Annotated in this window: 108 protein-coding genes, 4 tRNA genes and 1 riboswitch (2 of these 113 running past the window's edge); of the genes, 39 read left to right on the top strand and 73 right to left on the bottom strand. The window is 69.5% G+C overall.

All coding sequences use genetic code 11. The annotated features are described in order from the left end of the window. The 10 genes from rpoB to BFN33_RS27270 all read right to left on the bottom strand — a co-directional run. Positions 1–1,128: the beginning of a DNA-directed RNA polymerase subunit beta gene (rpoB, locus tag BFN33_RS27315; RefSeq protein ID WP_069762807.1), read on the bottom strand. It extends 2,358 nt beyond the left edge of the window; 1,128 of the gene's 3,486 nt are visible here — the first part of the coding sequence; its start codon is at positions 1,126–1,128; its stop codon lies beyond the left edge, outside the window. 561 nt (positions 1,129–1,689) lie between these two features. Then, positions 1,690–2,070, bottom strand: coding sequence for a 50S ribosomal protein L7/L12 (gene rplL / locus BFN33_RS27310; protein ID WP_069762806.1), 381 nt, complete (start codon positions 2,068–2,070; stop codon positions 1,690–1,692). A 126-nt stretch (positions 2,071–2,196) separates the two neighbouring features. After that, positions 2,197–2,727, bottom strand: coding sequence for a 50S ribosomal protein L10 (rplJ, locus tag BFN33_RS27305; protein WP_057607923.1), 531 nt, complete (start codon positions 2,725–2,727; stop codon positions 2,197–2,199). 283 nt (positions 2,728–3,010) lie between these two features. Continuing rightward, positions 3,011–3,868, bottom strand: a complete 858-nt coding sequence (locus BFN33_RS27300) for a DUF1396 domain-containing protein (protein ID WP_069762805.1) — start codon at positions 3,866–3,868, stop codon at positions 3,011–3,013. A gap of 90 nt (positions 3,869–3,958) precedes the next feature. After that, complete coding sequence (locus BFN33_RS27295; RefSeq protein WP_069762804.1) at positions 3,959–4,798, bottom strand: hypothetical protein; 840 nt, start codon at positions 4,796–4,798, stop codon at positions 3,959–3,961. Positions 4,799–4,910: 112 nt separating this feature from the next. Continuing rightward, positions 4,911–5,636: a 50S ribosomal protein L1 gene (gene rplA, locus BFN33_RS27290; RefSeq protein WP_062047706.1), complete on the bottom strand. Its 726-nt coding sequence runs from the start codon at positions 5,634–5,636 to the stop codon at positions 4,911–4,913. Between the two features lie 82 nt (positions 5,637–5,718). Then, positions 5,719–6,153, bottom strand: coding sequence for a 50S ribosomal protein L11 (gene rplK, locus BFN33_RS27285; protein WP_069762803.1), 435 nt, complete (start codon positions 6,151–6,153; stop codon positions 5,719–5,721). Between the two features lie 178 nt (positions 6,154–6,331). Beyond that, on the bottom strand, positions 6,332–7,180 hold the full coding sequence (nusG, locus tag BFN33_RS27280) for a transcription termination/antitermination protein NusG (RefSeq protein ID WP_069762802.1): 849 nt from the start codon (positions 7,178–7,180) through the stop codon (positions 6,332–6,334). A gap of 80 nt (positions 7,181–7,260) precedes the next feature. After that, a complete protein-coding gene (gene secE / locus BFN33_RS27275) occupies positions 7,261–7,545 on the bottom strand; it encodes a preprotein translocase subunit SecE (protein WP_057607929.1) in 285 nt (94 codons plus the stop codon). Positions 7,546–7,653: 108 nt separating this feature from the next. Further along, positions 7,654–7,726 (bottom strand) — tRNA-Trp (locus BFN33_RS27270). Positions 7,727–7,974: 248 nt separating this feature from the next. Between BFN33_RS27270 and BFN33_RS27265 the strand changes: the two genes are divergently transcribed. Together BFN33_RS27265 and BFN33_RS27260 are read left to right on the top strand one after the other, a co-directional pair. Next, entirely contained in the window at positions 7,975–9,201 is a 1,227-nt protein-coding gene (locus tag BFN33_RS27265; RefSeq protein WP_069762801.1) for a pyridoxal phosphate-dependent aminotransferase, read from the top strand. 111 nt (positions 9,202–9,312) lie between these two features. Continuing rightward, positions 9,313–10,353, top strand: a complete 1,041-nt coding sequence (locus BFN33_RS27260) for an adenosine deaminase (RefSeq protein ID WP_069762800.1) — start codon at positions 9,313–9,315, stop codon at positions 10,351–10,353. Here BFN33_RS27260 and BFN33_RS27255 read toward each other — a convergent pair. Together BFN33_RS27255 and BFN33_RS27250 are read right to left on the bottom strand one after the other, a co-directional pair. Then, positions 10,334–11,002, bottom strand: coding sequence for a hypothetical protein (locus BFN33_RS27255; protein WP_069762799.1), 669 nt, complete (start codon positions 11,000–11,002; stop codon positions 10,334–10,336). The two genes, BFN33_RS27260 and BFN33_RS27255, sit on opposite strands and share 20 nt — an antisense overlap. 36 nt (positions 11,003–11,038) lie before the next feature. Further along, positions 11,039–11,656, bottom strand: a complete 618-nt coding sequence (locus BFN33_RS27250; protein WP_069762798.1) for a TetR/AcrR family transcriptional regulator — start codon at positions 11,654–11,656, stop codon at positions 11,039–11,041. Between the two features lie 119 nt (positions 11,657–11,775). Between BFN33_RS27250 and BFN33_RS27245 the strand changes: the two genes are divergently transcribed. Beyond that, on the top strand, positions 11,776–12,408 hold the full coding sequence (locus BFN33_RS27245; RefSeq protein ID WP_069762797.1) for an NAD(P)-dependent oxidoreductase: 633 nt from the start codon (positions 11,776–11,778) through the stop codon (positions 12,406–12,408). Between the two features lie 19 nt (positions 12,409–12,427). Here BFN33_RS27245 and BFN33_RS27240 read toward each other — a convergent pair whose 3' ends face one another. From BFN33_RS27240 to BFN33_RS27205, 8 genes are all read right to left on the bottom strand, one after another. Then, positions 12,428–13,483, bottom strand: coding sequence for a UDP-N-acetylmuramate dehydrogenase (locus BFN33_RS27240; RefSeq protein WP_069762796.1), 1,056 nt, complete (start codon positions 13,481–13,483; stop codon positions 12,428–12,430). Positions 13,484–14,050: 567 nt separating this feature from the next. Then, positions 14,051–15,499: an MFS transporter gene (locus tag BFN33_RS27235; protein ID WP_069762795.1), complete on the bottom strand. Its 1,449-nt coding sequence runs from the start codon at positions 15,497–15,499 to the stop codon at positions 14,051–14,053. Between the two features lie 85 nt (positions 15,500–15,584). Then, positions 15,585–16,154, bottom strand: a complete 570-nt coding sequence (locus BFN33_RS27230; RefSeq protein WP_176742480.1) for a TetR/AcrR family transcriptional regulator — start codon at positions 16,152–16,154, stop codon at positions 15,585–15,587. A gap of 170 nt (positions 16,155–16,324) precedes the next feature. Beyond that, a complete protein-coding gene (locus tag BFN33_RS27225) occupies positions 16,325–16,753 on the bottom strand; it encodes a MaoC family dehydratase (RefSeq protein ID WP_069762915.1) in 429 nt (142 codons plus the stop codon). A gap of 8 nt (positions 16,754–16,761) precedes the next feature. Beyond that, positions 16,762–17,214, bottom strand: a complete 453-nt coding sequence (locus BFN33_RS27220) for a MaoC family dehydratase N-terminal domain-containing protein (RefSeq protein ID WP_069762794.1) — start codon at positions 17,212–17,214, stop codon at positions 16,762–16,764. 102 nt (positions 17,215–17,316) lie between these two features. Then, on the bottom strand, positions 17,317–17,481 hold the full coding sequence (rpmG, locus tag BFN33_RS27215; RefSeq protein WP_003948671.1) for a 50S ribosomal protein L33: 165 nt from the start codon (positions 17,479–17,481) through the stop codon (positions 17,317–17,319). Positions 17,482–17,572: 91 nt separating this feature from the next. Beyond that, positions 17,573–17,645: transfer RNA gene (locus tag BFN33_RS27210), tRNA-Met, on the bottom strand. Between the two features lie 46 nt (positions 17,646–17,691). Further along, positions 17,692–17,764, bottom strand: a tRNA-Thr gene (locus BFN33_RS27205). Between the two features lie 263 nt (positions 17,765–18,027). On the opposite strand from BFN33_RS27205, the gene BFN33_RS27200 reads away from it, so the two are divergent. From BFN33_RS27200 to BFN33_RS27190, 3 genes are all read left to right on the top strand, one after another. Then, entirely contained in the window at positions 18,028–19,314 is a 1,287-nt protein-coding gene (locus tag BFN33_RS27200; protein ID WP_069762793.1) for an amidohydrolase family protein, read from the top strand. 284 nt (positions 19,315–19,598) lie between these two features. Continuing rightward, positions 19,599–20,255 (top strand): NAD(P)H-binding protein, encoded by a 657-nt coding sequence (locus BFN33_RS27195; protein WP_069762914.1) that lies wholly within the window; start codon positions 19,599–19,601, stop codon positions 20,253–20,255. A 217-nt stretch (positions 20,256–20,472) separates the two neighbouring features. Then, positions 20,473–20,670 (top strand): hypothetical protein, encoded by a 198-nt coding sequence (locus BFN33_RS27190; protein ID WP_069762792.1) that lies wholly within the window; start codon positions 20,473–20,475, stop codon positions 20,668–20,670. Between the two features lie 4 nt (positions 20,671–20,674). Here the strand turns inward: BFN33_RS27190 and BFN33_RS54590 are convergent, their stop codons facing one another. Beyond that, the gene (locus tag BFN33_RS54590; protein ID WP_079141031.1) at positions 20,675–20,887 is read right to left on the bottom strand and encodes a hypothetical protein; all 213 of its coding nucleotides are present in this window, start codon (positions 20,885–20,887) and stop codon (positions 20,675–20,677) included. Between the two features lie 370 nt (positions 20,888–21,257). Then, positions 21,258–21,339 (bottom strand) — tRNA-Tyr (locus BFN33_RS27185). A gap of 236 nt (positions 21,340–21,575) precedes the next feature. Here BFN33_RS27185 and BFN33_RS27180 point away from each other — a divergent pair. Continuing rightward, positions 21,576–22,064, top strand: coding sequence for a YajQ family cyclic di-GMP-binding protein (locus BFN33_RS27180; protein ID WP_069762791.1), 489 nt, complete (start codon positions 21,576–21,578; stop codon positions 22,062–22,064). A gap of 84 nt (positions 22,065–22,148) precedes the next feature. Here the strand turns inward: BFN33_RS27180 and BFN33_RS27175 are convergent, their stop codons facing one another. Further along, on the bottom strand, positions 22,149–22,415 hold the full coding sequence (locus BFN33_RS27175; RefSeq protein WP_069762790.1) for a GlsB/YeaQ/YmgE family stress response membrane protein: 267 nt from the start codon (positions 22,413–22,415) through the stop codon (positions 22,149–22,151). 211 nt (positions 22,416–22,626) lie between these two features. Here BFN33_RS27175 and BFN33_RS27170 point away from each other — a divergent pair, with 211 nt between their 5' ends. After that, positions 22,627–23,871, top strand: coding sequence for an APC family permease (locus tag BFN33_RS27170; protein WP_069762789.1), 1,245 nt, complete (start codon positions 22,627–22,629; stop codon positions 23,869–23,871). A gap of 28 nt (positions 23,872–23,899) precedes the next feature. Here BFN33_RS27170 and BFN33_RS27165 read toward each other — a convergent pair whose 3' ends face one another. From BFN33_RS27165 to BFN33_RS27105, 13 genes are all read right to left on the bottom strand, one after another. Beyond that, positions 23,900–24,469 carry an SMI1/KNR4 family protein gene (locus BFN33_RS27165; RefSeq protein ID WP_069762788.1) on the bottom strand — a complete coding sequence of 190 codons (570 nt, stop codon included), beginning with the start codon at positions 24,467–24,469 and terminating at the stop codon, positions 23,900–23,902. 244 nt (positions 24,470–24,713) lie between these two features. Then, a complete protein-coding gene (locus BFN33_RS27160; RefSeq protein WP_059204948.1) occupies positions 24,714–25,106 on the bottom strand; it encodes a YccF domain-containing protein in 393 nt (130 codons plus the stop codon). Continuing rightward, a complete protein-coding gene (gene htpX, locus BFN33_RS27155) occupies positions 25,103–25,966 on the bottom strand; it encodes a zinc metalloprotease HtpX (protein WP_059204949.1) in 864 nt (287 codons plus the stop codon). The genes BFN33_RS27160 and htpX overlap by 4 nt, the downstream gene beginning before the upstream one ends. A gap of 213 nt (positions 25,967–26,179) precedes the next feature. Continuing rightward, complete coding sequence (locus tag BFN33_RS27150; RefSeq protein WP_176742479.1) at positions 26,180–27,733, bottom strand: NADH-quinone oxidoreductase subunit N; 1,554 nt, start codon at positions 27,731–27,733, stop codon at positions 26,180–26,182. Next, positions 27,730–29,304 (bottom strand): NADH-quinone oxidoreductase subunit M, encoded by a 1,575-nt coding sequence (locus BFN33_RS27145; RefSeq protein ID WP_069762787.1) that lies wholly within the window; start codon positions 29,302–29,304, stop codon positions 27,730–27,732. Before BFN33_RS27145 ends, BFN33_RS27150 begins: the two co-directional genes overlap by 4 nt. A 6-nt stretch (positions 29,305–29,310) precedes the next feature. Beyond that, positions 29,311–31,305, bottom strand: coding sequence for an NADH-quinone oxidoreductase subunit L (locus tag BFN33_RS27140; protein ID WP_069762786.1), 1,995 nt, complete (start codon positions 31,303–31,305; stop codon positions 29,311–29,313). Beyond that, a complete protein-coding gene (gene nuoK, locus BFN33_RS27135) occupies positions 31,302–31,709 on the bottom strand; it encodes an NADH-quinone oxidoreductase subunit NuoK (protein WP_069762785.1) in 408 nt (135 codons plus the stop codon). The genes BFN33_RS27140 and nuoK (BFN33_RS27135) overlap by 4 nt, the downstream gene beginning before the upstream one ends. Next, positions 31,709–32,401 (bottom strand): NADH-quinone oxidoreductase subunit J, encoded by a 693-nt coding sequence (locus BFN33_RS27130; protein ID WP_069762784.1) that lies wholly within the window; start codon positions 32,399–32,401, stop codon positions 31,709–31,711. The genes nuoK (BFN33_RS27135) and BFN33_RS27130 overlap by 1 nt, the downstream gene beginning before the upstream one ends. Continuing rightward, complete coding sequence (locus tag BFN33_RS27125) at positions 32,398–32,970, bottom strand: NADH-quinone oxidoreductase subunit I (RefSeq protein WP_069762783.1); 573 nt, start codon at positions 32,968–32,970, stop codon at positions 32,398–32,400. The genes BFN33_RS27130 and BFN33_RS27125 overlap by 4 nt, the downstream gene beginning before the upstream one ends. 2 nt (positions 32,971–32,972) lie before the next feature. Further along, positions 32,973–33,941, bottom strand: a complete 969-nt coding sequence (locus tag BFN33_RS27120; protein ID WP_069762782.1) for a complex I subunit 1 family protein — start codon at positions 33,939–33,941, stop codon at positions 32,973–32,975. Next, positions 33,938–36,055 carry an NADH-quinone oxidoreductase subunit C gene (locus tag BFN33_RS50220; protein WP_079141030.1) on the bottom strand — a complete coding sequence of 706 codons (2,118 nt, stop codon included), beginning with the start codon at positions 36,053–36,055 and terminating at the stop codon, positions 33,938–33,940. The genes BFN33_RS27120 and BFN33_RS50220 overlap by 4 nt, the downstream gene beginning before the upstream one ends. Continuing rightward, entirely contained in the window at positions 36,052–36,705 is a 654-nt protein-coding gene (locus tag BFN33_RS27110; RefSeq protein WP_069762781.1) for an NADH-quinone oxidoreductase subunit B, read from the bottom strand. The genes BFN33_RS50220 and BFN33_RS27110 overlap by 4 nt, the downstream gene beginning before the upstream one ends. Continuing rightward, the gene (locus BFN33_RS27105) at positions 36,696–37,118 is read right to left on the bottom strand and encodes an NADH-quinone oxidoreductase subunit A (protein WP_057607955.1); all 423 of its coding nucleotides are present in this window, start codon (positions 37,116–37,118) and stop codon (positions 36,696–36,698) included. Before BFN33_RS27105 ends, BFN33_RS27110 begins: the two co-directional genes overlap by 10 nt. Positions 37,119–37,339: 221 nt before the next feature. Here BFN33_RS27105 and BFN33_RS27100 point away from each other — a divergent pair, with 221 nt between their 5' ends. From BFN33_RS27100 to BFN33_RS27080, 5 genes are all read left to right on the top strand, one after another. Further along, positions 37,340–38,563, top strand: coding sequence for a sensor domain-containing protein (locus BFN33_RS27100; protein WP_069762780.1), 1,224 nt, complete (start codon positions 37,340–37,342; stop codon positions 38,561–38,563). Positions 38,564–38,675: 112 nt separating this feature from the next. Next, on the top strand, positions 38,676–40,019 hold the full coding sequence (locus tag BFN33_RS27095; RefSeq protein ID WP_069762779.1) for a sensor histidine kinase: 1,344 nt from the start codon (positions 38,676–38,678) through the stop codon (positions 40,017–40,019). A 417-nt stretch (positions 40,020–40,436) separates the two neighbouring features. Further along, positions 40,437–41,096: a response regulator transcription factor gene (locus BFN33_RS27090; protein ID WP_305144233.1), complete on the top strand. Its 660-nt coding sequence runs from the start codon at positions 40,437–40,439 to the stop codon at positions 41,094–41,096. Between the two features lie 277 nt (positions 41,097–41,373). Next, entirely contained in the window at positions 41,374–43,302 is a 1,929-nt protein-coding gene (locus BFN33_RS27085) for a 2-oxoacid:acceptor oxidoreductase subunit alpha (RefSeq protein WP_069762777.1), read from the top strand. Beyond that, on the top strand, positions 43,295–44,374 hold the full coding sequence (locus BFN33_RS27080) for a 2-oxoacid:ferredoxin oxidoreductase subunit beta (protein ID WP_069762776.1): 1,080 nt from the start codon (positions 43,295–43,297) through the stop codon (positions 44,372–44,374). The genes BFN33_RS27085 and BFN33_RS27080 overlap by 8 nt, the downstream gene beginning before the upstream one ends. Positions 44,375–44,557: 183 nt before the next feature. Here the strand turns inward: BFN33_RS27080 and BFN33_RS27075 are convergent, their stop codons facing one another. The 4 genes from BFN33_RS27075 to BFN33_RS27060 all read right to left on the bottom strand — a co-directional run bounded on the left by BFN33_RS27075 (position 44,558) and on the right by BFN33_RS27060 (position 46,753). Next, the gene (locus BFN33_RS27075; protein WP_256122883.1) at positions 44,558–45,091 is read right to left on the bottom strand and encodes a DUF6082 family protein; all 534 of its coding nucleotides are present in this window, start codon (positions 45,089–45,091) and stop codon (positions 44,558–44,560) included. A 58-nt stretch (positions 45,092–45,149) separates the two neighbouring features. Continuing rightward, complete coding sequence (locus BFN33_RS27070) at positions 45,150–45,407, bottom strand: hypothetical protein (protein WP_256122882.1); 258 nt, start codon at positions 45,405–45,407, stop codon at positions 45,150–45,152. A 143-nt stretch (positions 45,408–45,550) separates the two neighbouring features. After that, a complete protein-coding gene (locus BFN33_RS27065) occupies positions 45,551–46,114 on the bottom strand; it encodes a DUF6082 family protein (protein WP_069762774.1) in 564 nt (187 codons plus the stop codon). Between the two features lie 228 nt (positions 46,115–46,342). Further along, positions 46,343–46,753 (bottom strand): helix-turn-helix domain-containing protein, encoded by a 411-nt coding sequence (locus BFN33_RS27060; protein ID WP_069762773.1) that lies wholly within the window; start codon positions 46,751–46,753, stop codon positions 46,343–46,345. 91 nt (positions 46,754–46,844) lie between these two features. Between BFN33_RS27060 and BFN33_RS27055 the strand changes: the two genes are divergently transcribed. From BFN33_RS27055 to BFN33_RS27040, 4 genes are all read left to right on the top strand, one after another. Next, a complete protein-coding gene (locus BFN33_RS27055; protein WP_069762772.1) occupies positions 46,845–47,699 on the top strand; it encodes an SDR family oxidoreductase in 855 nt (284 codons plus the stop codon). A 126-nt stretch (positions 47,700–47,825) separates the two neighbouring features. Beyond that, entirely contained in the window at positions 47,826–48,830 is a 1,005-nt protein-coding gene (gene rarD, locus BFN33_RS27050; RefSeq protein WP_069762771.1) for an EamA family transporter RarD, read from the top strand. Positions 48,831–49,107: 277 nt separating this feature from the next. Beyond that, positions 49,108–49,575 (top strand): VOC family protein, encoded by a 468-nt coding sequence (locus tag BFN33_RS27045; RefSeq protein ID WP_069762770.1) that lies wholly within the window; start codon positions 49,108–49,110, stop codon positions 49,573–49,575. A 152-nt stretch (positions 49,576–49,727) separates the two neighbouring features. Further along, a complete protein-coding gene (locus BFN33_RS27040; protein WP_069762911.1) occupies positions 49,728–50,678 on the top strand; it encodes a M28 family metallopeptidase in 951 nt (316 codons plus the stop codon). Between the two features lie 13 nt (positions 50,679–50,691). Here the strand turns inward: BFN33_RS27040 and BFN33_RS27035 are convergent, their stop codons facing one another. Further along, positions 50,692–52,074 carry a hypothetical protein gene (locus BFN33_RS27035; RefSeq protein ID WP_069762769.1) on the bottom strand — a complete coding sequence of 461 codons (1,383 nt, stop codon included), beginning with the start codon at positions 52,072–52,074 and terminating at the stop codon, positions 50,692–50,694. Between the two features lie 129 nt (positions 52,075–52,203). Between BFN33_RS27035 and BFN33_RS27030 the strand changes: the two genes are divergently transcribed. The 3 genes from BFN33_RS27030 (at position 52,204) to BFN33_RS27020 (ending at position 54,631) form a co-directional block, all read left to right on the top strand. Beyond that, positions 52,204–52,695 carry a DUF6668 family protein gene (locus tag BFN33_RS27030; RefSeq protein WP_069762768.1) on the top strand — a complete coding sequence of 164 codons (492 nt, stop codon included), beginning with the start codon at positions 52,204–52,206 and terminating at the stop codon, positions 52,693–52,695. Next, positions 52,692–53,936, top strand: a complete 1,245-nt coding sequence (locus BFN33_RS27025) for an amidase (protein WP_256122881.1) — start codon at positions 52,692–52,694, stop codon at positions 53,934–53,936. The genes BFN33_RS27030 and BFN33_RS27025 overlap by 4 nt, the downstream gene beginning before the upstream one ends. Before the next feature lie 104 nt (positions 53,937–54,040). Further along, on the top strand, positions 54,041–54,631 hold the full coding sequence (locus tag BFN33_RS27020; protein ID WP_069762767.1) for a flavodoxin family protein: 591 nt from the start codon (positions 54,041–54,043) through the stop codon (positions 54,629–54,631). Here the strand turns inward: BFN33_RS27020 and BFN33_RS27015 are convergent. The 4 genes from BFN33_RS27015 to BFN33_RS27000 form a co-directional block, all read right to left on the bottom strand. Next, positions 54,621–55,508 (bottom strand): ABC transporter permease, encoded by an 888-nt coding sequence (locus tag BFN33_RS27015; protein WP_069762766.1) that lies wholly within the window; start codon positions 55,506–55,508, stop codon positions 54,621–54,623. The genes BFN33_RS27020 and BFN33_RS27015 overlap by 11 nt on opposite strands. Continuing rightward, positions 55,495–56,487 (bottom strand): ABC transporter ATP-binding protein, encoded by a 993-nt coding sequence (locus BFN33_RS27010; RefSeq protein WP_069762765.1) that lies wholly within the window; start codon positions 56,485–56,487, stop codon positions 55,495–55,497. Before BFN33_RS27010 ends, BFN33_RS27015 begins: the two co-directional genes overlap by 14 nt. A 32-nt stretch (positions 56,488–56,519) precedes the next feature. Then, positions 56,520–57,755: a sigma-E factor regulatory protein RseB domain-containing protein gene (locus BFN33_RS27005; RefSeq protein ID WP_069762764.1), complete on the bottom strand. Its 1,236-nt coding sequence runs from the start codon at positions 57,753–57,755 to the stop codon at positions 56,520–56,522. A gap of 239 nt (positions 57,756–57,994) precedes the next feature. After that, complete coding sequence (locus BFN33_RS27000; protein WP_069762763.1) at positions 57,995–59,005, bottom strand: polyprenyl synthetase family protein; 1,011 nt, start codon at positions 59,003–59,005, stop codon at positions 57,995–57,997. A gap of 209 nt (positions 59,006–59,214) precedes the next feature. Here BFN33_RS27000 and BFN33_RS26995 point away from each other — a divergent pair, with 209 nt between their 5' ends. The 3 genes from BFN33_RS26995 (at position 59,215) to BFN33_RS26985 (ending at position 63,670) form a co-directional block, all read left to right on the top strand. Further along, positions 59,215–60,726: a peptide MFS transporter gene (locus BFN33_RS26995; RefSeq protein WP_069762762.1), complete on the top strand. Its 1,512-nt coding sequence runs from the start codon at positions 59,215–59,217 to the stop codon at positions 60,724–60,726. A gap of 19 nt (positions 60,727–60,745) precedes the next feature. Next, a complete protein-coding gene (locus BFN33_RS26990; protein WP_069762761.1) occupies positions 60,746–62,740 on the top strand; it encodes a CocE/NonD family hydrolase in 1,995 nt (664 codons plus the stop codon). A gap of 268 nt (positions 62,741–63,008) precedes the next feature. After that, positions 63,009–63,184: riboswitch (cyclic di-AMP (ydaO/yuaA leader) on the top strand. Between the two features lie 3 nt (positions 63,185–63,187). Next, positions 63,188–63,670: a transglycosylase SLT domain-containing protein gene (locus BFN33_RS26985; RefSeq protein WP_069762760.1), complete on the top strand. Its 483-nt coding sequence runs from the start codon at positions 63,188–63,190 to the stop codon at positions 63,668–63,670. On the opposite strand, the gene BFN33_RS26980 is transcribed toward BFN33_RS26985, so the two are convergent. The 5 genes from BFN33_RS26980 to BFN33_RS26960 form a co-directional block, all read right to left on the bottom strand. Then, the gene (locus BFN33_RS26980; protein ID WP_069762759.1) at positions 63,667–64,479 is read right to left on the bottom strand and encodes a Cof-type HAD-IIB family hydrolase; all 813 of its coding nucleotides are present in this window, start codon (positions 64,477–64,479) and stop codon (positions 63,667–63,669) included. The genes BFN33_RS26985 and BFN33_RS26980 overlap by 4 nt on opposite strands. A gap of 265 nt (positions 64,480–64,744) precedes the next feature. Next, a complete protein-coding gene (locus BFN33_RS26975) occupies positions 64,745–65,773 on the bottom strand; it encodes a LacI family DNA-binding transcriptional regulator (protein WP_069762758.1) in 1,029 nt (342 codons plus the stop codon). Positions 65,774–65,805: 32 nt separating this feature from the next. Then, the gene (locus tag BFN33_RS26970; RefSeq protein WP_069762757.1) at positions 65,806–66,675 is read right to left on the bottom strand and encodes a carbohydrate ABC transporter permease; all 870 of its coding nucleotides are present in this window, start codon (positions 66,673–66,675) and stop codon (positions 65,806–65,808) included. Continuing rightward, positions 66,672–67,673 carry a carbohydrate ABC transporter permease gene (locus tag BFN33_RS26965; RefSeq protein ID WP_176742478.1) on the bottom strand — a complete coding sequence of 334 codons (1,002 nt, stop codon included), beginning with the start codon at positions 67,671–67,673 and terminating at the stop codon, positions 66,672–66,674. Before BFN33_RS26965 ends, BFN33_RS26970 begins: the two co-directional genes overlap by 4 nt. Next, positions 67,670–69,007 (bottom strand): ABC transporter substrate-binding protein, encoded by a 1,338-nt coding sequence (locus tag BFN33_RS26960; protein WP_069762756.1) that lies wholly within the window; start codon positions 69,005–69,007, stop codon positions 67,670–67,672. Before BFN33_RS26960 ends, BFN33_RS26965 begins: the two co-directional genes overlap by 4 nt. Positions 69,008–69,717: 710 nt before the next feature. On the opposite strand from BFN33_RS26960, the gene BFN33_RS26955 reads away from it, so the two are divergent. The 3 genes from BFN33_RS26955 to BFN33_RS26950 all read left to right on the top strand — a co-directional run bounded on the left by BFN33_RS26955 (position 69,718) and on the right by BFN33_RS26950 (position 71,704). Continuing rightward, the gene (locus BFN33_RS26955; protein WP_069762908.1) at positions 69,718–70,941 is read left to right on the top strand and encodes an RNA-guided endonuclease TnpB family protein; all 1,224 of its coding nucleotides are present in this window, start codon (positions 69,718–69,720) and stop codon (positions 70,939–70,941) included. A 64-nt stretch (positions 70,942–71,005) separates the two neighbouring features. Continuing rightward, complete coding sequence (locus BFN33_RS54585) at positions 71,006–71,173, top strand: hypothetical protein (protein WP_176742470.1); 168 nt, start codon at positions 71,006–71,008, stop codon at positions 71,171–71,173. 126 nt (positions 71,174–71,299) lie between these two features. Then, entirely contained in the window at positions 71,300–71,704 is a 405-nt protein-coding gene (locus tag BFN33_RS26950; RefSeq protein ID WP_069762755.1) for a hypothetical protein, read from the top strand. A gap of 159 nt (positions 71,705–71,863) precedes the next feature. Here BFN33_RS26950 and BFN33_RS26945 read toward each other — a convergent pair whose 3' ends face one another. Beyond that, entirely contained in the window at positions 71,864–73,066 is a 1,203-nt protein-coding gene (locus BFN33_RS26945) for an FAD-dependent oxidoreductase (RefSeq protein WP_069762754.1), read from the bottom strand. A 50-nt stretch (positions 73,067–73,116) separates the two neighbouring features. Further along, entirely contained in the window at positions 73,117–74,355 is a 1,239-nt protein-coding gene (locus BFN33_RS26940) for an ATP-grasp domain-containing protein (protein WP_069762753.1), read from the bottom strand. Between the two features lie 246 nt (positions 74,356–74,601). Here BFN33_RS26940 and fahA point away from each other — a divergent pair, with 246 nt between their 5' ends. From fahA to BFN33_RS26900, 8 genes are all read left to right on the top strand, one after another. Further along, on the top strand, positions 74,602–75,837 hold the full coding sequence (fahA, locus tag BFN33_RS26935) for a fumarylacetoacetase (protein WP_069762752.1): 1,236 nt from the start codon (positions 74,602–74,604) through the stop codon (positions 75,835–75,837). 154 nt (positions 75,838–75,991) lie between these two features. After that, a complete protein-coding gene (locus BFN33_RS26930) occupies positions 75,992–76,933 on the top strand; it encodes a M56 family metallopeptidase (protein ID WP_069762751.1) in 942 nt (313 codons plus the stop codon). Positions 76,934–77,177: 244 nt separating this feature from the next. Further along, positions 77,178–77,963, top strand: coding sequence for a GntR family transcriptional regulator (locus BFN33_RS26925; protein ID WP_069762750.1), 786 nt, complete (start codon positions 77,178–77,180; stop codon positions 77,961–77,963). 31 nt (positions 77,964–77,994) lie between these two features. After that, on the top strand, positions 77,995–78,222 hold the full coding sequence (locus tag BFN33_RS26920; protein ID WP_053852588.1) for a ferredoxin family protein: 228 nt from the start codon (positions 77,995–77,997) through the stop codon (positions 78,220–78,222). A 16-nt stretch (positions 78,223–78,238) separates the two neighbouring features. Next, positions 78,239–79,576, top strand: coding sequence for an ABC transporter substrate-binding protein (locus tag BFN33_RS26915; protein ID WP_069762749.1), 1,338 nt, complete (start codon positions 78,239–78,241; stop codon positions 79,574–79,576). Continuing rightward, positions 79,573–80,457 (top strand): ABC transporter permease, encoded by an 885-nt coding sequence (locus BFN33_RS26910; RefSeq protein WP_069762748.1) that lies wholly within the window; start codon positions 79,573–79,575, stop codon positions 80,455–80,457. Before BFN33_RS26915 ends, BFN33_RS26910 begins: the two co-directional genes overlap by 4 nt. Further along, complete coding sequence (locus BFN33_RS26905) at positions 80,441–81,208, top strand: ABC transporter ATP-binding protein (protein ID WP_069762747.1); 768 nt, start codon at positions 80,441–80,443, stop codon at positions 81,206–81,208. Before BFN33_RS26910 ends, BFN33_RS26905 begins: the two co-directional genes overlap by 17 nt. An 11-nt stretch (positions 81,209–81,219) precedes the next feature. Further along, a complete protein-coding gene (locus tag BFN33_RS26900) occupies positions 81,220–84,018 on the top strand; it encodes a fumarate reductase/succinate dehydrogenase flavoprotein subunit (RefSeq protein WP_069762746.1) in 2,799 nt (932 codons plus the stop codon). Positions 84,019–84,111: 93 nt separating this feature from the next. On the opposite strand, the gene recQ is transcribed toward BFN33_RS26900, so the two are convergent. The 15 genes from recQ to BFN33_RS26825 all read right to left on the bottom strand — a co-directional run bounded on the left by recQ (position 84,112) and on the right by BFN33_RS26825 (position 102,398). After that, positions 84,112–86,115, bottom strand: a complete 2,004-nt coding sequence (gene recQ, locus BFN33_RS26895) for a DNA helicase RecQ (RefSeq protein WP_069762745.1) — start codon at positions 86,113–86,115, stop codon at positions 84,112–84,114. 232 nt (positions 86,116–86,347) lie between these two features. Further along, the gene (gene nuoN, locus BFN33_RS26890; RefSeq protein WP_069762744.1) at positions 86,348–87,997 is read right to left on the bottom strand and encodes an NADH-quinone oxidoreductase subunit NuoN; all 1,650 of its coding nucleotides are present in this window, start codon (positions 87,995–87,997) and stop codon (positions 86,348–86,350) included. Next, on the bottom strand, positions 87,994–89,565 hold the full coding sequence (locus BFN33_RS26885; RefSeq protein ID WP_069762743.1) for an NADH-quinone oxidoreductase subunit M: 1,572 nt from the start codon (positions 89,563–89,565) through the stop codon (positions 87,994–87,996). Before BFN33_RS26885 ends, nuoN begins: the two co-directional genes overlap by 4 nt. 5 nt (positions 89,566–89,570) lie before the next feature. After that, entirely contained in the window at positions 89,571–91,535 is a 1,965-nt protein-coding gene (nuoL, locus tag BFN33_RS26880) for an NADH-quinone oxidoreductase subunit L (RefSeq protein ID WP_069762742.1), read from the bottom strand. A gap of 14 nt (positions 91,536–91,549) precedes the next feature. Beyond that, on the bottom strand, positions 91,550–91,849 hold the full coding sequence (gene nuoK / locus BFN33_RS26875) for an NADH-quinone oxidoreductase subunit NuoK (protein WP_003974374.1): 300 nt from the start codon (positions 91,847–91,849) through the stop codon (positions 91,550–91,552). After that, positions 91,846–92,682 (bottom strand): NADH-quinone oxidoreductase subunit J, encoded by an 837-nt coding sequence (locus BFN33_RS26870; RefSeq protein ID WP_069762741.1) that lies wholly within the window; start codon positions 92,680–92,682, stop codon positions 91,846–91,848. The genes nuoK (BFN33_RS26875) and BFN33_RS26870 overlap by 4 nt, the downstream gene beginning before the upstream one ends. Continuing rightward, complete coding sequence (gene nuoI / locus BFN33_RS26865; RefSeq protein ID WP_069762740.1) at positions 92,679–93,320, bottom strand: NADH-quinone oxidoreductase subunit NuoI; 642 nt, start codon at positions 93,318–93,320, stop codon at positions 92,679–92,681. The genes BFN33_RS26870 and nuoI overlap by 4 nt, the downstream gene beginning before the upstream one ends. Continuing rightward, the gene (nuoH, locus tag BFN33_RS26860) at positions 93,313–94,689 is read right to left on the bottom strand and encodes an NADH-quinone oxidoreductase subunit NuoH (RefSeq protein WP_069762739.1); all 1,377 of its coding nucleotides are present in this window, start codon (positions 94,687–94,689) and stop codon (positions 93,313–93,315) included. The genes nuoI and nuoH overlap by 8 nt, the downstream gene beginning before the upstream one ends. Continuing rightward, positions 94,686–97,190 carry an NADH-quinone oxidoreductase subunit G gene (locus BFN33_RS26855; RefSeq protein WP_069762738.1) on the bottom strand — a complete coding sequence of 835 codons (2,505 nt, stop codon included), beginning with the start codon at positions 97,188–97,190 and terminating at the stop codon, positions 94,686–94,688. Before BFN33_RS26855 ends, nuoH begins: the two co-directional genes overlap by 4 nt. After that, a complete protein-coding gene (gene nuoF, locus BFN33_RS26850) occupies positions 97,187–98,533 on the bottom strand; it encodes an NADH-quinone oxidoreductase subunit NuoF (RefSeq protein WP_057608002.1) in 1,347 nt (448 codons plus the stop codon). Before nuoF ends, BFN33_RS26855 begins: the two co-directional genes overlap by 4 nt. Continuing rightward, on the bottom strand, positions 98,533–99,393 hold the full coding sequence (gene nuoE / locus BFN33_RS26845) for an NADH-quinone oxidoreductase subunit NuoE (RefSeq protein WP_069762737.1): 861 nt from the start codon (positions 99,391–99,393) through the stop codon (positions 98,533–98,535). The genes nuoF and nuoE overlap by 1 nt, the downstream gene beginning before the upstream one ends. Then, positions 99,390–100,712 (bottom strand): NADH-quinone oxidoreductase subunit D, encoded by a 1,323-nt coding sequence (locus BFN33_RS26840; RefSeq protein ID WP_069762736.1) that lies wholly within the window; start codon positions 100,710–100,712, stop codon positions 99,390–99,392. Before BFN33_RS26840 ends, nuoE begins: the two co-directional genes overlap by 4 nt. Next, complete coding sequence (locus BFN33_RS26835; RefSeq protein ID WP_069762735.1) at positions 100,709–101,473, bottom strand: NADH-quinone oxidoreductase subunit C; 765 nt, start codon at positions 101,471–101,473, stop codon at positions 100,709–100,711. Before BFN33_RS26835 ends, BFN33_RS26840 begins: the two co-directional genes overlap by 4 nt. Beyond that, a complete protein-coding gene (locus tag BFN33_RS26830; protein ID WP_010041554.1) occupies positions 101,470–102,024 on the bottom strand; it encodes an NADH-quinone oxidoreductase subunit B family protein in 555 nt (184 codons plus the stop codon). The genes BFN33_RS26835 and BFN33_RS26830 overlap by 4 nt, the downstream gene beginning before the upstream one ends. Positions 102,025–102,038: 14 nt before the next feature. Next, positions 102,039–102,398, bottom strand: coding sequence for an NADH-quinone oxidoreductase subunit A (locus BFN33_RS26825; RefSeq protein ID WP_007383963.1), 360 nt, complete (start codon positions 102,396–102,398; stop codon positions 102,039–102,041). A gap of 733 nt (positions 102,399–103,131) precedes the next feature. On the opposite strand from BFN33_RS26825, the gene BFN33_RS26820 reads away from it, so the two are divergent. Beyond that, positions 103,132–103,938, top strand: a complete 807-nt coding sequence (locus BFN33_RS26820; protein ID WP_069762734.1) for a C40 family peptidase — start codon at positions 103,132–103,134, stop codon at positions 103,936–103,938. Between the two features lie 115 nt (positions 103,939–104,053). On the opposite strand, the gene BFN33_RS52700 is transcribed toward BFN33_RS26820, so the two are convergent. Beyond that, positions 104,054–104,392: a hypothetical protein gene (locus BFN33_RS52700; protein WP_141757997.1), complete on the bottom strand. Its 339-nt coding sequence runs from the start codon at positions 104,390–104,392 to the stop codon at positions 104,054–104,056. A 46-nt stretch (positions 104,393–104,438) separates the two neighbouring features. Here BFN33_RS52700 and def point away from each other — a divergent pair, with 46 nt between their 5' ends. Then, positions 104,439–105,086 carry a peptide deformylase gene (def, locus tag BFN33_RS26810; protein WP_069762732.1) on the top strand — a complete coding sequence of 216 codons (648 nt, stop codon included), beginning with the start codon at positions 104,439–104,441 and terminating at the stop codon, positions 105,084–105,086. Between the two features lie 105 nt (positions 105,087–105,191). Here the strand turns inward: def and BFN33_RS26805 are convergent, their stop codons facing one another. After that, positions 105,192–106,478 carry a geranylgeranyl reductase family protein gene (locus tag BFN33_RS26805; protein ID WP_069762731.1) on the bottom strand — a complete coding sequence of 429 codons (1,287 nt, stop codon included), beginning with the start codon at positions 106,476–106,478 and terminating at the stop codon, positions 105,192–105,194. A gap of 122 nt (positions 106,479–106,600) precedes the next feature. On the opposite strand from BFN33_RS26805, the gene BFN33_RS26800 reads away from it, so the two are divergent. Together BFN33_RS26800 and BFN33_RS26795 are read left to right on the top strand one after the other, a co-directional pair. Then, positions 106,601–107,125 (top strand): GNAT family N-acetyltransferase, encoded by a 525-nt coding sequence (locus BFN33_RS26800; protein ID WP_069762730.1) that lies wholly within the window; start codon positions 106,601–106,603, stop codon positions 107,123–107,125. A 110-nt stretch (positions 107,126–107,235) separates the two neighbouring features. Continuing rightward, a complete protein-coding gene (locus BFN33_RS26795; RefSeq protein ID WP_069762729.1) occupies positions 107,236–107,553 on the top strand; it encodes a PASTA domain-containing protein in 318 nt (105 codons plus the stop codon). Positions 107,554–107,571: 18 nt separating this feature from the next. Here the strand turns inward: BFN33_RS26795 and BFN33_RS26790 are convergent, their stop codons facing one another. The 4 genes from BFN33_RS26790 to BFN33_RS26775 are packed head-to-tail and all read right to left on the bottom strand — an operon-like array spanning position 107,572 to position 112,239. Continuing rightward, positions 107,572–108,267, bottom strand: coding sequence for a demethylmenaquinone methyltransferase (locus tag BFN33_RS26790; protein WP_069762728.1), 696 nt, complete (start codon positions 108,265–108,267; stop codon positions 107,572–107,574). Continuing rightward, complete coding sequence (locus BFN33_RS26785) at positions 108,264–109,604, bottom strand: acyltransferase (protein ID WP_069762727.1); 1,341 nt, start codon at positions 109,602–109,604, stop codon at positions 108,264–108,266. The genes BFN33_RS26790 and BFN33_RS26785 overlap by 4 nt, the downstream gene beginning before the upstream one ends. Continuing rightward, positions 109,604–111,907: a bifunctional polysaccharide deacetylase/glycosyltransferase family 2 protein gene (locus BFN33_RS26780; protein WP_069762726.1), complete on the bottom strand. Its 2,304-nt coding sequence runs from the start codon at positions 111,905–111,907 to the stop codon at positions 109,604–109,606. Before BFN33_RS26780 ends, BFN33_RS26785 begins: the two co-directional genes overlap by 1 nt. A gap of 17 nt (positions 111,908–111,924) precedes the next feature. Continuing rightward, complete coding sequence (locus BFN33_RS26775; protein WP_370743322.1) at positions 111,925–112,239, bottom strand: hypothetical protein; 315 nt, start codon at positions 112,237–112,239, stop codon at positions 111,925–111,927. Positions 112,240–112,631: 392 nt separating this feature from the next. Here BFN33_RS26775 and BFN33_RS26770 point away from each other — a divergent pair, with 392 nt between their 5' ends. Continuing rightward, a protein-coding gene (locus tag BFN33_RS26770; RefSeq protein ID WP_069762724.1) for a chitinase crosses the window boundary here: on the top strand, positions 112,632–112,893 show its start. 767 nt of this gene lie beyond the right edge of the window; 262 of the gene's 1,029 nt are visible here — the first part of the coding sequence; it begins with the start codon at positions 112,632–112,634; the stop codon falls past the right edge of the window.

The following is a 112,893-nucleotide window of genomic DNA, read 5'->3' as shown; positions in this document are numbered from 1 at the left end:
GCGGACCTGGTTCTGGATGAGCTCGCCGACGCTGCGCAGACGACGGTTGCCGAAGTGGTCGATGTCGTCGGTCTCGACGACGATGTTCGTGCCGCTGTCGCCGACCGTCTCGGTCTCGCCCGCGTGCAGCTTCACCAGGTACTTGATCGTCGAGATGATGTCCTCGACGGTCAGGATGCCCGCGTCCAGCGGAGCCTCCGCACCCAGCTTCTTGTTGACCTTGTAACGGCCGACCTTGGCGAGGTCGTAGCGCTTGGGGTTGAAGTAGAGGTTCTCGAGCAGCGTCTGCGCGGCCTCACGGGTCGGGGGCTCACCCGGACGCAGCTTGCGGTAGATGTCGAGCAGCGCGTCGTCCTGGCCCTGGGTGTGGTCCTTCTCCAGGGTGGCGCGCATCGACTCGTACTCGCCGAACTCCTCGAGGATCTGCTCGGTGGTCCAGCCGAGAGCCTTCAGGAGCACGGTGACGGACTGCTTGCGCTTGCGGTCGATACGGACACCGACCATGTCGCGCTTGTCGATCTCCATCTCCAGCCAGGCACCCCGGGAGGGGATGATCTTGGCGGAGAAGATGTCCTTGTCGGACGTCTTGTCGATGGAGGAGTCGAAGTAGACGCCCGGCGAGCGGACCAGCTGCGACACCACGACACGCTCGGTGCCGTTGATGACGAAGGTGCCCTTGTGGGTCATGAGCGGGAAGTCGCCCATGAAGACCGTCTGGGACTTGATCTCGCCGGTCTCGTTGTTGGTGAACTCGGCCGTCACGAAGAGCGGGGCCGCGTACGTGAAGTCGCGGTCCTTGCACTCGTCGATGCTGTTCTTCGGCGGCTCGAAACGGTGGTCACGGAACGTCAGCGACATCGACCCGGAGAAGTCCTCGATCGGGGAGATCTCCTCGAAGATCTCCTCCAGACCGGACTTGGTGGGGACGTCCTGACCTGACTCCAGAGCCTCCTCGACCCGACTCTGCCAGGCGGTGTTCCCGAGCAGCCAGTCAAAGCTCTCGGTCTGCAGCGCGAGCAGGTTGGGAACCTCGAGAGGCTCCTTGATCTTTGCAAAAGAGATGCGCAGCGGGGCGGTGCTGGCGGCGTTGTTCGTATTCGCGGTCGAGGCAGTGCGCGAGGCGGCCAAGAGGGGGTCCTTCCGAGGGCTCGGACTCACTACGCGCTCCCCGGACCCTCATCCACGGCACAGAGACAGGTATCTCCGATTCGGCCGAAAGGCCAGCTCAGAAATGGTCCGATCATCGATGCTGAGGCGAGGGCAGACCCCTGGTGACGGGCAGGGGGCAGCTAACAGGCAGCGCAAAGGGTCAGTGTAGCCAGTTGGCGCACTGATGTCCAGCCCTGCTTTTCTGCCCAGTCTTCAAAAACTCTCGCTGCCCTCAACGTCCTCGGCATGCTTGCCCTCAACGCACGTTGATACTGCCCTCTTCGTCGCCGATCCATGCCTCGGATTCGGACCGTTCTGGCGACGCGTCCTGAGAATTGCGCGCTGCGTGCGGTTCGTCAAGGCCCCCCAGCCCGAACCAGGGCGTTCGGGAGACACGACGAAGATCACCATACCCCCCGCCCCGGAAGCGGCAAGGTAACCGTGGCCGCGCCCCCAGGAACGCCGAAGAGCGACCACCCGGATGGATGATCGCTCTTCAGTGCTTGCGCGTTACAGATCCAGCGGGACCTGTGAGAGGTGTTACTTGACCTCGACGGAGGCGCCGGCGCCCTTGAGGGACTCGGCGGCCTTCTCGGCGGCGTCCTTGGCGACCTTCTCGAGAACGGGCTTCGGGGCGCCGTCCACGAGGTCCTTGGCCTCCTTCAGACCCAGGGAGGTCAGCTCACGCACGACCTTGATGACCTGGATCTTCTTCTCGCCGGCGCCGGTGAGGATGACGTCGAACTCGTCCTGCTCCTCCGGGGCCTCGGCAACGGCGGCCGGGCCGGCGGGGGCGGCGGCAACCGCGGCGGCGGCGGTGACGTCGAACTTCTCCTCGAAGGCCTTCACGAACTCGGAGAGCTCGATGAGGGTCATCTCCTCGAACTGCGCGAGCAGGTCTTCCTGGCTGAGCTTCGCCATGATGGGCGATCCTTCCACTAATTCGGCTGGTGCCGGTATGTACATGTCTGGCGGGCGTACGTTCGGCCCGCGACGACCGTCACCTCAGGCGGGACGCCTCAGGCAGCGATCATTTCGGGAGCCGAGTTACTCGGCACCGCCCTGCTCGCCCTGCTTGGCACGAAGCGCGTCCACGGTGCGGACGAGCTTCGACGGGAGCGCCTGGAAGACCTGAGCAGCCTGAGTCTGCTTGCCCTTGAAGGCGCCCGCCAGCTTGGCGAGCAGAACCTCGCGGGACTCGAGGTCCGCAAGCTTCTTGATCTCGTCGGCGGACAGCGCCTTGCCGTCAAGGACACCGCCCTTGATGACGAGGTTCGGGTTGTCCTTGGCGAAGTCACGAAGACCCTTGGCCGACTCCACCGGGTCACCGGTGACGAAGGCGACCGCCGTCGGACCGTTGAACAGGTCGTCGAGCGTCGTGATCCCGGCCTCGTTGGCCGCAATCTTGGTCAGCGTGTTCTTCACCACGGCGTACTGGGCGTTCTCACCGAGCGAACGACGCAGCGTCTTGAGCTGCGCCACGGTGAGACCCCGGTACTCGGTCAGCACGGCGGCGTTCGAGCTGCGGAACTGCTCCGTCAGCTCGGCTACCGCGGCAGCCTTGTCGGGCCTTGCCATAGAGCGTCGGCCTCCTTCCGGGTGATGAGGACCGCTCAGAAGGGGCTGAACAAACGAAACGCCCCGGCGCAGGCGCACGGGGCGTAGCTCGACCGGCATCACATACGTAATGCATGTGGTCCAGGAGCGACTTCCACATTCACCTGCGCGGGTCGTCCGCGGTTCAGCGGATCCTTCGGCCACTGCACCCTCTTGCGAGAACACAGCAACGACCAGCGGTCTTTGGCTTCTGTAGGAGCGTACGTGACCGGATCCCTGTCAAGCAAATCCGGTCCTACGACGCTCAGCCGTCCTGAAGTCCCTTCATCATCTCGGCCAGGTCCGCGGTGTCCTTCGCGGGCGGAGCCGTGACGGTCACGGGCTTGTTGTAGTCGAGGAAGGTGATGGTCATGTCGAGCGGGCCCTTGGTGGCGTCGCCCTTCATGCGGAACTGCTTGGTGTGGTTCTCGCCGTCGATCCACGTGTCCATCGTGAACTTGTCGACGCCCAGCTTCTCGTACTGCTGGAGGCTCTTCTCCCGCATCTCGCGGGTGGCCTTGCTCTGGTCCTTGAAGGAGGCCTTGAGTTCGTCGAGGGTGACGTCGCCCGAGTAGTGGGTCGTCTTGACGCCGTCGACGGTCTCGGTGCCGACCTTCTTCACGTCCTTGGCGCCGGTGAGGAAGGTGGACTCGGCGGCCGGGTTCTGGTCGGCCTGGCCGGCGCCGGGCGCGGTCCCGCCGAGGGCCTTGTCGCCGAGCGCGGACAGGTCGAACTTGATCCAGCTCTTGCCGTCCATCTCCTTGGCCATCTCGGCGTTCCCGCCGATGTACATGGCCTTGTCGACGAGCCGGATCTCGGCGCTGCCGTCCGGGCCCTGGTCGGGCGCGGTCATCTTCATCGTCATCGCGATGTCGGGCTTGGTCCGCATGGAGGCCTCGGCCTCGATGCGCCCCTGCTCGGGGAGCTTGCCCTTCATGCGGTAGTGGAAGGAGGTGATGTCCTCCGTGTTCTTCGCCGCCTTGGCCACCGCGGCCGCGGGCGTCATCTCCGGCGACTCCTCGCCGCCCTTGGAACAGCTCACCGCACCCGCGGCGAGGCCCACGGCGGCGAGCCCGGCACCGATCGTCCTACGGCGCACGGAACGTCGTACAGAAATGCTCATTGATTCCCCCCAAGGAACACATGGCCGATTCACAGCAAGACCGCGAGCTTATCCGAGAGGGACGCGAGGGGTCGGTGAATTCCCCGCGGCTCAGGTGGGGTTGGTGCTCGACTGTGACAGGAGGGACGTGAAGTCCTCGGTGTCGGCGGCCGGCGGCTTCCGTACGGCGACCTCGACGCCGTAGTCGCTGTAGTGGGCGGTCTGGGTCACCCGGCCGTTCGTCGTGCTGGTCTTCTCGACCTTCTTGACCAGGAGGTTCTTCTCGTTGATCCAGATGTCGACGGTCTCGGCGGTGGCGTCGGCGTCCTGGAGGCGCCGCCGGAGCTCGGTGTCGGTGACGTCCCCGACCCGCACGGTGCCGGCGTAGTGCGTGGCGGTCTGGCCGTCCACGGTCTCCCGGCCGAGCTCGCGCACGTCCCCGGAGTCCAGCAGCAGCCTCACCGACTGGTTGGGGGTGGTGGAGCGCATCTGGTCGGCGAGGTCGGCGCCGCCGCCGAGGGTCTTCAGGTCGTCGTAGGCGTACCTGAGCCAGTGCTTGCCGCCCATTTTCGCGGCGAAGGTGTCGCCCATGCGGGCGTAGTAGGCGTCGGAGAGGTAGCGGGCCTCCATGGAGGTGACGCCGAGGTCGCGCATCGTCTCGGCCGCGGTGCCGCCGGTGTAGTCGATGGTGAGGTTGCCGGAGAGGCCGTCGCGCCAGGCGAGGACGCCGTCGGCGGTGAGGGACAGCTGGGCGCCCATCACGGTGGTGGACCTCACCCGGGCCGTCTCCGCCCGCTCGGTGGAGCGCTCGGCGGTGCGCAGGGCCGGGAGGGCGGCGGGGGCCGCGGCGCTGCGCTTGTCCTCCGGCTCGTCGGAGGGGCCCGAGGACGTGCAGGCGGCCAGTCCCGTCAGCGCGGCGGCTGTCGTGACCCAGACCGTCGTCCTCTTCATGCGTCCCCCTGTGCAGGTGCCCTGCTCGCACGCTAACCCAGAGCACAGCGCCCGCACATGGGAACGGGCCCCGCACCTGGAAAGGTGCGGGGCCCGGGAACCTGCCGGTGTCTCAGACCGCGGCCGGGTCCTCCTCGACGAGGAGGTTGCGGGTGCGGTTGGAGTCGAGCGGAATGCCGGGGCCCATCGTGGTGCTGATGGCGGCCTTCCGGATGTAACGACCCTTGGCGGCGGACGGCTTCAGACGGAGGATCTCCTCCAGCGCCGCGCCGTAGTTCTCCACCAGCTTGGTGTCGTCGAACGACGTCTTGCCGATGATGAAGTGCAGGTTCGAGTGCTTGTCGACGCGGAACTCGATCTTGCCGCCCTTGATGTCGTTGACAGCCTTGGTGACATCGGGGGTGACGGTGCCGGTCTTGGGGTTCGGCATGAGACCACGGGGACCGAGCACGCGGCCGAGGCGGCCGACCTTGCCCATGAGGTCCGGGGTGGCGACGACGGCGTCGAAGTCCAGACGGCCCTTCGACACCTCGTCGATGAGCTCGTCGGCGCCGACGATGTCGGCGCCCGCGGCACGAGCGGCCTCGGCACGGTCACCGGTCGCGAAGACCAGGACCCGGGCGGTCTTACCGGTGCCGTGCGGGAGGTTCACGGTGCCACGGACCATCTGGTCGGCCTTGCGCGGGTCGACACCCAGACGGAAGGCGACCTCGACGGTGCCGTCGAACTTGGACGTGGAGGTCTCCTTGGCGAGACGGACGGCCTCGAGCGGGGCGTACAGCTTCTCCCGGTCGATCTTCTCGTCCGCAGCGCGAAGGGCCTTGCTGCGCTTGCTCACAACTGCTCCTGTGTGTTTTGAAAGGAGTCGTGGTACGGGCCGAGCAGGCCCTGCCACTTCTGCTTTGTACGGGGGGTGGGGCTCAGCCCTCGACCGTGACGCCCATGGAACGCGCGGTACCGGCGATGATCTTCGCGGCGGCGTCCAGGTCGTTGGCGTTGAGGTCGGGCATCTTGGTGGTGGCGATCTCGCGGACCTGCGCCTGGGTGATCTTGGCGACCTTGGTCTTGTGCGGCTCGCCGGAGCCCTTCTCCACGCCCGCGGCCTTGAGGATCATCCTGGCGGCCGGCGGCGTCTTGGTGATGAAGGTGAAGGAGCGGTCCTCGTAGACCGTGATCTCCACCGGGATCACCCAGCCACGCTGCGACTCGGTCGCGGCGTTGTACGCCTTGCAGAACTCCATGATGTTGACGCCGTGCTGACCCAGCGCGGGGCCGACCGGCGGAGCCGGGTTGGCGGCACCGGCCTGGATCTGGAGCTTGATGAGCCCCGTGACCTTCTTCTTCTTGGGAGGCATAGCTCTCCGGGTCCTTTCGATTCGGGTCCTGCCTGCGTTCGGTGAGCCGGGAAGCCACTCCGGACGCAGGCATACCGCACAACGATAGCGGGTATAGATGCGCGGCCAAAAACCGAGCAGGTCAGACGGGCTGCGAAAGCCTGTCTGACCTGCTCGGAAGCATGCGGTCCGCAGAACCTCAGTTCTTCTGGATCTGGTCGAAGCTCAGCTCGACCGGGGTCTCGCGGCCGAAGATCTCGACGAGGCCCTTGACCTTCTTCGAGTCGGCGTTGATCTCGTTGATCGTGGCCTGGAGGGTGGCGAAGGGGCCGTCGGTGACGGTGACCGAGTCGCCGACCTCGAAGTCCAGCACCTGGACCTCGACCTTGCGGGCCGGAGCCGGCTTGCCCTCGGCTTCGGCGGCCTCGCGGGCGGCCTTCTCCTCGGCCTCCGGGGCGAGCATCTTGACGATCTCGTCCAGGGTCAGCGGGTACGGGTCGTAGGCGTTGCCCACGAAGCCGGTGACGCCGGGGGTGTTGCGGACGACGCCCCAGGACTCGTTCGTCAGGTCCATGCGCACCAGCACGTAGCCGGGGAGCTTGTTCTGGCGGATGGTCTTGCGCTCGCCGTTCTTGATCTGCGCGACCTCTTCCTGCGGCACCTCGGCCTGGAAGATGAAGTCCTCGACGTTCAGCGAGACGGCACGCTGCTCGAGGTTGGTCTTCACGCGGTTCTCGTAACCGGCGTAGGTGTGGATGACGTACCACTCGCCGGGAAGGGTCCGCAGTTCCTCGCGCAGGGCGGCGACGGGGTCGACCGGCTCGGCCGGCTCTTCCTCGGCCTCTTCTGCGTCCTCGTCCTCGACGGCCTCGACGTCACCGCCGGACTCGTCCTCGACGTGGAGGGCGGATTCCTCGGCGGGCTCGCCCGCCTCGGCGTCGGCAGCCTCGACCTCGTCCAGGTCCTCGTCCGCGCCCTCGACGATGTCGAGCTCGTCGTCGACAGACTCGTCGGGCTCGATGGCGTCGTTCAGGTTCTGGTCAGACACGGTGGCTGCTTCTTCCTGGATACTTGGGGTGGAACATGCGAAAAGGGGCGCCGGTAACCTCGGCGCCCTTCGCTCTGTGCTCAGCCGAATACGTACTTGGCGGCGTGGTTGAGTCCATAGTCAATCACGGTCACCAGGCCGATCATGACGAGGACGAAGACGATCACCACGGTCGTGTACGTCGTCAGCTGGTTCCGCGACGGCCAGACGACCTTGCGGAGCTCTGCGACGATCTGCCGGTAAAAGAGCGCGAGGCGCTTCAGCGGGCCCTTCTTGGCACGCTTGCCGCCCTTGCGGGTCTTCTTGGACTCCGGCGCCTCATCCTGGGCATCAGGCGTATCAATGGAGCCCACGGCGTCCGCCATTCGTCCTCACCTGTTCCCGGGTCGTGGCCGTGCCGCGCCCGGTTGGAGCCGCACGGCGGTGCATTGCTGTACGTACATGCGCACACATCCTGGCGAAGGTGTGTGTAGCAGGGCCGGAGGGACTTGAACCCCCAACCGCCGGTTTTGGAGACCGGTGCTCTACCAATTGAGCTACGACCCTTTGTGCGCCACCCAACGTACCGCATCCGACCGGGTGCTCGGTGTGCACCGGCTGGGTGGGCTGCTGAAGGCCAACGAGGTGAGAGTGTACGTGGTCCGCGGGCCCTCGTCGAACAGAAAGCGCCCGTAGGGGCCTTGGGGACGGAAGATCGCCCAGCGTGGGAGGCGAATCCGGACGGTTGTTCAGCAGTTGTTCAGTCTGTGAAACCCGCGTGCCGGGGGAGTTTCCGGTCTGAAACGATGGGCCCCATGAGCGCTGCAACCCCTCCCACCGAGCGCCGGGTCTCCGCCCGAGTCGGCGCGATCTCCGAATCCGCCACTCTCGCAGTGGATGCCAAGGCCAAGGCCCTGAAGGCCGCCGGGCGTCCGGTGATCGGCTTCGGCGCCGGTGAACCGGACTTCACGACCCCGGACTACATCGTCCAGGCCGCCATCGAGGCCTGCTCGAACCCCAAGTACCACCGCTACACCCCGGCCGGCGGCCTTCCCGAGCTGAAGGCCGCGATCGCCGCGAAGACGCTGCGTGACTCCGGCTACGAGGTCGACGCGTCCCAGATCCTGGTGACCAACGGCGGCAAGCAGGCGATCTACGAGGCCTTCGCCGCGATCCTCGACCCGGGCGACGAGGTCATCGTCCCGGCGCCGTACTGGACGACGTACCCGGAGTCGATCCGGCTGGCCGGCGGTGTCCCGGTGGAGGTCGTCGCCGACGAGACGACCGGCTACCGGGTCTCCGTCGAGCAGCTGGAGGCGGCCCGCACCGAGAAGACGAAGGTCGTGCTCTTCGTCTCCCCCTCCAACCCGACCGGCGCCGTCTACAGCGAGAGCGACGCCGAGGCGATCGGCCGCTGGGCGGTCGAGCACGGCCTGTGGGTGCTGACCGACGAGATCTACGAGCACCTCGTCTACGGCGACGCGAAGTTCACCTCGCTGCCCGCGCTCCTGCCCGAGCTGCGCGACAAGTGCGTCGTCGTCAACGGTGTCGCGAAGACGTACGCCATGACGGGCTGGCGCGTGGGCTGGATCATCGGTCCCAAGGACGTCGTCAAGGCCGCGACCAACCTCCAGTCGCACGCCACGTCCAACGTGTCGAACGTCGCCCAGGTCGCGGCCCTCGCCGCGGTGTCCGGCAACCTCGACGCGGTCGCGGAGATGCGCACGGCCTTCGACCGCCGCCGCAAGACCATCGTGCGGATGCTCAACGAGATCGACGGCGTGCTCTGCCCGGAGCCCGAGGGCGCCTTCTACGCCTACCCGTCGGTCAAGGCCCTGCTCGGCAAGGAGATCCGCGGCAAGCGCCCGCAGGACACGGTCGAGCTGGCCGCGCTGATCCTGGAGGAGGCCGAGGTCGCGGTCGTCCCGGGCGAGGCCTTCGGCACGCCGGGCTATCTGCGGCTGTCGTACGCCCTGGGTGACGAGGATCTCGTCGAGGGCGTCTCGCGGATCCAGAAGCTGCTGGCGGAGGCGCAGGACTGAGCCCCCGTGAAAAAGCACCCCCTCACATGAGGGGGTGCTTTTTTGTGCGAGCAAGACCACTAAAGGGGAAAGCGGTACCGGGACACCCGTGGCGTACGGCAGGATCCTCGAATGGAGCGTGTACGTGATGTCTCTGAGCTGCCGAAAGCCCATCTGCACCTGCACTTCACCGGGTCGATGCGCCCGGCGACGGTTCTGGAACTGGCCGACAAGTACGGCGTGCGGCTGCCCGAGGCGCTGACCGAAGCACTGACCAGCGGGGAACCGCCGAAGCTGCGGGCGACGGACGAGCGGGGCTGGTTCCGTTTCCAGCGGCTCTACGACGCGGCCCGCTCGTGTCTGCGCGAGCCCGAGGACATCCGGCGGCTGGTGCGGGAGGCCGCGGAGGAGGATGTGCGCGACGGCTCGGGGTGGCTGGAGATCCAGGTCGACCCGACGTCGTACGCGCCCCGGCTCGGCGGGCTGATCCCGGCGCTGGAGATCATCCTGGACGCGGTGGAGACGACCTCGCGGGAGACCGGGCTCGGGATGCGGGTGCTGGTCGCCGCGAACCGGATGAAGCACCCCCTGGACGCCCGCACGCTGGCCCGGCTGGCGGTGCGGTACGCGGACAAGGGCGTGGTCGGCTTCGGCCTGTCGAACGACGAACGCCGGGGCATGGCACGGGACTTCGACCGGGCCTTCAACATCGCGCGCGAGGGCGGGCTGCTGTCGGCGCCGCACGGTGGCGAGCTGGCCGGACCGTCGTCGGTACGGGACTGTCTCGACGACCTGGACGCGAACCGGATCGGGCACGGGGTGCGCGCGGCGGACGACCCGCGGCTGCTGAAGCGGCTGGCGGACCGGCAGGTGACGTGCGAGGTGTGCCCGGCCTCCAATGTGGCGCTCGGTGTGTACGAGAAGCATGAGGACGTGCCGCTGCGGAAGCTGTTCGAGGCCGGGGTGCCGATGGCGCTGGGCGCCGACGACCCGCTGCTGTTCGGGTCCCGGCTGGCCGCGCAGTACGAGATCGCCCGGCGGTATCACGGCTTCTCGGACGCGGAGCTCGCGGAACTGGCCCGCCAGTCGGTACGGGCTTCGGCGGCACCGGAGGACATGAAGGCCAAGCTGCTGTCGGGAGTGGACGACTGGCTCAGTCACCCGGTCTCTTGAAGTGGGCGTAGGGCGGGTAGGGCTTGAAGCAGATCAGGACCTCGCGGGGGTGCCCGCCGCCGGGCTCGTCCTTCAGCCAGATCCCGGTCACCATGGCCGAGCGCCCTTTGGCGACGCCCTTCTGGCGTGGTCCCCAGCCCGCGGCGTAGGCGAAGTTCACGGCCGCCCGGGCGAAGGCGTCCCGGCTGCCGAACAGGAAGAGCGTGCGCGCATGCGTGGCGTGGCGCAGGTCGTCCCGGAAGTCCGCGTGCGTATGTCGTTGCCTCCAGGCGTCGGCGTCCTTGTGCGTACGGGCCTCGTCGGTGCGTACGGACAGGGGGGCGCCGGCCTTGAGGGTGCGCCGCAGTTCGGGCCACTTGCTGGGGCGCAGCCCGTACGAGTGGTGTGCGAGGACGAGGTCGACGCGCTCCCCCGAGCCCTCGTCCGGCGGGATCCCGTCCCGCAGCGGCACGTGGACGATCGTGTGGCGTGAGTAGGCGGCGAAGGAGAACAGGCCGGCGAGCCGGTTGAGTCCGTCGTGGTCGCCGAGGAGCAGGCCGATCGGTTCCGGTGCGGTCAGCGACGTGTGACGCAGGGTGTGGCGGGGCTGGACGACACGGTGTGCATGCGAGCCGGTGCGGGGTCTGAACTCCGTGAGCCTCAGCCGCATGCGGGGGTCCTGGTCGTCATGGGCCCAGCGTGGCAGTCACGCCGATTCCCCGGCCACCGAGATTCCGCCCAGCAGGGTCCGGGCCAGCCGGGCGGCGAACTCCTTCACCGGCGGCCGTACGCCGTCCTGTGTGGCGTCGTAGGCGAACGCCCGTTGCGCGCAGGCGCCCAGGAGCAGGGAGGCCGCGGCGAAGGTGTCGGCGGCGGGGCCGACGCGGCCGATGGACTGCTCGGCCTTGAGGTAGGCGTCGAGCCACTCGATCGGCTTGTGCGGGCCGGACTCCATCTCGCGCATCGCGTCGTCGTGGCGCCGCTTGAGCTGGGTCTCGGCATACAGCGAGGCGGCGATCGGAAAGCTCTGTTCGTAGAAGAGGGCGGCCTGGTGGGCGATCTCGGTGAGGTTCTCCTCCAGGGTGTGGCGGCCGGGCTCGGCGGCGAGGGCGTGCAGCAGGGGGGCCAGTTTCGGGAGGCGTTCCGCGAGGACGCGGATGAACACTTCCTCCTTGCTGGCGAAGTACTTGTACAGCGCCGCCTCGGAGCAGCCGGCCGCCTTGGCGATCTCCTTGGTCGTGGCACGCGCCAGCCCCACGGTGAGCATCAGCTCATGGGCGGCGTCGAGGATGCGGACGCGGGCCGGGCCGCGCTGGGGCTCCATGCTGTTCGGTTCCCTTGGGTCGGGTGGCGGGCTTGACGGGTGGGTGAGTACTTACCCACTCTAGAGGGAGGCACCGGTGAGTGAATACTCACCCACCTCCTTCGAGTACAGGAGTACCCATGAAACTCACGGTTTTCGGCGCCACCGGGGGCATCGGGCGCGAGCTCGTCCGGCAGGGCCTGGCGGCGGGTCATGACGTCACGGCCGTCGTACGGGATCCGGCCCGGCTGACCGTCACGGGCGAGCGGCTTGAGGTGGTCCGTGCGGACCTCACCGACCCGGAGGTGCTGCGGCCCGCCGTGGCCGGGCGGGACGCGGTGCTGTCCGGGCTCGGGCCGCGCGCCCGCAAGGACGCCGGGGTCGCGGCGCGGCTGACCCGCGTGGTGCTGGCCGCGATGGAGGCGGAGCAGGTCCGGCGGGTGCTGGCCGTCAGCGCGGGGCCGGTCGGGCCCGCGCCGGTGAAGGAGGGGGTGGTGGACCGTTGGATGCGGGGGCTCGTGTCCGCCGTGCTGAAGGACGTCTACGCCGACCTGAGCGAGATGGAGGCGGAGCTGGCGGCGAGTGGCACCGACTGGACGGTCGTGCGTCCGCCGCGGCTTCAGGACAAGCCCGTGACCGGGGTGTACCGGGTGGTGGCCGGGGGGTTTCCGGCTCGGGGGCGGTTCATCTCGCGGGCGGATGTGGCGCACGCGATGCTCGGGATGGTGGGGGATGCGGGGGTCGTGAAGCAGGGGGTTGGCGTGGCGTACTGACCCTTTCGGGCCTGGTCGGCTACAGGCTTACGCCCACCGTCACCGGTTCGTTGACCAGCGTGATCCCGAAGGTGTCCCGTACGCCCGCCACGACCTCCCGGGCCAGTGTGAGGAGGTCCTCGGTGGTGGCGTCGCCCCGGTTGGTGAGGGCGAGGGTGTGCTTGGTGGAGATGCGGGCGGGGCCGGTGCCGTAGCCCTTGGTGAAGCCGGCCTTGTCGATCAGCCAGGCCGCGGAGGTCTTGGTGTGGCCCTCGCCCGCGGGGTAGGCGGGGGGTTCGGCGTTCTCGCCGAGGCGGTGCTTCACGCGCGCGTGGAACTCCGCGAACTGGGTGGCGGTGAGGATGGGGTTGGTGAAGAAGGAGCCTGCCGACCAGGTGTCGTGGTCGTCGGGGTCCAGGACCATGCCCTTGCCCGCGCGCAGCTTCAGGACGGTGGCGCGGGCGTCGGTGAGGGGGACGCGGTCGCCGGGTTCCACGCCCAGGGCGCGGGCGGTCTCGGCGTACTTGATCGGCGCGGAGAGGCCGTCGGCGTCTTCCAGGTCGAAGCGGACGCGCAGGACGACGTAGCGGGCGGGGTCTTCCTTGAAGCGGCTGTGGCGGTACGAGAAGGCGCAGTCGTCGTTGGCGAGGGTGACGGTTTCGCCGGTGCGGCGGTCGTAGGCGATGACCTCGGTGATGGTGGAGGACACCTCCTGGCCGTAGGCGCCGACGTTCTGGATGGGGGTGGCGCCCGCGGAACCGGGGATGCCGGCGAGGCACTCGACACCGGCGAGTCCGGCGTCCACGGTGCGGGTGACCGCGTCGGTCCACACTTCGCCGGCGGCGAGTTCCAGGTGGGTGCCGGTCAGCTCGAATCCCTTGGTGGCGATGACGAGTGCGGTGCCCTCGAACCCCTTGTCGCCGATGACGAGGTTGGACCCGCCGCCGATCACGAGGAGCGGCGTGCCGGTGGAGTCGGCCTCACGGACGACCTCGATCACTTCGGCGTCGGTCGTCGCGGTGACGAGCCTTGTGGCGGGGCCGCCGAGACGGAAGGTGGTCAGGGGGGCGAGGGGGGCGTCGTGTCGTTCCTGCACGCGGTACAGCCTACGGGGGGCTCCGGCGGGTGGGCGGGGTGCCGGTTCGGGTGCGGGTCTGTGGGGGCGGGCGTTTTTGCGCAGTTCCCCGCGCCCCTGGGTGCCTGCGGCGGCCTGTTTCTGTCCGGTGGGGGCCTTTGTAGCGCGTGCGGGTGTGTGGTGGGTCGGGGCCGGGGTGGGGGGTGTCCGTCCTCGGTCCGGCGGTTCGGCTGCTTCAACAGTGCTCGGTGACGGACGCCGGCCGCTGCGGGCGGACACCCCCCACCCCGTCCCCTGCGCGCCGTACGCGGCCACCGGCCGGTCGTGGCGCCCGGTACGGCGAACGATCCGTGGTGGCGCGCGGTGCGGCCAACGGTCCGTCGTGGCGCGCGGTACGGCCAACGGTCCGTGGTGGCGCGCGGTGCGGCCAACGGTCCGTCGAGGTGGTTGACGGTCCGTCCTGGTGCGGGTGACTGCAACTCCTTAGGGGCGCGGGGAACTGCGCGACCAGCCCCCATCGGCCGGTAGACGCACGAGGACCGGGCGAGGCACCCCCGTAGGCGCCCCGCCCAAGCCCGGCGCAAGCGTTCAGCCGGACACCGTCTCCAGTGATCGCGCCCGCTCGGAGGACGCCACCACCGCGGCCCTCTTCCGCGAAGGGATCAGCAGAGCCGCGACCCCGGCGACGGCCACCACCGCCGCGCCCGTGACCAGCGCCGGTCGCAGGCCGTCCACGAAGGACTGTCCGCTCTCGTATCCACCCTGCGCAGAGAAGATCGACGCCATGACCGCGATCCCCAGCGCTCCGCCCACCTCACGCAGCGCGTTGTTGGCCCCGGAAGCGATGCCCTGTTCCTCGGACCGGACACTTGACATGACCAGGTTGGACGCGGGGGCGAAGAACAGCGCCATGCCGATGCCGCTGAGGATGAGGCCGGGGAGCTGCGCGGAGTAGGACGCGTCGACCGTGACCACGGACGCCATGTACGCGAGACCCGCCGCCTGGAAGAAGAGACCCGTGGCCACGACCGGCCGGCCCCCGATGCGGTCGGAGAGGATCCCGGCGATCGGTGCGACGAGCATCGGCATGCCGGTCCAGGGCAGCATCCGCAGCCCCGCCTCGGTGGGCGAGTAGCCGAGCACCCCCTGCATGTACTGGCTGAGCAGGAAGATCGAGCCGAACATCCCCAGGAACATCAGCAGACTGGCCGCGTTGATCCCGGAGAAGGCCCGGGAGCGGAACAGCCGCATGGGGAGCATGGGGTTCTTGGCCCGGGTGCTGTAGAGGACGAACGCGGTGAGCAGCGCGGCCCCGGCGAACAGGGCCAGCAGGACCACGGAGTCGGTCCAGCCGTCGGACGGGCCGCGGACCAGGCCGTACACGATGCCGAAGAGACCGCCGCTGGCGAGCAGTGTGCCGGGGATGTCGAGGCGCGCGCCGGTGCCGTGGGACTCGGCGAGGCGCAGGCGGGCGAGGGGCAACAGGACGACGCCGAGCGGGACGTTCAGCCAGAAGATCCACTGCCAGGAGATGTGCTCGGTGAGGCTGCCGCCGATCAGTGGGCCGGAGGCCACCGCGAGTCCGTTGACGGCGCCCCAGATGCCGTACGCCATCCCGCGCTTGGCGGCGGGCACGGCCGCCGTGAGGAGGGTGAGCGTGAGGGGCATCATGATCGCCGCCCCCACGCCCTGGACCGCGCGGGCGGCGATGAGGGAGTCGATGCCGGGGGCCAGTGCCGCGGCGGCCGACGCGCCGGTGAAGATCGTGAGGCCGGTCAGGAAGAGGCGTCGCCGGCCGAAGCGGTCCCCGAGTGCCGCGCCGGTCATGAGCAGGACGGCGAAGGTGAGTGTGTACGCGCTCACCGTCCACTCCAGGTCGTGCAGCCCCCCGCCGAGGTCCTCGCGGATGGACGGCAGGGCGGTGGTGACGACGAGGTTGTCGAGGGCCGCCATGAAGCCGGCGACGCTGGTGATGACGAGAGCCCAGACTGCTCCCCCGCGGCCTGTGGTCGGTGTGGCTTGCTTCTGCTGTGACATCGCTCCCCCAGCGGGTGATCGGTGATTAGTTATTGATTACTAAGTTTCTCGATCATGAAAAGGCGCTCATGACGCCTCGTTGTGCTCAGTGCTCCAGTCGGCCTTTGAGTCGTGCCGACGGGTACATGCCCTCCCAGACCCGGTGTCCGGGCGGAAAGCCCATCGCCGTCAGGCAGTTGATGAGCATCCCGTACGCCAGGAAGGTCGTCGTCTCGTTGGCGTCGGCGCCGAGCGGCAGATGGACGGTGTCCCACAGCCGCATCCAGCCGGCCCGCACCGCTTCCCCGAACTCGGTGTCACCGTCCTGCTCGGCAGCCCCCACCGCGACGTACATCTGCATCTGCATCATCAGCCACTCGGGCCGCTCCGCGATGACCTTGGTGTACGCGTCCGCCATGGCATGCAGAGCCTCTTCACCCTCCAGGCCCTCGGAGGCTTCCCGGAAGGTGCGGATAGTGTCCTCCACGCAGCGCTCGGCCGCCGCCAGGAAGATCGCCTTCTTGCCAGGGAAGAGCCGGAAGAGGTACGGCTGCGACACCCCGACCCGCTTGGCGATCGCCTCGGTCGACGTGCCGTGGTAGCCACCGCGGGCGAACTCGGCCGTCGCCTCACGGATGACGCTCTCGCGTCGCTCTTCTGCACTCATCCTGGCCATGCGCCTAAGTTAGTACTCAATCACTAACTTGGCAAGACGTCCGCCCTACCGGCCACTCGTTGCGGAACGTCCCGCCGTCACCGAGCGTTGTCGCAGGCAGGGGGCCAGAACTCCGTAAGGGGCGCCCCACCATGGAGAGCGCCCCTTACCTCAGCAGCCGTACCCGCCCCTCAGGCCAGTCGTACGACCGCCCGCGACATCCCCAGCACCTTCTGCCCCGCGCTGGTGGCCGTGAGGTCCACGCGGACCGTGTTGTCGTCGAGCTTGGCGGCGATCTTGCCGCTGACCTCGATCGTGGCGCCCTGGTCGTCGTTGGGCACGACGACGGGCTTGGTGAAGCGGACGCCGTACTCGGCGACGGCCGCCGGGTCGCCGACCCAGTCCGTCACCACGCGGATCGCCTCGGCCATGGTGAACATGCCGTGCGCGATGACGTCCGGCAGCCCGACCTCCTTGGCGAACTTCTCGTTCCAGTGGATGGGGTTGAAATCCCCGGAGGCGCCCGCGTACTGGACGAGGGTGGCGCGGGTCACGGTGAAGGTCTGGGCCGGCAGTTCGGTGCCGACCTCGACGTCGCCGTATGCGATCTTCGCCGTCATCTTCTTCCTCACGCCTCCTCGGCCGCGCGCGCGACGAGCTTGGTCCAGGCGGTCACGACGCGCTCGCCGGCCTCGTCGTGGACCTCGCCGCGGATGTCCAGGATGTCGTTGCCGGCCATGGACCTGATCGCCTCGATGGTGGAGGTGACGGTCAGACGGTCACCGGCGCGCACGGGGCGGACGTAGGCGAACTTCTGGTCGCCGTGCACCACCCGGCTGTAGTCCAGGCCGAGCTGCGGGTCCTGCACCACCTGTCCCGCGGCCTTGAAGGTGATCGAGAACACGAAGGTCGGCGGAGCGACGACGTCGGGATGGCCGAGCGCCTTGGCCGCCTCCGGGTCCGTGTACGCGGGGTTGGAGTCCCCCACGGCCTCGGCGAACTCGCGGATCTTCTCCCGCCCCACCTCATACGGGTCGGTGGGCGGATAGGTCCGCCCCACGAAGGACTGGTCGAGCGCCATGGGCTCGGCACCTCCTGGTTGCTCTACTGACCGGTATCGGGTCCTTCAACGACGTGAGGCCGCCCCCGATCTCTCGGGGACGGCCTCACATACGAGCCTGATTTATCGCGTTTCGCGGTGCGCGGTGTGCGCGTTGCAACGCGGGCAGTGCTTCTTCATCTCCAGTCGGTCCGGGTTGTTACGCCGGTTCTTCTTGGTGATGTAGTTCCGCTCCTTGCACTCCACGCAGGCCAGCGTGATCTTCGGGCGGACGTCGGTGGCAGCCACGTGAGTGCTCCTTGACGAACGGATGGGACAGGGTTCAACGCATAAAAGAGTAGCCGATCGAAGGACCGACCCCGCAATCGGCTACTGTCAGTAGCGGTGACCGGACTTGAACCGGTGACACAGCGATTATGAGCCGCTTGCTCTACCGACTGAGCTACACCGCTGTGATGCGATCGGTTCCCGCCTCGCAGCGGGAACCTCTCACACCAGAGCCCCAATACGGAATCGAACCGTAGACCTTCTCCTTACCATGGAGACGCTCTACCGACTGAGCTATTGGGGCGAGCGATGAAGACATTACACGCTCCGCCGCCGTTCGCCCAAATCCGTTTCGCGCCGCCCTGGACGCCTTGATCCACGCGGTTCCCGGAGGCCTCAACCGCCTCTCAGGTACGGCGGACCACGCCGGTACGACTATTGCGCTCCTCCACGTCAGGGGCGTGCGGCCACCCTAGGCTCGACTCACTCTGCGTGATCTTGCGTCCCCTTGCGCAGCCCGGGTTCGCGCAGTCCTGAGCTTGCGTAGTCCCGAGCCCCTGGAGCGCGATGCCCGACAGCCAGCCGCAGCCGCCCCACTCCTCGTCCTCGTCGGGTGCCTCGTCGTCGGGCCGTTCCGAGGGGGCCGGTCTCCTGTTGTCCGGGGCGCGGCTCACCGACGGCAGGACCGTGGACGTACGGCTGAGCGGCGGGCGCATCGAGGCGGTCGGTACGGCCGGCAGCCTGGCCGTGGGCGGCACGCGCGCGTGCGGCGCGCGCGTGGACCTCAGCGGCTATCTGCTCCTGCCGGCCCCGGCCGAGCCGCACGCCCACGGCGACACCGCGCTGTCGGCCGACGCCGAGGGGCCGGTCTCCCACGACCCCCACGACGTCCAGCGCCGGGCCACGGAGGCCGCCCTGCTCCAGCTCGGGCACGGGGCGACCGCGCTCAGGGCACACGTGCGCGTGGGGGACGTCCAGGGGCTGGGCGCACTGGAAGCCGTACTGCAGGCGCGGCGGTCGCTGCACGGGCTCACCGAGTTGACGACCGTGGCGATGCCCAGGGTGCTGACCGGGGTGGCCGGTGCCGAGGGGCTCGCCATGTTGCGGGACGCGCTGAAGATGGGTGCCTCGGTGGTGGGCGGCTGTCCGGATCTCGACCCCGATCCGACGGGTTATGCGGAGGCGGTCCTGGAGGTCGCCTCGGAACACGGCTGCCCCGTCGACCTGCACACCGACGCCACCGACCCGGCCCGGCTCGCCCGGCTCGCCGCCATGGCCGGCGGACTGCGGCCCGGCGTCACCCTTGGCCCCTGCGCGGGCCTGGACCGCCTCCCCGCCGAGGTGGTCTCCCGCACCGCCGACCAGCTCGGGGCGGCCGGAGTCGCCGTGGTGTGCCTGCCGCAGGGCGGCTGCGCGGGCGTCGACCGGCGGCGCGGCACGGCTCCGGTACGGCTGCTGCGCGCGGCCGGAGTCCGGGTGGCCGCCGGCAGCGGCGCGCTGCGGGACGCCTGCAACCCGGTGGGCCGCGGCGATCCCCTGGAGGCCGCGTACCTGCTCGCCTCCCGGTACGGGCTGCGGCCGGAAGACGCCTACGACGCGGTGAGCACGTCGGCGCGGACCGTGCTCGGGTTGCCCGAGGTCCGCGTGGAGGCGGGCTTCCCGGCCGAGTTGCTCGCGGTACGCGGCGACCGCCTCGCCGGCGCGCTCTCCCTGGCGTACAGCCGGATCGTGGTGCACCGAGGGCGCGTGGTGGCACGGACGAGCGCGGTCCGGGAGTTCGTACGGGAGTACTGCGACTCGGCGGCGGCCACGGAGTCGGGGCTGCCTCGGCAGGGGCGGGGGAGTGTGTCGTAGGGGCGAGTGTCTGTGGGGCGCTGAGGGTTCCGTGGGGGTGGTGGGTGTGCTTGGGATGGGGGGTGCATTGGGGCGCGTTGTGGCGCGCGCGGCGGCGTGGGCGGCGTGGGGGCGCATTGTGGCGGACGCTGCATGCAACGGCCTGCGGAGCGCGGGGAACTGCGCTACCAGCCACGACGGACCAGCAGCCGCTCCTTGGCCTCACCCTGACCTCACCCTGCCTCCGCTGAGGCGTCACCGGACCTACGCGGCAGATGGGCCTGGACGGGCGTACGGTCGAAGACATGCGCATTGTCATCGCTGGTGGTCATGGTCAGATCGCGCTGCGGCTGGAGCGACTGCTCGCCGCGCGCGGGGACGAGGTCGCGGGGATCATCCGTCGCACCGAACAGGGCGACGACCTGCGGGAGGTCGGTGCCGAACCGGTCCTGCTGGACCTGGAGTCGGCCTCGGTCGAGGAGGTCGCCGCCCATCTGCGGGGCGCGGACGCGGCGGTTTTCGCGGCGGGCGCGGGTCCGGGAAGCGGCGTGGCCCGCAAGGACACGGTGGACAAGGCCGCGGCGGTGCTGTTCGCGGACGCGGCGGTCCTGGCGGGCGTACGGCGCTTCGTGATCGTGTCGTCCATGGGGGCGAACCCACGGCATGAGGGTGACGAGATCTTCGATGTCTACCTGCGCGCCAAGGGCGAGGCCGACGCCCATGTGAGCGGCTTGGACGCCCTGGACTGGACGGTTCTGCGTCCCGGCGCGCTCACGGACGACGCGGGCAACGGCCTCGTACGCCTGGAGGCACACACCGGCCGGGGCTCGATTCCGCGCGACGACGTGGCCGCCGTACTGGCGGAGTTGCTGGACACTCCGGCGACGGCAGGGCTGACGCTGGAGCTGATCAGCGGTGCCACGCCGGTCTCGGTCGCGGTGAAGTCGGTGGCAGGCAACTGAGGATGGCCGCCGCGGGGGTGCCGGCGGCGCAAGAGGCGTTGCCGCGGCGGATGCAGGAAGTCTTCGCGACGGACGAGCGGGACGCCTTCGTACCGCCCCGTCTGGCCCCGAACGTGGACTGACCGAACATGCCGGCCGACGACGTGAGGCGGTATGGGCGTACTGAGCACGGCAGTTCGCGCCGGCCGCATCCCCTCGTACGGCTGGAGGGGCTGGGGTGGACGAGCTCGCCGGGGCGGTGGTGGTGACCGTACGGCTCGGGGTACGCGACGCGTCGGGCGAGCGGTGGGCCGGGGAGACGGTCGAGCACGTGTACTGGTTCGGGGAGGACGGGCCCGTGAGGCGGATGGAGGTGCGGGAGGGGTCGGGCTCTAGAGCGGAGTTGCGGTCCGTGTCGAGGTCGTCAGGTGGCTGAACGCTCAGAACAGGGGCAGTTGGCCGGGGACGACGGGTGGCACGTATCCGTCCAACGACGGCTGCGCCGCTCCTAGTTCCGCCTGTCTGCGGGAACCCGGGCAGGAGACCAGTTGACCTCTCGCGCGTGCTCCGGGCGGGTCGTGCCGGGCGAAGCGGCCGGCGACGACGGCAATCTCGCGACGGCATTCGGGGCAGAGCCTGCGACGACTGGACATGCAGTCAGTGTGCCCGGACGCGCGGCGTTTGTGCGTCCCAAGCGGGCGGCTGGGCTTGGCGGGGCGCGTGGGAAGGCGGGCGGAGCTCAAGGGCGGGCGGCTGCCGGGGGCTGGCGGGAGGAATCGCGTCCGAGGAGGGGTACCGCACCGCGTCTGAGAATCTCTTCGCCGCGCAGTCTGCCGTGCGGTAGGCACCGATGCACTCAACGCAACGCTGCGTGAGCAACATGGACGCGTGTCCTGACTCCACCGACAGGCCGGTGAGACACATCACCCGGCCCCGCCGCGCGATGGGGCGCCTGAACATCGCGAAACGAAGAAACCCCCTCCACTCTGCGTTTCCGCAGGTCGGAGGGGGTCTCTCTCAGCGTGGCGGCGCCAGGATTCGAACCTGGGAAGGCTAAGCCGGCAGATTTACAGTCTGCTCCCTTTGGCCGCTCGGGCACACCGCCGGGGTTTGCTGCCCTTCGAACCGTCTTTCGGCGGTGCTCCGTGGCAACGACGTAAACAATACCCGATGCCGAGGGGTGCTTCGCCACCCGATTGATCTGCGCTCGGAGGGCATGTGGTGACTAGGCTTGGGCGGATGCGGGCCGGGTCCACGCCGGGCTCGGCGCCCGCCCCCACGTACGCCGATACGCATCCGTACGCACGCCGATACGCACCCCGATACAAGGAGCCACAGGACATGGCCGACTCCAGTTTCGACATCGTCTCGAAGGTCGAGCGGCAGGAGGTCGACAACGCCCTCAACCAGGCCGCCAAGGAGATCTCCCAGCGCTACGACTTCAAGGGCGTGGGTGCCTCGATCTCGTGGTCCGGCGAGAAGATCCTCATGGAGGCGAACTCCGAGGACCGGGTCAATGCCGTCCTCGACGTCTTTCAGTCCAAGCTGATCAAGCGTGGGATCTCCCTGAAGGCGCTCGACGCGGGCGAGCCGCAGCTCTCCGGCAAGGAGTACAAGATCTTCGCGTCGATCGAGGAGGGCATCTCCCAGGACAACGCGAAGAAGGTCGCGAAGATCATCCGTGACGAGGGCCCGAAGGGCGTGAAGGCCCAGGTCCAGGGCGACGAGCTGCGCGTCAGCTCGAAGAGCCGTGACGACCTGCAGGCCATCATCGCCCTGCTGAAGGGCAAGGACTTCGACTTCGCGATCCAGTTCGTGAACTACCGGTGAGCCGCTGATTCAGCGATTCGCGAGGAAGGGTGGGCGCCTGGCCGGCACCCACCCTTCTCGCCTGCTGGCTGCGGTTCGGGGGTGTCAGTCGCGCGAGTTGCCGAAGAGGAGACGGTAGGCGATCAGCAGCACGAGGGAACCGCCGATCGCGGCGGCCCAGGTCGTCCCGTCGTAGAAGCTCTTGGTGACCGGGTGGTCCAGCCAACGGGCCGATATCCAGCCGCCGATGAACGCGCCCGCGACTCCGATGAGGGTCGTCCCGATGAAGCCGCCCGGGTCCCGGCCCGGCAGCAGGAACTTGGCGATGGCTCCGGCCAACAGCCCCAGGATGATCCAGCCGATGATGCTCATGCCCTGAACCTGCCCTTCCGCGCTGTGCCCGCACTGTCCGTGGTCTGTGATCTACGTCCCGACCGACTGGGCGTGTGCTGGAGCGCTTGCGTTGGACGACGTGCTCGTGCGACTCGCGTGCGGTGCTCTTCGTGCGGGTGTCCGTGTCCCGTTGATGAAGAGGACGTCCGTACTGCACCCTGCGGTTGCAGAGATCAGTAGGGTGCGGCGCATGACAGGTTCCGGTGCCGAACTGCGGCGCACGCTGGGCACGGGCGACGCCGTCGTCATCGGTCTCGGCTCGATGATCGGTGCCGGGATCTTCGCCGCCCTCGGCCCCGCGGCGCGCGCGGCCGGGTCCGGGCTGCTGCTCGGGCTCGCGGTCGCTGCCGTGGTCGCCTACTGCAACGCCACGTCCTCGGCGCGGCTGGCCGCTCTGTACCCGGCCTCGGGTGGCACCTATGTGTACGGGCGGGAGCGGCTCGGGCCGTTCTGGGGTTATCTGGCGGGCTGGTCGTTCGTGGTCGGGAAGACGGCCTCCTGTGCGGCGATGGCGCTGACGGTGGGTGCGTACGTCTGGCCGGGGCAGGCCCATGCCGTGGCCGTCGCTGCCGTGGTGGCGCTGACCGCGGTGAACTACGGCGGGATCCAGAAGTCCGCCTGGCTGACCCGGGCGATCGTGGCGGCGGTCCTCGCTGTCCTCGCTTCCGTGGTGGTCGTCTGTCTTGGGTCCGGGGCCTCGGAGGCCGGCCGGCTGGGCACCGGGGTCTCCGGCGGTGTGAGCGGGGTGCTGCAGGCGGCCGGTCTGCTGTTCTTCGCGTTCGCGGGCTACGCGCGCATCGCGACCCTCGGTGAGGAGGTGCGGGATCCCGCGCGCACCATCCCCCGCGCGATCCCCCTGGCCCTGGGCATCACGCTGGTGGTGTACGCGGTTGTGGCGGTGGCTGTCCTTTCCGTACTGGGTGCTGCTGCTCTGGGCCGTGCTGATGCGCCGCTGGCCGAGGCGGTGCGAGTGGCCGGGGTGCCGAGGCTGGTGCCGGTGGTGCGGGTGGGTGCCGTCGTGGCCGCGCTGGGTTCGCTGCTCGCTCTGATTCTCGGCGTCTCACGAACGACGCTGGCCATGGCCCGGGACCGGCATCTGCCGGGCGCGCTGTCCGCCGTCCACCCTCGCTTCCAGGTGCCGTACAGGGCCGAGCTGGCCGTGGGCGCGGTGGTCGCGGTCCTCGCCGCCACGGTCGACGTGCGGGGCGCGATCGGTTTCTCCTCCTTCGGTGTGCTCGCGTACTACGCGGTGGCCAACGCGTCGGCGTGGACACTCGGTTCGGCTCCGGCGGCCCGGGTGGTACCGGTGGTGGGGTTGCTCGGTTGTGTGGTGCTGGCATTCGCGCTGCCCGGCGTTTCGGTGGTCGCGGGCGCGGGGGTGCTGGCGGTCGGGGTGGTGGCGTATGGCGTACGGAAGCGGTGGGCAGGGCGGTAGGTCCGTGGCCGTCCCTCTCAAGGGAGCGTCAGGACGCGTGGGCCGGCGGTGCCGTGCGTATCCGGAACTGTGCCCAGGGAGTCATCTCCAACTCCTCGTTCATCTCCTCGTACCAGCCCGTGCCGTCGACCCAGGCTTGCAGCCAGTCCGTGAGGGTGGGGGCGTCCACGAACCAGGAGTGGTCGCAGTCCCCGGCGTTCGGCTCGAAGAGGAGAACGGGGGCTTCCGGGCTGTGGCAGTCCACGCACGCGTACATCGCACAGCCCCAGTGGGATATCGGCAGGACACCCTCGGGCCAGGGCCAGTCGGGGTCCTTACGGCTGCTCTTGCGGTTGGCCAGGTATTGCACGACGGCCGCGGGCTCGCCGGACGGAGGGCTGTCGAGCAGGGGCAGCAGGCCGTACTCCGGGCCGAATCCGCCGTCTCCTATACGCAGGTAGAGGTCGGCGAGCAGCGGGGGCAGGTGGAAGCCCAGCGCCGCCTCGGCCCTGGAGAGGGTGTCCGCCTCCACCGGCTCGGGGAGGGAAGTCCAACCCCACGGCCGGGTGTTGCGGGCCTTGTCCGCCACCCGTGCCAGCAACTGCTCGCTCTCGGTCATGCATTCATGATGCAGGGTGGCACCGACAGCCGGGCAGACCTGTGGACAACCTCCGGGTTGTGGAAAACCCCGGGTGAACCTCGGCTCAGGCGAGGTGGACGTCGACGCGATCGCCCTCGGCGAGAAAGGTGAGGAGTTCCACCACGCCCCCGACTCCTCGTAGCCCTCCTCGCCCTCGAACTCGGCTTCCGGGTCGTACGACAGCCGGACGTACTTGGGCGCCCCCACTCCCCCGGCCCGTCCGTCAGCGGGTCGCGAACGGCTCGTCCGTCGGGACGATTTCGCGGCCCAGTGGGAACAGGGACACGGGGATCAGCTTGAAGTTGGCGATGCCGAACGGGATACCGATGATCGTGACGCAGAGGACGAGGCCTGTCGCGATGTGGCCCAGGGCCAGCCACCAGCCGGCGAGGACCAGCCACAGGACGTTGCCGACGCAGGAGGGTGAGCCCGCATCGCGGCGCTCGACCGTGGTGTACCCGAAGGGCCACAGGGCGTAGACGCCGATGCGGAAGGCCGCTATGCCGAACGGGATGCCGATGATGGTGATGCAGAGCAGCGCGCCCGCGGCGAGGTAGGCGAGGAACAGCCAGAAGCCGCTCAGGACGAGCCAAATGACGTTCAGGATGGTTTTCATTGGGGGCGACCTGCCATCTTCTCGAGCCGGGCGATGCGCTCCGCCATCGGCGGGTGAGTCGAGAACATCTTGGACAGTCCCTGGCCAGGGCGGAACGGGTTCGCGATCATCATGTGGCTCGCGGTCTCGATGCGCGGTTCGGGGGGCAACGGCAGTTGCTTGGTGCCCATTTCGAGCTTGCGCAGGGCGCTGGCGAGCGCGAGGGGATCGCCGGTGAGCTGGGAGCCGGAGGCGTCCGCCTCGTACTCCCTGGAGCGGCTGATGGCCATCTGGATGAGGCCGGCCGCGAGCGGCCCGAGGATCATGATCATCAACATGCCCAGGAGGCCCGGGCCGTCATCGTCGTCGGAGCGGCCGATCGGGATCAGCCAGGCGAAGTTGACCAGAAACATGATCACGGAGGCGAGGGCGCCGGCGACCGACGAGATCAGGATGTCGCGGTTGTAGACATGGCTGAGTTCGTGGCCGATGACACCGCGCAGTTCGCGCTCGTCCAGGATGCGCAGGATGCCGTCGGTGCAGCACACGGCGGCGTTGCGCGGATTGCGGCCGGTCGCGAAGGCGTTGGGTGCCTCGGTCGGCGAGATGTACAGGCGCGGCATGGGCTGACGGGCCTGGGTGGAGAGTTCGCGGACCATGCGGTACAAGGCGGGTGCCTCGAACTCGCTCACCGGGCGGGCACGCATCGCGCGTAGAGCCAGCTTGTCGCTGTTCCAGTACGCGTACGCGTTGGTGCCCAGCGCGATCAGGACGGCCACAACCAGCCCCATACGGCCGAAGAAGCTGCCGATGACGATGATGAGTGCGGACAGTCCCCCGAGGAGGACTGCGGTCCTGAGCCCGTTGTGCCGGCGGTGCACGGTACGCCCTCCAAGTGGTGCAGCAGGGGAACCCTTTGCTTGCTGATCTCCGATGTCTTCCGATGCCACTGGTACGTGGTGTCACGTCCAGTGGACCCTCCCGTTTTGCTCAACGCCAGGCGAGGGTCACTAGTTCCCTTGTGCGCGCGGAGGCCCAGGTGGGCCGTCCGGGTGATGGTTCAGGCGTGGCTGTTCAGGTGCGGGTGGGCCGGTTCAGAAGAGTCCGGTGTCGGTGAAGCGCAGCACGAGCTGGGGCGCGCCCGAGAGGGCGATGCCGAGGACGCCGGTCAGGGCGAGCGCGGCGGTGAGGGGGGCGGGGACGCGGTGCGCGGCAGGTTCGCCCTCGGGGGCCCTGAACAGCAGTGTCGTCCACTGGAGGTAGTAGAAGAGCGCGATCACGACGTTGAGGGCCATGACGACTGCGAGCCATCCGAGGCCCGCGTCCACGGCCGCCGAGAAGACGGTGACCTTGGCGAACAAGCCGATGATGCCCGGCGGCAGTCCCGCCAGGCAGAGCAGGAAGAAGGCCAGGAGGAGGGCGGCGAGCGGGTTGGTCGCGTAGAGGCCGCGGTAGTCGGTGATGCGGTTCGCGGCCTTCGTACGGCCCACCAGCGCGGCCACCGCGAAGGCGCCGAGGTTCACGGCGGCGTACATGAGGGCGTAGGCGACGGTGGAGCCGACGGACCGTTCGGCGTCGTCGGAGTACGCGGCGGCTGCGATCGGGACGAGGAGGTAGCCGGCCTGGCCGACGGAGGACCATGCGAGCAGCCGTACGGCGCTGTACGCGCGCGTGGCCTGCTGTCGGAGGGCGCCGACGTTGCCGACGGTCATGGTGAGGGCGGCGAGCGCGGCCAGCGCCGGGCCCCAGACGTCGGCGTACGACGGCAGGGCGACGACGGTGACGAGGATCAGTCCGGAGAAGCCGACCGTTTTGCCGACGACCGACAAGTAGGCGGCGATGGGGAGAGGCGCGCCTACGTAGGTGTCGGGCACCCAGAAGTGGAAGGGGACGGCGGCCGTCTTGAAGGCGAAGCCGACGAGGGTGAGGACGACGCCGGTCTGGGCGAGGGTGTGGAGCTGTCCGTCGACGTTCTGGATGCGGTCGGCGACCTGTGTGAGGTAGAGGGTGCCCGTGGAGGCGTACACGAAGCTGATGCCCATGAGGCTGACCGCGGTCGCGGTGACCGAGGACAGGAAGAACTTCAGGGCAGCTTCGGAGGACTTCCTGTCGCCGTGCCGGATGCCGACGAGGGCGAAGGCGGGCAGGGAGGCGACCTCCAGGGCGACGACGAGGGTGGCCAGGTCGCGCGAGGCGGGCAGGAGTGCGGCGCCGGCGGCCGAGGAGAGCAGTAGGAACCAGTACTCCCCTTCGGGGAGTCTCTTGTCGGCGTCCTTGAGGGTGGTGACCGACAGAAGGGCGGCCAGAAGGGCGCCGCCAAGGACGAGGAACTGGATGACGAGCGTGAAGCGGTCGGCCGCATAGCTGCACACGTCGGCGTCGCCGGTCAGGCAGAAAGTGCTGCGGTCGCCGTCCAGGAGGGGCAGCAGCAGAAGCGCGGAGGCTGCCAGGCCCGCGACCGAGACCCACCCGAGCAGGGCTTTCTTCTGCTCACCGACGAACAGGTCCGCGACGAGAACGACGAGTCCGACGACCGCCGTGAGGGTCGGTGGCGCGATCGCGAGCCAGTCGACGGACTGCACGACGTTCGCGGCCAGGGGCTCGGCCGAAGAAGCCAATGGCTGAGCCATGGCTGCCAGGGTGCTCATCGGGTGCCTCCTGCGAGGAGCTGCTGGACGGCCGGGTCGGTGAGGCCGAGGAGGGCCTTCGGCCACAGGCCCGCCGCGACGGTGAGGGCGACGAGCGGCGTCCAGGCCGCGAACTCGTACGTGTGGACGTCGGCGAGCTGGGGGGCGTCCTGGGGTACGACGCCCATGCAGACGCGGCGGACCACGACGAGCATGTACGCGGCCGTCAGGAGGGTGCCGAACGCGCCGATCGCCATGAAGGTGAGGAAGGCGGGGCGGCTGAGGTCGGCGGCGGGGTTGAAGGCGCCGAACAGTGCCAGCATCTCGCCCCAGAATCCGGCGAGGCCGGGCAGGCCGAGCGAGGCGACCGCACCGAAGGCCAGCAGGCCGCCGAGGCGCGGGGCCTTGCCGTACAGAGCGGCGCCGGTCTCCTCGGCCAGAGTGTCGAGGTCGGTGGTGCCGGTGCGGTCCTTCAGGGCGCCGACCAGGAAGAACAGGAGGCCGGTGATGAGGCCGTGGGCGATGTTGGCGAACAGGGCGCCGTTCACACCGGTCGGGGTCATGGTGGCGATGCCGAGCAGGACGAAGCCCATGTGGCCGACGGAGGAGTAGGCGATGAGGCGCTTGAGATCGCCCTTCGCGCCACGCTTGGCGAGAGCGAGACAAGCCAGGGATCCGTAGATGATCCCGACCACGGCGAAGGCCGCGAGGTAAGGCGCGAAGTCGCGGAAGCCGTCGGGGGCGATCGGTAGCAAAATCCGGACGAACCCGTATGTACCCATCTTCAGCAGGACGCCGGCCAGCAGGACCGAGCCGACGGTCGGCGCGGCGGTGTGGGCGTCGGGCAGCCAGCTGTGCAGCGGCCACATCGGGGTCTTGACCGCGAGCCCGATCCCGATCGTCAGAACGGCGATGACCTGCACGGATGCGGACAACGACCGGCCGTTGTCAGTGGCGAGTGCCACCATGTCGAATGTGCCCGCCTTGATCCCGATCAGGAGCAGGCCGAGCAGCATGACGACCGAGCCGAGCAGTGTGTAGAGGATGAAGCGCCAGGCGGCGGCCTGGCGGTCCCCGCCGCCCCAGCGGGCGATGAGGAAGTACATCGGGACGAGCACCATCTCGAACGCGAGGAAGAACAGCAGCAGATCGAGGACGGCGAAGGTCGCGAGGGTGCCGGACTCGAGCATGAGCAGCAGTGCGACGAAGGCCTTCGGGGTGGGACCCGCGGGCATCTTGAAGTACGAGTAGAGCGCGCAGAGGAAGGTCAGCAGCGCGGTCAGGACCAGAAGGGGGAGGGAGATGCCGTCGATGCCGAGGTGGATGCGCACGTCCAGTGCGGGGATCCAGCTGATGTCGGTCGTGGCCTGCATCTTCGACGGATGGTCGTGGTCGAAGCCGAGTGCCAGGACGATCGCGGCGATGAGGATCACGCCGGTGACCGTCACGCCGTGCCGTAGTACGGCCTGGTCCGGCGACTTCCCCTTCAGTCCGGGCGGGGCCGGCAGCAGAGCCGTGACGGCGCCGAGGAGCGGGCCGACCACGACGAACGCCAGAAGGAACTGCATCACGGACTCGTTGATATCGATCACGCCTGCTCACGCTCCCGTGGCGACGAGGACGACGGCGACCGCGAGGACGACGGTGCCGGCGAGCAGCGCGCTCACATAGGTCTGCAGATTGCCGGTCTGGGCCCGTCGTACGGCGGTGCCGAGCCAGCGGGGCAGTGTTCCCGCGCCGCGTACGTAGGTCTCGACGACTTCGCGGTCCAGGAACCGGACGAGGGTGGCTCCGGCCTGGACCGGGCGGACGAACAGGGCCGTGTACAGGGCATCCAGGTGGAAGCCGACGGCCGCGTGGCGGTGCAGTGGGCCGAGCAGCAACCGTCCGGGGTCCGCGGGGTCGGGCGCGTAGGCCACGTCTCCGTATGCGGGCTCATGGGCGGCGATGGCCTCGGCCTCGACCAGTCCGGCGTCGCCCTCGGGGTGGGCGGCGACCGCACCCAGCGGGACGCGGGCCGTGACCGCACTGGTGTGCCGCCAGGCCGCGTAGGTGACGATGCCGCCGATCAGAGCCACGCCCGTGCCGACGACGGAGGTGGTGAGGGTCGGGGTGAGGTCGCGGCCGTCGAACCAGTCGGGCAACACACGGTAGGAGAACGCGCCGAGGGCGAGGGACGGGGCCGCGAGGACCCAGAGGACCACGGTCATCGTCAGCGGCTGACGTCCGTGGTCGGGTGCCTCGGTGCCCCGCCCGCGGAACGCCAGCAGCCACAGCCGCGTCGCGTAGGCGGCGGTGAGCAGGGCCGTGAGGAGGCCGGCGACGAGGGTGATCCAGCCTGCGGCGCCGGGGGCGTTTTCGGTGTGGCCGGTCGCGACGTGCTCGGCCGCGCCGAGGACGGACTCCTTGGAGAAGAAGCCGCTGAAGGGCGGGATCGCAGCGAGCGCGAGGAGCGCCACGGTCATCGTCCAATAGGCGTCGGGGACACGGGCGCTCAGGTCCTTCATACGGGACATGGCGGCCAGGGAGTTGGTGCCGGCCGCGTGGATGACCACGCCGGCCGCGAGGAACAGCAGCGCCTTGAAGGCGCCGTGGGACAGGAGGTGGAAGACGGCGGCACCGCGGTCGCCGACGGCGAGGGCGCCGGTCATGTAGCCGAGCTGGCCGATCGTCGAGTAGGCGAGGACACGCTTGATGTCGTCCTGGGCGAGCGCGGCGAGACCCGAACCGATCATCGTGACGGCGGCCATGACGGCGAGGACCACCATCGCGGCCTGGGAGGCCTCGAAGACCGGGAGGAGACGGGCGACGAAGTAGACACCGGCGGCAACCATCGTCGCGGCGTGGATCAGCGCGGAGACGGGCGTGGGGCCCGCCATCGCGTCGGGGAGCCAGGTGTGCAGCGGGAACTGCGCCGACTTGCCCGCCACTCCCGCGAGAAGGAGCAGGGCGATCACGGTCGGGTGGTCGAGCCCGCCGTGCGCGACGGTGTCGAGGACCTTCGTGATCCGGAAGGAGCCGGCGTCGGTGGCCAGGGCGAACAGGCCGATGAGGAAGGGGACGTCACCGAGCTTGGTCACCAGGAATGCCTTGAGGGAGGCGGCGCGGGCCTCCGGGGTCTCCCAGTAGTGGCCGACCAGGAAGTACGAACAGATGCCCATGATCTCCCAGCCGACCAGCAGCACGATCAGGTCGCCGGAGTAGACGACGAGCAGCATCGCGGATGTGAAAAGCGAGACGAGAGCGGCGTAGGAGGGGTAGCGCGGGTCGTCACGCAGATAGCCGGTCGAGTAGATCTGCACGCAGGTGGCGACGAAGGCCACCAGGACGGCGACGAGGGCGGCGAAGCCGTCGATGTACAGGGCGAGTTCGATCGGGACCGAGCCGGTCGGGGTGAGTTCGGTGGCCGCGTTCACCGTCTGGTCGCCGCCCTCGCGTACGGCGACCACCGCGGCGAGCGCAAGGGCGACCAGGGGCGGCAGAACGGCGAGCGGACGGACGAAGCCGGGGGCTGTGCGGCCCAGGAGCAGGCCGGCCACCGCGCCCAGGAAGGGAAGGAGAGGGACGAGGACGGCGAGGGTGGTCGTGGTCACGCGGTGGCCTCAGCCTTCCCGGTCCGCCCGGACTCTGCGGCCTTTTGGGCCGTGCGGGCGTCGTCGTCGGAGGTGTCGGGGTCGTGGCCCTCGGCTGTGTCGCGGAGCTTGTCGATGTCGGCGGTGCCGCGGTTGCGGTGGACGGCGAGGACGATCGCGAGGCCGATGCCGATCTCGGCGGCGGCGATGGCGATGGTGAACAGGGTCAGGGCCTGGCCGGAGTGCAGGGTCTCCTCGGCGGCCCTGCTGAGCCAGACGTCGAAGGCGACCAGGTTCAGGTTGACGGCGTTGAGCATCAGCTCGACCGACATCAGGACGAGGATCGCGTTGCGGCGGGCCAGGACGCCGTAGAGGCCGGTGCAGAAGAGGAGGGCGGAGAGTACGGCGGGATAGGCGAGGTGCATCAGCGGGCGCCTTCCTGCTCAGTCGACTCGGTTCCCCTGGCCGACTCGGTTCCCGCGACCGGCTCATTTCGCCCGATCGTGTGATTGCGGGAATCGGGGACGGATGGGGAACTACCGGTCGCGGCTCGGGAGTTCACAGGGGGAGAGCTCGACTCCGCCTTCGCCTTGCGGGACAGGACGATCGCGCCGACCAGCGCCGCGAGGAGCAGGACGGAGAGGGCCTCGAAGGGGAGGACCCAGTTCTGGAAGAGGCTCGCGCCGGTTACTTCGGTGGAGCCGGCCGCGGGGCCGTCCAGGTCGATCCAGGTGGTACGGAAGGCGTCGACGACCACCCAGACCAGAGCGGCCGCTGCGGCAAGGGCCACGACGAGGGCGGCCCAGCGGTTGCCGGAGTCGGCGTCCGGGGAGCGGCCGATGGGGGCCCTGGTGAGCATCAGACCGAACAGAAGGAGGACGACGACGGAGCCGACATAGATGAGGACCTGCACCCACGCGATGAACTCGGCGGTGAGCAGGAGGTATTCGACGGCGAGGCCGCCGAGGGCCACCACCAGCCACAGGGCGGCGTGTACCAGCTGCTTGGTGGTGACGGTGATGATCGCGGCTCCGAAGGTGGCCAGGCCGACGAGCAGGAAGGCGATCTCGACGCCGGTCGGGGAGAGGAAACCGTGCGCTGCCTGGGCGAGGGTCACGACTCTTCCCCCTGGGGATCGTCCGACGGGGCCCGCTCGGCCTGGGCCGCCGCCGCCAGCTTCTCGGCGGTCTTGCGGGCGGCGGCGATCTCCTTCGGTTCCTCGGCGCCGGGGTCGAGAGCCGGTGGGGCCGGGACGGTCCACATCCACTCGCGGAGCTTGTCCCGCTCGTGGGTGAGGTCGCGGATGTCGGTCTCGGCGTACTCGAACTCCGGGGACCAGAACAGGGCGTCGAAAGGACACACCTCGATGCAGATACCGCAGTACATGCAGAGGGAGAAGTCGATGGCGAAGCGGTCGAGGACGTTGCGGCTGCGTTCGCGGCCACCGGGGGCCGCCGCCGGGACCGTCTCCTTGTGGGAGTCGATGTAGATGCACCAGTCGGGGCACTCACGGGCGCACAGCATGCAGACCGTGCAGTTCTCCTCGAACAGGCCGATCACCCCGCGGGTGCGGGGCGGGAGGTCGGGCTGGGCGTCGGGGTACTGCTCGGTGACGGTCTTCTTCGTCATCGTGCGCAGGGTGACGGCCAGGCCCTTGGCCAGACCGGAGCCAGGAATGGGGGCCATGGTTACTGGATCACCACCTTGACGATGCCGGTGAGGGCGATCTGGGCGAGGGAGAGAGGTACGAGGAGGGTCCAGGAGAGTTTCTGGAGCTGGTCCTCGCGCAGGCGGGGATAGGTCACGCGGAGCCAGATGACGACGAAGGCGAGCACGGCCGTCTTGAGCAGGGTCCAGACCCAGCCGAGTCCGTCGGCGCCCCAGGGGCCGTGCCAGCCGCCCAGGAAGAGGACGGTGGTCAGGCCGCACAGGACGACGATTCCGGCGTACTCGGCGAGGAGGAACAGGGCGAAGCGCAGGCCGGTGTACTCGGTGTAGGCGCCGAAGATGATCTCCGAGTCGGCGACCGGCATGTCGAAGGGAGGGCGTTGGAGTTCGGCGAGGCCGGCGATGAAGAAGACGATCGCGCCGACGATCTGCCAGGGCAGCCACCACCACTCGAAGGCGTCGAGGATGCCGGGGAGGGAGACGGTTCCGGCCGCCATCGCCACCGAGGCGGCGGTGAGCAGCATCGGGAGTTCGTAGGCGAGGAGCTGTGCGGCGGTGCGCAGGCCGCCGAGGAGGGAGAACTTGTTGGCGGAGGCCCAGCCGGCCATGAGGGAGCCGAGGACGCCCACGCCCATCACGGCGAGCACGAAGAACACGCCCGCGTCGACGACCTCGCCGACGGCGCCCTCGCCGGGGCCGATCGGGATGGCGAGCAGGACCAGGAGGTAAGGCAGGAGGGCGACGGCGGGGGCGAGTTGGAAGATACGGCGGTCCGCGCCCGCCGGTACCACGTCTTCCTTCTGAGCGAATTTCACGCCGTCCGCGACGAGTTGGGCCCAGCCGTGGAAGCCGCCGGCGTACATCGGGCCCAGGCGGCCCTGCATGTGGGCCATCACCTTGTGCTCGGTCTGGCCGATGATCAGGGGCAGGGTGAGGAAGACGACGAAGACGATCAGGAGTCGCAGGGCGACGTCGAGAGCGTCGTTCACTGCGGGCCTCCTGCGGGCTTGTCGGGAGCGGGGGTGTGAGCGTCGGGGGTGGAGGGCTCGTTGGGGTTCGGGTCCTCGGAGGCCTGGGCGGCGTGGTCGGGACTCGGGGCAGTGCCATCTGGGCGTTCCGGGTCCTGGGACTCCTGGGACTCTTCGGATTCCTCGGGAGCCTCAGGAACTTCGGAAGTCGGGGGGCGCCCGGAAGTCTGGGGGTGCTCGGGGACCTTGGATTCCTCGGCGGTCGTGGACTCCTCGGAGGTGGTGGATTGCCCGGAGGACGGTTCCCCGGAGGACGGTTCCCCGGAAGCCGGCGGCTCCTCCGGAACGTCGCGACCACCGGAAGCCGACGGCTCCTCGGCAACCTCGAGGTCTTCGGAAGTTCCGGGATCTTCTGGTGCCGTGGAGGCTCCCGAAACCGTGGGCCTTTGGGAAGCCTTGCGCACCTCGGACTCCACGGGGCGTTCGGAGGCCCCGGGGCCCTCGGGGTGCTCGGAGACGCCGGGGCCCTTGGGGTGCTCGGAGACGCCGGGGCCCTCGGCCCGCTTGGAGACTCCGGTGTCCTCGGGATGCTCGGAGACGCCGGAGTCCCGGGACGCGGAAGACCCCTCGGGCGCCCCGGCATCCCCGGACACAAAGGACCGCTCGGACACCCCAACATCCCCGGACGCAGAAGACCCCTCAGACACCCCGGCATCCCCGGACGCAGAAGACCGCTTCACTTCCGGGTCGTCGAAAGCCGGGCGGGCGTGGTGCCACGGTGCGTCCGGGCTGCGAGGGGTGGTGGGCGGCTTCGGCGGGGCGGGGTTCGTGCCCGCGTCGTCGGTCGACGGCTCGGTCTGGGCCGCCGCCGCGCGCTGACTCGCGGAACCGCTCGAGGCGGTACGCGCCCGGCGAGGTCCGGCCGGTGCACCGCCCGTCGTTCCCGGACGCTGAAGTGCGGGGGCGCGTGACGTCGGGGAGTCCGAGGGGGGTGCGGGCGAACCCTTCCCCTGGGCGTCCGACGAGGACGCGGGCAAGCCGGTTGCCGGAGCGTCGGAATCGGGCGCGCCGCTGGCTGGGGCGGCCGAACCGGCGCCGGTGTCGTCGGTATCCGGTGACGCCTGGCTGGCCGAGCCCTGCGCAGCGCTACGTGTGCGCCGGGTCACGCCCGTCGGCGAGGCGGTGGGAGCCCCCTCCGTCGCCCCGGGCGTGGTCTGGCTCGCCGAACCCTCGGCCGCCGCACGCGGCCCACGCGGCCCAGCCCCCGAAGCGCCCCTCGCACCCGCCGCCCCGGGCACCCCCGCCTGACTCGCCGAACCCTCCCCCGCCGCACGCGGCCCACGCGGCCCAGCCCCAGACGACCCCTGACTCGCCGAACCCTCCCCCGCCGAACGTGCCCGCCGCGAACCAAGCCCCGCAGCCCCGGACGCGCCCACCGCATCCGCCGCGTCCGCCGCGACCTCCCCCTGACTCGCCGACCCCTCCCCCGCCGTACGCGCCCGGCGGACCGGGCGGTCGCCCGTGGGGCGGCCTGCTGTGCGGGTGGGGCGGGTCGGGGCCGGGGGGAGTTGGCCCTTGAGGGGGCCCCATTCGTTCGGGTCGGGGACTCCTGGCGGAAGCATCTGGCGGCGTTTGGGGCCGCCGTGTTCGGACTCGCCCGGTTCCTTGGCGCCGGGCCAGGCCTTGGCGACGCGGGCGGCCAGGACGAAGTCCTTGCGGAGGGGGTGGCCCTCGAAGGTCTCCGGCAGCAGGAGGTGGGCGAGGGAGGGGTGGCCCTCGAAGGTGACGCCGAACATCTCGTGGGTCTCGCGCTCGTGCCAGGCGGCACCCGCGTAGATGTCGACGGCGGTGGGCAGCACCGGGGTCTCGTGGGAGATCGTCGTACGCAGGAGCAGGCGTCGTACCGGGGAGAGGGCCGCCACGTGGGCCGCCACGCGGAAGCCCGTGCCCGGTTCGTCGACGGCGCTGAGCCAGTCGAAGTAGGTGCAGCCGAGTTCGTCGCGGGCGACGCGCAGTGCCGTCAGCCAGGTGGTTGGCGGGACGTCCACGGTCAGGACCTCGTACGACTCCTCGGCGGTGGCCTCGGGACCGAAGAGTTCCTCGGCGGGGGCGGGCAGCCAACCGACGCCGGTCACCGTGACTCCCCCTCACCCGAAGTCGAAGTCGAAGTCGGCGCAGGCGGCTTCACCAACCCGCTCTGCAGCACAGCCGCCGACGGACCCGCCGTCGTCGGACGCCCCGCCGACGCCCCGTACCGCTCCTCCAGCGACTCCCGGGCGATCTTCTCCTGGAGCTTCAGGATTCCCTGGAGCAGGGCCTCGGGGCGGGGCGGGCAGCCGGGGACGTAGACGTCGACGGGGATGATCTGGTCGACGCCCTTCGTCACGGAGTACGAGTCCCAGTACGGGCCGCCGCAGTTGGAACAGGCGCCGAAGGAGATGACGTACTTGGGCTCGGGCATCTGCTCGTACAGACGCTTCACCGCCGGTGCCATCTTGTCCGTGACCGTGCCGGAGACGACCATCAGGTCGGCCTGGCGCGGGCCCGGTGCGAAGGGGATGACGCCGAGGCGGATGAAGTCGTGGCGGGCCATCGACGCGGCGATGAACTCGATGGCGCAGCAGGCGAGACCGAAGTTGAAGACCCAGAGGGAGTACCGGCGGCCCCAGTTGAGGATCACCTTCATCGGCTCGGGGGCCAGGCGGGCGAGGGCGCCCAGCCGTTTCGGCTCCGGGAGCAGAACGGGCTCCGTGGCAGCGGAGTCGACCGCAGGGTTCACGTCCATGTCAGGACACCCTTCTTGTACGCGTACAGCAGTCCCACGGCGAGGAAGCCGAGGAAGATGAACATCTCGACGAGGGTCGTCGCGCCGTAGCCGGGTGCCGCGAAGACCGTCGCCCACGGGAACAGGAAGATCGAGTCGACGGCGAAGATGACGTAGAGGAAGGCGTAGACGTAGTAGCGGACCTGGGTGTGGGCCCAGCCCTCACCGACGGGGTCGACTCCGCACTCGTACGTCAGGAGCTTCTCCGGGGTGGGCACCACGGGTCGCAGCAGACGGCCGGCGCCGAAGGCGACCGCGACGAACAGCACGCCGACGACGGCGAGCAGTCCGACGACCGAGTACGACTGGAAGTAGTCCGCCGCGACGACGGTCGGATCGACGACGGTTGCATCGACGACGGTCGGTTCCGGCACGTCCGCCCCTCACTCCCTGTGAGCACGCTGAACACAGTGGTCACGCTGAACACCACTGTTCGACGATCTGTACGCACGGGAGTCTAGGCCCTGATAAAGAGACGGTAAGCAGCCCGTCACCCCAGGAAAGCCGTCCGAAAGGCCGGGGTGGGGTTTTCCCCCGTAAGCCGCGGCGGTACGCCTCATGGCGCACGGCGGTGCGGGGCGGCACGCTAACCCATATGACCGAACGCCATTCGTCCCCGAGCCGCGCCGTGACCACCGGCAGACACGGCGGAACCGACGACGGCCGGCCGCCGCCGGCCCGTTTCGCCTACGACGTGCACACCTGGAAGGAGATCGCGCATCTCCTGGCGAACCTTCCGGTGTCGATCCTCGGCTTCACCTACGTCGTGACGGTGCTGTTCACCGGTTTCTGGCTGACCGTCACGGTGATCGGATTCCCGCTGCTCGCGGCGGGTCTGCTGGGCGCGCGGCAGCTGGGCAAGCTCGAGCGGGCGCGGGCCCGGGCCCTGCTCGGGGTGCGGGTGGACGAACCGAGCCGCCTGCCGTGGCGCACCAGGAACGGCGGCAACGGCTTCTTCGCCCAGCTGTGGATGGGGGTGAAGGACCCCGTGGGCTGGCGGACGGTGCTGTACGACTTCATCCGGCTGCCCTGGGGGGTGCTCACCTTCACCATCACGCTGACCTCGTTGTTCGTGCTGTGGCCGGTCCTGCCGTTCATCGCGCGGGGGCTCGCCAACGTGGACCGGGCGATGGTGCGCGGTCTGCTGTCGCCCTCCGACGAGCTGGAACGCCGTATCGCCGAACTGGAGTCGGACCGGGGGGTCGTGGTGGACGCGGCCGCGTCCGACCTGCGGCGCATCGAGCGGGATCTGCACGACGGGGCGCAGGCCCGGCTGGTCAACCTGGCCATGGGCCTCGGCCTCGCGAAGGAGAAGCTCCTGGAGGACCCCGAGTACGCGCAGGCGATGGTCGAGGAGGCGCACGGCGAGGTGAAGCTGGCGCTTCAGGAGCTGCGGGATCTCGCGCGGGGCATCCATCCGGCCGTACTGACCGACCGAGGCCTCGACGCGGCGCTGTCGAGCGTCGCCTCGCGCTGCACGGTCCCGGTGAAGGTGACCGCCGACCTCGACGCGCGCCCGGTGCAGGCGATCGAGGGGATCGCCTACTTCACGGTCTCCGAGCTGCTCCAGAACGTCAGCAAGCACAGTGGGGCCCGGTCGGCGTCGGTGGACGTGTGGCGCTCGGAGAACCGGCTGCTCATCCAGGTGTGGGACGACGGCCGCGGCGGGGCCCGGCTCGACGGGGGCACCGGCATGCAGGGGCTCGCGGAGCGCCTGGACGCGGTCGACGGGCTGTTCGTCATCGACTCGCCGCCGGGCGGGCCGACGGTCGTCACTGCGGAGCTGCCGTGGCGGGACCGCGGCCTGGAGAAGGGGTAGGGAAAACCCCCCTTTCAAGAGGCCGACGGACTCCATGGTCCGTTGAGCTGCGGCCCAGCAGGGTGGAGATACGACACGACAGGCGCGGGACGAGAGACGAAGGACGACGTCGATGGCCACGGACTACGGGTACGACAGTGGGCTCGGGTTCCCCGAGACGGTACGGCGGCACCGGGTGCCGGCCGGGCTGCGGGCGCCGTTCGAGGGACGGACCTGGCGGGAGTTCGGCTATGTGCTGCTGAGCCTGCCGATCAGCATCGTGATGTTCACGTACGCCGTCACGATGATCTCGCTGGGCGCGGGTCTGCTCGTGACCTTCCTGGGGATTCCGGTCTTCGCGGCCGGGCTCGCCGGATGCCGTGGGCTCGGCGCGCTGGAACGGGCGCGGGCCAGGGGGCTGCTGGGTCTGGAGGTCGGGGATCCGGAGCCGCTCAGGATGCGCAAGTCCGGGTTCATGGCGTGGATGGGGGCGGTGCTCAAGAGCGGGACGTCGTGGCGGACGCTGCTGTACTCGGTGCTGCACCTGCCGTGGGCGACGTTCTCGTTCGTCGTCGCGGTGAACTTCTGGGTGTACGGCTGGGCGCTGCTGACGTATCCGCTGTGGTTCTGGGTCTTCCCGGCGTACGTCGGTCAGGACGGGCTTCAGCTCTACGGCGACCAGAGCCACCACATCTACCTGGACAACCCGTTCGAGATCGGTGTGACCGCGCTGGTGGGACTGTTGTTCACGCTGGCCACGCCGTGGATCGTGCGGGCGCTGACGATGGTGGACCGGGTGATGGTGCAGGGGCTGCTCGGGCCGACCCGGCTGTCGGCGCGGGTGGTGGAGCTGGAGTCCGACCGGGGGGTCGTGGTGGACACGGCGGCCGCGGACCTGCGTCGGATCGAGCGGGATCTGCACGACGGTGCGCAGGCTCGGCTGGTGGCGCTGGCCATGGATCTGGGGCTGGCGAAGGAGAAGCTCACGGAGGATCCCGCCGCGGCGGCGCGGATGGTGGACGAGGCGCACGGAGAGGTGAAGACGGCGCTTCAGGAGCTGCGGGATCTGGCGCGCGGGATTCATCCGGCGGTGCTGACCGACCGGGGGCTGGACGCGGCGCTGTCTGCCGTGGCTTCCCGGTGCACGGTGCCGGTGCAGGTGGAGGTGGATCTGCCGGCCCGGCCCGCGCCGGCGATCGAGGGGATCGCGTACTTCACGGTGTCGGAGCTGCTGCAGAACATCAGCAAGCACTCTCGGGCGACGCTCGCCGCGGTGGATGTGTGGCAGGTGGAGAACCGGTTGATGCTGCAGGTCGTGGACAACGGGGTGGGTGGGGCCGATGTGTCCTCCGGGTCCGGTCTTGCGGGGTTGGCGGAGCGGCTGGACGCGGTGGACGGGATCCTGGTGGTGGATTCGCCGGTCGGTGGGCCCACCCGGGTGACGGCGGAGTTGCCGTGGCGGGGCGAAGGCGTGTGACGGGTACGGCGTGAGAGGGCGGTGGGGGTTGTTTTCGCCCCCGCCGCCCTCACTCGTTCCCCTCCCCAGGGCCTGCCGCCCCTTGGACCCCGCGGGGACACCGCCGAGCGGCGCGGCCCTCTTGCCCACCGGGCTGCACCCTCCCCCCTCCAGCGCGACCCCGCCCCGACCCGTCGCGGGACTTCCCCCCACACACACCCGGCCTCCGCAAAGGACGGGCATCTCTCGGCCCCCGGCGAACCCCCTGGCGAAGATGGCCGGATTTCGGGCGTGACCCCGTGTTATCGGGTCCTTGTTCGTATTCCTGGGCCCTAATCCCGTTGCCCGCGCCCGCCCGGATCCGAATGCTGGAATGCTGGACTTGTCCAGCGGGTGGACAGGGAGTGGGCTGGGGGGCCGAGAGTCGTGGAGGACAGGGTGCGGGTGGTCATCGCCGAGGATTCAGTGCTGCTGAGGGAGGGCCTGACCCGGTTGCTGACGGACCGCGGGCACGACGTCGTGGCCGGTGTGGGCGACGGGGAGGCGTTGATCAAGACCATCGGTGAGCTGGACGCTCAGGGCGAGCTGCCCGACGTCGTCGTCGCCGATGTGCGGATGCCTCCGACGCACACGGACGAAGGCGTGCGAGCCGCCGTACAACTGCGCAAGGCACATCCCGGTCTCGGGGTACTCGTACTGTCGCAGTACGTGGAGGAGCGGTACGCCACCGAGCTGCTGGCCGGGTCCAGTCGCGGGGTGGGGTATCTGCTCAAGGACCGGGTCGCGGAGGTGCGTGAGTTCGTGGACGCGGTGGTGCGGGTGGCCGAGGGAGGTACCGCCCTCGACCCCGAGGTGGTCGCTCAGCTGCTGGGACGCAGCCGTAAGCAGGACGTGCTCGCCAATCTCACCCCCCGGGAACGGGAAGTCCTGGGGCTCATGGCCGAGGGGCGCACCAACTCGGCGATCGCGCGGCAGCTCGTCGTGAGCGACGGGGCCGTGGAGAAGCATGTCAGCAACATCTTCCTGAAACTCGGACTGTCCCCGAGCGACGGAGACCACCGGCGGGTGCTGGCGGTGCTGACCTACCTGAACACCTGACGATCTGACACCGTGTCAGATATCGGGGTGGCGGCCAGTCAGCGGGATACAGGGCCGCCCGGGACCGAGAACCGAGGAACGATGAGGGAGCGTCTTCAAGGAGAGCGCCGGGGGGGGGCGAGTAAATCATGACAATTCAGGGCGTCGTACCGTCTCAAAAGCTCATCCATCATGCGGATGGCCGAGGGAAGGCGACCCCTGCGGTCGTAGGGTTGATCCTGGGAAGGCCTGCGGGAAGGCCGCTCCCGAACAGCCGCCCAGAGGGAGGTCCAGTTCAGTGACCAGTCAGGTCAGCAGCCCAGCGGAGCAGGCCGACGAAGCCGTCGCAGGAGAGCAGCGCAAAGAGGCCGGCGTGAAGGACGTCCGCCGCCTCGACCGGGTGATCATTCGTTTCGCGGGCGACTCCGGTGACGGGATGCAGCTCACCGGGGACCGTTTCACCTCGGAGACGGCGTCCTTCGGCAACGACCTGTCCACCCTTCCCAACTTCCCCGCCGAGATCCGGGCCCCTGCCGGAACCCTGCCGGGTGTCTCCTCCTTCCAGCTGCACTTCGCCGACCACGACATCCTCACGCCGGGTGACGCGCCCAACGTGCTGGTGGCAATGAACCCCGCCGCCCTCAAGGCCAACATCGCCGACCTGCCGCGCGGCGCGGAGATCATCGTCAACACGGACGAGTTCACCAAACGGGCGATGCAGAAAGTGGGGTACGCGGCCTCGCCGCTGGAGGATGGATCGCTCGACGGTTACAGCCTTCATCCGGTCCCTCTGACCACGCTGACCGTCGAGGCCCTCAAGGATTTCGACCTCAGTCGCAAGGAGGCCGAGCGCAGCAAGAACATGTTCGCGCTCGGCCTCTTGTCGTGGATGTACCACCGGCCCACCGAGGGCACGGAGAAGTTCCTGCGGACGAAGTTCGCGAGGAAGCCGGAGATCGCCGAGGCGAACCTGGCCGCCTTCCGGGCGGGCTGGAACTTCGGCGAGACCACCGAGGACTTCGCCGTCTCCTACGAGATCGCCCCGGCGACCAAGGCCTTCCCGGTGGGCACCTACCGCAACATCTCCGGGAACCTCGCGCTGTCCTACGGGCTGGTCGCCGCGTCCCGGCAGGCGGACCTGCCGTTGTTCCTGGGCTCGTACCCGATCACGCCGGCCTCGGACATCCTGCACGAGCTGAGCAAGCACAAGAACTTCGGCGTACGGACCTTCCAGGCCGAGGACGAGATCGCGGGCATCGGCGCGGCCCTGGGCGCGGCCTTCGGCGGCTCACTCGCGGTGACGACGACCTCCGGGCCGGGCGTGGCCCTGAAGTCGGAGACCATCGGTCTCGCGGTCTCCCTGGAGCTGCCGCTGCTGGTCATCGACATCCAGAGAGGCGGCCCGTCCACCGGTCTGCCGACCAAGACCGAGCAGGCGGACCTGCTGCAGGCGATGTTCGGGCGCAACGGCGAGGCGCCGGTGCCGATCGTCGCCCCCTGCACCCCGGCCGACTGCTTCGACGCCGCTCTGGAGGCGGCCCGGATCGCGCTGACCTACCGCACGCCGGTGATGCTGCTCTCGGACGGCTACCTGGCCAACGGCTCCGAGCCCTGGCGGATCCCGGAACTCGACGAACTCCCGGACCTGAGCGTGCAGTTCGCACAGGGCCCGAACCACACCCTGGACGACGGCACCGAGGTGTTCTGGCCCTACAAGCGCGACCCGCAGACCCTCGCCCGCCCGTGGGCGGTGCCCGGCACACCCGGTCTCGAACACCGCATCGGCGGGATCGAGAAGGAGGACGGCTCGGGCAACATCTCCTACGCCCCGGCCAACCACGACTTCATGGTCCGCACCCGCCAGGCCAAGATCGACGGTATCGACGTACCGGATCTTGAAGTGGACGATCCGCACGAGGCGCGCACGCTGGTGCTGGGCTGGGGATCGACGTACGGGCCGATCACGGCGGCCGTGCGGCGGCTGCGCACGGCCGGCGAGTCGATCGCGCAGGCCCACCTGCGCCACCTCAACCCCTTCCCGCGCAACCTGGGCGCGGTGCTGAAGGCGTACGACAAGGTCGTCATCCCGGAGATGAACCTGGGGCAGCTCGCCACGCTGGTCCGGGCGAAGTACCTGGTCGACGCGCACAGCTACAACCAGGTCAACGGCATGCCGTTCAAGGCCGAACAGCTCGCCACGGCTCTCAAGGAGGCCATCGATGGCTGAGACGTCCACGGAAGGCACGGGCACGATCGAGGCGCTCACGCTGGTCCCCAAGGCCGAGGCCCGCCAGAGCATGAAGGACTTCAAGTCCGACCAGGAAGTGCGCTGGTGCCCCGGCTGCGGTGACTACGCGATCCTCGCCGCCGTCCAGGGATTCATGCCGGAGCTGGGGCTGGCCAAGGAGAACATCGTCTTCGTCTCCGGCATCGGCTGCTCGTCGCGGTTCCCGTACTACATGAACACCTACGGCATGCACTCGATCCACGGCCGAGCGCCGGCGATCGCGACGGGCCTGGCCTCCTCGCGCCGCGACCTGTCGGTGTGGGTGGTCACGGGCGACGGAGACGCGCTGTCCATCGGCGGCAACCACCTCATCCACGCCCTGCGCCGGAACGTGAACCTGAAGATCCTGCTCTTCAACAACCGGATCTACGGCCTGACCAAGGGCCAGTACTCCCCCACCTCCGAGGTCGGCAAGATCACGAAGTCGACGCCGATGGGTTCGCTGGACGCGCCCTTCAACCCGGTGTCCCTGGCCATCGGGGCCGAGGCGTCCTTCGTGGCACGGACGGTGGACTCGGACCGCAAGCACCTCACCTCGGTGCTGCGGGAGGCGGCCGCCCATCCGGGCACCGCGCTGATCGAGATCTACCAGAACTGCAACATCTTCAACGACGGCGCCTTCGAGGCCCTCAAGGACAAGCAGCAGGCCGAGGAGGCGGTGATCCGCCTCGAACACGGGAAGCCGATCCGCTTCGGCGCGGACCTCTCCAAGGGCGTCGTGCGGGATACGGCGACCGGCGACCTGAAGGTGGTCACGGTGACCCCGTCGAACGAGGCGCAGATCCTCGTCCACGACGCACACTCCGCCTCCCCGACGACCGCCTTCGCCCTGTCCCGCCTGGCCGACCCGGACACCCTCCACCACACCCCGATCGGCGTCCTCCGATCGGTGGACCGCCCGGTGTACGACACCCAGATGGCGGACCAGCTGGACGCGGCGATCGAACAGAACGGCAAGGGGGATCTGGGGGCGCTGCTGGCGGGTGGGGACACCTGGACGGTCGTGGGCTGACGGAGCGGGAGAGAGAACTGACGGCCCGGATGCAGTACTGCATCCGGGCCCTTCGCCTGTCACACGTCGGAGGTGTCCCTTGTGGCACAGCGGTGGGGCCCGCGGGTGATCATGACCTTCGTATCCATGGTTTGACTGCCCCTCCGCTTGGGCGGATCACCATGACAACGGGTCAGGACTTGGTCAGTCGGTCGTTGGCTCAGATTCGGGACCGACAATCCACCACTCCTCCAGATCTTCGAGCCGCTCCTTCATGACTGCATCGACAGCCCGTCCCGTCCTGGCCTCAAGCGAGTCCGGCGGCAACTGCCGCCGTTGTTCGGACGTAAGACGCCAATATTCGACGAAGACCGAGTTCATGCTCAACACCTTCAGTTGTCCTAGCAGTTCACTCCGGTCCATGTCGCCGATTCTGTAGGACAGCAGAAGCAGGCCGTAATGACGGTTCGCGAACAGCATCTGGCGACGCATGTTCTCAGTGGTACTGGTCAAGGTGCTCAAAGAAGCGGCAAGCACCGGATCATCGAGCGACCGGTCCATCTGTTCGACGTATAAGAACTTGGTCTGGATCAGATTCGCTCGGTGCATTTCCTCCGCGACACGGAAGAGCCCGTCGGCCATGCGACCGAACACACAGACCAATTCACGAAGAAGATCCTCCTGCTGCGGTATGGCCATCACAACACCCCCTAATGCGAGGGTGCCCGGTCCGCACAAGGCAGCGCTGGAGGCGGTAGGGGGCGCATGGATGCACGGTCACATCGCCCCCTGCCATTCATGCGTCAGGGATGTCCTTCTTGGCCCGGATCAAGGTGTCCCGGCTAATGACAACGATGCGCTCATAGTCGGCACGAGCGGCATCCTCCGGGAGAAGGTGGTCAAGTTCGTCGGTTGCCTCGGTACCGATCACCGCGAAGTCGCCGTTGCTCAGTTCGAAGAGGTCGGGGCAGGTTTCGCCGGTCCCGCATCCACGCACATGGGGAGCGTCGCCGAGCCGACGAGAAATCCGAACCGGCAAGAATTCGCGACGCACCTGAGCGGTCCCCTCTCGGGGCTCCACAGCCCCGCGTCTCGAGGGGGCACCGTTCGTTGAACGGTGCCCCCTCGGGTTCACAGTGCTCCGGATCCTACACGCGATTTGTGATGTCGTTCACATGCCGCACTGCACCCATGTCTTCACTGAGGCTCAGGGGGTGATTCTGCATTCACAACCCACCATTCGTCCGCATCACGAAGATCTTCCAGGATTGCGTCAACGGCCAACCCGACTTTCGCCTCGAGCGAGCCGTCAGGCAGCGTCCTGCGATGCTCTGCCGTAGCCGTCCAGTACTCCACGAACAGTTCATTACGGCACAAAATGCGCAGCCTGCTCAACAGCTCCTCCCAGCAGCAGCCGTCCACGCGGTAAGTCAGCACAAGCACCCCGTACTCCCGGTTCGCGAACAGCATCTGGCGGCGCTTGACCTCCGTGAGCCCCCGCAGAGTACTCAAAGCCGCAGCCAGCGAAGGATCGTCGATCGCGCGATCCAACTGCTCGACCAGCAACCGGTGCTGCTGAATCAGGTTGGCCCTGTGCAGCTCCTCAGCCACAGTTAAAAGCTGACGGCTGCACTCCAGGAGTAACTGCTCCCGACGTCGACTGCGGGAGCCCCAGGCGAAGAAGGCTCGCATCAGGCCGCGCCCAGAAGCGACAGCAGAACCGATCCTGCTGCGGCGGACGGCCGGAGTCTGTGTGGCCATGTCAAGGCATCCCCCTGGATCCGGTGACCGTGCGCCGAGAAGTGGCATGGCGGGTCGGGGCACGGTGGGCGTGGGCACTCCGCATCCAGCGTGCCCGTCGACTCAAGTCGGCGTGGGAGGCGGAGAGGGGGCGCATGGGTGGACAGGGCTCGCATGTCGGTCAACGCCCTGATACATGTGTGCCCCCTGGCGCCGTGTACATGCCCTCAGTCGGCCCGCTCCGGCGTATCACCCCTGCTCAGAGGCCCTCTTCCGCGCGTCGTACACCTCCCGCGCCTCCTGCACCGCCGCCATCCTCTTCGCGGTCCACTCCGCCAGCCCCCGTACCTGTTCCGCCGCCTCGCGGCCGAGGTCGGTCAGCGAATAGTCGACCCTCGGCGGGATCACCGGCTTGGCGTCCCGGTGGATCAGGCCGTCGCGTTCGAGGGTCTGGAGGGTCTGCGTGAGCATCTTCTCGCTGACGCTGCGACCCTGGCCCCCGATCGCGCGCCGCAGTTCGCTGAAGCGGTGCGGGCGGTCGAGGAGTTGGATCAGGACCAGGACGCCCCAGCGGCTCGTCACGTGTTCCAGGACGAGGCGGTGGGGGCACATCGCTTCGCCCGACACCGCCGGGGCGTTCATCTCAGTGCTTACCGACATGCCAGTACCTTACTTCAAAGTGGGTACTTTCGCAGAGTTAGCGCTCCACCTATGGTTAGTGCCACCGCACCCCACAAGGAGATCGCACATCATGAGCATCGTCGTCACCGGAGCCACCGGACACCTCGGCCGCCACGTCGTCGAGCAGCTGCTCGAGAAGGTCCCGGCCGAGCAGATCACCGCCGTCGTGCGCACCCCGGAGAAGGCCGCCGACTTCGCCGCCAAGGGCGTGACCATAGCGGTCGCCGACTACAACAGCCCCGAGACCTTCGACAAGGTCTTCGCGGCCGGCGACAAGGTGCTGCTGATCTCCGGCAACGAGTTCGACAAGGGCCGCCCCGCCCAGCACCAGGTCGTCATCGACGCCGCCAAGGCCGCGAACGTGGCGCTCCTCGCGTACACCAGCGCCCCGGGCAGCCTCACCGCCGCGCTCGCGGACGACCACCGGGCCACTGAGGAGGCGCTCCTCGCCTCCGGCGTGACCTACTCGCTGCTGCGCAACGGCTGGTACAACGAGAACTACACCGAGAACCTCGCCCCTGCCCTGGAGCACGGTGCCGTGGTGCAGGCGGCCGGTGACGGTCGCCTCTCCTCCGCCTCGCGCGCCGACTACGCGGCCGCCGCCGTGGCCGTGCTGACCGGCGAGGGGCACGAGAACACGACGTACGAGCTGGGCGGCGACGAGCCCTGGGGCTTCGCCGAGTACGCGGCCGAGCTGAGCCGGCAGACCGGCAAGGAGATCGCCTACAACGCCGTCCCCGTCGCGACCTTCATCGAGATCCTGACCGGCGCCGGGCTGCCCGGACCCTTCGCCGCGATCCTCGCCGGTGTCGACGCCTCCATCGAGAAGGGCGAGCTGGTCGTCTCCTCCGGTGACCTGTCCCGCCTGATCGGCCGTCCGGCCACCCCGATCGCCGAGTCCATCGCGGTGGCGCTCAAGGGCTGACACTCCCCGACGGCCCCTGGGACCACCACCCCCGGCTGTCATGACCGTATAGCGATACGGGCATGACAGCCGGGGGTGCTCGGCGTTACCTTCTTGCAGGCGAGGACGGTGCGAGGAGGAGAGTCCGTGAAGTCGAGGGGCGAGCGGCACATAGGTCTGCTGAACGGCTTCGCCGCGTACGGGATGTGGGGGCTCGTGCCCCTGTTCTGGCCGCTCCTCAAGCCCGCCGGGGCCGCCGAGATCCTCGCCCACCGGATGGTGTGGTCGCTCGTCTTCGTGGCCGTCGCGCTCCTGGTCGTACGGCGCTGGGCCTGGGCCGGTGAGCTGCTGCGGCAGCCCCGGAAGCTGGCGCTGATCACCGTGGCCGCCGCCGTCATCACCGTGAACTGGGGCGTCTACATCTGGGCCGTCAACAGCGGTCACGTGGTCGAGGCCTCGCTCGGGTACTTCATCAATCCGCTCGTCACCATCGCGATGGGTGTGCTGCTGCTCAAGGAGCGGCTGCGGCGCGTGCAGTGGGCGGCGGTCGGGATCGGGGCCGCCGCGGTGCTCGTCCTCACCGTCGGATACGGCCAACCCCCGTGGATCTCCCTCACCCTCGCCTTCTCCTTCGCCACCTACGGCCTGGTCAAGAAGAAGGTGAACCTCGGCGGTGTGGAGTCGCTGGCCGCCGAGACCGCGATCCAGTTCCTGCCCGCGCTCGGCTATCTGCTGTGGCTCGGCTCGCGGGATGACCTCAGCTTCGCCTCCGGGGGCCCGGGGCACGCGGCGCTGCTCGCCTCGACCGGCATCGTCACCGCGCTCCCCCTGGTCTGCTTCGGCGCGGCGGCGATCCGCGTGCCCCTGTCCACGCTGGGACTGCTCCAGTACCTGGCCCCGGTCTTCCAGTTCCTGCTCGGCATCTTCTACTTCCACGAGGCCATGCCGCCGGAGCGCTGGGCCGGGTTCGCGCTGGTCTGGCTGGCGTTGACGCTGCTCACCTGGGACGCCCTGCGCACCGCGCGGACGCTCAGGAGGGAGATCAGGACGCCCAGCACCACCATGACGACGGGCACCGTCAGCGCCGCACGGAAGGCGGAGAGCCTCGCCTCGGGTCCGGAGTCGCCGGCCTCGCCCGGCGCCAGGCCGTAGACCGCCGTCACCGCGGCGATCCCGGTCGCCGAGCGAATCGGGTCGCCGTGTGCGGCCACCCACTCGCGAGGCCCTGCCCGGCCTCGGCGCCTCCGTCCGCCGCCACGATCGTCAGCGGCCCGTACGGCGGCGCGAAGGCGGTGCCCGCGATGACCAGCGTCGGCAACATCGCCAGGTGGCCCCTTCTTGCCGTCGGGGGCCGAACGGCCTACCACCGGCGAGCCGCGGAAGTCGTTCAGGACACTCCCGGACCTCATTCGCGGCTATAAGTGGCTCCATGACGCAGACCACACCCGCACCCCTGCACTGGAAACTGGTCGTCGACGCCGGCGACCCCCACGCCCAGGCCGACTTCTGGGCGGCCGCGCTGCACTACGTCACCGAGGACAACGACGCGCTCGTCCAGCGGCTGCTGGAGCTCGGCGCGCTGCCGCGCGAGGCCACCGTCGAGTACCACGCGCGCCTCGCCTTCCGGGACCTGATCGCCGTACGGCATCCCGACGACCCGTACGACAAGGACAGCGGCACGGGTCTCGGCCGGCGGCTGCTGTTCCAGCGGGTACCGGAGGCGAAGACCGTCAAGAACCGGCTCCATCTCGACGTGCACGCCGGCGACGGACAGCGGGCGGCCGAGGTCGAGCGGCTGACCGGGCTCGGGGCCAGCGTGCTGCGGGAGGTGAAGGAGCAGGGCGGTGAATGGGTGGTGATGGCGGATCCGGAGGGGAACGAGTTCTGCGTGCAATGAGCCCATGACGCGACTGGAGTCCGTTATGCGAACGGGCGTGACCGGATTCCGCCCTTGACGGTGAGTCAACCTCAGCTTCACCATCCAGGCACCCATTCGCTGTGGAATCCCTGTGACTTCAGGGACTTCCCATGGAATTCGGAGCCCCCCACATGAAGCTCTCGGTTCCCGGACGCGTCACGGCCACCGCCGTCGTCGCCACCGTCTCCCTCCTGGCCGGCGGATCCATAGCCGGCGCGGCCCCCGCGGGACAGCCCGCGGTGGCCGCGGCCCCGGACATCCCGGTGGCCAACGTGAAGGCGCATCTGACCCAGCTGCAGTCCATCGCCACCGCCAACGGCGGCAACCGCGCGCACGGCCGCGCCGGTTACAAGGCCTCGCTCGACTATGTGAAGGCCAAGCTGGACGCCGCCGGATTCACCACGACGGTCCAGCAGTTCACCTCGTCCGGCCGCACCGGCTACAACCTGATCGCGGACTGGCCGGGCGGCGACACCAACCAGGTGATCATGTCCGGCTCGCACCTCGACAGCGTGACGGCGGGCGCGGGCATCAACGACAACGGGTCCGGTTCGGCGGCCGTACTGGAGACCGCGCTCGCCGTGTCCCGGGCCGGCTACCAACCCACCAAGCATCTGAGATTCGCCTGGTGGGGCGCGGAGGAGCTGGGCATGGTCGGCTCCCGTTCCTACGTCAACGGCCTCTCCACCGCCAGCCGTTCACGGATCAGCGGCTACCTCAACTTCGACATGATCGGCTCGCCGAACCCCGGGTACTTCGTCTACGACGACGACCCGGCCATCGAGAAGACCTTCAAGGCGTACTACGCCGGCCTCGGCGTCCCGACCGAGATCGAGACCGAGGGCGACGGCCGCTCCGACCACGCGCCCTTCAAGAACGCGGGCGTGCCGGTGGGCGGGCTGTTCAGCGGGGCGGACTACACCAAGACGGCGGCGCAGGCGGCCAAGTGGGGCGGTACCTCGGGGCTGGCCTTCGACCGCTGCTACCACTCGTCGTGCGACACCACGGCCAACATCAACGACACGGCCCTGGACCGCAACAGTGACGCGGTGGCGTACGCGGTGTGGGAGCTGTCGCAGTAACAGGCCTGCCGGGCTACTGGTCCGCGTTCCGTGCGCGTTCCGCGAGGCGGAGCATGCGGGCGCGGGCCGACTCCAGCTTGTCGGGGTCCTCGGCCGCCGGGCCTTCTCCGGCGGCCAGGTCCGTCCACAGGGTGAGCAGGTCGCGACCGAGTTCCAGGCCCCGCAGCGGATCCCGTACGGCCTTCCACGCGGTGGCCGCGCTCTGTACGTTGCCGTAGGCCGCCTCGGCGTCTCCGGCGCGGTGGTGGATGTCGGCCAGGTCGAGGGAGATCTCCGCGGCGCGGACCGGCTCGCCGCCCAAGTAGGCGATGTAGGCGGCGAGTTCACGCACCCGCAGCACATCGGGACGCTCGGCGCCCAAGGTCTCGGACGCCTCGCCGACCACCCGCTCGGCCAACTCGGCGGCAACGTCCGTCCGCCCCTCGCGCACCGCCTCACTGATCCGCCCGACGGGCTCCGCGAGAACGGCGCTGTCCTCCACCACCAGCCCCTCCCCCAGCAACGCCTCGGCCACGGCGTCGAACCCCCGTACGGGGGTCGGCTTGGGGCCGGGGTCGTCCAGGAGGGGAACGGGATCGATGAGGGGGGCAGCGGGACGAGGAGCGGGCGAGGCCGCGGACGGAAGCGGCCGTGGCACAGCGGCGAAACCGGCCGAGGGCAGGGGCCTGGGCTCGGGAACCGAGGCGCTCCACGGCTCGGCGGCGGGGACTGCGTCCGACGGCGGCGGGGCCGGTGCCGGAGCGGGGTCGGGCTGCGGCAGGGGCCTGGGGGCGTAGGCGAAGTCGGTCGGTGACAGCGGGGCGGGGGACGAGGCCGGGCTCGGGTCCATGACGGGGGGCGGGCCGAACTCGCCCGTCGGGGGGACGACCGTCCCGGGGGACCGAGGGCCCGGCAGCTGTCGTAGGACCTGGGTCGGGGACGGTTCGGCGTCCGCCGGCTGCGCCTCGGGCAGGTTCCGCAGCCGGAAGGTGGGAGCCGGGTCGCGCGTGGGCTCGTCGAGTGACCCCGGGAGCTGCGGGGACTCCTCGTGCGGGGCGGCGCCCGCGGACGGCCAGGGCGTCGGCGCGGACTCCTCGCCCGCGCCGACCGGCGGACCCTCCGGCGCAGCCATCCGTACCGGTTCCGCGGTGAAGCGGCTGGAGCCGTCCGTCGTGACCTCCAGCGGGACCACGTACCCGATGCGGGCGTCGTGGATCGTGGCGTGGACGGGGTTGCCGCTGGTGCGGGCGAGATGGTGGAGGTGGGTCAGGACGGTCTGGTGGAGTTCCTCGCCGGGCGGCGCGGTGACCGGTGTTCCGGCCACCGTCGCGGACTCACCCGTCAGGGGGACGCGGACGTCGATCGGGGTCGCCCCCCGCTGCTGGTCCCGCTTCTTTTCGCGGCTGAGTCGAGACATCTCATCCCTCACGGTCGTGCACGTACTGTCGAGTCTCGCCGCTCGCCCCCGGTTCTCACGTCACCGTGATGTCACAGGCCTGTCCCAGCAGGTGGCGGGCGAGTGGGATGACAGGGTCGGGGCGCGGGCATGCGCACCGACGTGCGGCGAGAGGTGGAGAGTGTGCAGCAGGGGCCGGAGATCTGGATCCGCGGGCCGGTGGCCCCGCCCGGGAGGCGGTTCGCGTGGGTCGGCACCCATGGCGGCGCCGGCGTCTCCACCCTGGCCGCCGTCTACGGCGGCCACGACAGCGGACGTGACTGGCCTGGCCCGGGTGCTCCGACCTCCGTCCTGCTCGTCGCCCGTACGCACGCGGCGGGTCTGCTCGCCGCCCGCCGCGGCCTGGAGCTCTTCCGGCGCGGGGAGCACCCGCCCGGGCTCGACCTCGACGCCGTCGTTCTCGTCGCGGACGCCCCGGGCCGGCTCCCGCGTCCGCTCGCCCGGCAGCTCAAGGAGATCGAGTCCACGGTGGACGTGTACCGCGTGCCCTGGGTCCCCGCGTGGCGCCTCGGTGACGTGAACACGACCCCGCCCCGCGGAACCGAGGCGCTGGTCCGGCTCATCCGGGCCGCCGCCCCGTGACGGCCGAGGACTCCGACCTGGCTTCCCTGTCCGCCCGGGAGATCGCTTCAGCGGTCCGTGCGCGCTCACTGCGGGCCGTCGACGTCGTCGCCTGCGCCCTGGAACGGATCCGGCGAGTGGATCCGGAGCTGTGCGCGTTCGCCGAGGTGTGGGAGGAGGAGGCGCTGCGGCGGGCACGCGAGGTCGACCTCCGCGTCGACGCGGGTGAGCGGCCGCCGCTCGCCGGGGTGCCGCTCGGGGTGAAGGGGCGGCACGGGCTGCGCCGTGCGGCACCGCTCCTCGCGGCCGGATGCGTGCCCGTCGGCGCGACCTCCGTGCCCGGTCCCGGAACTCCCTGGCAGACCTGGGGACTCGGCGCCCACGGCCGTACCGTCAATCCCTGGCGCGCCGACCGGACCCCTGGCGGTTCCTCGGCGGGCTCCGCGGCCGCGGTGGCCGCGGGACTCGTCCCGATGGCGACGGGGAGCGACGGGGCGGGGTCGGTACGGATCCCGGCGGCGTGGTGCGGGGTGATCGGCCTCAAGACCACCAACGCCGACCGCGGGGGCACCGACACCGATACCGCGTCGGGTACTGGTACCGGCCGCACGATCACCCGCTCCGGCTCCCTCGGCGCCGCCTCCCGCCGTCCGAACCTCACCGCCCCCGGGATCCTCGCCCGCCACGCCGCCGACGCGGCCGCCTACTGGTACGCGATCTCCGGGGACGGGCACAGAAACGGCGACGGGGACCGCACCGCGCCCCCCGCCGCCCTTCCCTTCACCGCTGTCTGGTCCCCCGATCTCGGCTTCGCCGACCCCGAGCCCGACATCGTCCGGATCACCCGGGCGGCGGTCGGGCGGCTGGCCGACGCCGGTGTCGTACGGCCGGCCCGGCACCGCGCCCCCCTCCGTCTGCTCGACCCCGCCCCCGCCTGGCTCGCCCTGCGGGCCCCCGGCTCCGACCTGCGGGACGCCGACCGGATCCGGGCCGCCAACGATGACCGCCTCCGCGACCTCTTCGACCACACGGACCTGCTGCTGACCCCCACGACCCCCCATCCGCCGCACGGTCACGAGGGTCCGGGCGAGCGCTACTCCACCGCCCTCACCTGGGCGTTCAACCTCAGCGGGCACCCGGCGCTCAGCCTCCCGGCCGGCCTCGGCCCCGACGGCTGCCCGGTCGGACTGCAACTCGTGGCCCGGCACGGCGGCGAGGCGCTGGTGCTGGAGGTGGCGCGGGCGGCACAGGCCTACGTGTGAGGCTCACCCCTGGACAGGTAATTGCGCACGCATATAATGCATGTGCGAGTATTTACCTGTACGCCGATTCCGCACGATCACCGCCGATCACCTGAGGTATCTCCATGACACGCCGTTTCCTGTTCGTGCTCGGCAGCAGCCGCAGCGACGGCAACACCGAACTGCTGGCCCGCCGGGCAGCCGAGCAACTGCCCCCCGATGTCGAGCAGCGGTGGATCGACCTCACGGAGCATCCGATGCCCGACTTCGAGGACCTCCGCCACGACACCGACCACGTGCGTCCGACGATCGGCAACACGGCGCTGCTGTTCGATGCGACGCTCGCGGCGACGGACATCGTGATCGCTTCCCCGCTGTACTGGTACTCGGTCTCCGCCCACGTCAAGCGCTACCTGGACCACTGGGCCGGCTGGCTGCGCACGCCGGGCGTCGAGTTCAAGGCGACCATGGCGGGGCGCACGCTGTGGGGCGTCACCGCGCTGGCCCACCAGGAGTCCGAGGTCGCCGACCCGCTGGTCGGCACCCTCAACAACTCGGCCGCGTACATGGGCATGCGCTTCGGCGGGGTGCTGCTCGGCAACGGCAGCAAGCCCGGTGACGTGCTGAGGGACACCGGTGCCCTGGCCCGCGCGAAGACGTTCTTCGAGCAGGAGGCGCCGCTCGCGCGGTTCCCCTACGAACAGCTCACGCCGTGATGTCCTTCGCCATGAACCTCGCCCAGGCCGCCGAGCCGAACACCGCCGCGTACAGGGCCTGCAGGCCGAGGTTCTTCACCAGGTCGTCCCAGTAGACCGGTTCGCGCATGAGGTCGGCGAAGGACAGCCAGTAGTGGGAGAAGAAGTACGGCTGCAGCGCGTGCAGCTGGGGGATCTGGTCGAGAATCTGGACCGTGATCAGCAGACCGACCGTCGTGGCCATCGCCGCGATGCCGCTGTTGGTGAGCGTCGAGATGAACAGGCCCAGGGCCGCTATCCCGGTCAGTGAGGCGGCCACCACCAGGGCGATCAGCAGGGCTCTTCCCAGGCCCTCCGCGAACGTGATCCGGGTGCCGGAGATCGTCGTCAGGTCCCCGAGCGGGAAGAGGACGGCCCCTACCGCCAGCGCGGAGAGCGCGACCACGAGGGTGGCGACCAGGCAGAAGGCCATCACCGTCGTGTACTTGGTGAGGAGTAGCCGGGTGCGGCCCGCCGGGGCGACCAGGAGATAGCGCAGGGTGCCGGCGTTGGCCTCACCCGCGATCGCGTCGCCCGCGATGACGCCGATGGACATCGGGAGGAAGAAGGGGAGGGTCGCGGCGAGGGCGGTGAAGACCAGGAAGAGGCCGTTGTTGGTGATCTGCGAGATGAAGGCGGGTCCGCCTCCCCCTCCGCCGGTCGAGGAGCCGTCGCCTGTCTCGATCTTCACCGCGATGCCCACCAGGATCGGGACCGCCGCGAGTACGGCGAGGAGGGCAAGGGTTCGCCAGCGGCGGAAGGTGGTGAGCAGCTCGTTGCGGAAGAGGGTGGCCCGGAAGGTCGTACGGCGGCCACGGGCCGGTGGTGGACTCAGAACCCCTGCCTCAGCCTGCGACATCGAAGCCCTCCCCCGTCAGTGCCACGAAGGCGTCCTCCAGGGAGGCTCGTTCGACACCGAAGCCGCGCACGCGTACCCCCGCCGTCACCAACGCGGCGTTGACGGCGGACAGTTCGCCTTCCGGAGGGTCGGACGTCACCCGGTCCTCGGCGATGACCACGTCACCGACCCCCTGCTCCTTCAGCACCCGCGCCGCGTCGGCCGTGTCCGGTGTCGTGACCACCAGCCTGCCCCTCGCCCCCGCCGCCAGGTCGCTCACCGAACCCTGGGTGATCAGGCGGCCCCGGGCCATCACCGCCGCGTGGGTGCAGACCTGTTCGATCTCGTCGAGGAGGTGGGAGGAGAGGAAGACGGTGGTGCCGTCCGAGGCCAGCTCCCGCACCAGGGAACGGATCTCGCGCATGCCCTGCGGGTCCAGGCCGTTGGTCGGTTCGTCCAGGACCAGGAGTCTGCGGGGCTGGAGCAGGGCCGCCGCCAGGCCGAGGCGCTGTTTCATGCCCAGCGAGTACGCCTTCGCCTTCTTGCCGGCGGCGGCCGCCAGGCCCACCCGGTCCAGGGCCGCTCCCACGCGGGTGCCCCGGGTGCGGGGGTCGGCGGTCGGGTCCGCGGCGTCGTAGCGGACGAGGTTGTCGCGGCCGGAGAGGAAGCCGTAGAGGGCCGGGCCCTCGATGAGCGCGCCGACGTGCGGGAGTACGGTCCGGGCGGCGCGCGGCATGGGATGGCCCAGCACGCGCGCCGAGCCGGAGGTCGGCTCGATGAGGCCCATCAGCATGCGGATGGTGGTGGTCTTGCCTGAGCCGTTCGGGCCGAGGAAGCCGAAGACGCTGCCCGCCGGGACGGTCAGGTCGAGACCGTCCACGGCGAGCTGTCCGCCGCGGTAGCGCTTGGTGAGGGCGTGGGTGTGGATGACGCCGTCACCCGCGCCCCCGCCCTCGCCGGTCTCCTCCGGATCCGGCTCCGTGGCGGACGGCTGGTCCATCGGCTCCCTCGATTCCTCGTGCCGTGCGGGTGCTACTTCGCCGCGTCGGCCGCCTTCACCAGCGCGTCCTTGGTGACCGCGCCGACGTAGACCTTGCCGTCGTCCGTGATCAGGGCGTTGATCAGGCGGGTCTTGAAGACGGTGCCCTCGCCGAACTTGCCGGAGACCTTGTCGCCGAGCGAGTCCAGGAAGCCGCCGACGTCACCGCCGACCTCGGAGCCGGACGGGACGCCCTGGCCGCCGGTGTCGAACGTGGCGATGGAGTCCCAGCCGTCCCCGATGACGTTCAGCCCCTCGGGGCCGCCCTTGCCGGGCTCGTGGGCCGAACCCTTGCCGAAGCCCTCGGAGCGCTCGGAGCCGTCGGAGTGCTCGGGCGCCTTCGCGGCGTCCCCCTCCTCGACCTTCGCGCCCTTCGGCGGAGTGAAGTCGAACGTCGAGGCGGCCGGCTTGGCGAAGCTGACCTGGGTGAAGCCCGCGTCCACGACGGCGGAACCACCGCTCGCCGGCGTCAGCGTGAACTTCAGCGGCAGCCCGGTCCTCGAGTCCACGGCCACGGTGATCTGACCGACCGTCGACCCTTCGTCCTTGGGCTTGATGACCAGCCGGTAGGCGTCCCGTCCCGCGACCTGCGCGGTGCCTTCCACCGTCACCGACGTGGTCTTGTCGGAGGCCTTGAGAGCCTCCTCGGCGAGGTCCTTGGGCGTGGCGGGGAGCTCTTCCTTCTGCTTCCCGTCGCTCTCGGAGGCCGTGGTGTGGAAGACCGAGTTGGACTTGCTGTCGTAGCCCCAGACTTCCTTGCCGTTGTGGATGAGGCTGTACTCCGCCGCGTTCTCCAGCAGCGAGACCTTCTGCCGGTTCTCGCCGTCGGCCGCGACACGCAGCGTGTGCGTGCCGGAGGCGAGCTCGGTGAGCTTGGTGGAGGGATCGGCGGACGAGCCGTCGCCCGAGCCGGAGGGCCCGGCGGCGGAGCCGAGCGAGTTCTCCAGGCCGCCGAGGTCCGGCAGCCCCAGATCCGTGGTGATCTTCACCGTGCCGGACAGCTGCTGTACGTCCGATGCGGCGATCTTCTCGATGAGTTCCTGGGCGCTGATCTTCGGCAGGTCGGGGTCGCCGGAGTCGGCGAGCGCCGGGACGAGCCCGATGGTCGCCGCCGCGATGCCCACCACCGTGCCCGGCACGACGTATCGCGCGGCCTTGCGGCGGCGCGCGGAGCGCAGCTCTTCGGCGTCCGCGGCGGTCGCGCTGTCGTCGGATTCGTACGGTGCCATGTGTGCCTTACCTCCGTCGTCGGCGGCGGCTGTCAACTCCCCTGCGTCCACCCTGTAGCCGCCATTCTCACCCGAATCGGTGAGGAGTGGTGTTTTCTGTGATGTCCATCTGACCAAATCGGCCATGAGCATGCGTCAGCCCTCGGGGCCAACTCCACGTACACCTGGGGTATGACACGACATGCGGGCGCCCCCTACTACCCGTAGGGGACGCCCGTCTGCCGACCGGTCAGCCGGCCCTAGCCCGCGCGGTGCACCACCGCGTCGCACAGCTCCATCAGCGACGCCTTCGCATCGCACTCCCGCAGCGGGGCCAGCGCCGCGCGCGCTTCCTCCGCGTACCGCACGGTGTCCTTGCGGGCCTGCTCCAGCGCGGGGTGCGTCCGCAGGGCGGCCAGCGCCTCCGCGTGCCGGGCGTCGTCCGTGAGGTCGGAGTCGAGCAGCTCGCACAGAGCGATGTCCTCGGCCAGACCGAGACGGGCGGCCCGCTCGCGCAGCCGCAGCACCGGCATGGTGGGGATGCCCTCGCGCAGGTCCGTGCCCGGCGTCTTGCCGGACTCGTGGGAGTCGGAGGCGATGTCCAGGACGTCGTCGGCGAGCTGGAAGGCGACGCCGAGACGCTCGCCGTACTGGGTCAGGACGTCCACGACCGTCTCGTCGGCACCGGACATCATGGCCCCGAAGCGGCACGAGACCGCGACCAGCGAGCCCGTCTTGCCGCCGAGCACGTCGAGGTAGTGCTCGACCGGGTCCCGGCCGTCCTGCGGCCCGGCCGTCTCCAGGATCTGGCCGGTGACCAGGCGCTCGAACGCCTCCGCCTGCACCCGGACCGCCTCGGGCCCGAGGTCGGCCAGGATGTGCGAGGCGCGGGCGAACAGGAAGTCGCCGGTCAGCACGGCCACCGAGTTGCCCCAGCGGGTGTTGGCGCTGTCGACGCCCCGCCGGACCTCGGCCTCGTCCATGACGTCGTCGTGGTACAGCGTCGCGAGGTGGGTCAGCTCCACCACCACGGCCGACGGCACCACGCCCGGCGCATAGGGATCCCCGAACTGGGCAGCGAGCATCACGAGGAGCGGACGGAACCGCTTTCCACCCGCTCGGACCAGATGCTGGGCGGCCTCCGTGATGAAGGGAACCTCACTCTTGGTGGCCTCGAGCAATCCCTCCTCGACAGCCGCCATTCCGGCCTGGACATCGGCTTCCAGAGCCTGGTCCCGCACGCTCAGCCCGAACGGCCCGACGACGGTCACGAGGGGTCTCCTGTCTGCTGGTGTCCCACTGGCGGTTATACGGAATGTCGATAGGTCGCTGCCATCACTCAAGTCAGCGTATCCGGTCATCTTTGGATCACCGATAGCGCCCGCCCCGTCCATGCCAGGCGGTATCGGATCACGGCCGGTATGTTTTTGATCACCTGAAAAGAACGGATATCTATCGACTTGTAGGGAAGTAGCGGCCCGTGTCCCGAACCGAAGTCGAGATCGAGCCCGAAGAGCCAGGCGGCAGAACCTCCCCGCAGGACGACACCGCGTTCTTCGGCCAGCCCAAAGGCCTGCTGACCCTCTCCGGTCTGGAGGTCTGGGAGCGTTTCTCGTTCCTCGGCATGCAGGCCATCCTCGTCCTGTACTTCGCCGACACGCTCGCGCGCGGCGGTCTGGGCATGTCGGCCGGAACCGCCGCGTCCGTCTCGGCGGCCTACGGCACCCTCGTCTATCTTGTCTCCGTCGCGGGCGGCTGGCTCGCCGACCGCATCCTCGGCTCGTACCGAGCCGTGCTGTGGGGCGGCGTCCTGATCGCCTGCGGCCACTACGCCATGGCGGTCCCGACCGGCACCATGACCTGGGTGGGCCTCGGCCTCATCAGCGCCGGCACCGGCCTCCTGAAGCCCAACGCGGCCACCATGGTCGGCAGGCTCTACGCCACGGACGACGACCGCCGGGACGCGGGTTTCGCGCTCTACTACATGGCGATCAACATCGGCGCCTTCGCGGGCCCGCTCATCACCGGCTGGCTCGGCGACCACAAGGGCTGGCACTGGGGGTTCTCGACGGCCGCGATCGGCATGACCCTCGGCCTGATCCAGTACGTCCTGGGCCGCCGCCACCTGGCCGGCCGCGAGGACGCCGCAGAGTTCGCGCTCGCGACTGGGGCGATGCGGCGGGCAGTGCGGCTGATCGTCGCGGGGATCGTCGTCGCGGCGGTGACCGCCACCGGTCTGGCCCTCGCCGGCCTGCTCACCATGGACCGCTTCGTCGACCTGCTCACCCTGGTCTCGGTGGCCGCCCCGGTCGTCTACTTCGCGGTGATGTTCGCGAGCCCCCGGGTCACGCCGGAGGAACGCGGCCGTCTGCGGCCGTACATCGTGCTCTTCCTCGCCTCGACGGTCTTCAACTTCATCCTGTTCCAGGCCTACTCGACGATGATGCTGCTGGCCTCGACGAACGCCGGGACGACGATCCTCGGCTTCGACTTCCCGGCGAGCTGGTACGCCTCCGCGCTGGGCGCCTTCGAGGTGGGCCTCGCACCCGTGGTCGCCACACTGTGGGTACGCATGGGCCACCGCCAGCCGCACGCCTCCCACAAGATCGCCGCCGGAGTGGTCCTCGGCGGCCTGTCGTTCCTGCTGCTGGTGGTGCCGACCGGCGGAAACGGCAGCGACGACCACCTGATGTCCGCCTGGTGGATCGTCGGGTCCTACTTCCTGCTCGGGCTCGGCGACATCCTCCTGGAGACCTCCGGGATGTCGGCCACCACCAAGCTCGCCCCGGTGGCCTTCGCCGGCCAGACCATGTCCCTGTGGTTCCTGTCGCTCGCCCTGGCGAACGGCATCCAGGCCCAGACGGTGAAGCTCTACGACGACGTCTCGCACCCGGCCTACTTCGGCGTGAACGGCGCGATCGCGGTGGCCGCGGGCCTCGCGGTACTCGCCGCCGGGCCCTGGCTGCGCCGCACCATGCACCCGGTGCACTGAAACCGACGGGACCCCACCGATGCACATCCGTACGTCCTTCCCCTACGAGACCGTCCACGACGACGTCCGCATCCCGCTGCCGGACGGGACGCTCCTGTACGCACGCGTGTGGCGGCCCCTCACCCCCGAACCGGTACCCGCGATCCTCGAATACCTGCCCTATCGCCTCACCGACTGGACGGCGCCCCGCGACTGGCAGCGCCACCCCTGGTACGCGGGCCACGGCTACGCCTCCGTCCGCGTCGACGTGCGCGGGCACGGCAACAGCGAGGGCGTGCCGGGCGACGAGTACTCCGCGACCGAGCTCGCCGACGGGGTCGCGGTGGTCAACTGGCTGGCCGCACAGCCCTGGTGCGACGGCCGGGTCGGCATGTTCGGCATCTCCTGGGGCGGCTTCAACTCCCTCCAGATCGCGGCCCTCGCACCCGAGCCGCTCAAGGCGGTCGTCACGGTCTGCTCCACGGACGACCGCTATGACAACGACGTGCACTACATGGGAGGTTCCGTCCTCGCGGTGGACATGCACGCCTGGGCGGCGACGATGCTGGCCTTCGTCTCCCGGCCGCCGGATCCGCTCCATGTGGGCGACGCCTGGCGGGACATGTGGCTGGGGCGGCTCGAACAGGTCGACCCGTTCATCCACACCTGGCTCGACCACCAGACGCGCGACGCCTACTGGCGCCACGGCAGCGTCTGCGAGGACTACGGCGCGATCGACGCGGCCGTCCTCGCGGTGGGCGGCTGGCACGATCCGTACCGCGACACGGTCCTCAGACTCGTCGAGCACCTGCCCGCCGAGCGAGTGCGGGGGCTCATCGGTCCGTGGTCCCACCAGTACCCGGACCGCGGCCTGCCGCCCGGCCCGGCGATCGGCTTCCTCCAGGAGACCCTGCGCTGGTGGGACCAGCACCTCAAGGGCGTCGACACCGGCGTCATGCGGGAACCGCTCCTGAGGGCCTACGTGAGCGACTCCCATCCGCCGGCCACCGTCTACGACACCCTGCCCGGCCGCTGGGTCGGCGAGCCGGCGTGGCCTTCCCCGAACGTGACGACGGTGTCGTACGGCCTCCAGGGCCCCGCCGTCCTGGTCCGCTCCCCGCAGCACACGGGCGTGGACGCCGGCCGTTTCTTCCCGTTCGGGAACGACGCCGACCTGCCGCCGGACCAGCGGGAGGAGGACGCGCGTTCGGCCTGCTTCGAGTTCGCGGTGGGTGAGGAGACATGGGTGCTCGGACGGCCGCGGGTGCGGCTCAGGGTGACCTCGGAGGTGTCGCGCGGGCAGGTCGTCGCGCGGCTGTGCGACGTCGCCCCGGACGGGTCGTCGACCCTGGTGACACGGGGCGTGCTGAACCTCTCGGCACGCCATGGGCGGGACCGGGCGGTGCCCTGGGAGCCGGGCGCGACGCAGGAGGTGAGCTTCGAACTGAACGGCATCGGGCACGCCTTCCCGCCCGGCCACCGCATCCGGCTCGCCGTCTCCTCGGCGTACTGGCCGTGGATCTGGCCACAGCCCGGTTCGCAGGCGGGATTCACGCTGGAGCCGGCGGGGAGCTTCCTCGAACTGCCGGTACGCGCGCGTGAAGCACACTCGGACATCACCTTCGAGGAGCCGGAGCAGAGCGGACCTCTCGGGGTGAACTTCCCGGCGACGCTCGACGAGCCGCGCCCCGAGCGCCTGGTCGTGCGTGACGTGGCCAAGGGTGAGTGGCGTCTCGAGGTCGACCCGCGGTACGGCGGCACGCGCGTGTACCCCGACGGTCTGGAGTTCACCGAGGACGCGCTGGAGACGTACACGATCGGCGAGGACGACCCGCTGTCCGCCCGCACCCTCTCGGAGTGGTCGATCCGGCTGCACCGTCCGGAGCTCGCCTGGGACACGACCGTGCGGACCCGCTCGGAGATCACCTGCGACGGGACGGACTTCCGCACCTCGAACGAGGTCGTCTGCACCGAGGGCGGCGAGGTGGTCTTCCACCGGACGTGGGAGAAGCGGATCCCACGGACGGCCGGTTGACCACGAGTTGGGCGCTCTTGACCGTTTTACCCCTCTTGCGCTCGGCTGTGACTTGGCCCACGCGGGCACCTGAACAGGCGCCGATCCGGAATCTGTCGATCCGCCTTTGCCAGAGCGCCAGTTGAGCTTGGCGACCGCAAAGGATCAAGTGCCCCAAATGCCTCAGACCAAGGTCAATAGGCATCGCATGTGAATTCGCCACTTGTTCCGGACATGTGCTCTCGCATACGTTCCCGGCCTGTCGGGCGGACGCCGAATCCTGCCACCGCCCGTACACCCACCGAGAAACCAGGGCAGGAGCGGGGGACCCAGGTAAGCCGCCAGACCGGGCGTCTTCGGACATACCGGTACGGCTCGGGGTGAAGTCACGCCTTTCGTGGGCGTGGCCGGGCAACTCCAGCCCGAACCCGACAGCTCACCTCGCAGGCGCCGGAGAGGAACTTCGCCATGTCTGCTGCCGCTCAGCACCGACGCACCCGTACCAGCCGTCTCGTCCGCAAGCTCGCCGTCGCCGGCACCGGAGTCGCCGTTCTCGCGCTCCCCGTCATCGGCGCGACCAGCGCGTCCGCGGCCACCCCGACCGTGCAGACCGCGAGCACGCTCGGGTACTCCAACACCCTCGACGGCTGGATCCGGGCCTCCCTCGCCGTCATGGCGGAGCACGGGATCCCCGGCTCGTACGACGGCATCTACCGCAACGTCATCCGTGAGTCCTCCGGCAACCCCTACGCCATCAACCTCTGGGACTCCAACGCGGTCGCCGGCACGCCCTCCAAGGGCCTGCTCCAGGTGATCGACCCGACCTTCAACGCCTACCACGTGGCCAACACCTCGTGGGACCCGTACGACCCGGTCGCGAACATCACCGCGGCCTGCAACTACGCGGCCCAGCGGTACGGGTCCATCGACAACGTCTTCGGTGCCTACTAGGCCTCGGGAAACAGTCTTTCGAGGACGACGGCGATGCCGTCGTCCTCGTTCGACAGGGTCACCTCGTCGGCCACCGCCCTGAGTTCGGGGTGGGCGTTGGCCATCGCGACGCCGTGGGCCGCCCAGTCGAACATGGGGATGTCGTTGGGCATGTCCCCGAAGGCGATCGTCGTCTCCGGCCCCAGGCCCAGGTGTTCGGCGGCCAGCGCGAGGCCCGTCGCCTTGGTGATGCCGCATGGCTGGAGTTCGACGGTCCCGGGCCCCGACATGGTGACCGTCACCAGCGAGCCCACCACCGAGCGCGCCGTCACCGCCAACTCGTCATCGGACAGGTAGGGATGGCGCAGCAGCACCTTGCTGATCGGCTCGCGCCACAGGTCGTCGCGCCGGCCGACCCGCACGGCCGGCAGGGTCGGATGGGGCATCAGATATCCCGGCTCGATGAGCGTGAGCCCGTCGACACCGTCCTGGTCGACGGCCGCGTACACCTGTCCGACCTCGGCCTCGATCTTCCCGAGCGCGGTCTCGGCCAGTTCCTGGTCCAGGGTCACGGACCACAGCAGCCGGTCCGCGCCGGCGTCGTACACCTGCGCGCCCTGCCCGCACACCGCGAGCCCCTTACTGCCCAGGTCGTCGAGCAGTGGCCGCACCCTGGGCGCCGGCCGTCCCGTCACGACGAGGTGCCGGGCCCCACCCGCGGCCACCCGTGCGAGCGCGGCCAGCGACCGGTCGGAGAGGGTGTCGTCGGCGCGCAGCAGCGTGCCGTCCAGGTCGGTGGCGATGAGTGAATATGCGGTGGAGGCGGCCATGATCAGAGAATACGGATGGTTGGCCCCTGCGACTCGACGCGAACCGGACGGCTGCTGCTTTCACATCCGTTGACCGCAGTTCCGGTTCCCGGGCGTACGGCGGCGCGGACGGCCCGCCGACAGGCGCCACGAGACCGGGCACGGCCGGGCGGGAGCATGTCCCTAGTGGCTGCGCCCTGTTGACGCGGCGGCCGGCCGGGGAGCGGTGCGGAACGACCAGGCCGGCGTGCGACCCACGGCATCGCAGGCACCTCCGGCGGGGCGCCTACGCCGAGTCCCGGACCACCAGTTCCGTCGGGAGGATCACCCCGGCCGTGTCCTCGCCGGCGATCTGGGCGAGGAGCATGCGGACCATCTCGGCGCTGATGCGGTCGAAGGGCTGGCGCATGGTGGTGAGGGCGGGGGCGATGGCGGTGGCCGCGGGTGAGTCGTCGAAGCCGCCGACGGTGATGTCACCGGGGACCGAACGCCCGGCCTGCTGAAGGACGTTGACGACACCCAGGGCCATGAGGTCGGAGGCGACGAAGACGGCGTCCATGTCGGGGGCCTGGGCCAGCAGACGGCGGGCCGCCCGTTCGCCGCCGCTGCGCCGGAAGTCGCCCTCGACCACGAGCGCCGGATCGTAGGGCAGCCCCGCCTCGGCGAGCACGTCCCGGTAGCCCGCCAGCCGGTCGGGGCCGCCCGGCATGTCCAGCGGCCCGGTGACCATGCCGACGCGGCGCCGGTTCCCCGTGAGCAGATGGCGGACCATCTCCTGCGCGCCCTCGCGGTCGGCGGCCGCCACGTAACTCACCTTCGAACCGAGCCCTATCGGCTTGCCGCAGACCACCAACGGGATGCCCGCGTCGTGGAGTTCGGCGGCGACCGGGTCACCGCTGTGGTTGGAGAGCAGCAGCACGCCGTCGACGTGACCCGAAGTGATGTACCGGGTCAGCCGGCGCCGGTCGTCGTCGCTCTCGGCCAGCATCAGCAGCAGCGGGATGTCGTGCTGGGCGAGCCGCTCGGTGCAACCCCGCAGCAGGACGTTGAAGTTGGGGTCCTCGAAGAACTTCTCCTGGGGCTCCGTCAGCAGGAACGCCACCGAGTCCGACCGTCCGGTACTGAGGCTGCGCGCATGCCGGTTGACCACGTAACCGGTCTTCCTGATCGCGGCCTCCACGGCCCGCCCGGCGGCGGGCGAGACGTAGTGGCCGCCGTTCAGGAAGCGGGAGACGGTACCCCGCGAGACGCCCGCCTCCCGGGCCACGTCGTGGATGGTCGGGGGCCTTCGCCGTCCGTTCGCGCTGGTGGTCATGTTCCTCGTTCGTGAAGGTGGGTCCGGGGGCCTCAGGCCTTGACCGAGCCGCTGAGCAGGTCCAGGGACCAGAACCGCTGGATCACCAGGAACAGCCCGATCAGCGGGAGGACCGCGAGCAGACAGCCGGTGATGACCAGGGTGTACAGGGCCGGCTGCGAGGCGCCCTGCGCGAGCAGCGTGTAGAGGCCGAGGGTGATCGGGAACTTCTCGTCGTCGGCCAACATCACGTACGGCAGCAGGAAGTTGTTCCAGATGCCGACGAACTGGAAGAGGAACACCGTGATCAGGCCCGGCATCATCATCGGTACGGCGATCCGCGAGAAGATCCTCCACTCGCTCGCGCCGTCCATGCGGGCCGCCTCCATCAGCTCGGCGGGCACCGAGGCGGCGGCGTAGATGCGGACCAGGTAGACGCCGTACGGCGAGAGGATCGACGGCAGCAGCATCGACCAGTACGAGTCGGCCATGCCCAGCTTCGACAGCAGCAGGTACTGCGGTACGGCGAGCACGATGGACGGCACCAGGACGCCGGCCAGGATCATCTTGAAGATGGCCTCGCGGCCCCGGAAGGCGAACCGGCCGAGCGCGTAGCCGCCGGCGGCGGAGACCGCGGCCGAGAGCAGGGCGCCGAAACCGGCGTAGAAGGCCGAGTTGGCCATCCACCTCCAGAAGATGCCGTCGCGGTAGTCCGTCAGATCGCTCAGGTTCTGGAGGAAGCCGCTGCCGGGGGCGAAGGTGAAGGTGGAGAAGAGCTCCGACCGGTCCTTGGTCGCCGCGATGACCACCCAGGCGATGGGGATCAGGCAGTAGAGGGCGCCGAGGAGCAGCACGAGCGTGGGCACCCAGGCGGTGCGGCGTACCTTGCCGGTGGCGTCGGCGGTGAGGGTGAGGGGGGTCATGCCCGGTCCTCCCGGGTGTAGCGGTCGGAGATGCGCAGCAGGGTGAAGGAGAGGACGAACGTGGCCAGGGCCAGGACGACCGCGGTGGCGGAGGCGCCGTAGATGTCGGACTGCAGGAAGGCCTTGTCGTAGATGGCCATGAGCGGGCTCCACGAACTGGGCAGGCCGTTGGTGAGCGGCTTGAGGGCCATCGGTTCGGTGAAGACCTGGAGGGTGGCGATCACCGAGAAGAAGAAGGTGAGCACCAGGGAGGGCATCACGATCGGGATCTTGATCTTCAGGGCGATGTCGAGGTTCGACGCGCCGTCGATCCTGGCCGCCTCGTAGATGTCCGGCGGGATCGCCCGCAGGGCGGTGTAGATGACGATCATGTTGAAGCCGGTGCCGCCCCAGACCGCGATGTTCGCGAAGGAGAGGTACAGGTTGCCGCCGTCGAACAGGTCGGGCTGCGGGAGGCCGAACTTGTCGAGCAGGTAGTAGAAGGGGCTGACGTCCGGCAGGTAGAGGAAGCCCCACATCAGGGCGGCGATGATGCCCGGCACCGCATAGGGCAGGAAGATCATCAGCCGGGCGAAGGGCGCGCTGCGCGCCTTCGGGGTGTCCAGCATCAGCGCGAACAGCAGCGCGAGGCCGAGCATGGTCGGGATGACGATGAGGCCGTAGCCGAAGGCGCGCAGGACGCTGTGGCCGAACTCGGAGTCGTTGAGGACGTCGGTGTAGTTGCCGATCCCGTTCCAGACCTGTGAGCGGGCGCCCTTGCCGAGGCCGATGCCCTTGACCTGGACCTTGTGCAGGCTCAGCCAGATCGCGTACCCGATGGGCACCACGGTGAAGGCGGCGAAGAGGGTCAGGGTGGGCACCAGGAACCAGTACGGTGCGCTGCGACCGCGACCACGGCGGCGGGGGCGGCTGGGGCGGACGGACTGGGCGGTGCCGGTGCCGTCCGCCAAGGGCCCGACCTCGGTGAGGTCGGAGCCCTTGAGCGGAGCGCTGGTCATGCCTCGGTCACCTCGAAGCCCTGCTTCTTCATGTCGCCGAAGGTCTTCGACTGCACGGTGGCGAGGGCGGAGTCGAACTGGGACTCCTTCTTCGCCTTGGTGGCCTTGCCGAACGCGTCCTGGAAGGTGGTGTAGGCCGTGTTGACGTTGGGGCCCCAGGCCGCGGCGGCGGTGGTCGCGGCGATCTCGCCGGCCGTCGTGTAGAAGTCCGCCTGGTTGGAGAAGAACTCCGGCGTGGTGAGGACGTTCCCGGACTGGCCCTTCGTGGCGGCCGGGTAGATCGCGACCTCCTTGACCAGGGCGGCCAGCGCCTCCGGGTCGGTGTTCAGCCAGGTGGCGAACTTGGCGGCGGCCTCGGCGTGCTTGGAGTCGGTGGAGACTCCGGTGGAGGAACCGCCCCAGCTGCCGGTGACGTTCTCGCCGGACTTCCACTGCGGCAGCGGGGCCATGCGCCACTTGCCCTTGGTGTCGGGGGCGGAGGAGACCAGCACACCGGGCGCCCAGACGGCGGAGACCCAGGCCAGGTGGGTGCCCTTGTTGAGGGCGTTGTTCCAGGCCGGGGTGTACATCGGCTGGTTGTCGATGACGCCCTCCTGCACCAGGCCGCCCCAGAACTCGGCGACCTGCTTGGTGCCCGCGTCGTCGATGCCGACGGTCCACTTGCCGGCCGAGTCGACGGTCCACCACTTGCCGCCGGCCTGCTGGGCGAGGCCCGCGAACAGACCGGGGTCGTTGGAGGAGAAGGTGGTCAAGTAGGCGTCCGGGACCGCCTTCTTGGCGGCGCGGGCGGTCTCGGCGAACTCCGTCCAGGTCTTCGGGACGCTGAGTCCGTGCTTCTTGAAGAGGTCCTCGCGGTAGTAGAACATCAGCGGCCCGGCGTCCTGCGGGATCGCGTAGAGCGCGTCCGTGCCGAGGGTGACCATGCCCCAAAGGCCCTCGGCGAACTCGGACTTGGTGCTGCCCGCGTACTTGGTGATGTCGGCCAGGACGTCGTTGGAGACCAGGGTCGGCAGGGACTGGTACTCGACCTGGATGAGGTCGGGGGCGTTGCCGGCCTTCTTCGCGGTGATCAGCTTGGAGACGATCTCGCCGCCGCTGGCCTGCTTGGACACCGTGACCGTGATGTCCGGGTTCTTCTTGTTCCAGATCGCGGCGACCTTCTCCATGTTCGGAGCCCACGACCAGTAGGTCAGCTTGACCGGCCCGCTGCTGCCGCCGGAGTCCTTGTCGTCGGAACCGCCGCAGGCGGCGAGGGTGCTCGTGAGGCCGAGGGCTGTGGCCCCGGCAAGGATGCTGCGCCTGCTGATCTGGCGGCGGTTGATCGACATCTTCATCTCCCCTGACTTGGAACCAGCCGTCCCGCACGTCCCGCGTACGCGGCAACCGCCGTGGGGGGAGGTTCTGCGGACGTGACCGAGAGGCTGTGCGCGAGGGCCGCGCGGCTCTGTGATCGTGCACAGTAGAGAATTGTTTCTGCCCCTTGTCAATGGCGGAGGCGTGGGGTTACCTACTTGTTGCCCGCCGATGACAGGGGCGAGGGGAGCTGTGCACGATCACAGAAAATGAGGGTTTTCTGTGATCGTCAGGCGCTACGCCCGGCTCCCCTCGCCCCGCTCCCCGGCCGCCGAAGTCACCGCAGAGCCAGCAACTGCGTGATCGTCCGCGAAGGGACCGCTCCCGGCATGGACCGTTGTCCGGCGCGGCCGCAAACGTGGCCGACACCACGGCGCGTTACGGCAGCCATGCGTGATCGTCGAGACCGCATACCCGTTCGCACTGGAGAGCGAGGATGACGTCAACGACATCCCGTACGTCCCCCCGCAGCCGACCGAGGGCATGCCCGACAGGCAGGGGCTCGACTACGGATACCGGGGTTCATTCGCAGTGAATGCGGCGTTTACGCCGGGGCCAAGCGAATCAGATGGGTGCGACGCGGAGTGTCGTGGTGTCGTCCCGGCGGAGCCGAAGCCTGCTCCGGGACGGTCACGCTTCGCTCAGATGTTCCCGGTGACGGTGCTTGTTCGGTGTCTCTAGTGTGATCGTCATGCAGCTTCGGTATGCCTTCAGGTTGTACCCGGATGCCGGTCAGCGGATCGCGTTGGCGAAGGCGTTCGGGTGTGCCCGCGTGGTGTTCAACGACTGCGTGCGTGCCAGGCAGGACGCCAGGGAGGCGGGCAGGCCGTTCCCGAAGGCCGGTGAGCTGTCGAAGACGCTGATCACCCAGGCGAAGCACACGGCGGAACGGGGCTGGCTGGGTGAGGTCTCCGCAGTCGTCCTGCAGCAGTCCCTGCGGGACGCCGAGGCCGCCTACAAGAACTTCTTCGCCTCCCTCAAGGGCACCCGCAAGGGCCCGAGGACGGGGGCGCCCGGCTTCAAGTCCCGCAAGGATGCCCGGCAGTCGATCCGGTTCACCACCAACGCCCGCTGGAAGATCACCGACGGAGGGCGGCTGGATCTGCCGAAGATCGGGGCGGTGAAGGTGAAGTGGTCCCGCACCCTGCCCACCACCCCCACCTCTGTCACCGTAGTCATGGACGGCGCGGGCAGGTTCTTCGCCTCGTTCGTCATCGACACCGACCCCGCCGCCGACGCTGCCCGGATGCCAGCCACCGACCAGAGCATCGGAATCGACCTCGGTCTCACCCACTTCGCCGTCCTGTCCACCGGCGAGAAGATCGACTCCCCCCGGTTCCTGCGCCGGGCGGAGAAGAAGCTGAAAAAGGCCCAGAAGGAACTGTCCCGCAAACAGAAGGGATCGAAGAACCGAGAGAAGGCACGCCTGAAGGTCGCTCGTGCCCATGCCAAGGTCACCGACGCCCGCAAGGAGTTCCACCACCAGCTCTCCACCCGGCTGATCTCCGAGAACCAAGGAATCGCCGTGGAAGACCTGTCGGTGGCGGGACTGGCGCGTACCCAGCTGGCCAAGTCCGTGCACGACGCGGGCTGGTCGCGGTTCGTGGCCATGCTGAAGTACAAAGCCGAGCGGTACGGGCGCACCCTGGTGAAGATCGGCCGTTTCGAGCCGACGAGTCAGGTCTGCTCAACCTGCGGCATCAAGGACGGACCCAAACCCCTGTCTGTCCGGGAGTGGACCTGCCCCGCCTGCGGCACGGTCCATGACCGGGACCACAACGCCGCACTCAACGTCCAACAGGCCGCCGGACTGGCGGCATCGGCCTGCGGAGCGTCGGTAAGACCAGAACCCGTTCTGGCACAGCGCGAAGAAGCAGGAAGCCATGGAATCCCGACCGGAAGCCGTGCCGCGTAGCGGCACCGCAACCAGCCGAGAAGGTCAAACCCTCGCTCTTCACTTCAGGGCGAGGGGCAAGTCAATGGGAGGGTCTGTGGACCACCCACCCACCACCCCTACCTACCGACGTGGGCACCGGCTGCGACAGACGGACGCGTCCTCGGGCAACGCGTGGGAGAACCTGGCGCTGTTCGACTTCGAGGACCGGGCGCTGCCGGGGCTGCGGACGCACGGGCGTTATCGGTCATAGCTCACCGGGTGCGCGGTGTAGTGCAGTACACCCCGCATACGGCAGTCAGCTCCCTCGTGGCCGCGGCCGGGTGGCGGAATCGTGGACGGCATCGCATCCCGCCCCCGAGAAAGGTTGGCCACAGCCATGCGCCGTCGCCGTAGCCTCACCTTCGCCACCGCCCTGACCGCCGTCGCCCTCACCGCCGTCCTCGCCACCGGCTGCGACCCCGACGACGTGGACAACTCCCTGGACTGCGTGTCGAACGCCGACACCATCGCCGACAGCGTCAAGGCCATCGACGAGGCCGGCTGGGACGCGGTGAAGGACCCCTCCAAGACCGACGAATCCATCGCCACGATCGACAAGAACGTCGACGAGATCAACAAGGCCCACGACGACTCGGCCGGCAGCAAGGTCGACAAGGCCGTCAAGGACCTCGACCAGGCGATCGAGGACTACAACACGTCCGTCCTGGACGGAGACACCCACCCGGACACCGGCAGGATCGACGCGGCGGCCGACCGGCTGAAGGACGTGTGCACGTCGTGAGGCCGGCTGTGGGCCGCCGCCAGGTGACGTCGGCCCGTCGAGGAGCGACGCCGTGAGGGAGCGTGCTCTCGGCGTACCGGGCAGAAGTCCTCGTACTGGACGTACTCGGGCTTTCGCCCTGCACGCCGAGTGGGGCACCCTCTCTGGCCTGACGAGGCACTAGCCGTGGGCCGCCGCCAAATGCCGGGCGAGCCTCGGGGAGGCGAACTCGGTGCCGCACACGAAGCGCATCACCGGGCCGTAGGACGCCGCCGCCGGCAGGCCGGTGAAATACAGGCCCGGTACGGAGGAGACGTATCCGGCGCCGAGCCTGGGCGTGCCCCGGCTGACGGCGAGTTCGGTGCGCAGTTCATGCCCGAGGAAGTCCATCGCGGCGAGGTCGACGCGGTAGCCGGTGGCCGCGATGACGTGGTCGGCGGCGAGGCGGTCCGTGGTCCCGGTGCCGGTGCGGACCTCCAGGCTCGGGTGCCCCTGTGACGTGTCCGCCTTGAGGATGCGGTCCACCTCGGTGACCCGCACCTTCCCCTCGAAGCGGTCGCGCAGCCACCACGCGCCGAGCGGGCCGAGGACCCGTCGGACCAGGAAGTGGCGGGCGCCGGCCGGGAGATGGCGGTAGGGGTGCGGGTAGTAGGTCAGGGCCCACAGCGACCAGGCCCGGCCGAAGGGCGACTCGGGGCGCAGCCTGGGCTGCTTCCACGGCGGTGCGCCGAAGGCCACGCTGCCATGGCCGCGGGCGACCACCCTGACCTGCGCGCCCGCCTCCGCCGCCAGGGCGGCCGTCTCCAGCGCCGACTGGCCGGCGCCGACGACGATCAGTTCCTTGCCGGAGTAGCGGGTGAGGTCGTGGTGCTGGGAGCTGTGGGAGACCGGGCCGGTCGGGGCGGGTCCGTCGGGTGCGGCGGCGGCCAGCTCCGGGGGCAGGTGGGAGAGCCCCGACAGACCGGTGGCGACGACGACCGCCCGTGCGGTGAACGACTCCCCCGAGTCGAGCTTGAGCTGGAAACCCCCCTGCTCGCTCCGGTCCACGGACACCACCCGCACCTGCTCCAGCTCGGGCACCAGCTTCTGCTGGAACCACTGGCCGTAGGCGATGAAGGTCTCCACGGGGACGATGTCCTCGTCCGTCACCAGCCGGGGGATCCCCGCCGCGTCGCAGTAGTCGACGAGGGTGTGCCCGTGCTGGGGCGCGTCCAGGCTGGAGGCGGCAGGGGTCGACTTGAGGAGCATGCCCGCGGGCATGTGGTCGCGCCAGCTGACCATGGGGTCGCCGAAGACGCGTACGGGTATGCCGCGGGCCCGCAGATGGGCCGCGGTCGACAGGCCGAAGGGCCCGGCGCCGATGACTGCTACCGGATGGATCACGAAGTCCCTCCCCAGGACGTCACTTCGTCACTTCGTGGTGGTTCCGCTGTTCAGCTGGTCGCGTTGCCGCGGCGGTTGGCCCGCCACAGCTGGCGGAGATGCTTGGCGCCCGGCCGCACGAAGCGCCCGAGCATCGTGAGGAACGGCAGCGGGTCGTCACCCGCGAACCAGGCCAGTTCGGTCCCACTGGGCCGCTTCGGCGCGTGCGGTGTCGTATAGCCGCTGCGGCGGTAGGCGAGCAGGGCGGGCAGGTCGATGTTCTCCACCACATAGCGGTGACCGGCCCGCTGTTCCCCCTCCGGAACGGCACGCCCGGTCAGATCCAGGTGCATGGCGCGGACGACGTCCACCGCCGACTCGCTCTCGAAGAGCCGGAACTGGGCGCCCATGCGTGGGTTGAAGTCGAGCAGTTTGTACTGACCGTCGCGCCGGTCGAAGCGCAGGTCGAGGTCGATGATGCCGGTGTAGCCGATCTGTTTGATGAAACGGGCGGCGAGGTCCGCGAGTTCCGGGTTGTCGACGACGTACGCGTTGGCCGTCATGCCCGCGTGCGGCGGCCAGGAGCGCACCTTGACGCCGGTGAACAGGGCCAGCGGTGTGGAGTCGCGGTCGAAGTAGGCGTGCACGATCCAGTCCTCGGCCTCCTCTCGCGGCAGGTACTCCTGGAGGATCACCCCGGGCCGCTCGCCCCAGTCACGGGCGAGGGCGAGCAGCCCTTCACGGGTGGCGATACGCGTGGTGCCACCCACGGCGGGGCGCCGGCGCCGTACGAACGCCTCGCGGTTCTTGGCCACCACGGGGAAACGGGCCTTCTCGGCGAAGTCCACGATGTCGTCGTACGACTGCGGGAAGGCGGCCTCGGGGCTCGCGATCCCGTGTTCCAGGCACAGTTCGTGCAGGCCCTGTTTGCTGGCCAGCCGGCGCGGCAGGCCGGGCTCCACACGCGGGAAGAGGAAGCGGCCGAGGAGGTCGCTCTGGTGCTCGGCGATCAGGACCGCCGCCTCCTCGTCGGTCGGTACGAGGACGGCGGGGCGGCCGATGCGGCGCCCGATCCTGATCAGTCCCTCGATGAGCCTGCCCGGGTCCTCGGTGCCGGTCGTCGGCCAGACGAACGCGCGGGTGAGGTACCGGGAGGCCGCCGCGGGCGTGTAGCGGTCCTCCGTGATGGCGTACATGGGCACGCCGAGGCGGCCCAGACTGCGGATCGCGCCGACTCCGCCGTGGTGCAGCGGGTAGTCGCCGAACTTGACGATCAGGGCCGGTACCTCACGATCGGCCTCGAATGGCACACTGCTCGCGCTCCTGGCCACGGTCCCCCCACGCGTCCCCCATCGGACGCGATCCCACCCATCCCGTCCGTACTCGCAAAGGACGCTAAGCCGGAATGGAAGCCTCCGAGTGACCCGTAACAGGACATTGCGAACTCTTTAGTCACCTCGCTGCCCCTTGAGGCACTGCCGCGACAGGCGACTCGGCCGTAACGTGTGCCGCGACCACCTGCACCGCACGGCAGCGCGAGAGTGAGGCAGTACCCCATGCCCCCCTTCGATGTCCCCTTCGACGTGCCCGAGGGCGACCCCTTCGGTCCGCACAACCTTCCGTACGGAGTGTTCTCGCCGACGGGTTCGTCCGACCGGACCGTCGGCGTCCGCCTCGGTGACCATGTCCTCGACGCGGGCGCGGCGGCCGCCGCCCTCGGTTCCCCGTACGTCTCCCTGCTCGCCCGGCCCTCCCTGGGCCCGCTCCTCGCCGCCGGCCGTACGGCCTGGTCGGACGTGCGGCGCGCGCTCACCGCGTGGGTGACGGTGCCGGCGCACCAGGAGGCCGTCGCGGGCTTCTTCCACCCGCTGTCGTCGGTCGACCTCCATCTCCCCTTCGAGGTCGCGGACTACGTCGACTTCTACGCCTCCGAGAACCACGCGCGAAACGTCGGCCAGATCTTCCGGCCCGACGCCGCCGACTCCCTGACCCCCAACTGGAAGCACCTGCCGATCGGGTACCACGGCCGCGCGGGCACGGTGGTGGTGTCGGGGACGGATGTCGTACGGCCGTCGGGGCAGCGGAAGGCCCCCTCCGACGCCTCTCCGGTCTTCGGGCCGTCCGTGCGGCTCGACATCGAGGCGGAGGTCGGCTTCGTGGTCGGGACGCCCTCGGAGTTGGGCCGGCCGGTCGGGCTCGACGGCTTCCGGGAGCACGTCTTCGGGCTGTGTCTGCTCAACGACTGGTCCGCGCGGGACATCCAGGCCTGGGAGTACGTCCCTCTCGGCCCGTTCCTCGGCAAGTCCTTCGCCACGTCGGTGTCGGCGTGGATCACCCCGCTGGACGCGCTGGAGGAGGCGCGGGTGGCCCCGCCGGAGCGGACGCACGAACTGCTGCCGTATCTGGACGACACCGCTTCCGACGTGGAACCGGGCGGCTACGACTTGCGGATCTCCGTCGCGGTCAACGGCCATGTGGTGTCGGAGCCGCCGTTCTCCACCATGTACTGGACGGCGGCCCAGCAGCTGGCTCACATGACGGTGAACGGGGCGTCGCTGAGGACGGGTGACCTGTACGGCTCGGGAACGGTGAGCGGGCCCTCGGCGGGTGAGCGGGGATCGCTGCTGGAGCTGACCTGGAACGGCCGGGACGCGCTCGAACTCCCCGACGGCAAGCGGACGTTCCTGGAGGACGGGGACGTGGTGACGCTGTCGGCGTGGGCTCCCGGTCCGGGCGGGGTCCGGGTGGGGCTGGGGGAAGTGACGGGACGGGTGGTGCCCGGGGAGGTGTGAGGCGTCCGGTGCTGTTCGAGTCCTGCCGCAGGGCGTCCGCTCACGGCATACTGGCGACGGGCGGCATACGTGGGACGACGTACCGACCGCCCCGCAGCACCTCACCACCCAGCCCCACCTTCCCTGTCTCCGATCAGGATGCGGAGCCCGTGGCATGACTCTCTGCCTGCTCCTGCTGAGCACCGTCGCCGTAGCGGCCGCCGTGCCGGTGCCGCGTGCGCTCACCCGGTCCGCGTGGCCCGAACGGGAACCGGTGGTCGGGCTGTGGGTGTGGCAGTGCCTGGTCGCCACGGTGCTGCTGTGCTGTCTGACGGCGCTGGTGCTGGGGGCGGCGGCGGTCTTCCACACGGTTCGCGACCATGTGTTCGCCCCGGCGCCGCCGGCCGTGACGGCGGCGTACGACCTCTCGGCGGCGCCGGCCTGGGCGGTCGCCCTGACCCTGCTGCTGGCGGGCGGGGCCGCGTGGACCACGGCGATGCTGGCCCGTGAACTGGTCGAGGCCCGCCGGCGCCAGGGGCTCGCCCGTGAGCATCTTCGGGAGCGCGCGCCGGATCTGCCGGCCGGGCTGGGTGCTGTGGCGCGCGGTCCGCTGCTGGTGCTGGAGGACGAGTATCCGGACGCCTGGTGGATGCCGGGGAATCCGCCGCAGCTGATCGTGACGACCGGTGCGCTGCACCGGCTGACCGATCACCAGCTGGACGCCGTCCTCACCCACGAGCGCGGACACGCGCGGGCCCGCCACGACTGGCTGCTCCATCTGTCGACCGCGCTGGCCACGGGGTTTCCGCGGGTGCCGCTCTTCGCCCACTTCTGCGACCAGACGCACCGCTTGGTGGAACTGGCGGCGGACGACACGGCGTCGCGGCGGTGCGGTCACCTGACGACGGCGTTGGCGCTGATCGAGCTGAACCAGCATCGGGGGGTGCTGTCGTGCGCCTCCAGTCACCGGTTGCTGGGTGAGCGGGTGGACCGTCTGCTGGAGCCGCCGCCGCGGTTGCTGCGCCGGCAGCGGGCGCTTACGTCTGCGACGGCTGCACTGGTGCCGTTGTTGCCGTTGCTGATCGTTTTTGGGCCGGGGTTGTCGGCGCTGGCGTAGGGGGCCGTGGGGTCGCATCTCGGCTGCGGGCCGGTGGGGGCTGGTCGCGCCCACGCGGCGGAGCCGCACATCGATACAGCCCCGCGCCCCCTAGTAGGTCGACTCGCGTCCGCTTTCACCGTCAGGTGGCACATGTCGCCCCACAGCACCTGAATGCGCAGGTCAGCGCCGATCCGTTGGAGCGTCAGGTGGCGCAACAATCCGGCAACACCGGTTTTCCTACCGGCTCGGTATGGTTCCAGCCATGCCATCCACCGACCGTGTCCGGGACCACGCCGGCCAAGGCGCGACCACCGTCGCCGCCCGGGCCCGGCGCCGGCTGCGTGCGGACCAGGCCCGGCAACTCGCCGACCTCCTGCGCCACCAGCTTCTGACCGGCGGCTTCGAGGACGGCACCCTCCCCCACGAGACGACCCTCGCCACCGACTACCGCGCCTCCCGCAACACGGTCCGCCAAGCCCTGGACCTGCTCCGCGCCGAAGGCCTGGTCGAACGCCTCCCCGGCGTCGGCACCGTGGTCGTGGGCCAGAAGTACCCCCATGGCCTGGACCGTCTGATGGGGCTCGCGGAAACCCTGCACGAGCACGGCACGGTCACCAACGAGGTCCGCACCATGGGCCCGGCCCCCGCCCCCCACCCGGTGGCCCAGCGCCTCCAGATCTCCCCCGGCACCGACGTCCTCTACATCGAACGCCTGCGCCGCCTGAACGGCCTCCCCCTCTCCCTCGACCTCACCTACATCCCCCTCGACATCGGCACCGCCCTGCTCGGCGCCGACCTGGAGAACACCGACGTCTTCCGCCTCCTGGAGACGATCACCGGCCAGGGCCTCGGACACGCCGAGATCACCCTGGAGGCGGTGAACGCGGACGCCCACTCCGCCGCCGTACTGGAAGCCCCGCGCGGCGCGGCCGTCCTGATGCTGGAACGCCTCACCCACCTCGCCGACGGCCGCCCCGTCGACCTGGAGTTCATCCGCTTCCGCGGCGACCGCATCACGATGAGCGGCCTGCTGCACCGCTCCCTCTGACCTCTTTCCGAGCCGTTTCCTGGAGACAGCCATGCCCTTGGTGCCCCAGCGGGCCGACGTGCCCGTGACCATCGACGAGTCGAAGTGCATCGACGGCTGCACCCTCTGCGTGGACATGTGCCCGCTGGACTCCCTGGCCATCGACACCAGCAGCGGCAAGGCCTACATGCATGTCGACGAGTGCTGGTACTGCGGCCCGTGCGCGGCCCGCTGTCCCACCGGAGCCGTCACGGTCAACATGCCCTATCTGCTCCGGTGAGAGGCCCTGAACTCCCATGAAACACAAACCGGTTGTCGCCGCACTGCTGCTGTTCGCGCCGCTGACGGCCTGCGGCAGCGCCCAGGCGGGCGACAGTTCCACGGTCACCGTCACCGTCGGCTACCAGTCCAGGACCATCAACACGGTCACGGCCGGAACGCTGCTTCGCTCGCTCGGCTACTTCGAGAAGCAGCTCAACTCCCTCCACGACGGCCACACCTACAAGGTCGACTGGCAGGACTACGCCACCGGCGCCCCCATCACCGCCCAGATGACCGCCGGGAAGATCGACATCGGCTCGATGGGCGACTTCCCGCTCCTCATCAACGCGGCCCGCGGCAAGCAGCTCGGCAAGCCCACCCGCCTGGTCTCGGTCACCGGCTACAACCTGCGCGGCAGTCTCAACACCATCGTCACCTCCCCCGGCTCGAAACTGGCCTCCCTCGCCGACCTCAAGGGCAGGAAGGTCTCCACCAGCGTCGGCTCCGCCGCCGACGGCACCCTCGTACGGGCCCTCCAGCGCGCCGGCATCGACCCCGACAAGGGCATCGAGAAGCTCAACCAGCAGCCCGCGGTGGGTGCTTCGGCCCTAGCGGCGGGCAGTACGGACGCGCTCTCCCAGTTCGTCGCCTGGCCCGGGCTGCTCGCCTACCAGGGAAAGGCGAAGGCCCTGTACGACGGTGCCGAGCTGAACCTGCCCACCTTCCACGGCGTCACCGCCCGCGAGGACTTCGCCAAGAAGCGCCCGGCGGTCCTGGAGGCGTTCCTGAAGGCCCAGGCCGAGACCACCGACTACCTCGACGACCACCCGGTCGCCGCCGCCGAGTCGGTCGCGAAGGCCACCGGTCTGCCCGCCGAGGTCGTCTACCTCTACAACGGCGCCCACGGCATCGCGACCTTCGACCCGGCGGTCAAGCCGCAGCTGGTGTCCGCGCTGAAGCAGGACGTCTCGGTACTGAAGGCGGCCAAGCTGACCGGCGACATCGACGTGGATTCCTTCGTCGACGACCAGTACGTCAAGAAGGCCCTCGGGGCGGGCTACGCCAAGCGCCTCGCCGCCGCTCCCGCCGCCTCCGCGAGCGAGGTCTGGCCCAAGGGCGCCTCCAGTACACAGAGCTTCAAGACGCCCGCCGAACTCCTCGCGTACGTCTCCGCCCACAAGGACGGCTTCCGCGCCGCCTACGTCCCCGACGCCACCACCGGCACCCTCTGGTTCGCCGACAAGGCGGTCTGGGTGGCCGACGGCGACAAGCTGCTGCCCTTCGTCGCCCCGGAGACCGCGCGGGCCTACGTCTCCGCGCACGGCGGTGCCCGCGTCGTCACGTACGCCGAGGCACTGGAGCAGGCGTCGTGAGCCGGCCCCTGCCGAAAGCCGGCCGGTACGCGCTGCGGGCGGCCTCGCTCGCCGTCGCCCTCGGCGTGTGGCAGCTGCTGACCAGCCTCGACATCGACCTGTGGCTGCGCTTCTCGCAGTTCCCCACGGTCGCCGACGTGGCCCGCACCTTCGCCGACCGGCTGTCCGGCCCGGACTACTGGACGGACCTCACCGACAGCCTCACCCGCATCCTCACCGGTTTCCTGCTGGCCGCGGTGCTCGGTGTGGCGGCGGGCGTGCTCGTGGCGCGCTCCCGCCTCGCCGAGGACCTGCTCGGCCCGGTCCTCGAGGTCGTCCGCCCGATCCCGGCGATCGCCCTGGTCCCCGTCGCGATCCTGCTGTTCCCCTCCAACGAACAGGGCATCGTCTTCATCACCTTCACCGCCGCCTTCTTCCCCGTCCTGGTCTCCACCCGGCACGCGGTCCGCGCGCTGACCCCCGGGTGGGAGGAGGCGGTGCTGACCATGGGCGGCGGCCGGTGGCGGATCCTCGCCTCGGTCGTCCTGCCGGGTGCCCTGCCGGGCATCTTCGGCGGCCTGTCCGTCGGCATCGGCGTCTCGTGGATCTGCGTGATCTCCGCCGAGATGATCTCCGGCCAGTACGGCGTCGGCTACCGCACCTGGCAGGACTACACCGTCGTCGACTTTGCGGGCGTCTTCGTCGGCATGGTCACCATCGGCGTCCTCGGCTGGCTCACCTCCACGGCCGTGGAACTCCTGGGGCGCCGTCTGACCCGATGGCTGCCGAGAACGTCGTACGTCGCCGTCGGCCGGACTCCGCGGCGGGTGAACCGTGCCGCGGCCGCCGTGCCGGTGACCCCCACGACTCGGGAGGACGTGCCCCATGACCAGCTCGTCTGACGTCCGTTCGCCCGCCCGCACCGGCGCGGCACTGACGCTGCGCGGCGCCGCCCTCGGGCGGCCCGACGTGCCCGTGCTCGACGGCGTGGACCTCGTGGTGGCTCCGGGCGAGATCCTGACCCTCGTCGGGCCCTCCGGCTGCGGCAAGTCGACGCTGCTGCGCACACTGGCGGGACTGCTGTCGCCGCTCGCCGGCGAGGTCAGCCAGGACGGCTGCCCACTGACGGGCCCCGCCGCAGACCGCGCCCTCATCTTCCAGGAGGACGCCCTCCTGCCCTGGCGCACCCTGCACGCGAACGTCGAACTGCCCCTGGCCATCAAAGGCTTGCCGCGTGCGGAGCGCAGGCGGCAGGCGGAGGCGTGGCTGGAGCGCGTCGGCCTCACCGACCACGCCAGGCAGTTGCCGCACCGCGTCTCCGGCGGACAACGCCAGCGCGCCCAGCTGGCCCGCGCCCTCGCGGGAGCGCCGCGCGCCGTCCTCATGGACGAACCCTTCGGCGCCCTGGACGCCCAGACCCGCGCCGGAATGCAGGACCTCCTCGTCGAGGTGCTGCGGGGTACCGGGGCCACCGTCGTCTTCGTCACCCACGACGTGGACGAGGCCCTCTTCCTGGGCGACCGGGTCGCGCTCATCGGCTCCGGCCGTCTGATCGCCGTACGCGACGTGCCCCGCCCGCGTGATCGCACGGCGCACGACGACCCGGCCCACCTGGCGCTGCGGCGCGACGTCCTCTCCTCGCTCGGTACCTGAAAGGCCCCCCGGTGACCACCTCCGTGAACCCGCCCCTGGAGATCCCCGCGCTCACCGACGCCGAGGAACTCACCTGCGACGTCCTCGTCATCGGCGGCGGCACCGCCGGCACCATGGCCGCCCTGACCGCCGCCGAGCACGGCGCGGACGTCATCCTGCTGGAGAAGGCCCATGTCCGGCACTCGGGCGCCCTCGCCATGGGCATGGACGGCGTCAACAACGCGGTCATCCCCGGCCGCGCCGAACCGGACGACTACGTCGCCGAGATCACCCGCGCCAACGACGGCATCGTCGACCAGTCCACCGTCCGCCAGACCGCCACCCGCGGCTTCGGCATGGTGCAGCGTCTGGAGTCGTACGGCGTGAAGTTCGAGAAGGACGAGCACGGCGACTACGCGGTCCGCCAGGTCCATCGCTCCGGGTCGTACGTGCTGCCCATGCCGGAGGGCAAGGACGTCAAGAAGGTCCTGTACCGGCAGCTGCGACGGCGCGAGATGCGGGAGCGGATCCGCATCGAGAACCGGGTGATGCCGGTGCGGGTGCTGACGGCTCCCGAGGACGGGCGCGCGGTGGGCGCGGTCGGTTTCAACACGCGCACGGGCGTGTTCGTCACGGTCCGCGCGGGCGCCGTGATCCTGGCGACCGGCGCCTGCGGCCGCCTGGGCCTGCCCGCCTCCGGCTACCTGTACGGCACCTACGAGAACCCGACCAACGCGGGCGACGGCTACGCCATGGCCTACCACGCGGGCGCCGAACTCACCGGCATCGAGTGCTTCCAGATCAACCCGCTGATCAAGGACTACAACGGGCCCGCCTGCGCGTACGTCGCCAACCCCTTCGGCGGCTACCAGGTCAACCGGCACGGCGAGCGCTTCGTCGACTCCGACTACTGGTCCGGCCAGATGATGGCTGAGTTCGCGGCGGAGGTCGCGTCCGACCGGGGGCCTGTGTACCTGAAGCTGAGCCACCTGCCCGAGGAGTCGATCTCGTCCCTGGAGTCGATCCTGCACTCCACGGAACGGCCCACGCGAGGGACGTTCCACGAGGGACGCGGTCATGACTACCGCACCCACGACATCGAGATGCACATCTCCGAGATCGGCCTGTGCGGCGGCCACTCGGCGTCCGGCGTCCGCGTCGACGACCACGCCCGTACGACCGTCCCCCGCCTCTACGCCGCCGGCGACCTGGCCTGCGTCCCGCACAACTACATGATCGGCGCGTTCGTCTTCGGTGACCTGGCGGGCGCGGACGCCTCCCAGCACGCGCCGTACGAAGGGGAGTTGCCCCTCGACCAGCTCCGCGAGGCGCACGAGCTGATCTACCGTCCGCTGCGCAACCCGGACGGCCCGCCGCAGCCCCAGGTCGAGTACAAGCTGCGCCGCTTCGTGAACGACTACGTGGCCCCGCCGAAGTCGGGGGCGCGGCTGTCGCTGGCCCTGGAGTCCTTCGAGCGGATGCGCACCGACATCGCCTCGATGGGCGCCCGCACCGCGCACGAGCTGATGCGCTGCGCCGAGGTCTCCTTCATCCGCGACTGCGCCGAGATGGCCGCGCGCGCCTCCCTCGCCCGCACGGAGTCCCGCTGGGGCCTCTACCACGACCGTCTCGACCACCCCCAGCGCGACGACGCCTCCTGGTTCCACCATCTCGACCTGCACAAGTCCCCCTCCGGTGCGATGGAGTTCACGGCCCGTCCCGTGGCTCCCTATCTGGTCCCGATCGACGAGTTCACCCCAGTGGGCGGCGAGTCCCGGCATCTCGGCGAGGTGCACGCCGAGGTGGTGGCGACGGCGGGGGCGCGGGAGGTGGCCCCGGTCGCCGTCGGACAGTTCGGTGCGACGGGTGAGGCGGCCGCCGACGGTCCCCTTGCCGACACCGTGACGGACGGCCCGGTCGCCCCGGGGTCCTCCGCCCCGGTCTCGCCCCGTCTGCTCGAACTCCTCGCTCTCGCCGAGCAGGAACCCGAACTCGCCGTCATCCGGACCTACTTGTCCGATCCCGAGCCGGCTGTCCGCCGTACCGCCGTCACCGTCCTGACGGAGACCGCGCCACCGGGGACCGGACCGGTCCTCGCCAAGGCCCTCACCGACCACGACCCCGGCGTCCGCGCCGCCGCGGCCGCGTCCCTGCGCGAGCTCGTCGAGACGCTCCCGCCCGAGCCCGCCCTCCGCGAGGGGCTCGCCGCCGCCCTGGCCGAGTCCGACCCGGTCGTCCGCGCCGCCGCCCTGGACGTGCTGCGCGCCCTGCGCCTCGGCGACACGGAACTGTTCGCCGGGGCCCTCACCGACCCGGACATCCCGGTGCGCATCGAGGCCGTCCGCGCCCTCGTCTCCGTGGACGCCGCCGTGGAACTCGCCCACGCGGCGACCTCCGACTCGTCCCGCGAGGTCCGCGTGACGATCGCCAAGGCACTGGCCACGGTGTCGTCGGAAAGCCCGCTCGACGTCGTCCTCGACGCCTTGACCCGTCTCAGCGAGGACCCCGACGCCCTGGTGCAGGGGGCCGCTTACTCAGCGTTGGGCACCACCGGCTGTCCCGCGCCCCTCGCCACCCGCGCCGTCGCCGCCCTGTCGGCCGCCGCCTGGCAGGTCCGGTCGGGTGCCGCCACGGCACTGTCCGCCGCCGATCCCGAGGTGGCCGTCCCCGCCCTCGCCAAGGCCCTTGCCGACCCGAACGCCGACGTCCGCAAGGCCGCCGTCCTCGCCCTGACCCGGCACACGAGCGCCGACGACGCCCGCGCGGCCCTGGCCACGGCGACGACGGACTCGGACGCGGACGTCAGGGCGTACGCGGCGCGCGCCTTGTGACGTGACGCAAAGCCTGCGCGGCGCGCGCCTTGTGACGTGACGCAAGGCCTGCGCGACGCCGCCGCCGCGCCCCGCGCCGGTGCCCGGCGGCGGCTATATCCAGTCGTCCTCGGGCGCCGGCTCCGCGTCCATCTCGGGCCAGTGGTCGGCGCCGGGATCCGTGTCGCCGGCCTGGTCCGGTGTCTTTGACTCCGCACCGCCGTCGGCCAGTCCGGCGAGTACCTCGATCACACCCTCGCCGTACGTGGCGAGCTTCTTCTCACCGACCCCGCCGATGCTTCCGAGCTGCGTCACGGACGTGGGCCACAGCGTGACGATCTCCCTGAGCGTGGCGTCGTGGAAGATGACGTACGCCGGGACGCCCTGCTCACGGGCTTGCTCGGCGCGCCAGGCCCGCAGTGCCTCGAACGCCGGCACCAGCGCCTCGGGCAGCTCGGCCACCACGGCCTTGGCCTTGCCCCGACCGGCGGAGGACGAGGAGCCCTTCGCGCTCACCGGCTTCTTCGGTTCCTTGCGCAGCGGCACCTCCCGCTCCCGCCGCAGCACCGCACCGCTCGCCTCGGTCAGCACCAGCGTGCCGTAGTCCCCCTCGACCGCGAGCAGCCCCTGGGCCAGCAACTGCCGTACGACACCTCGCCATTCGCCCTCGGAGAGCTCCTCGCCGATGCCGAACACCGACAGCTGGTCGTGGTCGAACTGAATGACCTTGGCGGTGCGCTTGCCGAGCAGGATGTCGACGATCTGCACCGCCCCGAACTTCTGCCCCCGCTCCCGCTGAAGCCGGACGATCGTCGAGAGCACCTTCTGGGCCGCGACCGTGCCGTCCCAGGTCTCCGGCGGTGTGAGGCAGGTGTCGCAGTTGCCGCAGCCCGTCGGCTCCGGGTCCTGGCCGAAGTAGTTCAGGAGCTGTCCGCGCCTGCACTGCGCGGTCTCGCACAGCGCGAGCATCGAGTCCAGGTGGGCTGCGGCCCGGCGCCGGAACGCCTCGTCGCCCTCGCTCGACTGGATCATCTTGCGCTGCTGTATGACGTCGTTGAGGCCGTAGGCCATCCAGGCCGTGGAGGCCAGTCCGTCACGCCCCGCGCGGCCCGTCTCCTGGTAGTAGCCCTCGACCGACTTGGGCAGGTCGAGGTGGGCGACGAAGCGGACGTCCGGCTTGTCGATGCCCATGCCGAAGGCGATGGTCGCCACCACGATCAGGCCGTCCTCGCGCAGGAAGCGGGACTGGTGGGTGGCGCGGGTGCCCGCGTCCAGGCCCGCGTGGTACGGGACCGCCTCGATGCCGTTGCGGGAGAGGAACTCGGCCGTGGCCTCCACCGACTTGCGGGAGAGGCAGTACACGATGCCCGCGTCGCCGGCGTGCTCCTCGCGCAGGAAGGCCAGCAGCTGCTTCTTGGGGTCGGCCTTCGGCACGATCCGGTACTGGATGTTGGGCCGGTCGAAGCTCGCCTCGAAGTGCCGGGCCGTCGGCATGTTCAGCCGCTGGGTGATCTCCTGGTGCGTGGCCCGCGTGGCCGTCGCGGTGAGGGCGATCCGCGGGACGTCGGGCCAGCGCTCGCCGAGCACCGACAGCGTCAGATAGTCGGGGCGGAAGTCGTGGCCCCACTGGGAGACGCAGTGCGCCTCGTCGATGGCGAAGACGGCAATCTTGCCGCGGGAGAGCAGGTCCTGGGTAGCGTCCAGCTTCAGCCGCTCCGGCGCGAGGTAGAGCAGGTCCAGCTCTCCGGCCAGGAACTCGGCCTCCACCACGCGGCGCTCGTCGAAGTCCTGTGTGGAGTTCATGAACCCGGCGCGCACGCCGAGCGCCCTGAGCGCGTTCACCTGGTCCTGCATCAGCGCGATGAGCGGTGAGACGACGATGCCCGTGCCGGGCCTGACCAGGGACGGAATCTGGTAGCACAGCGACTTGCCGCCGCCGGTCGGCATGAGCACGACGGCGTCGCCGCCGGCCACCACGTGCTCGATGATCTCTTCCTGCTCGCCGCGGAAGGCGTCGTATCCGAAGACCCGGTGCAGCGTGGCCAGTGCCTCACTGTCGCTCGCGTCCGGTGTCCCGGTGATCCCTGGCATCTCGCTGATACCGCCCATCCCGCGCATAGTCCCGTCCCCCGTACGTCGTCCCTCGACCACTGCCTCCACGATAGGTGCCGGGACCGACAGCGTCGGAGTTATCCACAGGCCGGGCCGGTGACGTTCCGTGGCCACTCGATCGGCCACTGTCATATGAGGCCCGCTCTGGCCACGGACTGGCGGCCCCGTACGCAACCGGCCCCGGCTCCCTCGCAGGGAACCGGGGCCCGCCGCATGAACACGGTTCAGGCACCTCGGATCAGCGCACGAACACTCCCGCCTGGTTCGCCAGGTCCAGGAAGTACTGCGGCGCCACACCGAGCACCAGCGTGACCGCCACGCCGACGGCGATCGCCGTCATCGTCAGCGGTGACGGCACGGCGACCGTCGGCCCCTCCGGGCGCGGCTCGCTGAAGAACATCAGGACGATCACCCGGATGTAGAAGAACGCGGCGATGGCCGACGAGATCACACCGACCACGACGAGCGGCGCCGCGCCGCCTTCCGCCGCCGCCTTGAACACGGCGAACTTCCCGGCGAAGCCGGAGGTCAGCGGGATTCCGGCGAAGGCCAGCAGGAACACCGCGAACACGGCGGCCACCAGCGGCGAACGGCGGCCCAGTCCCGCCCACTTGGACAGGTGTGTCGCCTCACCGCCGGCGTCGCGCACCAGCGTCACCACGGCGAACGCGCCGATCGTCACGAACGAGTACGCCGCCAGGTAGAAAAGGACGGACGACACCCCGTCCGGCGTGGTCGCGATGACACCCGCGAGGATGAATCCCGCGTGCGCGATCGACGAGTACGCCAGCAGCCGCTTGATGTCGGTCTGCGTGATCGCGACGATCGCACCGCCGAGCATGGTGACGATCGCGACGGCCCACATCACCGGCCGCCAGTCCCAGCGCAGGCCCGGCAGGACCACGTACAGCAGACGCAGCAGCGCGCCGAACGCGGCCACCTTGGTCGCCGCCGCCATGAAGCCGGTGACCGGGGTCGGCGCACCCTGGTAGACGTCCGGCGTCCACATGTGGAACGGGACGGCGCCGACCTTGAACAGCAGGCCCATGACGATCATCGCGGCGCCGATCAGCAGCAGCGCGTCGTTGCCCATGGTGTCCACGAGCGCCGGGTCCACGGTGGCGATCGTGCCGTCGACGACCTTCGCGATGGTGCCGTACGACACCGAGCCCGCGTAGCCGTACAGCAGCGCGATCCCGAACAGGGTGAACGCGGAGGCGAACGAGCCCAGCAGGAAGTACTTGACCGCGGCCTCCTGCGACATGAGCCGCTTGCGGCGGGCCAGCGCGCACAGCAGGTACAGCGGGAGCGAGAAGACCTCCAGGGCCACGAACAGCGTCAGCAGGTCGTTGGCCGCCGGGAAGATCAGCATGCCCGCGACCGCGAAGAGCAGCAGCGGGAACACCTCGGTGGTGGTGAACCCGGCCTTCACGGCCGCCTTCTCACTGTCACTGCCCGGCACGGACGCGGCCTGCGCGACGAACGAGTCGACGCGGTTGCCGTGTGTCTCGGGGTCGAGCCGGCGCTCGGCGAAGGTGAACAGGCCGACCAGGCCCGCCAGCAGGATCGTGCCCTGGAGGAACAGGGCCGGTCCGTCGACGGCGATGGCGCCCATCGCCGCGATGCCCGCCTTGGTGGAGGCGTATCCGTCGGAAGCGAGGGCGACGACCGCCGCGAAGGCGGCGCACAGCGCCACGACGGACACGAACAGCTGGGCGTAGTAACGGGATTTGCGCGGGACGAACGCCTCGACCAGCACTCCGATGATCGCCGCGCCCAGGATGATCAGGGTGGGCGACAATTGCCCGTATTCGATCTTCGGCGCGTCGATCTTGGAGATCGGGTCGGCCGCGGTTGTCCACAGGCTGTGGACGGCTGTCGCACTCACTTGGCCGCCTCCACCTCGGGCTTGGGGTCCTTCTTGTGTACGTCGGACATGGTCGACTTCACCGCCGGGTTCACGATGTCCGTGACGGGCTTCGGGTAGACGCCCAGGAAGATCAACAGGACGACGAGCGGGGCGACGACCAGGAGCTCACGCGCGCGCAGGTCGGGCATCGCGGAGACCTCCGGCTTCACGGGGCCCGTCATCGTCCGCTGGTAGAGGACGAGGGTGTAGAGCGCGGCGAGCACGATGCCGAACGTCGCGATGATGCCGATCACCGGGTAGCGCGCGAAGGTGCCGACCAGGACCAGGAACTCACTCACGAAGGGCGCGAGTCCCGGCAGGGACAGGGTCGCCAGGCCGCCGATCAGGAAGGTGCCGGCGAGCACCGGGGCGACCTTCTGGACTCCGCCGTAGTCGGAGATGAGCCGCGAGCCGCGCCGCGAGATCAGGAAGCCCGCCACCAGCATCAGCGCGGCCGTCGAGATCCCGTGGTTGACCATGTAGAGCGTCGCGCCGGACTGGCCCTGGCTGGTCATCGCGAAGATTCCCATGATGATGAAGCCGAAGTGCGAGATCGACGCGTAGGCCACCAGCCGCTTGATGTCCCGCTGGCCGACCGCGAGCAGCGCCCCGTAGATGATGCTGATCACCGCCAGGACCATGATCGCGGGTGTCGCCCACTTGCTGGCCTCCGGGAAGAGCTGGAGGCAGAAGCGGAGCATCGCGAAGGTGCCCACCTTGTCGACGACCGCCGTGATGAGCACGGCGACCGGGGCGGTGGCCTCGCCCATCGCGTTGGGCAGCCAGGTGTGCAGCGGCCACAGGGGCGCCTTCACCGCGAAGGCGAAGAAGAACCCGAGGAACAGCCAGCGTTCGGTGTTCGTCGCCATGTCCAGCGTGCCGTTGGCGCGCGCTGCGGCGATCTCCTGGAGGCTGAAGTTCCCGGCGACCACGTAGAGGCCGATCACCGCGGCCAGCATGATCAGACCGCCGACCAGGTTGTAGAGGAGGAACTTCACCGCGGCGTACGAGCGTTGGGCCGCCGCCTTCTCGTCGGAGCCCGCGTGGGCACGGTCCCCGAAGCCGCCGATGAGGAAGTACATCGGGATGAGCATGGCTTCGAAGAAGATGTAGAAGAGAAAGACGTCGGTGGCCTCGAAGGAGATGATCACCATCGCCTCGACGGCCAGGATGAGGGCGAAGAAGCCCTGCGTCGGCCGCCACCGCCTGCTTCCGGTCTCCAGCGGGTCGGCGTCGTGCCAGCCCGCCAGGATGATGAACGGGATCAGCAGCGCGGTCAGCGCGAGAAGCGCCACTCCGATGCCGTCCACGCCCAGTTCGTACCGGACCCCGAAGTCCGCGATCCAGGCGTGAGATTCGGTCAGTTGGTAGCGGGCGCCGTCCGGGTCGAAGCGGACCAGGACGGCGATCGCGAGGGCGAGTGTGGCGACTGAGACGAGCAGCGCCAGCCATTTGGCGGCGGTGCGTTGCGCGGCCGGCACGGCGGCCGTGGCGATCGCCCCGATCGCCGGGAGCGCCGCCGTCGCTGTCAGCAGAGGAAAGGACATCGGTATCAGACCGCCCTCATCAGCAGGGTCGCGGCAACGAGGATCGCCGCGCCGCCGAACATCGAGACCGCGTACGACCGCGCGTAGCCGTTCTGCAGCTTGCGCATCCGCCCGGACAGGCCGCCGACCGAGGCCGCCGTGCCGTTGACCACGCCGTCGACCAGGGTGTGGTCGACGTAGACCAGGGAGCGGGTGAGGTGCTCTCCGCCGCGGACCAGGACGACGTGGTTGAAGTCGTCCTGGAGCAGGTCGCGCCGGGCGGCCCGGGTGAGCAGCGACCCGCGCGGGGCGACGGCCGGGACGGGTTTGCGGCCGTACTGGGCCCAGGCGATGGCGACGCCGATCACCAGGCACACCATGGTCGCGCCGGTGACGGTGGCCGCGCTGAGCGGGGAGTCGCCCTCGCTGTGCCCGGTGATGGGCTCCAGCCAGTGCAGGAAGCGGTCGCCGATGCTGAAGAAGCCGCCGGCGAAGACCGATCCGAAGGCCAGCACGATCATCGGGATCGTCATGGACCTGGGGGACTCGTGCGGGTGAGGTTCGGCGTGTTCGCCGTGGTGCTCGGCGGCGGGTTCCGCGCTCGGAGCCTCCGGAGAGCGGGTGGGCTGGTTCTTCCAGCGCTCCTCTCCGAAGAACGTCATCAGCATCACGCGCGTCATGTAGAAGGCGGTGATGGCCGCGCCCAGCAGGGCCGCGCCGCCGAGGATCCAGCCCTCGGTGCCGCCCTTGGCGAAGGCCGCCTCGATGATCTTGTCCTTGGAGAAGAAGCCGGACAGGCCCGGGAAGCCGATGATGGCCAGGTAGCCGAGGCCGAAGGTGACGAAGGTGATCGGCATGTACTTGCGCAGGCCGCCGTACTTCCTCATGTCGACCTCGTCGTTCATGCCGTGCATGACCGAACCGGCGCCGAGGAAGAGCCCGGCCTTGAAGAAGCCGTGCGTCACCAGGTGCATGATCGCGAAGACGTAGCCGATGGGGCCGAGGCCCGCGGCGAGGACCATGTAGCCGATCTGCGACATGGTCGAGCCGGCCAGTGCCTTCTTGATGTCGTCCTTCGCGCAACCGACGATCGCACCGAACAGGAGCGTGACGGCCCCGACGACGGTGACGACGAGCTGGGCGTCGGGGGCGAGGTTGAAGATGTTGGCGGAGCGGACGATCAGATAGACGCCGGCGGTCACCATGGTCGCCGCGTGGATGAGGGCCGAGACCGGAGTCGGGCCCTCCATCGCGTCCCCGAGCCAGGACTGCAGCGGGACCTGGGCGGACTTGCCGCAGGCGGCCAGCAGCAGCATCAGGGCGATGCCTGTGAGCGTGGCCCCGGAGGCGCCCTCGACGAGTCCGGGCTTGTCGTGGCTGCCGAGGACCGGACCGAAGGCGAAGGTGCCGAACGTCGTGAACATCAGCATGATCGCGATCGACAGGCCCATGTCGCCGACGCGGTTGACCAGGAAGGCCTTCTTCGCCGCGGTGGCCGCGCTGGGCTTGTGCTGCCAGAAGCCGATCAGCAGGTAGGAGGCGAGACCGACGCCTTCCCAGCCGACGTACAGCAGCAGGTAGTTGTCGGCGAGGACGAGCAGCAGCATCGCCGCGAGGAACAGGTTGAGATAGCCGAAGAAGCGGCGGCGGCGCTCGTCGTGCTCCATGTACCCGATCGAGTACAGGTGGATCAGCGAGCCGACGCCGGTGATCAGCAGCACGAACGTCATCGACAGCTGGTCGAGGCGGAAGGTGACGTCGGCCTGGAAGCCCTCGACCGGGATCCAGGTCCACAGGTGCTGGATGAGCGTGCGGTGTTCGGCGTTCTTGCCGAGCAGGTCGGCGAAGAGGATGGTGCCGAACACGAAGGAAGCGGCGGCGAGGATCGTGCCGATCCAGTGGCCGACGGCGTCCAGCCGCCGGCCGCCGGTCAGCAGGACCGCCGCTCCGAGCAGAGGCGCCGCGATGAGCAGCGCGATCAGGTTCTCCACGATTCAGCGACCCCTTACAGCTTCATCAGGCTGGCGTCGTCGACCGAGGCCGAGTGGCGGGAACGGAACAGCGACACGATGATCGCGAGCCCGACCACGACCTCCGCGGCGGCGACGACCATCGTGAAGAAGGCGATGATCTGGCCGTCGAGATTGCCGTGCATTCGGGAGAAGGCGACGAACGCGAGGTTGCAGGCGTTGAGCATGAGCTCGATGCACATGAACACGACGATGGCGTTGCGCCTGATCAGCACGCCGGTGGCGCCGATCGTGAACAACAGGGCGGCGAGGTAGAGGTAGTTGACCGGGTTCACTTCGACGCCTCCCTCTTGAAGGTGGCCGGTTCGATCTCGGTCCGCTCCAGGCGCTCCTCCGCGCGCTGCTCCAACGCCTTGAGGTCGTTGAGAGCTTCGGCGGAGACGTCACGGATCTGGCCGCGCTGGCGCAGCGTCTTGTTGACCGTGAGCTCGGAGGGGGTGCCGTCGGGCAGCAGGCCCGCGATGTCCACCGCGTTGTGCCGGGCGTAGACGCCGGGGGCGGGCAGCGGCGGGAGGTGCTTGCCCTCGCGGACGCGCTTCTCGGCCATCTCGCGCTGGGTCAGGGCGCGCTCGGTGCGCTCGCGGTGGGTGAGCACCATGGCGCCGACGGCGGCCGTGATCAGCAGAGCGCCGGTGATTTCGAAGGCGAAGACGTACTTGGTGAAGATGAGGGTCGCCAGGCCCTCCACATTGCCGCCGGAGTTGGCCTGGGTGAGGCCGTTGAACTCGTTGAGGGAGGCGTTGCCGATGCCCGCGAACAGCAGGATGCCGAAGCCGAGCCCGCACAGCAGGGCCAGCCAGCGCTGGCCCTTGATGGTCTCCTTCAGGGAGTCCGCCGCGGTCACGCCGACGAGCATCACCACGAACAGGAACAGCATCATGATCGCGCCGGTGTAGACGACGATCTGCACGACGCCGAGGAAGTAGGCGCCGTTGGCGAGGTAGAACACCGCCAGGATGATCATGGTGCCGGCGAGACAGAGCGCGCTGTGCACGGCCTTCTTCATGAAGACGGTGCACAGGGCGCCGATCACGGCGACGGTGCCGAGGACCCAGAACTGGAAGGCCTCGCCGGTGGAGGTGGAGTAGGCGGCCAGTTGCGCGCTCATCGCCCGATCACCTTCTCCGACGCCGGTTCGTCCTCACCGAAGGTGGAGTCGGCCTCCTGGACCACCTCGCCCTTGGAGACGGCGACCTGGGGAACGGTGCCGGGCGCGGCCTCGGTCACCAGGCCCCGGTAGTAGTCCTGCTCGTCCGTGCCGGGGTAGATGGCGTGGGGCGAGTCGACCATGCCCTCCTCGAGACCGGCGAGCAGCTGGTCCTTGGTGAAGATGAGGTTGGCGCGGCTGCTGTCGGCCAGCTCGAACTCGTTGGTCATCGTCAGCGCGCGCGTGGGGCACGCCTCGATGCACAGGCCGCACAGGATGCAGCGGGCGTAGTTGATCTGGTAGACGCGGCCGTACCGCTCGCCCGGCGAGTAGCGCTCCTCGTCGGTGTTGTCGGCGCCCTCCACATAGATGGCGTCGGCGGGGCAGGCCCAGGCGCACAGCTCGCAGCCGACGCACTTCTCCAGGCCGTCCGGATGGCGGTTGAGCTGGTGCCGTCCGTGGAACCGCGGAGCGGTGGTCTTCTTCTGCTCCGGGTACTGCTCGGTCAGCCGCTTCTTGAACATGGCCTTGAAGGTCACGCCGAAGCCGGCGACGGGGTTCATGAAACCGGGCTTGGTCTCCTTGGGCTCCTCAGCCATCGGACGCCTCCTTTCCATCCGTAGAACCAGTCAGCGGTCCGTCACTGTGAGTATCGGGCCCGCCACTGACAATCAGTTCACGCTCCTGGCGCGAGGGGCGCCGCGGTACCGCCGGCACCTCCTGTCCGGGCAGCGGCGGTACGGGGAATCCGCCCGCCATCGGGTCGAATCCGGCCGGCACTTCGTCGGGCTGCGCCGCTGCCTTCGACTTCTCGCGGAACATGTCGGCGACGAACGAGAGCAGCAGCAGGACCAGGACTCCGCCGCCGACGTAGAGGGCGATGTCGGCGAAGTCGTAGTTCTCGTTCTTCAGGGTCCGCACGGTCGCCACGAGCATCAGCCACACCACCGAGACCGGGATGAGGACCTTCCAGCCGAGCTTCATCAGCTGGTCGTAGCGGACCCGCGGGAGCGTGCCGCGCAGCCAGATGAAGAAGAACAGCAGCAGCTGCACCTTGATCACGAACCAGAGGAGCGGCCACCAGCCGTGGTTGGCGCCCTCCCAGAAGGTGCTGATGGGCCAGGGAGCCCGCCAGCCGCCGAGGAAGAGCGTGGTCGTCACGGCCGAGACCGTCACCATGTTCACGTACTCGGCGAGCATGAACAGCGCGAACTTGATCGACGAGTACTCGGTGTTGAAGCCGCCGACCAGGTCGCCCTCGGACTCCGGCATGTCGAAGGGGGCGCGGTTGGTCTCGCCGACCATCGTGATGACGTAGATGATGAAGGAGACCGGCAGCAGGACGATGTACCAGCGGCCCTGCTGGGCCTCGACGATCGCCGAGGTGGACATCGACCCGGAGTAGAGGAACACCGAGGCGAAGGCCGCGCCCATGGCGATCTCGTACGAGATCATCTGCGCGCACGAGCGCAGACCGCCGAGCAGCGGATACGTCGACCCGGAGCTCCAGCCCGCCAGGACGATGCCGTAGATGCCGACCGAGGCGACCGCGAGGATGTAGAGCATCGCGATCGGCAGGTCGGTGAGCTGCATCGCGGTGCGGTGGCCGAAGATCGAGACCTCGTTGTCGGACGGCCCGAAGGGGATCACCGCGATCGCCATGAAGGCCGGGATGGCCGCGACGACCGGCGCGAGGACGTAGACCACCTTGTCCGCGCGCTTGACGATGACGTCTTCCTTCAGCATCAGCTTGATGCCGTCGGCCAGCGACTGGAGCATGCCCCAGGGACCGTGCCGGTTGGGGCCGATACGCAACTGCATCCAGGCGACGACCTTGCGCTCCCACACGATCGAGAACAACACGGTCAGCATCAGGAAGGCGAAACAGAAGACGGCCTTGATGACGACAAGCCACCACGGATCGGTGCCGAACATCGAGAGGTCTTCCGCAGCGAGGTACGGGCTCATGCCTCCACCTCCTTGGGAGCTTCGGCGGCGAGCGTGGCCGGGCCGATGCGGACGAGGGAACCAGGCAGCGCCCCGGCGTCGGAGGCGACGCCGCCGCCGATGGAGTTCAGCGGGAGCCAGACCACGCGGTCGGGCATCTCGGTGATCTCCAGCGGCAGTTCGACTACTCCGGTCTTGCCGGTCACGGCGAGGAGGTCGCCTTCCTTGACGCCCACCTCGGCGGCTGTTGCGGCGGACACACGCGCGCGTGCCGCGTGCCGGGTCCCGGCGAGCGCCTCGTCGCCCTGCTGGAGGAGACCCTGGTCGAGCAGCAGCCGGTGCCCGGCCAGTACGGCCTCTCCGGCGGCGGGCCGCGGCAACTGGGCCCCGGTCTCGAAGGGCTCGGTGCCCCGCGGTCCGTCCCAGGGACCGAGCCGGTCGATCTCCGCGCGCGTGGTGCGCAGATCGGGCAGGCCCAGGTGTACGTCCATGGCGTCGGCCAGCATCTGCAGGACCCGTGCGTCGGTGGGTGCGAGACCGCGGGTCATCTGGTCGGGCTTGAGCGCGGCCTCGAAGAAGCGCACCCTGCCCTCCCAGTTGAGGAAGGTGCCGGCCTTCTCGGCGACCGCGGCCACCGGCAGGACGACGTCCGCGAGGGCGGTGACCTCACCCGGCCGCAGTTCCAGCGACACCACGAACCCGACCTCCTGGAGCGCTTCACGCGCGCGTGCCGGATCGGGCAGGTCGGCGATCTCGACGCCCGCGACCACCAGGGCCTGCAGCTCGCCGGACAGCGCGGCCTCGACGATCTGACCGGTGTCCCGCCCGAAGCGGTGCGGGAGTTCGGCCACGCGCCAGACCGAGGCGACCTCCTCACGCGCGCGCGGGTCGGTGGCCGGACGACCGCCCGGCAGGAGCGACGGCAGCGCGCCCGCCTCGAGGGCACCGCGCTCTCCGGCCCGCCGCGGGATCCACACCAGCTGCGCGCCGGTCGCGGAGGCGGCCCGAACGGCGGCGGTCAGTGCGCCCTTCGCCGCGGCAAGCCGTTCACCGACGACGATCACGGCGCCCGCGGTGCGCAGCGCCTCGGCGGCCCTGCTGCCGTCACCCTCCAGTCCCACTTCGCCGGCCAGCGCGTCCAGCCATTCGGTCTCGGTGCCGGGAGCGGCGGGCAGCAGCGTGCCGCCGGCCTTCTCCAGGCCGCGGGTGGCATGGGTGGCGAGCGAGAAGACCTTCTGTCCGTGCTTGCGCCAGGCCTTGCGCAGCCTCAGGAAGACGCCGGGCGCCTCCTCCTCGGCCTCGAACCCGACCAGCAGGACCGCCGGTGCCTTCTCCAGAGCGGAGTACGTGACGCCCGTACCGTCGAGGTCGCGTCCGCGGCCCGCGATCCGCGCGGCCAGGAAGTCGGCCTCCTCGCTGCTGTGCACGCGCGCGCGGAAGTCGATGTCGTTGGTGTCGAGCGCCACGCGCGCGAACTTGCTGTACGCGTAGGCGTCCTCGATGGTGAGGCGGCCGCCGGTGAGGACTCCGGCCCGGCCGCGCGAGGCGAGCAGTCCCTGGGCGGCGATCTGGAGGGCTTCCGGCCAGGAGGCCGGCACCAGCTCACCCTCGGGGTTGCGGACCAGCGGGTGCTCCAGCCGGTCCCGCTGCTGCGCGTACCGGAAGGCGAAGCGCCCCTTGTCGCAGATCCACTCCTCGTTGACCTCGGGGTCGTTGGCCGCGAGCTTGCGCATGACCTTGCCACGCCTGTGGTCCGTGCGGGTGGCACAGCCGCCGGAGCAGTGCTCGCACACGCTCGGGGAGGACACCAGGTCGAAGGGGCGGGAGCGGAATCGGTACGCCGCCGAGGTCAGCGCGCCGACCGGGCAGATCTGGATGGTGTTGCCGGAGAAGTACGACTCGAAGGGGTCGCCCTCACCGGTGCCGACCTGCTGGAGCGCGCCCCGCTCGACCAGTTCGATCATGGGGTCGCCCGCGATCTGGTTGGAGAAGCGGGTGCAGCGGGCGCACAGCACGCACCGCTCGCGGTCGAGCAGCACCTGTGTGGAGATCGGGACGGGCTTCTCGTACGTCCGCTTCTTGCCCTCGAACCGGGACTCGGACTGGCCGTGGGACATCGCCTGGTTCTGCAGGGGGCACTCGCCGCCCTTGTCGCAGACCGGGCAGTCCAGCGGGTGGTTGATGAGGAGGAGCTCCATCACACCGTGCTGGGCCTTCTCGGCGACCGGCGAGGTGAGGTGGGTCTTCACCACCATCCCGTCGGTGCAGGTGATGGTGCAGGAGGCCATCGGCTTGCGCTGGCCCTCGACCTCGACGATGCACTGGCGACAGGCGCCGGCCGGGTCGAGCAGGGGGTGGTCGCAGAACCGGGGGATCTCGATGCCGAGCTCTTCGGCGGCCCGGATGACCAGGGTGCCCTTGGGCACGCTGATCTCGGCGCCGTCGATCGTGAGCGTGACGAGATCCTCCGGCGGGACCGCCGCCTCTCCCCCGCCTGTGGGAGTGCTGGTGGTCACGGTCATGCGTTCACCTCCGTGCGGTCGGCCCAGGCCGTCGACTTGGCCGGGTCGAAGGGGCAGCCGCGGCCCGTGATGTGCTGCTCGTACTCCTCGCGGAAGTACTTGAGCGAGGAGAAGATCGGCGAGGCGGCGCCGTCGCCGAGGGCGCAGAACGACTTGCCGTTGATGTTGTCGGCGATGTCGTTCAGCTTGTCGAGGTCGGACATCACGCCCTTGCCGGCCTCGATGTCGCGCAGCAACTGCACGAGCCAGTACGTCCCTTCACGGCACGGGGTGCACTTGCCGCAGGACTCGTGGGCGTAGAACTCGGTCCAGCGGGTGACGGCGCGCACGACGCAGGTCGTCTCGTCGAAGCACTGCAGGGCCTTGGTGCCGAGCATGGAACCTGCGGCGCCGACGCCCTCGTAGTCGAGGGGGACGTCGAGGTGCTCGTCGGTGAACATCGGCGTCGAGGAACCGCCGGGCGTCCAGAACTTGAGCCGGTGGCCCGGCCGCATCCCGCCGCTCATCTCCAGAAGCTGGCGGAGCGTGATGCCGAGCGGGGCCTCGAACTGGCCGGGACTGGCGACATGGCCGCTGAGCGAGTAGAGCGTGAAGCCCGGGGACTTCTCGCTGCCCATCGACCGGAACCATTCTTTGCCCCGGGTCAGAATCGCGGGAACCGACGCGATCGACTCCACGTTATTCACAACAGTCGGGCAGGCGTAGAGGCCTGCGACCGCAGGAAAGGGGGGACGGAGCCGCGGTTGACCACGGCGGCCTTCGAGCGAGTCGAGCAGTGCGGTCTCCTCACCGCAGATGTACGCGCCTGCGCCCGCGTGCACGGTGAGTTCGAGATCGAGGCCGCTGCCCAGGATGTTCTGTCCGAGGTAGCCGGCCGCGTAGGCCTCGCTCACGGCCGCGTGCAGCCGCCGCAGTACTGGGACGACCTCACCACGCAGATAGATGAAGGCATGCGACGACCTGATGGCATAACACGCGATGACAATGCCCTCGATGAGGCTGTGCGGGTTCGCGAAGAGGAGCGGGATGTCCTTGCACGTCCCGGGCTCCGACTCGTCGGCGTTGACAACTAGATAGTGCGGCTTTCCATCTCCCTGCGGAATGAACTGCCATTTCATTCCCGTGGGGAATCCCGCACCGCCGCGGCCGCGCAGACCGGAGTCCTTGACGTACGCGATCAGGTCGTCCGGCGACATGGCGAGCGCCTTGCGGAGCCCCTCGTACCCCTCGTGCCTCTTGTAGACGTCCAGTGACCAGGACTTGTCCTCGTCCCAGAAGGCCGACAGCACGGGTGCGAGCAGCTTCTCGGGGCTGGTGTCTTTGAGTTCGGGTGCCAAGGTCATCACTCCCCCTCCTCGGCGGTGGGCCCGGCCGGATGGGCCGGGTCGGAGGCCGACGTGTCCTGTGGCGCGTCGTGTGAGCTCAGGTGCTCCGACGGGGACGGCTCGTGGACGTCCCTGTCCTGCGGTGCGCCGTCGCGCGGATGGACCACGCGCGCGGGTGCGGTCTCTCCCCTGGCCAGGCGGAGGCCCACCAGCGACGCGGGTCCCGCTCCGCCGCTCGCCTCGACGGCCCCGGGCCGCTCGTCGGGGAAGCCGGCGAGGATCCGCGCGGTCTCCTTGAAGGTGCACAGCGGCGCCCCGCGCGTGGGCTCCACCGGACGGCCCGCGCGCAGGTCGTCGACCATGCGCTTCGCGCTCGCCGGGGTCTGGTTGTCGAAGAACTCCCAGTTGACCATCACGACCGGCGCGAAGTCGCAGGCCGCGTTGCACTCGATGTGCTCCAGGGTGACCTTGCCGTCGTCGGTGGTCTCGCCGTTGCCGACGCCCAGGTGCTCCTGCAGCTCCGCGAAGATCGCGTCGCCGCCCATCACCGCGCAGAGGGTGTTGGTGCACACACCCACCTGGTAGTCACCCGAGGGCTTGCGCCGGTACATGGTGTAGAAGGTGGCCACCGCGGTGACCTCGGCCGTGGTCAGCTCCAGCACGTCCGCGCAGAACCGCATCCCGGTGCGCGTGACGTGTCCCTCCTCCGACTGCACGAGATGCAGCAACGGCAGGAGCGCCGAGCGGGAGTCCGGGTAGCGGGCGATGATTTCGCGCGCGTCCCTCTCGAGCCTCTCTCGAACGTCGTCCGGGTAAGCGGGCGCGGGCAGTTCGGGCATGCCCAGGCTGACGCCCCGCTCGGAAGAACTGGTGGTCACCGGTCGACGCCTCCCATCACGGGGTCGATGGACGCGACAGCGACGATGACGTCGGCGACCTGGCCGCCCTCGCACATCGCCGCCATGGCCTGAAGGTTGGTGAAGGACGGGTCGCGGAAGTGGACCCGGAAGGGGCGGGTGCCGCCGTCGGACACGGCGTGCACCCCGAGCTCGCCCTTGGGCGACTCGACGGCCGCATATGCCTGTCCCGGCGGGACGCGGAAGCCCTCGGTGACCAGCTTGAAGTGGTGGATCAGGGCCTCCATGGAGGTGCCCATGATCTTCTTGATGTGGTCGAGGGAATTGCCGAGCCCGTCAGGGCCCAGGGCGAGCTGGGCGGGCCAGGCGATCTTCTTGTCGGCGACCATGACCGGGCCGGGCTGCAGCCGGTCCAGGCACTGCTCGACGATCCTGAGCGACTGGCGCATCTCCTCGAGCCGGATGAGGAAGCGGCCGTAGGAGTCGCAGGTGTCGGCGGTCGGGATGTCGAACTCGTAGGTCTCGTAGCCGCAGTAGGGCTGTGACTTGCGCAGGTCGTGCGGCAGGCCGGTGGAGCGCAGGATCGGACCGGTGGCGCCGAGGGCCATGCAGCCCGCGAGGTCGAGGTGGCCGACGTCCTGCATACGGGCCTTGAAGATGGGGTTCCCGGTGGCGAGCTTGTCGTACTCCGGGAGGTTCTTCTTCATCTTCTTCACGAACTCGCGGATGTGGTCCACCGCGCCGGGCGGCAGGTCCTGCGCGAGTCCGCCGGGGCGGATGTACGCGTGGTTCATCCTGAGGCCCGTGATGAGCTCGTAGATGTCGAGAATCATTTCACGATCACGGAATCCGTAGATCATGATCGTGGTGGCGCCGAGTTCCATGCCGCCGGTGGCGATGCACACCAGGTGCGAGGAGAGCCGGTTCAGCTCCATCAGGAGCACCCGGATGATCGTGGCCCGGTCGGTGATCTGGTCCTCGATGCCGAGGAGTTTCTCGACGGCGAGGCAGTAGGCGGTCTCGTTGAAGAAGGACGTCAGGTAGTCCATGCGCGTCACGAACGTGGTGCCCTGCGTCCACGTGCGGAACTCGAGGTTCTTCTCGATGCCGGTGTGGAGGTAGCCGATGCCGCAGCGGGCCTCGGTGACCGTCTCGCCGTCGATCTCCAGGATCAGCCGGAGCACCCCGTGGGTGGAGGGGTGCTGCGGGCCCATGTTGACGACGATGCGCTCGTCGTCGGCGCGGGCCGCGGACTGGACGACCTCGTCCCAGTCGCCACCGGTGACCGTGTACACGGTGCCCTCGGTGGTCTCACGAGGAGTTGCGTGCTGCGTGCTCATGAGTACGACCTCCGCTGGTCCGGAGCCGGGATCTGGGCGCCCTTGTACTCGACGGGGATGCCGCCGAGGGGGTAGTCCTTGCGCTGCGGGTGGCCCTGCCAGTCGTCCGGCATCATGATCCGCGTCAGGGCCGGGTGACCGTCGAAGACGATCCCGAAGAAGTCGTAGGTCTCGCGCTCGTGCCAGTCGTTGGTCGGATAGACGGAGACCAGGGACGGGATGTGCGGGTCGGCGTCCGGCGCGCTGACCTCCAGGCGGATCAGCCGGTTGTGGGTGATCGAGCGCAGGTGGTAGACGGCGTGCAGCTCGCGGCCCTTGTCGTGGAGGTAGTGGACGCCGCTGACGCCGGTGCAGAGCTCGAAGCGCAGGGCCGGGTCGTCGCGCAGGGTGCGGGCGACGCGGAGCAGGTGCTCGCGCTCGATGTGGAAGGTGATCTCGCCGCGGTCGACGACCGTCTTCTCGATCGCGTTGCCGGGGAGCAGTCCCTGCTCCTCCAGGGCGCCTTCCAGCTCGTCGGCGACCTCGTCGAACCATCCGCCGTAGGGGCGGGCCGCCGGTCCCGGGAGGCGGACCGAGCGGACCAGACCGCCGTAGCCGGAGGTGTCGCCGCCGTTGTTGGCGCCGAACATGCCGCGCTGGACGCGGATCTCCTCACCGCCGTCTCCGCGCTGGCCGGGGAGGTTGGAGGCGGTGAGGTCCTTCTCCGGGTTCACCCCTTCCCCGGACCGGTCGACCCCGTTGGTGCCGTTCGCGTCGCTCACCGCAGCAGCCCCTTCATCTCGATCGTGGGCAGGGCCTTGAGCGCCGCCTCCTCCGCCTCACGGGCCGCCTCCTCGGCGTTCACGCCGAGCTTGGAGGTCTGGATCTTCTGGTGGAGCTTGAGAATCGCGTCCATCAGCATCTCGGGCCGTGGCGGGCAGCCGGGCAGATAGATGTCGACCGGCACGATGTGGTCGACGCCCTGCACGATCGCGTAGTTGTTGAACATGCCGCCCGAGGAGGCGCAGACCCCCATGGAGATGACCCACTTGGGGTTCGGCATCTGGTCGTAGACCTGCCTGAGCACCGGCGCCATCTTCTGGCTGACCCGGCCGGCGACGATCATGAGGTCCGCCTGACGGGGTGAGCCGCGGAAGACCTCCATGCCGAAGCGGGCCAGGTCGTAGCGTCCGGCACCCGTGGTCATCATCTCGATGGCACAGCAGGCCAGGCCGAAGGTGGCCGGGAAGACGGACGACTTTCGCACCCAGCCCGCGGCCTGCTCGACGGTGGTCAGCAGGAAGCCGCTCGGCAGCTTTTCTTCGAGTCCCATGAGTTAAAGGCCCCTCAGTCCCATTCCAGGCCGCCGCGCCGCCATACGTACGCGTACGCGACGAAGACGGTGAGCACGAAGAGCAGCATCTCCACGAGCCCGAAAACACCCAGGGCGTCGAAGGTGACGGCCCAGGGGTAGAGGAAGACGATCTCGATGTCGAAGACGATGAAGAGCATCGCCGTCAGGTAGTACTTGATGGGGAAGCGCCCGCCGCCGGCCGGCGTGGGGGTCGGCTCGATCCCGCACTCGTAGGCCTCGAGCTTGGCCCGGTTGTACCGCTTCGGACCGATCAGCGTGGCCATGACCACGGAGAAGATCGCAAAGCCTGCCCCGAGGGCTCCCAGTACGAGGATGGGCGCATAAGCGTTCACCGCTCCTCGCTCCTCTCAGTCGGCACTGACTGCTGGCGATGGCTCGGACTCACACCCGACTCATACGTCCCTCCGACCTCCGTCTGTCCCGACGAAGATCGCGAACATGTGAAGCAGGTCACAAGCCCAACTGACCCGCATCCTATGCCTGCCGGTCTGTGATCTGCGACACGGGGTATTGCACAAGCTTTGTGATCTCCACCACCAGACGAAGGATCATGAAGTCGGAACAGCGGTGATCTTCATACGAGAAGCGTCCGAGTGATCACCAGAGGTGACATTTCCGCCAGTCGACGCAGGTCGGAAGAGGCGTCTCCATATCAAGAGACTTCCCCTGCATGCAAATTGGCGCTGGACGCGACTGCTTGGTAGAGGACCGCGTTCACACATCAGGGGGACGCGCGAGGGCCGATGTGGACGCGTGCACACATTCACGAGCGCGGATCACCTTCGGACGCAGCCGTCGCCGTAACCGTTGCGTGACCTCCGCCACATGCGCGAGAGCTCCACAAGAACGGGGCTTGGCCATCGGCCTCAACCGATGGTAGATGCGGGGCAATTGGGGCGTAACAGCGAAAGCCCATGATCACAGGCTTGATCACGAGAGTCCACAATGTCCGTTACGGCGTCAATAAAGAGCGGGGCGCCGGGGATTCGGGCCCCCGATTGAACAACTGTGGCGCAGCCCACGTTTCTTGAAGGTATGGAGGAGCCCCTGATACCAGTTGGTCTCATGTCCCACACCGCTCACATACGCAGTCACCGGAAACCCCGCCGCAGCGCGACGACTTCGATCGCCGTGCGTGCCGGAGTCGCCGGTGGCGTGCTCAGCATGGCAGCGGCGGGCGCGTCGGCTTCGGCGTTCGCCGCCGAGTCGACGACGCAGACCCTCGAACTGCCCACCCTCTCGGCCGACCTGGGCAGCCAGGTCGCCGAGTCCGCCGACGCGATGCAGCAGGCGGCCGCCAACTACCAGCTGCAGGCCGAGCGTGACGCGGCCGCCGCAAAGGCCGCGAAGCAGGCCAAGGCGGACCTCGCGGAGGCCAAGAAGAAGGCGGAGGCCAAGAAGAAGGCCGAGGAAGCCCGCAAGGCCGCCGCCGAGGAAGCCGCCTCGCGCAGCGCCGAGCGGACCACGCTGTCCGCCTCGGCGAGCACCAGTGTCTCCACGAGCTCGTCCACGGCCACCGGTTCGGCCGCGGCCGTCATCGCCTTCGTGAAGGCTCAGGTCGGTGACGCCTACGTCTCCGGCGGCACCGGTCCCAACTCCTGGGACTGCTCCGGCCTCGTCCAGGCCGCGTTCAGCCAGATCGGCATCGACCTGCCGCGTGTCTCGCAGGACCAGTCGACCGCGGGTACCCAGGTCTCGCTGAGCAACCTCCAGCCGGGCGACATCCTTTACTGGGGCAGCGCGGGCAGCGCATACCACGTGGCGGTGTACGTCGGCGACGGCATGTTCGTCGGCGCGCAGAACCCCTCGACGGGTGTCGCCGAGAAGCCGCTGTCCTACGACCCGCCGACCGGAGCGGTGCGGGTGCTCTGACACCGGAACAGTTTGGTGGGGCCGCAGCCGCTCGGGGGCTGCGGCCCCACTGGTTCGTCCAGGGCGGTAGCGCAGCTCGTCGGCCCGTTTCAGGGGTCCATCTCCACCCGGCGTCCTAACGGCGTCCGAATTGTCCGCGTCCGGCAGCGCGTTGACCGCCGGCCGGAACCGCTGTGCGCGCCGTGGGGCGGTTGTGGAGCGCGCCCGCGGGGTGGATGAGGAGTTGCTCGCGGTTGCCCGGGACGTGGCCGCCCAGGGTCGTCTTCCCGGACTCGTTCAGGTGGGCCCGGAGTTCGGTGGCCATCTCGCCGTGCAGGATGCCGCGTTCGTCCCTTTTGGATCGTTCCCGCTGTGCCCGCCCCACGGTCCCTGCGCCGCCCCCTGCCCCCGCCAGCAGCCGTCCGCGGCTGTGGCCGGTCTGCCCCCAGGGCTGTTTGATGTGTTCTGTTGTCATGCCGCACAGGCATCCTCACAACCCGCATCGAACAGGAGAAATCACCATGCCCAGTGTCTTCGTCCAGGGCAGGCCCACCGACTCGTATCCGCGTCTCGCTCCCGAGGCCCGGGGCGGGCAGGTCCGGCGCATCACCGAGGTCGGCGAGGAGGTGCTGCACAAGCCGTGCAGGGACGTGACCGAGTTCGGGCCCGATCTCGCCGCGCTGATCGGCGACATGTTCCTGACGATGTACATCGCGGACGGGGCGGGTCTGGCGGCCAACCAGGTCGACGTCGGTCTGCGGCTCTTCGTCTACGACTGCCCGGACGACGACGGGGTCCGGCATGTCGGGCACATCGTCAACCCGGTGCTCGAGCAGGTCGACCCGGCCGGGCGCAGGCTGCTCGACGACAGCGAGGGGTGCCTGTCGGTGCCGGGCGCCGTCATGGAGGTACCGCGTCCGGACCGGGCCGTGGTCCACGGGTTCGACAAGGACGGCGAACCGCTCGTGATCGAGGGGACCGGCTACTTCGCGCGCTGCCTGGCCCACGAGACCGACCATGTGAACGGGCACGTGTATCTGGACCGGCTGTCCAAGCGGGACCGCAAGGAGGCGCTGCGGCAGGTGGCGGACCGGCGGGACGAGGTGCTCGCCCGCCGGGCGGCCAACATCGAGGCGCTGAACGGCGGTCAGGGCACCGTCAGCGCCTGAGGGAGTGGACCAGCGCCCACACCGACACCGCGATGAGGATGACGAACACGGGTAACGCGATCCCTACGTCCATCCCTCCACGGTGCTCCGTCCGGGGGGCTCCCGTCACGCCTTCGGCGCCACCTTGCTCAGCCCGTTGATGATCCGGTCCATCGCGTCGCCGCCCGTGGGGTCGGTGAGGTTGGCGAGCATCTTGAGGGTGAACTTCATGAGCAGCGGGTGGGTCAGGCCGCGCTGGGCCGCGATCTTCATGACCTTCGGGTTGCCGATGAGCTTCACGAAGGCGCGGCCCAGTGTGTAGTAGCCGCCGTAGGTGTCCTTGAGGACGCGCGGGTAGCGCTGCAGGGCCATTTCGCGCCCCGCGGGGGTGGAGCGGGCGTGGGCCTGGACGATGACGTCGGCGGCGATCTGGCCGGACTCCATGGCGTAGGCGATGCCTTCGCCGTTGAAGGGGTTCACCATGCCGCCGGCGTCGCCGACCAGGAGCAGGCCCTTGGTGTAGTGCGGCTGGCGGTTGAAGGCCATCGGCAGGGCGGCGCCGCGGATCGGGCCGGTCATGTGCTCCGGGGTGTAGCCCCACTCCTCCGGCATCGAGGCGCACCAGGCCTTCAGCACCTCGCGCCAGTCGAGCTCCTTGAAGGAGTCGGAGGTGTTCAGGACGCCGAGGCCGACGTTGGAGGTGCCGTCGCCCATGCCGAAGATCCAGCCGTAGCCGGGCAGCAGCCGGTCCTCGCCGGGGCCGCGGCGGTCCCACAGCTCCAGCCAGGACTCCAGGTAGTCGTCGTCGTGCCGCGGGGACTCGAAGTACGTCCGTACGGCCACGCCCATCGGGCGGTCCTCGCGGCGGTGCAGGCCCATCGCGAGGGAGAGCCGGGTGGAGTTGCCGTCGGCGGCGACCACGAGGGGCGCGTGGAAGGTGACTTCGCGCTTGTCCTCACCCAGTTTGGCGTGGACGCCGGTGATGCGGCCCGTGCGGTCGTCGACGATCGGGGCACCGACGTTGCAGCGCTCGAACAACCGCGCGCCGGCCTTCTGGGCCTGGCGGGCGAGCTGCTCGTCGAAGTCGTCGCGCTTGCGGACGAGGCCGTAGTCGGGGAAGGAGGCGAGATCCGGCCAGTCGAGCTGGAGGCGTACGCCGCCGCCGATGATCCTGAGGCCCTTGTTCCGCAGCCAGCCGGCCTCTTCGGAGATGTCGATGCCCATGGCCACGAGCTGTTTGGTGGCACGCGGGGTGAGGCCGTCGCCGCAGACCTTCTCGCGCGGGAACTCGGTCTTCTCCAGCAGGAGCACGTCGAGTCCGGACTTGGCGAGGTGGTACGCGGTCGTGGAGCCGGCCGGCCCCGCGCCGACGACGATGACATCGGCGGTGTTCTCGGACAGGGGCTCGGTCACGGCGGGATCTCCCCAGGCTCGGAATCAAGTTCGGAATCAAGTTCTGAATCCGCGTGCCGACCGGCACTGGACATGGGCAGTCTATTCAGCAGAATTGATCACCCGGCTGAAGGGCTGCCCCAGTGAACCGAGCTCTGCCTGTTGTACGGCTGCGCGTCCCCACCGACGAGGACGCCGTCGCCTGGCATCGGGTCTTCGACGACCCGGACGTCATGGAGTTCCACGGCGGCAGGTCCGCGGAGCTGTACGTCTACGAGGAGCTCACCGCGCGCCAGCGCCGGCACGACGCCGAGCGGGGGTTCTGTCTGTGGACCATGGTTGACGAGGGCGGGCAGGTCGTCGGCTTCACCGGCGCCCAGCCGTGGCCGCAGGACTGGGGGCCCACGGGTGAGATCGAGATCGGGTGGCGGCTCGGACGGACGTACTGGGGCCAGGGGTACGCCACGGCGGCCGCGCGGATGACTCTGGAGCGGCTCAGGGCGGCGGGCGTTCCGGACGTGGTGGCGATGGTCAGACCCGGCAACCAACGGTCGATCTCGGTCGCCAAGCGCCTCGGAATGGAACTCGCGGAGACCTTCAGGCACCCCCGCTACAACGAAGAGGCGCTCTGCTTCCGACTTCCCCTGAAGATCAGTCACACAGAGTAGCGTTCTGTTACAGAAAGACACTCGGCACTTCCTGCCGCCACGGGGCCGGAGTTACCCTTCCAGTACCGCTGGGGGTGACATCTGTGCGCATAACACCCAATACGCCCGAAGTGCGCGTACCGCGTCTGGTCGGACTCATGGCCGTCGACGCACGCGAGACGGCCCAGGCGCAGGGCCTGTTCGTCAGTGCGCCGGACCGCAAGGACTTCCACCAGTCCGTCGTCGACTATGTCGTACGCCAGTACCCGCAGGCCGGTGCGGAGGTGCCGCGGGATTCGGTGGTGTACGTGTGGTTCGACCTCGGCCCGGGTGACGGCGGCGGCGGGATTCGCGAGCCCCGCATCCCCAGACCGCCGAGCGGCGGCCTCCAGCGCGAACTGGACGAGCCGGGAGACCCGTACGTGGTCCGGTGTGTGACCGGGCTCTGACGCCGCGCGCCGGGGCGCTCAGCTCTCCTTGACGCCCCGGTGCAGGGCCACGATCCCGCCCGTCAGGTTCCGCCACGCCACCTTCGACCAGCCGGCCTTCCGGAGGCGCTCCGCCAGGGCCGGCTGGTCCGGCCAGGAGCGGATGGACTCGGCGAGGTAGACGTAGGCGTCGGGGTTGGAGGAGACCGCGCGGGCCACCGGCGGCAGGGCGCGCATCAGGTACTCGGTGTAGACCGTGCGGAAGGGCGCCCAGGTGGGGTGCGAGAACTCGCAGATCACGACCCGGCCGCCGGGCCTGGTCACCCGGTACATCTCGCGCAGCGCGGTGTCGGTGTCCTGGACGTTGCGCAGCCCGAAGGAGATGGTGACGGCGTCGAAGGTGTCGTCCTTGAAGGGCAGCTTCGTCGCGTCGCCCGCGGTGAACGGCAGCCAGGTGTGCTTCCGCTTGCCGACCTGGAGCATGCCGATCGAGAAGTCGCAGGGCACGACATAGGCACCGGTGCGGGCGAACGGCAGCGACGAGGTGGCCGTGCCCGCCGCCAGGTCCAGGATCTTCTGGGCGGGGCGGGCGTCGACGGCCCTGGCGACCTCCTTGCGCCACACCCGGTCCTGACCGAGCGACAGCACGTCGTTCGTCAGGTCGTACCGTTCCGCCACGTCGTCGAACATCGAGGCGACTTCGTGCGGCTGCTTGTTCAGGGAAGCGCGGGTCACGTTCCCATTCTTGCAGGCCGCCCTCCCGGAAGAAGCTGCGGCTTCTTCTTCCCGGCCACGTCCTCCACCCATCCGCACAGCAGCACGAACACCGCGATCAGGATCCAGCCGATGCCGAACATGAACCACTGGCTCTCCAGCGGCAGCCACTTCTCGAACGCGGGCACCTTCCAGAACCGGTCGATCAGCGGCACGGCGAGGATCAGCGCGATCTCGTGCCAGAGGTAGATCGTCACCGCGCGGGAGTTGAAGACCGTGACGACCCGGTCGGTCCGCCGGAAGCGGGTGAGCCAGGCGAAGTCGATGCCGAAGCGCGACCTGGCCCACATCAGGAGCGTCACGTACCCGGCCGACCAGAAGGCCTGCGCGAGGGGGATGTCGTCGAGGTCGTAGGAACCCGTCTCGGCCTGGTGGGTGAAGGCGTACCAGCCGCCGAACCCGATCGCGGCGAGCGAGAGAACGACGACGGCCGGCGCCTTCAGCCGCTCCAGGACACCGTCCCGGTGGGCGAAGCCGAGGATCCAGCAGAACAGGAAGGTGGCCAGGTCCGTCAGCGCGCTGCCGAGGCGGTTGTCGGGCGGCTCCCACAGGAACTGGACGACCACGATCGGGGCCAGGGACAGCAGCAGGACCGGCACCGGCGCGAGCCGGAACACCTTCAGCAGCACCGGGGACAGCAGCACGAACCACAGGTATGTCCGCAGGTACCAGAGGATCTCCCAGGCCTGCTCGCCCCACGCGTTGCCCGGCGGATCGCCGAGCGGCACGATCCAGTAGACGATCTGCCAGCCCGGCAGCCAGTCGTGGACCAGCATCGCGAGGACCACGAAGACGCCCCAGAACCAGAACGGCGGCAGTAGCCGGCGCATCCGGCTCCTGACCACCGTGCGGGCGGGCCGCTCCAGGGACTTCGCCATCAGCGTGCCGGCCAGGCCGAACATGACCCCCATCGAGGGGAAGACCATGCCGGCCCAGGCCCACCCGAAGGTGTGATAGGTGACGACCCGGATCAGGGCGACGGCCCGAAGGGTGTCGAAGTAGCGGTCGCGGCCCGGGAGCCGAGACGGAGGCTTCTCCTCCTCCGCCTCGGCGTCAGCGGGGGCCGCGGCAACCGGCGGCTCCGGCTCCACGCCCTGTCCGGAGTAGCCGTGGTCGACGTACTCCTGGGGATACGGCTGCTGCTGCGAATACGGCTGCTGCTGCGAATACGGCTGCGGCTGCTCTACGTACCCCGAGTACCCGTACTCATAGCCGTACCCCTGCTGCTGATGTCCCGGCTGCTCGTACCCCTCCTGCCGATACCCCTGCTGCTGGTACTCCTGCTGTTCCCAGCTCATCAGCCCACCCCCGCCGGGGTCCCGACCTCGCCGGTGCGCTTCAGCTTCTGCCAGCGCAGCCGGCCGCCGGTGAGCGCGGTGATGCAGGAGTGGATCAGGACGAGGTACATCATCTGGCGGTAGGCCAGTTGCTGGAGCGGCATCATCAGCAGATAGCGGTACTTCTCCTTGTCGAGCCTGAAGGCGTACGCCGCGCACACGAGCTGGATGCCGAGGACCGCGAGCCACGCGTACAGCGCCGCCCGGAAGTCGACGAAGATCATCGAGTAGGCGGTGAACACGTCGATCAGCGGGGCGAAGACCGGCGTGACGATCTGGAAGATCACCACCAGCGGCATGCCGACCCGGCCGAAGCGGCCCGAGGGACCCTTGTCCGTGAGGGACTTGCGGTGCTTCCACAGCGCCTGCATGGTGCCGTACGACCACCGGTAGCGCTGCGACCACAGCTGCTTGAGGGAGCCCGGTGCCTCGGTCCACGCGCGCGCGTGCTCCTGGTAGACGACCCGCCAGCCGGCGCGGTGCATCGCGATGGTGATGTCGGTGTCCTCGGCGAGGGTGTCCTCGCTCATCCCGCCGACCTGGAGGACCGCCTCACGGCGGAACGCGCCGATCGCGCCCGGGATGGTGGGCATGCAGCGCAGCAGGTCGTACATCCGGCGGTCGAGGTTGAAGCCCATCACGTACTCGATGTGCTGCCAGGCGCCGATGACCGTGTCGCGGTTGCCGACCTTGGCGTTGCCGGCGACCGCGCCGACCTCCGGGTCGGCGAAGGGCTGCACCAGCTGCCGTACGGTGTCCGGTTCGAAGACGGTGTCGCCGTCCATCATCACGACGATGTCGTGACTGGCGCTGCGGACACCGTTGTTGAGGGCGGCAGGCTTGCCCGCGTTCTCCTGGCGGATGACCCGGACGTTCGTCATGCCGAGCGAGCGGGCCGCCTCGCGGGCGATCTCGGAGGTGCCGTCCGAGGAGCCGTCGTCGACGACGATGACCTCGATCGGATGGGTGCTGCGTGCCAGCGACTCCAGGGTGTTGGCGATGCACTCCTTCTCGTTGTACGCCGGGACGATCACGGTCACCGGCCGGGTGACCGTGGGCCCCCAGCTGAAGCGGCGTTTGTTGCGCAGTCTGTAGTGGCGGCGGGCGAGGATGAGCATCATCCCGAACCGGCCCATGACGGCCACGCCCACGATCACGAGTCCGACCGAGAGCGTGGGCACGGCGTACTCGGCGACGGCGACGGCCACGACGAGTGCCTTGCCCTCGTAGAGGGTCGTGCCGGTGGCCTCGCGGTGCGCGGCCTGGAGGCGGTCGGTGGCGTTCCGGTTCCCGCCCTGGTTCCCGTTCTGGTTCCCGCCCTGGAGCTGTCCGCCCGCGGTGCCGGCCGACGCGTTCGCCTGCTGTCCCGTGCGGGCAGCGGTGTTCTGCGCCTCGATGACCCCGCTGATGGTGGTGAAGGTGTAACCCTTCGCCCGCATCTTCTCGATGTACGTCGGCAGCGCCTCGACCGTCTGCTCACGGTCGCCGCCGGCGTCGTGCATCAGCACCGCGGCGCCCGAGGTCCCGGACGGCGTGGCCCACTTGACGATCTTCGAGGCGCCCGGCTTCTTCCAGTCGTCGCTGTCGGTGTCGACGAAGACGCTGGTGTAGCCCTCCTCGCCGAGCTTCTTGTACACGGGCCAGCTGTAGTTGTCGATCGCGTCCGTCTCCGAGGAGTACGGCGCCCGGAACAGCGTGGTGGTGATGCCCGCCGCACCCGCGAGGGCGAGCTGCGTCTGGGTCATCTCGCGCCGGATGCGGGCGTCGCTCTGGTAGGAGAGGTCGACGTGGGTGAAGGTGTGGATGCCCACCTCATCGCCCTGGTCGACCATGTCCTTCACGATCCCCGGGTAGCGCGAGACCATCGAGCCGACCACGAAGAAGGTCGCCGGGACGTCGTACTTCTCCAGGATCTTCAGCACCTGGGGCGTGTACGTCGGGTTCGGGCCGTCGTCGAAGGTGAGCGCGATCGTCTTGGCCGGCACGGAGGTCGTGGTGGCCTGGCCGCCCCGGAAGCTGACGATCGGCCCGCCGTTGAGGATCTTGTCGGGGACCTTGCTGGAGCTGGCGCCGTCGCGGACCCGCTCGTCGCCGCCGACCTCGGCGCGCAGATAACCGTCGAGCAGCATCACGCTGGTCAGGCCGAGCAGGAGCAGCAGGGCGAGGATGACCCGCGGTTTCTGCAACGCCGCGGCCTTGCCCGCCGCCCGCTCGATGCGGGTGGGGGCACGCCGGCGGCCGCGGGAGGGCGTCGTCGTGGTCATGTGGTGGGCCGTTCCGGTCAGTTGGAGGCAGCGGAGGCGGTCGCAGTCGGCACGGTGCTCGGCGGAGCTCCCGTGGCGGTGCCCGTGGGCGGAGTGCCGTAGGGCCTCGCCGGCGGGGTGCCGATACCTCCCTGCGGCTGGAAGCCGCCGGGGCCGGAGTTCGAGGAACCGCCGGGACCGCCGCCGGCGAAGGGCAGCAGCGTCGTGCTGGAGACGCCGATGCCCATGAAGGCCAGGCCCAGCACGACGGCGTACCCGAGGGACAGAACGCCGAGAAGAAGGCCGATCCGGCGCAGCATCCTGGAGCGGCGTCCGGAGTTGTCAACGAACACCGGGCCCTCGGCGGACCCGTTACTACCGCGTTTGCGGCGGCGACCGTGCGTGTCCGCACGGTTTTCGATGGCAGTCTCGGATTGCATTCCCAAGACGTTAAGGAGTCTTTATGTGACCGAGTCGTCCATTCTTGTGAGACGCATATGAGAAACGCCTTAACCTGTCTTTTCCCTGAGAGATTCCACGAACGCCTGCGCGGGTCACCATGGAGGGAAGTGAGCGGAATGCCCCATTCAATTCGCCCGTTTGGCCCGATTCACGAGATGCGACCCATGGATCTTCTGTGTATCGACCGTCGCTTTGAACACCGGCTTCGCATGAGACGTTCTCCTTCCGAATGACCCTTTGTTTCAAGCCTGAGACGAAAATCACGAGAGCGGGTGCATGAACAATGCGGGGTTTCCTGAAGCCGGCCGCCGGGCTCACTTGTCTGTTTGCCCTGGCCATGACGGGGTGCTCCGCCGAATCGGACAGCGCCTCGGACGCGGAGCCTGCGGAACAGAGCAGCGTCTCGGCGTCGGCGTCGGAAGCCGCGTCGTCGGTCACCGCGTACGCGCCCTACGTCAGCGCTGACGAAGCGTCCGGCAACGACTCCGCGGGCTCGCCCTCGGTGTACAACCTCGCGTTCGTGATCGCCGACGGCAGCGCCTGCA

Source organism: Streptomyces sp. LUP47B (genome assembly GCF_001746295.1).
In the GTDB taxonomy this organism is placed as follows: Bacteria; Actinomycetota; Actinomycetes; order Streptomycetales; family Streptomycetaceae; genus Streptomyces.
The sequence above is the reverse complement of the archived record's forward strand: the minus strand, read 5'-3'. Positions and strand labels throughout refer to the sequence as shown.

Excerpts from the sequence above, each read along its gene's own strand:
- BFN33_RS27010 (WP_069762765.1), bottom strand. The coding sequence starts at position 56,487 with ATGGACCAGCCGTCCGCCACGGAGCCGGATCCGGAGGAGACCGGCGAG.
- def (WP_069762732.1), top strand. The coding sequence starts at position 104,439 with ATGCCCAGTGTCTTCGTCCAGGGCAGGCCCACCGACTCGTATCCGCGT.
- BFN33_RS27180 (WP_069762791.1), top strand. The coding sequence starts at position 21,576 with ATGGCCGACTCCAGTTTCGACATCGTCTCGAAGGTCGAGCGGCAGGAG.
- nuoF (WP_057608002.1), bottom strand. The coding sequence starts at position 98,533 with ATGACCTTGGCACCCGAACTCAAAGACACCAGCCCCGAGAAGCTGCTC.
- BFN33_RS52700 (WP_141757997.1), bottom strand. The coding sequence starts at position 104,392 with ATGACAACAGAACACATCAAACAGCCCTGGGGGCAGACCGGCCACAGC.
- BFN33_RS26970 (WP_069762757.1), bottom strand. The coding sequence starts at position 66,675 with ATGACCCCCCTCACCCTCACCGCCGACGCCACCGGCAAGGTACGCCGC.
- BFN33_RS27065 (WP_069762774.1), bottom strand. The coding sequence starts at position 46,114 with ATGGCCACACAGACTCCGGCCGTCCGCCGCAGCAGGATCGGTTCTGCT.
- BFN33_RS26820 (WP_069762734.1), top strand. The coding sequence starts at position 103,132 with ATGTCCCACACCGCTCACATACGCAGTCACCGGAAACCCCGCCGCAGC.
- BFN33_RS54585 (WP_176742470.1), top strand. The coding sequence starts at position 71,006 with ATGGGAGGGTCTGTGGACCACCCACCCACCACCCCTACCTACCGACGT.
- BFN33_RS27005 (WP_069762764.1), bottom strand. The coding sequence starts at position 57,755 with ATGGCACCGTACGAATCCGACGACAGCGCGACCGCCGCGGACGCCGAA.
- BFN33_RS27165 (WP_069762788.1), bottom strand. The coding sequence starts at position 24,469 with ATGACCGAGAGCGAGCAGTTGCTGGCACGGGTGGCGGACAAGGCCCGC.
- BFN33_RS27095 (WP_069762779.1), top strand. The coding sequence starts at position 38,676 with ATGGCCACGGACTACGGGTACGACAGTGGGCTCGGGTTCCCCGAGACG.
- BFN33_RS27020 (WP_069762767.1), top strand. The coding sequence starts at position 54,041 with ATGACACGCCGTTTCCTGTTCGTGCTCGGCAGCAGCCGCAGCGACGGC.
- rplJ (WP_057607923.1), bottom strand. The coding sequence starts at position 2,727 with ATGGCAAGGCCCGACAAGGCTGCCGCGGTAGCCGAGCTGACGGAGCAG.
- secE (WP_057607929.1), bottom strand. The coding sequence starts at position 7,545 with ATGGCGGACGCCGTGGGCTCCATTGATACGCCTGATGCCCAGGATGAG.
- recQ (WP_069762745.1), bottom strand. The coding sequence starts at position 86,115 with ATGCGCGGGATGGGCGGTATCAGCGAGATGCCAGGGATCACCGGGACA.
- BFN33_RS26920 (WP_053852588.1), top strand. The coding sequence starts at position 77,995 with ATGCCCTTGGTGCCCCAGCGGGCCGACGTGCCCGTGACCATCGACGAG.
- BFN33_RS27235 (WP_069762795.1), bottom strand. The coding sequence starts at position 15,499 with ATGTCACAGCAGAAGCAAGCCACACCGACCACAGGCCGCGGGGGAGCA.
- BFN33_RS27045 (WP_069762770.1), top strand. The coding sequence starts at position 49,108 with ATGACGCAGACCACACCCGCACCCCTGCACTGGAAACTGGTCGTCGAC.
- BFN33_RS26950 (WP_069762755.1), top strand. The coding sequence starts at position 71,300 with ATGCGCCGTCGCCGTAGCCTCACCTTCGCCACCGCCCTGACCGCCGTC.
- BFN33_RS27265 (WP_069762801.1), top strand. The coding sequence starts at position 7,975 with ATGAGCGCTGCAACCCCTCCCACCGAGCGCCGGGTCTCCGCCCGAGTC.
- BFN33_RS27100 (WP_069762780.1), top strand. The coding sequence starts at position 37,340 with ATGACCGAACGCCATTCGTCCCCGAGCCGCGCCGTGACCACCGGCAGA.
- BFN33_RS26855 (WP_069762738.1), bottom strand. The coding sequence starts at position 97,190 with ATGACCGTGACCACCAGCACTCCCACAGGCGGGGGAGAGGCGGCGGTC.
- BFN33_RS27260 (WP_069762800.1), top strand. The coding sequence starts at position 9,313 with ATGGAGCGTGTACGTGATGTCTCTGAGCTGCCGAAAGCCCATCTGCAC.
- BFN33_RS26975 (WP_069762758.1), bottom strand. The coding sequence starts at position 65,773 with ATGACCACCAGCGCGAACGGACGGCGAAGGCCCCCGACCATCCACGAC.
- BFN33_RS54590 (WP_079141031.1), bottom strand. The coding sequence starts at position 20,887 with ATGTCCAGTCGTCGCAGGCTCTGCCCCGAATGCCGTCGCGAGATTGCC.
- BFN33_RS26885 (WP_069762743.1), bottom strand. The coding sequence starts at position 89,565 with ATGTCCTTTCCTCTGCTGACAGCGACGGCGGCGCTCCCGGCGATCGGG.
- BFN33_RS27195 (WP_069762914.1), top strand. The coding sequence starts at position 19,599 with ATGCGCATTGTCATCGCTGGTGGTCATGGTCAGATCGCGCTGCGGCTG.
- fahA (WP_069762752.1), top strand. The coding sequence starts at position 74,602 with ATGCCCCCCTTCGATGTCCCCTTCGACGTGCCCGAGGGCGACCCCTTC.
- BFN33_RS27170 (WP_069762789.1), top strand. The coding sequence starts at position 22,627 with ATGACAGGTTCCGGTGCCGAACTGCGGCGCACGCTGGGCACGGGCGAC.
- nuoI (WP_069762740.1), bottom strand. The coding sequence starts at position 93,320 with ATGGCTGAGGAGCCCAAGGAGACCAAGCCCGGTTTCATGAACCCCGTC.
- BFN33_RS27015 (WP_069762766.1), bottom strand. The coding sequence starts at position 55,508 with ATGTCGCAGGCTGAGGCAGGGGTTCTGAGTCCACCACCGGCCCGTGGC.
- BFN33_RS26780 (WP_069762726.1), bottom strand. The coding sequence starts at position 111,907 with ATGACCACGACGACGCCCTCCCGCGGCCGCCGGCGTGCCCCCACCCGC.
- BFN33_RS26830 (WP_010041554.1), bottom strand. The coding sequence starts at position 102,024 with ATGGGACTCGAAGAAAAGCTGCCGAGCGGCTTCCTGCTGACCACCGTC.
- BFN33_RS26985 (WP_069762760.1), top strand. The coding sequence starts at position 63,188 with ATGTCTGCTGCCGCTCAGCACCGACGCACCCGTACCAGCCGTCTCGTC.
- BFN33_RS26925 (WP_069762750.1), top strand. The coding sequence starts at position 77,178 with ATGCCATCCACCGACCGTGTCCGGGACCACGCCGGCCAAGGCGCGACC.
- BFN33_RS26840 (WP_069762736.1), bottom strand. The coding sequence starts at position 100,712 with ATGAGCACGCAGCACGCAACTCCTCGTGAGACCACCGAGGGCACCGTG.
- BFN33_RS27200 (WP_069762793.1), top strand. The coding sequence starts at position 18,028 with ATGCCCGACAGCCAGCCGCAGCCGCCCCACTCCTCGTCCTCGTCGGGT.
- BFN33_RS27150 (WP_176742479.1), bottom strand. The coding sequence starts at position 27,733 with ATGAGCACCCTGGCAGCCATGGCTCAGCCATTGGCTTCTTCGGCCGAG.
- BFN33_RS27080 (WP_069762776.1), top strand. The coding sequence starts at position 43,295 with ATGGCTGAGACGTCCACGGAAGGCACGGGCACGATCGAGGCGCTCACG.
- BFN33_RS27030 (WP_069762768.1), top strand. The coding sequence starts at position 52,204 with ATGCGCACCGACGTGCGGCGAGAGGTGGAGAGTGTGCAGCAGGGGCCG.
- BFN33_RS27255 (WP_069762799.1), bottom strand. The coding sequence starts at position 11,002 with ATGCGGCTGAGGCTCACGGAGTTCAGACCCCGCACCGGCTCGCATGCA.
- BFN33_RS27220 (WP_069762794.1), bottom strand. The coding sequence starts at position 17,214 with ATGGCGCTCGACCAGTCCTTCGTGGGGCGGACCTATCCGCCCACCGAC.
- BFN33_RS27250 (WP_069762798.1), bottom strand. The coding sequence starts at position 11,656 with ATGGAGCCCCAGCGCGGCCCGGCCCGCGTCCGCATCCTCGACGCCGCC.
- BFN33_RS27295 (WP_069762804.1), bottom strand. The coding sequence starts at position 4,798 with ATGAAGAGGACGACGGTCTGGGTCACGACAGCCGCCGCGCTGACGGGA.
- BFN33_RS26915 (WP_069762749.1), top strand. The coding sequence starts at position 78,239 with ATGAAACACAAACCGGTTGTCGCCGCACTGCTGCTGTTCGCGCCGCTG.
- BFN33_RS27175 (WP_069762790.1), bottom strand. The coding sequence starts at position 22,415 with ATGAGCATCATCGGCTGGATCATCCTGGGGCTGTTGGCCGGAGCCATC.
- BFN33_RS26785 (WP_069762727.1), bottom strand. The coding sequence starts at position 109,604 with ATGAGCTGGGAACAGCAGGAGTACCAGCAGCAGGGGTATCGGCAGGAG.
- BFN33_RS26870 (WP_069762741.1), bottom strand. The coding sequence starts at position 92,682 with ATGAGCGCGCAACTGGCCGCCTACTCCACCTCCACCGGCGAGGCCTTC.
- BFN33_RS27230 (WP_176742480.1), bottom strand. The coding sequence starts at position 16,154 with ATGGCCAGGATGAGTGCAGAAGAGCGACGCGAGAGCGTCATCCGTGAG.
- BFN33_RS27225 (WP_069762915.1), bottom strand. The coding sequence starts at position 16,753 with ATGACGGCGAAGATCGCATACGGCGACGTCGAGGTCGGCACCGAACTG.
- BFN33_RS26955 (WP_069762908.1), top strand. The coding sequence starts at position 69,718 with ATGCAGCTTCGGTATGCCTTCAGGTTGTACCCGGATGCCGGTCAGCGG.
- BFN33_RS26960 (WP_069762756.1), bottom strand. The coding sequence starts at position 69,007 with ATGAAGATGTCGATCAACCGCCGCCAGATCAGCAGGCGCAGCATCCTT.
- BFN33_RS27300 (WP_069762805.1), bottom strand. The coding sequence starts at position 3,868 with ATGAGCATTTCTGTACGACGTTCCGTGCGCCGTAGGACGATCGGTGCC.
- BFN33_RS27245 (WP_069762797.1), top strand. The coding sequence starts at position 11,776 with ATGAAACTCACGGTTTTCGGCGCCACCGGGGGCATCGGGCGCGAGCTC.
- BFN33_RS27055 (WP_069762772.1), top strand. The coding sequence starts at position 46,845 with ATGAGCATCGTCGTCACCGGAGCCACCGGACACCTCGGCCGCCACGTC.
- BFN33_RS27060 (WP_069762773.1), bottom strand. The coding sequence starts at position 46,753 with ATGTCGGTAAGCACTGAGATGAACGCCCCGGCGGTGTCGGGCGAAGCG.
- BFN33_RS26980 (WP_069762759.1), bottom strand. The coding sequence starts at position 64,479 with ATGGCCGCCTCCACCGCATATTCACTCATCGCCACCGACCTGGACGGC.
- BFN33_RS26965 (WP_176742478.1), bottom strand. The coding sequence starts at position 67,673 with ATGACCAGCGCTCCGCTCAAGGGCTCCGACCTCACCGAGGTCGGGCCC.
- BFN33_RS27035 (WP_069762769.1), bottom strand. The coding sequence starts at position 52,074 with ATGTCTCGACTCAGCCGCGAAAAGAAGCGGGACCAGCAGCGGGGGGCG.
- BFN33_RS26930 (WP_069762751.1), top strand. The coding sequence starts at position 75,992 with ATGACTCTCTGCCTGCTCCTGCTGAGCACCGTCGCCGTAGCGGCCGCC.
- BFN33_RS27125 (WP_069762783.1), bottom strand. The coding sequence starts at position 32,970 with ATGGCCCCCATTCCTGGCTCCGGTCTGGCCAAGGGCCTGGCCGTCACC.
- BFN33_RS27110 (WP_069762781.1), bottom strand. The coding sequence starts at position 36,705 with ATGGACGTGAACCCTGCGGTCGACTCCGCTGCCACGGAGCCCGTTCTG.
- BFN33_RS27040 (WP_069762911.1), top strand. The coding sequence starts at position 49,728 with ATGAAGCTCTCGGTTCCCGGACGCGTCACGGCCACCGCCGTCGTCGCC.
- rplK (WP_069762803.1), bottom strand. The coding sequence starts at position 6,153 with ATGCCTCCCAAGAAGAAGAAGGTCACGGGGCTCATCAAGCTCCAGATC.
- BFN33_RS26905 (WP_069762747.1), top strand. The coding sequence starts at position 80,441 with ATGACCAGCTCGTCTGACGTCCGTTCGCCCGCCCGCACCGGCGCGGCA.
- rplL (WP_069762806.1), bottom strand. The coding sequence starts at position 2,070 with ATGGCGAAGCTCAGCCAGGAAGACCTGCTCGCGCAGTTCGAGGAGATG.
- BFN33_RS27160 (WP_059204948.1), bottom strand. The coding sequence starts at position 25,106 with ATGAAAACCATCCTGAACGTCATTTGGCTCGTCCTGAGCGGCTTCTGG.
- nuoK (WP_069762785.1), bottom strand. The coding sequence starts at position 31,709 with ATGCACCTCGCCTATCCCGCCGTACTCTCCGCCCTCCTCTTCTGCACC.
- BFN33_RS26990 (WP_069762761.1), top strand. The coding sequence starts at position 60,746 with ATGCACATCCGTACGTCCTTCCCCTACGAGACCGTCCACGACGACGTC.
- nuoH (WP_069762739.1), bottom strand. The coding sequence starts at position 94,689 with ATGAGCCCGTACCTCGCTGCGGAAGACCTCTCGATGTTCGGCACCGAT.